The 115,343-nt window shown below is 56.1% G+C and carries 104 protein-coding genes, 1 tRNA gene and 1 pseudogene (1 of these 106 only partly in view); 61 read left to right on the top strand and 45 right to left on the bottom strand.

Annotated elements, in window-relative coordinates; all coding sequences use genetic code 11:
* Positions 1 to 449 precede the first annotated feature (449 nt).
* The 5 genes from BM029_RS02450 to BM029_RS02430 all read left to right on the top strand — a co-directional run bounded on the left by BM029_RS02450 (position 450) and on the right by BM029_RS02430 (position 6,219).
* Positions 450 to 1,637: an acyl-CoA dehydrogenase gene (locus BM029_RS02450; RefSeq protein WP_092432309.1), complete on the top strand. Its 1,188-nt coding sequence runs from the start codon at positions 450 to 452 to the stop codon at positions 1,635 to 1,637.
* A gap of 60 nt (positions 1,638 to 1,697) precedes the next feature.
* A complete protein-coding gene (locus BM029_RS02445; RefSeq protein WP_092432308.1) occupies positions 1,698 to 2,921 on the top strand; it encodes a CaiB/BaiF CoA transferase family protein in 1,224 nt (407 codons plus the stop codon).
* Positions 2,922 to 3,081: 160 nt separating this feature from the next.
* A complete protein-coding gene (gene glaH, locus BM029_RS02440) occupies positions 3,082 to 4,026 on the top strand; it encodes a glutarate dioxygenase GlaH (RefSeq protein ID WP_170850956.1) in 945 nt (314 codons plus the stop codon).
* A gap of 2 nt (positions 4,027 to 4,028) precedes the next feature.
* Positions 4,029 to 5,228 carry an L-2-hydroxyglutarate oxidase gene (gene lhgO / locus BM029_RS02435; RefSeq protein WP_211482428.1) on the top strand — a complete coding sequence of 400 codons (1,200 nt, stop codon included), beginning with the start codon at positions 4,029 to 4,031 and terminating at the stop codon, positions 5,226 to 5,228.
* 55 nt (positions 5,229 to 5,283) lie between these two features.
* On the top strand, positions 5,284 to 6,219 hold the full coding sequence (locus tag BM029_RS02430; RefSeq protein WP_092432307.1) for a LysR substrate-binding domain-containing protein: 936 nt from the start codon (positions 5,284 to 5,286) through the stop codon (positions 6,217 to 6,219).
* Between the two features lie 146 nt (positions 6,220 to 6,365).
* Here BM029_RS02430 and BM029_RS02425 read toward each other — a convergent pair whose 3' ends face one another.
* The 6 genes from BM029_RS02425 to BM029_RS02400 all read right to left on the bottom strand — a co-directional run bounded on the left by BM029_RS02425 (position 6,366) and on the right by BM029_RS02400 (position 12,204).
* Positions 6,366 to 7,346: a quinone oxidoreductase family protein gene (locus tag BM029_RS02425; RefSeq protein WP_092432305.1), complete on the bottom strand. Its 981-nt coding sequence runs from the start codon at positions 7,344 to 7,346 to the stop codon at positions 6,366 to 6,368.
* 127 nt (positions 7,347 to 7,473) lie between these two features.
* On the bottom strand, positions 7,474 to 8,532 hold the full coding sequence (locus BM029_RS02420) for a beta-keto acid cleavage family enzyme (protein WP_092432303.1): 1,059 nt from the start codon (positions 8,530 to 8,532) through the stop codon (positions 7,474 to 7,476).
* Between the two features lie 219 nt (positions 8,533 to 8,751).
* The gene (locus BM029_RS02415; protein ID WP_092432301.1) at positions 8,752 to 9,885 is read right to left on the bottom strand and encodes a porin; all 1,134 of its coding nucleotides are present in this window, start codon (positions 9,883 to 9,885) and stop codon (positions 8,752 to 8,754) included.
* Positions 9,886 to 9,971: 86 nt separating this feature from the next.
* A complete protein-coding gene (locus tag BM029_RS02410; protein WP_092432299.1) occupies positions 9,972 to 10,598 on the bottom strand; it encodes a DsbA family oxidoreductase in 627 nt (208 codons plus the stop codon).
* 19 nt (positions 10,599 to 10,617) lie between these two features.
* Positions 10,618 to 11,970, bottom strand: a complete 1,353-nt coding sequence (locus BM029_RS02405; RefSeq protein WP_092432298.1) for an MFS transporter — start codon at positions 11,968 to 11,970, stop codon at positions 10,618 to 10,620.
* A 42-nt stretch (positions 11,971 to 12,012) separates the two neighbouring features.
* Entirely contained in the window at positions 12,013 to 12,204 is a 192-nt protein-coding gene (locus BM029_RS02400; protein ID WP_139217192.1) for a hypothetical protein, read from the bottom strand.
* Positions 12,205 to 12,464: 260 nt separating this feature from the next.
* Between BM029_RS02400 and BM029_RS02395 the strand changes: the two genes are divergently transcribed.
* The 3 genes from BM029_RS02395 (at position 12,465) to BM029_RS02385 (ending at position 15,304) form a co-directional block, all read left to right on the top strand.
* The gene (locus BM029_RS02395) at positions 12,465 to 13,490 is read left to right on the top strand and encodes an AraC family transcriptional regulator (protein ID WP_092432295.1); all 1,026 of its coding nucleotides are present in this window, start codon (positions 12,465 to 12,467) and stop codon (positions 13,488 to 13,490) included.
* 328 nt (positions 13,491 to 13,818) lie between these two features.
* On the top strand, positions 13,819 to 14,730 hold the full coding sequence (locus BM029_RS02390; RefSeq protein WP_092432294.1) for a TauD/TfdA dioxygenase family protein: 912 nt from the start codon (positions 13,819 to 13,821) through the stop codon (positions 14,728 to 14,730).
* A 13-nt stretch (positions 14,731 to 14,743) separates the two neighbouring features.
* On the top strand, positions 14,744 to 15,304 hold the full coding sequence (locus BM029_RS02385; RefSeq protein WP_092432292.1) for an RBBP9/YdeN family alpha/beta hydrolase: 561 nt from the start codon (positions 14,744 to 14,746) through the stop codon (positions 15,302 to 15,304).
* Positions 15,305 to 15,332: 28 nt separating this feature from the next.
* Here BM029_RS02385 and BM029_RS02380 read toward each other — a convergent pair whose 3' ends face one another.
* Positions 15,333 to 16,334 (bottom strand): AraC family transcriptional regulator, encoded by a 1,002-nt coding sequence (locus tag BM029_RS02380; RefSeq protein ID WP_244544868.1) that lies wholly within the window; start codon positions 16,332 to 16,334, stop codon positions 15,333 to 15,335.
* A 124-nt stretch (positions 16,335 to 16,458) separates the two neighbouring features.
* Between BM029_RS02380 and BM029_RS02375 the strand changes: the two genes are divergently transcribed.
* The gene (locus BM029_RS02375; RefSeq protein WP_092432291.1) at positions 16,459 to 17,364 is read left to right on the top strand and encodes a sterol desaturase family protein; all 906 of its coding nucleotides are present in this window, start codon (positions 16,459 to 16,461) and stop codon (positions 17,362 to 17,364) included.
* Between the two features lie 197 nt (positions 17,365 to 17,561).
* Here BM029_RS02375 and BM029_RS02370 read toward each other — a convergent pair whose 3' ends face one another.
* From BM029_RS02370 to BM029_RS02315, 10 genes are all read right to left on the bottom strand, one after another.
* The gene (locus tag BM029_RS02370) at positions 17,562 to 18,896 is read right to left on the bottom strand and encodes an MFS transporter (RefSeq protein ID WP_092432289.1); all 1,335 of its coding nucleotides are present in this window, start codon (positions 18,894 to 18,896) and stop codon (positions 17,562 to 17,564) included.
* Between the two features lie 869 nt (positions 18,897 to 19,765).
* Positions 19,766 to 20,989 (bottom strand): NAD(P)/FAD-dependent oxidoreductase, encoded by a 1,224-nt coding sequence (locus BM029_RS02355; RefSeq protein ID WP_092432283.1) that lies wholly within the window; start codon positions 20,987 to 20,989, stop codon positions 19,766 to 19,768.
* Entirely contained in the window at positions 20,986 to 21,309 is a 324-nt protein-coding gene (locus BM029_RS02350) for a 2Fe-2S iron-sulfur cluster-binding protein (RefSeq protein WP_092432280.1), read from the bottom strand. The genes BM029_RS02355 and BM029_RS02350 overlap by 4 nt, the downstream gene beginning before the upstream one ends.
* A 128-nt stretch (positions 21,310 to 21,437) precedes the next feature.
* On the bottom strand, positions 21,438 to 22,679 hold the full coding sequence (locus BM029_RS02345; RefSeq protein ID WP_092432278.1) for a cytochrome P450: 1,242 nt from the start codon (positions 22,677 to 22,679) through the stop codon (positions 21,438 to 21,440).
* Between the two features lie 148 nt (positions 22,680 to 22,827).
* Positions 22,828 to 24,270, bottom strand: a complete 1,443-nt coding sequence (locus BM029_RS02340; protein WP_092432276.1) for an NAD-dependent succinate-semialdehyde dehydrogenase — start codon at positions 24,268 to 24,270, stop codon at positions 22,828 to 22,830.
* A 210-nt stretch (positions 24,271 to 24,480) separates the two neighbouring features.
* Entirely contained in the window at positions 24,481 to 25,455 is a 975-nt protein-coding gene (locus BM029_RS02335; protein ID WP_170850955.1) for a PDR/VanB family oxidoreductase, read from the bottom strand.
* 514 nt (positions 25,456 to 25,969) lie between these two features.
* A complete protein-coding gene (locus tag BM029_RS02330) occupies positions 25,970 to 27,148 on the bottom strand; it encodes a Rieske 2Fe-2S domain-containing protein (RefSeq protein WP_244544867.1) in 1,179 nt (392 codons plus the stop codon).
* A 2-nt stretch (positions 27,149 to 27,150) separates the two neighbouring features.
* Positions 27,151 to 27,999 carry a fumarylacetoacetate hydrolase family protein gene (locus tag BM029_RS02325; protein ID WP_092432273.1) on the bottom strand — a complete coding sequence of 283 codons (849 nt, stop codon included), beginning with the start codon at positions 27,997 to 27,999 and terminating at the stop codon, positions 27,151 to 27,153.
* 492 nt (positions 28,000 to 28,491) lie between these two features.
* Entirely contained in the window at positions 28,492 to 29,181 is a 690-nt protein-coding gene (locus tag BM029_RS02320; RefSeq protein WP_092432271.1) for a Crp/Fnr family transcriptional regulator, read from the bottom strand.
* A 479-nt stretch (positions 29,182 to 29,660) separates the two neighbouring features.
* Positions 29,661 to 30,725 (bottom strand): porin, encoded by a 1,065-nt coding sequence (locus BM029_RS02315; RefSeq protein ID WP_092432269.1) that lies wholly within the window; start codon positions 30,723 to 30,725, stop codon positions 29,661 to 29,663.
* A gap of 327 nt (positions 30,726 to 31,052) precedes the next feature.
* On the opposite strand from BM029_RS02315, the gene BM029_RS02310 reads away from it, so the two are divergent.
* The 15 genes from BM029_RS02310 to BM029_RS02235 all read left to right on the top strand — a co-directional run bounded on the left by BM029_RS02310 (position 31,053) and on the right by BM029_RS02235 (position 44,803).
* Positions 31,053 to 31,805 carry an SDR family NAD(P)-dependent oxidoreductase gene (locus BM029_RS02310; protein WP_092432267.1) on the top strand — a complete coding sequence of 251 codons (753 nt, stop codon included), beginning with the start codon at positions 31,053 to 31,055 and terminating at the stop codon, positions 31,803 to 31,805.
* Positions 31,806 to 32,527: 722 nt separating this feature from the next.
* Positions 32,528 to 32,743, top strand: a complete 216-nt coding sequence (locus BM029_RS26540; protein ID WP_092432265.1) for a tyrosine-type recombinase/integrase — start codon at positions 32,528 to 32,530, stop codon at positions 32,741 to 32,743.
* 573 nt (positions 32,744 to 33,316) lie between these two features.
* Positions 33,317 to 33,514: a hypothetical protein gene (locus tag BM029_RS02300; protein ID WP_092432262.1), complete on the top strand. Its 198-nt coding sequence runs from the start codon at positions 33,317 to 33,319 to the stop codon at positions 33,512 to 33,514.
* Positions 33,515 to 35,210: 1,696 nt separating this feature from the next.
* Positions 35,211 to 35,813 (top strand): DUF1326 domain-containing protein, encoded by a 603-nt coding sequence (locus BM029_RS02290; protein ID WP_092432258.1) that lies wholly within the window; start codon positions 35,211 to 35,213, stop codon positions 35,811 to 35,813.
* On the top strand, positions 35,810 to 36,625 hold the full coding sequence (locus BM029_RS02285; RefSeq protein ID WP_092432256.1) for a DUF2182 domain-containing protein: 816 nt from the start codon (positions 35,810 to 35,812) through the stop codon (positions 36,623 to 36,625). The genes BM029_RS02290 and BM029_RS02285 overlap by 4 nt, the downstream gene beginning before the upstream one ends.
* A complete protein-coding gene (locus tag BM029_RS02280; RefSeq protein ID WP_092432254.1) occupies positions 36,618 to 37,493 on the top strand; it encodes a DMT family transporter in 876 nt (291 codons plus the stop codon). Before BM029_RS02285 ends, BM029_RS02280 begins: the two co-directional genes overlap by 8 nt.
* 428 nt (positions 37,494 to 37,921) lie before the next feature.
* Positions 37,922 to 38,440, top strand: coding sequence for a lipocalin-like domain-containing protein (locus tag BM029_RS02275; RefSeq protein WP_092432252.1), 519 nt, complete (start codon positions 37,922 to 37,924; stop codon positions 38,438 to 38,440).
* 175 nt (positions 38,441 to 38,615) lie between these two features.
* Positions 38,616 to 39,179: a dienelactone hydrolase family protein gene (locus tag BM029_RS02270; RefSeq protein ID WP_092432249.1), complete on the top strand. Its 564-nt coding sequence runs from the start codon at positions 38,616 to 38,618 to the stop codon at positions 39,177 to 39,179.
* A 617-nt stretch (positions 39,180 to 39,796) separates the two neighbouring features.
* The gene (locus BM029_RS02265) at positions 39,797 to 40,165 is read left to right on the top strand and encodes a cupin domain-containing protein (protein WP_092432246.1); all 369 of its coding nucleotides are present in this window, start codon (positions 39,797 to 39,799) and stop codon (positions 40,163 to 40,165) included.
* A 307-nt stretch (positions 40,166 to 40,472) separates the two neighbouring features.
* Positions 40,473 to 40,658, top strand: coding sequence for a hypothetical protein (locus BM029_RS02260; protein ID WP_092432244.1), 186 nt, complete (start codon positions 40,473 to 40,475; stop codon positions 40,656 to 40,658).
* 29 nt (positions 40,659 to 40,687) lie between these two features.
* A complete protein-coding gene (locus tag BM029_RS02255; RefSeq protein WP_092432242.1) occupies positions 40,688 to 40,981 on the top strand; it encodes a GYD domain-containing protein in 294 nt (97 codons plus the stop codon).
* A gap of 626 nt (positions 40,982 to 41,607) precedes the next feature.
* Positions 41,608 to 42,957: a tyrosine-type recombinase/integrase gene (locus tag BM029_RS02250; RefSeq protein WP_211482427.1), complete on the top strand. Its 1,350-nt coding sequence runs from the start codon at positions 41,608 to 41,610 to the stop codon at positions 42,955 to 42,957.
* Positions 42,958 to 42,975: 18 nt separating this feature from the next.
* Complete coding sequence (locus tag BM029_RS02245; RefSeq protein WP_092432238.1) at positions 42,976 to 43,644, top strand: hypothetical protein; 669 nt, start codon at positions 42,976 to 42,978, stop codon at positions 43,642 to 43,644.
* A 115-nt stretch (positions 43,645 to 43,759) separates the two neighbouring features.
* Entirely contained in the window at positions 43,760 to 43,981 is a 222-nt protein-coding gene (locus BM029_RS02240) for a helix-turn-helix domain-containing protein (RefSeq protein WP_092432592.1), read from the top strand.
* Between the two features lie 117 nt (positions 43,982 to 44,098).
* Positions 44,099 to 44,803: a hypothetical protein gene (locus tag BM029_RS02235; RefSeq protein WP_092432236.1), complete on the top strand. Its 705-nt coding sequence runs from the start codon at positions 44,099 to 44,101 to the stop codon at positions 44,801 to 44,803.
* A 519-nt stretch (positions 44,804 to 45,322) separates the two neighbouring features.
* Here BM029_RS02235 and BM029_RS02230 read toward each other — a convergent pair.
* The 3 genes from BM029_RS02230 to BM029_RS02220 form a co-directional block, all read right to left on the bottom strand.
* Positions 45,323 to 45,398, bottom strand: a tRNA-Lys gene (locus tag BM029_RS02230).
* Between the two features lie 114 nt (positions 45,399 to 45,512).
* On the bottom strand, positions 45,513 to 45,986 hold the full coding sequence (locus tag BM029_RS02225; RefSeq protein WP_092432234.1) for a transposase: 474 nt from the start codon (positions 45,984 to 45,986) through the stop codon (positions 45,513 to 45,515).
* 142 nt (positions 45,987 to 46,128) lie between these two features.
* Complete coding sequence (locus BM029_RS02220; protein WP_092432232.1) at positions 46,129 to 46,752, bottom strand: TetR/AcrR family transcriptional regulator; 624 nt, start codon at positions 46,750 to 46,752, stop codon at positions 46,129 to 46,131.
* 145 nt (positions 46,753 to 46,897) lie between these two features.
* On the opposite strand from BM029_RS02220, the gene BM029_RS02215 reads away from it, so the two are divergent.
* The 4 genes from BM029_RS02215 to BM029_RS02200 all read left to right on the top strand — a co-directional run bounded on the left by BM029_RS02215 (position 46,898) and on the right by BM029_RS02200 (position 53,165).
* Positions 46,898 to 47,089: a hypothetical protein gene (locus BM029_RS02215; RefSeq protein WP_092432230.1), complete on the top strand. Its 192-nt coding sequence runs from the start codon at positions 46,898 to 46,900 to the stop codon at positions 47,087 to 47,089.
* 103 nt (positions 47,090 to 47,192) lie between these two features.
* Positions 47,193 to 48,404 (top strand): efflux RND transporter periplasmic adaptor subunit, encoded by a 1,212-nt coding sequence (locus tag BM029_RS02210; protein ID WP_139217191.1) that lies wholly within the window; start codon positions 47,193 to 47,195, stop codon positions 48,402 to 48,404.
* Positions 48,405 to 48,477: 73 nt separating this feature from the next.
* Positions 48,478 to 51,711 carry an efflux RND transporter permease subunit gene (locus tag BM029_RS02205; RefSeq protein ID WP_092432227.1) on the top strand — a complete coding sequence of 1,078 codons (3,234 nt, stop codon included), beginning with the start codon at positions 48,478 to 48,480 and terminating at the stop codon, positions 51,709 to 51,711.
* A 2-nt stretch (positions 51,712 to 51,713) separates the two neighbouring features.
* On the top strand, positions 51,714 to 53,165 hold the full coding sequence (locus BM029_RS02200) for an efflux transporter outer membrane subunit (RefSeq protein ID WP_092432225.1): 1,452 nt from the start codon (positions 51,714 to 51,716) through the stop codon (positions 53,163 to 53,165).
* Between the two features lie 83 nt (positions 53,166 to 53,248).
* On the opposite strand, the gene BM029_RS02195 is transcribed toward BM029_RS02200, so the two are convergent.
* The gene (locus tag BM029_RS02195) at positions 53,249 to 54,589 is read right to left on the bottom strand and encodes an MFS transporter (protein ID WP_244544865.1); all 1,341 of its coding nucleotides are present in this window, start codon (positions 54,587 to 54,589) and stop codon (positions 53,249 to 53,251) included.
* Between the two features lie 201 nt (positions 54,590 to 54,790).
* Here BM029_RS02195 and BM029_RS02190 point away from each other — a divergent pair, with 201 nt between their 5' ends.
* Positions 54,791 to 55,387, top strand: coding sequence for a TetR/AcrR family transcriptional regulator (locus tag BM029_RS02190; protein WP_092432222.1), 597 nt, complete (start codon positions 54,791 to 54,793; stop codon positions 55,385 to 55,387).
* Between the two features lie 146 nt (positions 55,388 to 55,533).
* Positions 55,534 to 56,649, top strand: coding sequence for an alkene reductase (locus BM029_RS02185; RefSeq protein WP_371329075.1), 1,116 nt, complete (start codon positions 55,534 to 55,536; stop codon positions 56,647 to 56,649).
* 82 nt (positions 56,650 to 56,731) lie between these two features.
* Here BM029_RS02185 and BM029_RS02180 read toward each other — a convergent pair whose 3' ends face one another.
* The 3 genes and pseudogenes from BM029_RS02180 to BM029_RS02170 all read right to left on the bottom strand — a co-directional run.
* On the bottom strand, positions 56,732 to 57,067 hold the full coding sequence (locus tag BM029_RS02180) for a SorB family sulfite dehydrogenase c-type cytochrome subunit (protein WP_092432219.1): 336 nt from the start codon (positions 57,065 to 57,067) through the stop codon (positions 56,732 to 56,734).
* A gap of 9 nt (positions 57,068 to 57,076) precedes the next feature.
* Positions 57,077 to 58,312, bottom strand: coding sequence for a SorA family sulfite dehydrogenase catalytic subunit (locus tag BM029_RS02175; protein WP_092432217.1), 1,236 nt, complete (start codon positions 58,310 to 58,312; stop codon positions 57,077 to 57,079).
* Positions 58,313 to 58,573: 261 nt separating this feature from the next.
* Positions 58,574 to 60,553: pseudogene (locus tag BM029_RS02170) on the bottom strand (TonB-dependent receptor family protein); the annotation flags it as partial.
* 458 nt (positions 60,554 to 61,011) lie between these two features.
* Here BM029_RS02170 and BM029_RS02165 point away from each other — a divergent pair.
* A complete protein-coding gene (locus tag BM029_RS02165) occupies positions 61,012 to 61,437 on the top strand; it encodes a DUF4019 domain-containing protein (protein ID WP_244544864.1) in 426 nt (141 codons plus the stop codon).
* Between the two features lie 447 nt (positions 61,438 to 61,884).
* Positions 61,885 to 62,787: a LysR substrate-binding domain-containing protein gene (locus BM029_RS02160; RefSeq protein ID WP_092432212.1), complete on the top strand. Its 903-nt coding sequence runs from the start codon at positions 61,885 to 61,887 to the stop codon at positions 62,785 to 62,787.
* A 269-nt stretch (positions 62,788 to 63,056) separates the two neighbouring features.
* On the opposite strand, the gene BM029_RS02155 is transcribed toward BM029_RS02160, so the two are convergent.
* From BM029_RS02155 to BM029_RS02145, 3 genes are all read right to left on the bottom strand, one after another.
* Positions 63,057 to 64,457 carry an ATP-binding protein gene (locus tag BM029_RS02155; RefSeq protein WP_244544882.1) on the bottom strand — a complete coding sequence of 467 codons (1,401 nt, stop codon included), beginning with the start codon at positions 64,455 to 64,457 and terminating at the stop codon, positions 63,057 to 63,059.
* A gap of 100 nt (positions 64,458 to 64,557) precedes the next feature.
* On the bottom strand, positions 64,558 to 65,271 hold the full coding sequence (locus tag BM029_RS02150) for a response regulator (protein WP_170850962.1): 714 nt from the start codon (positions 65,269 to 65,271) through the stop codon (positions 64,558 to 64,560).
* Entirely contained in the window at positions 65,268 to 66,638 is a 1,371-nt protein-coding gene (locus tag BM029_RS02145) for an ABC transporter substrate-binding protein (RefSeq protein WP_092432205.1), read from the bottom strand. The genes BM029_RS02150 and BM029_RS02145 overlap by 4 nt, the downstream gene beginning before the upstream one ends.
* Before the next feature lie 467 nt (positions 66,639 to 67,105).
* On the opposite strand from BM029_RS02145, the gene BM029_RS02140 reads away from it, so the two are divergent.
* The 7 genes from BM029_RS02140 (at position 67,106) to BM029_RS02110 (ending at position 74,784) form a co-directional block, all read left to right on the top strand.
* Positions 67,106 to 68,365: an ABC transporter substrate-binding protein gene (locus tag BM029_RS02140; protein ID WP_092432203.1), complete on the top strand. Its 1,260-nt coding sequence runs from the start codon at positions 67,106 to 67,108 to the stop codon at positions 68,363 to 68,365.
* Between the two features lie 298 nt (positions 68,366 to 68,663).
* Entirely contained in the window at positions 68,664 to 69,587 is a 924-nt protein-coding gene (locus tag BM029_RS02135) for a carbohydrate ABC transporter permease (RefSeq protein ID WP_092432200.1), read from the top strand.
* A 12-nt stretch (positions 69,588 to 69,599) separates the two neighbouring features.
* Positions 69,600 to 70,484, top strand: coding sequence for a carbohydrate ABC transporter permease (locus BM029_RS02130; RefSeq protein WP_092432199.1), 885 nt, complete (start codon positions 69,600 to 69,602; stop codon positions 70,482 to 70,484).
* 58 nt (positions 70,485 to 70,542) lie between these two features.
* Positions 70,543 to 71,664, top strand: coding sequence for an ABC transporter ATP-binding protein (locus tag BM029_RS02125; protein WP_092432197.1), 1,122 nt, complete (start codon positions 70,543 to 70,545; stop codon positions 71,662 to 71,664).
* A gap of 21 nt (positions 71,665 to 71,685) precedes the next feature.
* The gene (locus BM029_RS02120; protein WP_092432196.1) at positions 71,686 to 72,639 is read left to right on the top strand and encodes a glucosamine kinase nucleotide-binding domain-containing protein; all 954 of its coding nucleotides are present in this window, start codon (positions 71,686 to 71,688) and stop codon (positions 72,637 to 72,639) included.
* Positions 72,636 to 73,781, top strand: a complete 1,146-nt coding sequence (gene nagA, locus BM029_RS02115; protein WP_244544863.1) for an N-acetylglucosamine-6-phosphate deacetylase — start codon at positions 72,636 to 72,638, stop codon at positions 73,779 to 73,781. The genes BM029_RS02120 and nagA overlap by 4 nt, the downstream gene beginning before the upstream one ends.
* Complete coding sequence (locus tag BM029_RS02110) at positions 73,774 to 74,784, top strand: SIS domain-containing protein (RefSeq protein ID WP_170850961.1); 1,011 nt, start codon at positions 73,774 to 73,776, stop codon at positions 74,782 to 74,784. The genes nagA and BM029_RS02110 overlap by 8 nt, the downstream gene beginning before the upstream one ends.
* Before the next feature lie 107 nt (positions 74,785 to 74,891).
* On the opposite strand, the gene BM029_RS02105 is transcribed toward BM029_RS02110, so the two are convergent.
* The 4 genes from BM029_RS02105 to BM029_RS02090 form a co-directional block, all read right to left on the bottom strand.
* On the bottom strand, positions 74,892 to 76,121 hold the full coding sequence (locus BM029_RS02105) for a porin (protein ID WP_139217190.1): 1,230 nt from the start codon (positions 76,119 to 76,121) through the stop codon (positions 74,892 to 74,894).
* 46 nt (positions 76,122 to 76,167) lie between these two features.
* Positions 76,168 to 78,927: a magnesium-translocating P-type ATPase gene (gene mgtA, locus BM029_RS02100; protein ID WP_092432192.1), complete on the bottom strand. Its 2,760-nt coding sequence runs from the start codon at positions 78,925 to 78,927 to the stop codon at positions 76,168 to 76,170.
* 471 nt (positions 78,928 to 79,398) lie between these two features.
* A complete protein-coding gene (locus BM029_RS02095) occupies positions 79,399 to 79,587 on the bottom strand; it encodes a hypothetical protein (RefSeq protein WP_092432191.1) in 189 nt (62 codons plus the stop codon).
* A gap of 335 nt (positions 79,588 to 79,922) precedes the next feature.
* A complete protein-coding gene (locus BM029_RS02090) occupies positions 79,923 to 80,372 on the bottom strand; it encodes a hypothetical protein (protein WP_139217189.1) in 450 nt (149 codons plus the stop codon).
* Between the two features lie 439 nt (positions 80,373 to 80,811).
* On the opposite strand from BM029_RS02090, the gene BM029_RS02085 reads away from it, so the two are divergent.
* Both BM029_RS02085 and BM029_RS02080 read left to right on the top strand, forming a co-directional pair.
* A complete protein-coding gene (locus BM029_RS02085; RefSeq protein WP_092432188.1) occupies positions 80,812 to 81,381 on the top strand; it encodes a flavin reductase family protein in 570 nt (189 codons plus the stop codon).
* A gap of 230 nt (positions 81,382 to 81,611) precedes the next feature.
* A complete protein-coding gene (locus tag BM029_RS02080; protein ID WP_092412426.1) occupies positions 81,612 to 81,893 on the top strand; it encodes a DUF3303 domain-containing protein in 282 nt (93 codons plus the stop codon).
* A gap of 240 nt (positions 81,894 to 82,133) precedes the next feature.
* Here the strand turns inward: BM029_RS02080 and BM029_RS02075 are convergent, their stop codons facing one another.
* Positions 82,134 to 82,892 (bottom strand): SDR family oxidoreductase, encoded by a 759-nt coding sequence (locus tag BM029_RS02075; protein WP_092432183.1) that lies wholly within the window; start codon positions 82,890 to 82,892, stop codon positions 82,134 to 82,136.
* 236 nt (positions 82,893 to 83,128) lie between these two features.
* Here BM029_RS02075 and BM029_RS02070 point away from each other — a divergent pair, with 236 nt between their 5' ends.
* The 6 genes from BM029_RS02070 (at position 83,129) to BM029_RS02045 (ending at position 91,099) form a co-directional block, all read left to right on the top strand.
* Positions 83,129 to 83,944 (top strand): ABC transporter substrate-binding protein, encoded by an 816-nt coding sequence (locus tag BM029_RS02070; protein ID WP_092432181.1) that lies wholly within the window; start codon positions 83,129 to 83,131, stop codon positions 83,942 to 83,944.
* An 80-nt stretch (positions 83,945 to 84,024) separates the two neighbouring features.
* Positions 84,025 to 84,777 (top strand): amino acid ABC transporter permease, encoded by a 753-nt coding sequence (locus BM029_RS02065; protein WP_092432179.1) that lies wholly within the window; start codon positions 84,025 to 84,027, stop codon positions 84,775 to 84,777.
* Positions 84,778 to 84,779: 2 nt separating this feature from the next.
* A complete protein-coding gene (locus tag BM029_RS02060) occupies positions 84,780 to 85,463 on the top strand; it encodes an amino acid ABC transporter permease (protein ID WP_170850960.1) in 684 nt (227 codons plus the stop codon).
* A 228-nt stretch (positions 85,464 to 85,691) separates the two neighbouring features.
* Positions 85,692 to 86,498 carry a translesion DNA synthesis-associated protein ImuA gene (gene imuA / locus BM029_RS02055; RefSeq protein WP_139217188.1) on the top strand — a complete coding sequence of 269 codons (807 nt, stop codon included), beginning with the start codon at positions 85,692 to 85,694 and terminating at the stop codon, positions 86,496 to 86,498.
* On the top strand, positions 86,431 to 87,918 hold the full coding sequence (locus BM029_RS02050) for a Y-family DNA polymerase (RefSeq protein ID WP_092432175.1): 1,488 nt from the start codon (positions 86,431 to 86,433) through the stop codon (positions 87,916 to 87,918). Before imuA ends, BM029_RS02050 begins: the two co-directional genes overlap by 68 nt.
* A gap of 16 nt (positions 87,919 to 87,934) precedes the next feature.
* On the top strand, positions 87,935 to 91,099 hold the full coding sequence (locus tag BM029_RS02045) for an error-prone DNA polymerase (protein ID WP_092432581.1): 3,165 nt from the start codon (positions 87,935 to 87,937) through the stop codon (positions 91,097 to 91,099).
* A gap of 20 nt (positions 91,100 to 91,119) precedes the next feature.
* On the opposite strand, the gene BM029_RS02040 is transcribed toward BM029_RS02045, so the two are convergent.
* The 7 genes from BM029_RS02040 to gltS all read right to left on the bottom strand — a co-directional run bounded on the left by BM029_RS02040 (position 91,120) and on the right by gltS (position 96,521).
* On the bottom strand, positions 91,120 to 91,401 hold the full coding sequence (locus tag BM029_RS02040; RefSeq protein WP_211482426.1) for a hypothetical protein: 282 nt from the start codon (positions 91,399 to 91,401) through the stop codon (positions 91,120 to 91,122).
* A 103-nt stretch (positions 91,402 to 91,504) separates the two neighbouring features.
* Positions 91,505 to 92,197, bottom strand: a complete 693-nt coding sequence (locus tag BM029_RS02035) for an HAD family hydrolase (RefSeq protein ID WP_092432172.1) — start codon at positions 92,195 to 92,197, stop codon at positions 91,505 to 91,507.
* Between the two features lie 90 nt (positions 92,198 to 92,287).
* Positions 92,288 to 93,220 (bottom strand): EamA family transporter RarD, encoded by a 933-nt coding sequence (gene rarD, locus BM029_RS02030; RefSeq protein ID WP_092432170.1) that lies wholly within the window; start codon positions 93,218 to 93,220, stop codon positions 92,288 to 92,290.
* A gap of 42 nt (positions 93,221 to 93,262) precedes the next feature.
* Positions 93,263 to 93,466, bottom strand: a complete 204-nt coding sequence (locus BM029_RS02025; RefSeq protein WP_092412446.1) for a hypothetical protein — start codon at positions 93,464 to 93,466, stop codon at positions 93,263 to 93,265.
* Between the two features lie 141 nt (positions 93,467 to 93,607).
* Positions 93,608 to 94,084: an OsmC family protein gene (locus tag BM029_RS02020; protein WP_092432167.1), complete on the bottom strand. Its 477-nt coding sequence runs from the start codon at positions 94,082 to 94,084 to the stop codon at positions 93,608 to 93,610.
* Positions 94,085 to 94,190: 106 nt separating this feature from the next.
* Complete coding sequence (locus BM029_RS02015) at positions 94,191 to 95,213, bottom strand: transporter (protein ID WP_092432166.1); 1,023 nt, start codon at positions 95,211 to 95,213, stop codon at positions 94,191 to 94,193.
* Positions 95,214 to 95,312: 99 nt separating this feature from the next.
* Positions 95,313 to 96,521 (bottom strand): sodium/glutamate symporter, encoded by a 1,209-nt coding sequence (gltS, locus tag BM029_RS02010; RefSeq protein WP_092432164.1) that lies wholly within the window; start codon positions 96,519 to 96,521, stop codon positions 95,313 to 95,315.
* Positions 96,522 to 96,877: 356 nt separating this feature from the next.
* Here gltS and BM029_RS02005 point away from each other — a divergent pair, with 356 nt between their 5' ends.
* The gene (locus BM029_RS02005) at positions 96,878 to 97,198 is read left to right on the top strand and encodes a hypothetical protein (RefSeq protein ID WP_092432162.1); all 321 of its coding nucleotides are present in this window, start codon (positions 96,878 to 96,880) and stop codon (positions 97,196 to 97,198) included.
* On the opposite strand, the gene BM029_RS02000 is transcribed toward BM029_RS02005, so the two are convergent.
* Entirely contained in the window at positions 97,195 to 97,422 is a 228-nt protein-coding gene (locus BM029_RS02000) for a hypothetical protein (protein WP_092432160.1), read from the bottom strand. The two genes, BM029_RS02005 and BM029_RS02000, sit on opposite strands and share 4 nt — an antisense overlap.
* Positions 97,423 to 97,679: 257 nt before the next feature.
* On the opposite strand from BM029_RS02000, the gene BM029_RS01990 reads away from it, so the two are divergent.
* On the top strand, positions 97,680 to 98,252 hold the full coding sequence (locus tag BM029_RS01990; protein WP_092432157.1) for a hypothetical protein: 573 nt from the start codon (positions 97,680 to 97,682) through the stop codon (positions 98,250 to 98,252).
* On the opposite strand, the gene BM029_RS01985 is transcribed toward BM029_RS01990, so the two are convergent.
* Positions 98,206 to 99,081, bottom strand: coding sequence for a LysR substrate-binding domain-containing protein (locus BM029_RS01985; RefSeq protein WP_092432155.1), 876 nt, complete (start codon positions 99,079 to 99,081; stop codon positions 98,206 to 98,208). The genes BM029_RS01990 and BM029_RS01985 overlap by 47 nt on opposite strands.
* A gap of 344 nt (positions 99,082 to 99,425) precedes the next feature.
* Between BM029_RS01985 and BM029_RS01980 the strand changes: the two genes are divergently transcribed.
* The 7 genes from BM029_RS01980 to metC all read left to right on the top strand — a co-directional run bounded on the left by BM029_RS01980 (position 99,426) and on the right by metC (position 106,186).
* Positions 99,426 to 100,217, top strand: a complete 792-nt coding sequence (locus BM029_RS01980; RefSeq protein ID WP_092432153.1) for a transporter substrate-binding domain-containing protein — start codon at positions 99,426 to 99,428, stop codon at positions 100,215 to 100,217.
* Positions 100,218 to 100,326: 109 nt separating this feature from the next.
* Entirely contained in the window at positions 100,327 to 101,013 is a 687-nt protein-coding gene (locus BM029_RS01975; protein ID WP_092432151.1) for an amino acid ABC transporter permease, read from the top strand.
* A gap of 3 nt (positions 101,014 to 101,016) precedes the next feature.
* The gene (locus tag BM029_RS01970) at positions 101,017 to 101,709 is read left to right on the top strand and encodes an amino acid ABC transporter permease (protein ID WP_092432150.1); all 693 of its coding nucleotides are present in this window, start codon (positions 101,017 to 101,019) and stop codon (positions 101,707 to 101,709) included.
* Between the two features lie 21 nt (positions 101,710 to 101,730).
* Positions 101,731 to 102,489, top strand: coding sequence for an amino acid ABC transporter ATP-binding protein (locus BM029_RS01965; RefSeq protein WP_092432148.1), 759 nt, complete (start codon positions 101,731 to 101,733; stop codon positions 102,487 to 102,489).
* Positions 102,490 to 102,596: 107 nt separating this feature from the next.
* On the top strand, positions 102,597 to 103,280 hold the full coding sequence (locus tag BM029_RS01960) for a cysteine dioxygenase family protein (protein ID WP_244544861.1): 684 nt from the start codon (positions 102,597 to 102,599) through the stop codon (positions 103,278 to 103,280).
* 27 nt (positions 103,281 to 103,307) lie between these two features.
* The gene (locus tag BM029_RS01955; protein WP_092432577.1) at positions 103,308 to 104,909 is read left to right on the top strand and encodes a rhodanese-like domain-containing protein; all 1,602 of its coding nucleotides are present in this window, start codon (positions 103,308 to 103,310) and stop codon (positions 104,907 to 104,909) included.
* Between the two features lie 89 nt (positions 104,910 to 104,998).
* Entirely contained in the window at positions 104,999 to 106,186 is a 1,188-nt protein-coding gene (gene metC, locus BM029_RS01950; RefSeq protein ID WP_092432146.1) for a cystathionine beta-lyase, read from the top strand.
* A 33-nt stretch (positions 106,187 to 106,219) separates the two neighbouring features.
* Here the strand turns inward: metC and BM029_RS01945 are convergent, their stop codons facing one another.
* From BM029_RS01945 to pedF, 3 genes are all read right to left on the bottom strand, one after another.
* Positions 106,220 to 108,520, bottom strand: a complete 2,301-nt coding sequence (locus tag BM029_RS01945) for a TonB-dependent receptor (RefSeq protein ID WP_092432144.1) — start codon at positions 108,518 to 108,520, stop codon at positions 106,220 to 106,222.
* A gap of 42 nt (positions 108,521 to 108,562) precedes the next feature.
* Positions 108,563 to 109,402, bottom strand: coding sequence for a substrate-binding periplasmic protein (locus BM029_RS01940; protein ID WP_092432143.1), 840 nt, complete (start codon positions 109,400 to 109,402; stop codon positions 108,563 to 108,565).
* 87 nt (positions 109,403 to 109,489) lie between these two features.
* Entirely contained in the window at positions 109,490 to 109,960 is a 471-nt protein-coding gene (pedF, locus tag BM029_RS01935; protein WP_092432141.1) for a cytochrome c-550 PedF, read from the bottom strand.
* 305 nt (positions 109,961 to 110,265) lie between these two features.
* On the opposite strand from pedF, the gene BM029_RS01930 reads away from it, so the two are divergent.
* Positions 110,266 to 112,176 carry a sigma-54-dependent Fis family transcriptional regulator gene (locus BM029_RS01930; RefSeq protein ID WP_371329074.1) on the top strand — a complete coding sequence of 637 codons (1,911 nt, stop codon included), beginning with the start codon at positions 110,266 to 110,268 and terminating at the stop codon, positions 112,174 to 112,176.
* A 56-nt stretch (positions 112,177 to 112,232) separates the two neighbouring features.
* Here the strand turns inward: BM029_RS01930 and BM029_RS01925 are convergent, their stop codons facing one another.
* On the bottom strand, positions 112,233 to 113,165 hold the full coding sequence (locus BM029_RS01925; RefSeq protein ID WP_211482425.1) for an alpha/beta fold hydrolase: 933 nt from the start codon (positions 113,163 to 113,165) through the stop codon (positions 112,233 to 112,235).
* Between the two features lie 112 nt (positions 113,166 to 113,277).
* Between BM029_RS01925 and pqqA the strand changes: the two genes are divergently transcribed.
* The 4 genes from pqqA to pqqD all read left to right on the top strand — a co-directional run.
* The gene (pqqA, locus tag BM029_RS01920; RefSeq protein ID WP_139217194.1) at positions 113,278 to 113,352 is read left to right on the top strand and encodes a pyrroloquinoline quinone precursor peptide PqqA; all 75 of its coding nucleotides are present in this window, start codon (positions 113,278 to 113,280) and stop codon (positions 113,350 to 113,352) included.
* Between the two features lie 123 nt (positions 113,353 to 113,475).
* The gene (gene pqqB, locus BM029_RS01915; protein WP_092432135.1) at positions 113,476 to 114,393 is read left to right on the top strand and encodes a pyrroloquinoline quinone biosynthesis protein PqqB; all 918 of its coding nucleotides are present in this window, start codon (positions 113,476 to 113,478) and stop codon (positions 114,391 to 114,393) included.
* Positions 114,390 to 115,100 carry a pyrroloquinoline-quinone synthase PqqC gene (pqqC, locus tag BM029_RS01910; RefSeq protein ID WP_092432133.1) on the top strand — a complete coding sequence of 237 codons (711 nt, stop codon included), beginning with the start codon at positions 114,390 to 114,392 and terminating at the stop codon, positions 115,098 to 115,100. Before pqqB ends, pqqC begins: the two co-directional genes overlap by 4 nt.
* Before the next feature lie 29 nt (positions 115,101 to 115,129).
* Positions 115,130 to 115,343, top strand: partial view of a pyrroloquinoline quinone biosynthesis peptide chaperone PqqD gene (pqqD, locus tag BM029_RS01905; protein WP_092432130.1) — the 5' portion only. 50 nt of this gene lie beyond the right edge of the window; only the first 214 of its 264 coding nucleotides appear in the window; its start codon is at positions 115,130 to 115,132; its stop codon lies beyond the right edge, outside the window.

Here is a 115,343-nt window from a genome sequence, read left to right as displayed (position 1 = left end):
TGGAGACCTGGAAAATAACATGATCTCAAATTCATTGACTCATTTACAAAATACATTACGAAGTGCGCTAAACGCACACGGTGGTGCATTAATTTCGGTTGTCGCTATCAATAGTCTCATTTAGCATGACTCTGCGTATAGGAATTAATTTTTATGTGACAGCATTAAATGCCTTGCGTCAACCTTAAATATTCCATAAGAGCACAGGGCAAGCTGCGATTGCTACGAACATGCCGCCTCCGCGTTGCGTTTTTTTTCGCCCAAATTCTTTCCTATCGGAGGCTGGGTGCCTGAGAAGCTGACTGACTGCAAAGGACGTAAAGCCACGCTTCTGTTACCTGTCATGCTGATAAAGCACAAAAGCCACACCCAAGATCAGCCTCAATTGATCAACCATGGGGAGCTGCCGGTTGGCAGCAACCTATCCTGTACAACAAAGGAGATTTGACATGAGCACACATAAAATTCAATTCAATCACGAGGACCCGCTGCTGCTGGATATGCAGCTGAGCGCCGAAGAGCGCATGGTGCGCGACGCAGCCCGCGCCTATTCGCAAGAGCGACTGATGCCGCGCGTCCAGCTCGCCTTTCGAAATGAACATACCGATCGCGCCATTTTCAACGAAATGGGCGAACTCGGCCTTCTTGGGGCGACCATTCCAGAACAATATGGCGGCGCAGGCCTGAACTACGTTGCATATGGCCTGATCGCCCGGGAAGTTGAACGCACCGATTCTGGCTACCGTTCAATGATGAGCGTCCAGTCGTCCCTGGTCATGGTGCCGATCAACGAATTCGGTTCCGAGGAGCAGAAACACAAGTATCTGCCAAAGCTCTGCAGCGGCGAGTGGGTAGGCTGCTTCGGCCTGACTGAACCCAACCACGGCTCTGATCCTGGCTCAATGCTTACCCGTGCGCGCGCGGTGGACGGCGGCTATGAACTCTCAGGCAGCAAGACCTGGATCACCAACGCCCCCATAGCAGATGTATTCGTCGTATGGGCCAAGACCGAAGACGGCGTGATACGCGGCTTTATTCTTGAAAAAGGCTGGAAAGGCCTTTCCACTCCCGCCATCCACGGCAAGGTTGGCCTGCGTGTTTCAATCACCGGCGAAATCGTCATGGATCAGGTGTTCGTGCCCAAGGAAAACATGCTGCCCGGCGCCAGCGGACTGAAGGGCCCCTTCACCTGCCTCAACTCTGCACGCTTCGGGATCGCCTGGGGCGCATTGGGCGCGGCCGAGTCCTGCTACGAAACAGCACGCCAATATGTCCTCGACCGCAAACAATTTGGTCGTCCTTTGGCCGCGAATCAACTGATTCAGAAAAAACTGGCGGATATGGTCACTGAAATCAGTCTCGGCCTTCAGGGCTGCCTCCGGCTTGGCCGCATGAAGGACGAAGGCATTGCATCAACCGACCTGACTTCCCTCATGAAACGCAACTCCTGCGGCAAGGCCCTGGACATCGCGCGCGTTGCCCGCGACATGCTCGGCGGCAATGGCATTTCGGACGAGTTTTCTGTCATCCGCCATATGGTTAATCTTGAAGTTGTGAACACCTACGAAGGTACCCACGACATTCACGCCCTGATCCTTGGCCGCGCGATTACAGGCATTCCAGCTTTCGCGAACTGAGTGCGGACGCCCTGAACGAAACAGGAAAAGCGGCAGGATTCAACTAAAAGGTCAAATAACATGGCTGGTGCACTTTCTCACATACGCGTACTTGACCTGTCCCGCATCCTGGCTGGTCCCTGGGCTAGCCAGATATTGGCGGATCTGGGGGCAGAAGTCATCAAGGTGGAACGCCCCAAAGCGGGAGACGACACCCGTACCTGGGGGCCTCCCTTTTTTAAGGATAAGGAAGGACACGATACTTCATTAGCCGCCTATTACCTGAGCGCCAACCGGAATAAGCAATCGATCACCATCGACATAGCAACAGCTGATGGCCAGCAGCTGCTGCGTGAGCTGGTGGCCAAGTCGGACATTTTGATCGAGAACTACAAGGTCGACGGGCTACGGCAATATGGCCTTGATTATGAATCCCTCAAGGCGATCAATCCGGGCCTTATCTACTGTTCCATCACAGGCTTTGGCCAGACCGGGCCATACGCGCCGCGGGCAGGATATGACTTTCTGGTCCAGGGCCTGGGTGGCCTGATGAGCATCACTGGCCATCCCGATAACGAAGACGGCGCTGGTCCGATGAAGGTCGGCGTGGCCGTCGCCGACATTCTTACCGGACTCTATGCCAGTACCGGCATTCTCGCTGCGCTGGCGCATCGGCAGATTTCGGGCCTCGGCCAGCACATTGACATGGCATTACTTGATGTGCAGGTAGCTTGCCTTGCAAACCAGGCCTCCGGCTATCTGGCCACCGGCAAAGTACCGCCTCGACTCGGCAACGCCCACCCGAGCATCGTGCCTTACGAGGCGTTCCCGACTGAAGATAGCTATATGATTCTGGCGATCGGCAATGACGGGCAATTCGGCCGCTTTTGCCAGGAAGCAGGTTGCCCCGAACTGGCCGCTGATCCACGCTTCGTGACCAACACGGCCAGGGTCGAGCATCGCGCCGTACTGATCCCACTGCTGCGAAAAATCACAATCGGGCGCACCACCGCAGCGTGGATCACGGCGCTGGAAGCACTGGCCGTACCCTGCGGGCCAATCAATACATTGGCCGAAGTGTTCGCCGATCCTCAGGTTCAGGCGCGCGGCATGCAGGTCACAATGCAGCATGCCGAACTGGGCGCCATACCGCTGGTCGCCAACCCCATCCGCCTGTCAGGTACTCCGGTCGAATACCGGCTTGCACCGCCGACGTTAGGCGAACACACCGATAGCGTGCTGAACCACGTGCTCGGCTTATCCGATCTCGCAATTCAGAAATTGAAAGATAACGGAACGGTCTGACGATGTACTGCGGCTTACCGCGGCGTACTGCGGTCAGGTAGTTTTTGCGGCGCTGACCACTGTTCAGAAAAACTGAATTATTTGAGCTCTCTTGTGTATTGTTTTCAACCTCCATTATTTCTAGACTGGCCCTTATCTATTCAACTTAAGGGAGAAGTAAATGGAAATGACTCAATGTCCTGCGGCTCGTCAAGAAGCTTTTATTCAACGGCATCAAGGATTCGATGTGGAAGTCAATCTTCATCACGGTCGCCTCTACCACGTCGTGTTTGACGAAGCGATCTTATCCAGGTTCTTTGAGGAAACGACGAAGGTCAATGCGCAACATCTGGAATACGTACCGCACATGCGCTTCATGCTGGCCAGCAAGCTCAAGGAGCTGTTCGGACAGCAATTGCAGGACGTGCTCCGCGGAATCCTGCTCGACCGTAACTCTGGCGGTTTTACCCTCGGAGTCCAGAATGTGGCTTCGACCCCGGATGACTACGTGAAATTTGGCACGGCAGTAAGCCACTTGATCGGCCCTGGCAACTTCGATTCGATGTCGGGTACTTATTACGCGCGCTTTTTAGTCAAGGACACGGACAAGAGCGATTCGTATTTGCGACAAGCGTATCGGCTTTTTACCCTGCATACCGACGGCACATTCGTGGACGAGGCAACCGATTGGTTGTTGATGATGAAATTCGAGGAGCGCAACGCTGTAGGAGGAGAGTCTCGCATTTTGCATCTTGACGACTGGCAGGATCTGGCGCGTTTCGCAGAACATCCTTTGGCATCGTACAAATTCATTTATAAGTCGCCGCCAAGCAAGAATATGGCGCAAATGATCCAGCGCCGCACATTCTTCAAAATGAACGGGAAATTTTGTATCAGCTTTATCGATCAGTTTGTACAACCGGAAACGATCGAGCAAGCGCAATACCTGCACGATTTATCAGACTCCATGGAAAGTGCTAAAAATACCGCAACCATCCCTCTTCCTGTAGGGGACTTGATCATGCTGAATAATCTGTTCTGGTTGCACGGCCGGGCGCCGTTCCAGAAAAATGCGGATCTCCATCGAGAGCTGATGCGTCAGCGCGGTATGTTTTCGGAAGCTTAAAAATGAAAAACTCTTTGTATGACTACATCATCGTTGGTGGCGGAATTGTCGGCTTGTCGAGTGCCATAGAGGTATTGCGACGCTTTCCGAAGGCGAAACTTCTTCTGATTGAGAAGGAGGACACCCTCGCGCAGCATCAGACCGGTCACAACAGCGGCGTTATCCATTCAGGCATCTATTACAAGCCAGGAAGTTTCAAAGCGAAGTTTGCGCGTCAAGGTAGCCGCTCCATGCTGGATTTTTGCCAGACGCACGACATCGAGCACGACATCTGCGGCAAAGTGATCGTTGCCACGAAGCCGGAACAAGTTCCGCAACTGAAAGACCTGTATCAACGCGGGTTGCAGAACGAACTCAACGTCTCCCTCATCAGCAAGCAGGAGCTGATGGAAATCGAACCGCATGTGATGGGATTAGAGGCCATCTCGGTTCCAGGCGCCGGCATCGTCAACTACAAACAGGTTTGCCAACAGTTCGGTAAGCTGGTGATCGCGGCAGGCGGAGAAGTAAGGTTGGGAACAAAAGTGACCGCAGTCAGGAATCGTCACGACCGGGTAGAGGTTGAAACGCCTGGAGGCGCATTTTCCGCGCGCTTTCTGATTAATTGCGCCGGGCTGCACAGTGACCGTATTGCGCAACAGGAAGGCAGTAATGTGGGGCTGAAGATCGTCCCGTTCCGCGGTGAATATTATGAAATAGTGCCTGAGAAAAGGCATTTGGTTAAACATTTGATATACCCGGTACCCAATCCGTCGTTTCCTTTTTTAGGTGTCCACTACACGCGCATGATCGGCGGACATGTCGAGGCGGGACCGAATGCGGTACTTGCATTTAAACGCGAAGGTTACCGGAAAACGGACATCAATCTGCGCGACCTGGCCGAGGTCGCCATGTTTCCCGGTTTCTGGAAACTTGCTGGAAAGTATTGGCGTGAAGGAGCGCAAGAAATGGTTCGTTCGGTTAGCAAGGCGGCCTTCGTACGCAGTTTGCAAGAGCTCATACCGGAAATTACAGCGGAGGATCTGGTGCCGGCGCCTGCTGGCGTGAGAGCCCAGGCCTTGAAATCCGACGGTAGCCTGGTTGACGATTTTCATGTCGTCCCAGGGACGCGATGCCTGCATGTGTGTAACGCACCTTCGCCAGCCGCAACGGCCTCGATTGAAATCGGGAAATACATCGCCAGCTGCGTCTCAACCGCGTGAGATCTGCACAGGGCGGCGAGTATCGCCGCCCTGGAGGGTGTAGTGTGAAGAACCGATGACAGCAAACCAAACCACACCTTCTATGGAAAGCCAGGCCTTAATCATGGAATTCAGACAGCTCAAATATTTCATCACCTTGGCGGAACATCTTCATTTTTCCCATGCGGCAGAGGCCCTTTCTCTGGCGCCTTCCGCGCTAAGCATGCAACTGCAAAAGCTCGAACTGGAACTGGGTGCGAAACTGGTTGAACGGACAAAACGTTCCGTGTCTCTCACATCGGCAGGCCAACTCTTCCTTATCGAAGCAAAAATGACGTTATTCCAGCTGGAACAGGCGAAGATCGTTGCTAGGCGAGCCGGTCGAGGAGAGGCCGGGTCGATTCAAATCGGCTATGTGATCTCCGCGGCTTGTTCGGGCGTAGTTCAAATGCTGCTTTCACGCTACCGGAAGGCCGCACCCTTGGTCAGCGTGACCTTGCTGGAATTGGAAAGCCCGCTCCAGGTACAGCTTCTTGAAGAAGGAAAATTGGATGCTTGCATCGTACGAACGGTTGCCGGTGACCAGGACCGGATAGAACGCGTCAGCCTGGGAAGTGAAGCGACGGTAATCGCCGTGGCGAAAGATCATCCGATTCTTTCGAATCCAGAGATCAAACTGAAGGATCTGGAAAATGAATTATTTATCGTGCCCCAATTTGCCGGAGAGCCGGGATTTGCAAAGCACCTTGCAAAAATTGGGGAACAGGCCGGCTTCACGCCTCAGATCGGACATCAGACACGTGATTTCATCACCGCACTTACACTAGTTGGCGCCGGCTTCGGAATTGCGGCAGTACCCGCCTCTGTGTCATCGCTGTCAATGCCAGGAATAACGTATCTTTCGCTGGACGAGGTACTGGAGCGTTCCGAGCTCTCGATATTATTTCGCCGCCATGAAAGATCCCCGGCGATTAAAAGACTCCGCGAGCTGGCTATAACCACACCAGGTTAGTTGCGTTGATTTGCGTTGATTTGCGTTGATTTGCTTTGATTTGCTTTGATTTGATTTATCAGCACCCATTCGGCCATGACAGCCGAATGGGTCTGTCCGGCCGTTCCAGCGCCAGGACAGTGCATTTATCGCGAAGACTCCCCGTCTCACATAACGAATATGGACGATCCGGTTGTTTTCCGGCCTTCAAGATCACGATGCGCCTGTACCGCATCTTCCAGCGCGTAACGCTGATTGATTTCGATACGGATGCGCCCTGCCGCCACGTGCCCGAATAGCTCATCGACCAGTTCCGCCTTTTCGGCCGGATCGGCGATGTAGTCGGCCAAACCTGGACGGGTAATGTATGCGGAGCCTTTGCGGGCCAGGATCGCAGGGTCAAACGGGGGGATTTTTCCGGAGGCGGTACCCACGCACACCAGCAAACCGCGGCGCTTGAGCGAGTCCAGCGAAGACATGAATGTGTCTTTGCCCACGCTGTCAAAAACCACAGAGACGCCCACGCCGTTAGTGATCTCACGCACGCGCTTGGCAACGTCTTCATGGCTGTAGTTAATGATGTGGTCGCAACCGTGGGCGCGTGCCACTTCGGCCTTGGCGTCGGTCGAAACCGTCCCAATGACCGTCAGCCCGAGCAATTTGGCCCACTGCGAAACGATCAGGCCCACACCGCCGGCGGCAGCATGCAGCAATACGGTTTCACCGCCCTGGAACGGGTAGATCTTGCGGCACAAGTAGGACGCAGACAAACCGCGCATGGTCATAGCCGCCGCGGCCTCGCAGCTGATTGCATCCGGCAGCTTGATCAGTGGTGCGGTAGAAATCAGCCGCTCAGTGCTGTAGGCGCCCAGCGTGTTGGTAAAACCCGTGTAGGTCACACGGTCACCGACCACGAAGTCCGTCACGCCGGCACCGACAGCCTCGACCACGCCGGACGCCTCGTTGCCGATACCGCTGGGCAGCGGAACCGGGTAGATGCCACTGCGGAAGTAAGTATCAGCAAAATTCAAACCTACTGCCACGTGGCGGATGCGAACTTCTCCCGGTCCCGGTTCACCAACGTCAACGTCCTCAAAACGAAGTACCTCGGGTCCGCCAGTTTCGTAGAATTTAACGACTTTTGCCATTTTGTCTCCTGTTCTTTATCTAATATCACAATTCACTTGCAGCGTGTCAGTCCGTGACTTCCCCTCACCCTGACTTTGACACACCCAGCTGCCAACGCTGGATGTGATGTCTACTCCCCCTGTTGCTTCAGTCCGGCTTGCGCAGGAATCCCTGGTTGCCACCGTTACGATTGGGTGCGAAACCATTGGCCTGAAGCGTCTCGTCCGCCGTCTCGTAGAAGACGCCGATCTTCATGATCTCTCGTGCCTGTTGCGCGGTCGCTATGGGGCGCCCGAATTCGCCGGAGATACGCACCAGCTGCTTAATCTGCTCGACGGAGCTCATCTTGCCCGTGCGGGTCTGGTTCCAGAGCACATCCTCGATACCGCACCGCACATGCAGGCCCAAGGCAATGCCTATCATATTCACTGGCAGCACATTCAGCACAGAACTTTCCACCGTGATCACCGCGCCGTCGGGCGCAGCGCGCAGGAAATTGGCCAGGTTGTAGATGTTTGCCTGATCCATACCGCCGCTGATAGCCACCCAGTTCATCACCAGCGGTCCTTTGTAGACGCCGCGGCGAATCATCCGTTCAATCGTTTCAAAGCTGTTGATGTTGTAGCATTGAAATTCACTTTGGATGCCGGCGGCAGTCAGACGTCGGATGTGCTCTTCGACCCAGCTAGGATTCGAGGGCACGATCATGTCCTTGTAGGTTGCATAGAGGTGCGGGAATCCACGCGAAACGCCCTTGAAGTCATCAATACCGGCATGCTCTGTCACGTTCATCTGCGTAGTGTTGACCGTGACAGTCACCTGGTCCGGCTTCGGATTGAGTTCGGCCAGCATATGGCGCGTGTCATCGCTTAGCCATTTGGCCGCAGAACCATCGTCCTCAGGCGCAAAGCTGATGGACCCGCCCACCTGAATCACCATTTCCGGCACGCGGGCGCGCACACCGGCGATCAACTCATTGAACTTGGACAGGCGCTTGCTGCCCTTGCCATCGGCTTCGCGTACATGCAGATGCAGGACGGTGGCGCCGGCTTCGTAGCAATCCACCGCCTTCTGGATCTGATCCTCCATCGTGACCGGAATATCTTCCGGGAAGTCTGAAGGAATCCAGCCCGGCGCATAGGGAGCAGCGGTAATGATCAGGGGCTGCTGGTTCTCGGGATACAGGTGGCCGTCAAGGAAGTTCATGGTAATGGGTCTCCAAGTTGAATTATGAATATTGAGAACGTCGAACCCGATAAAAAACGTTCGGGTCGATTTGTCACGATGAGTAAATTATCTGACTGTGTTTCATCTTCCGCTTGACGTTACATGTCTTTGATTTGGCTTTTAACGACAGAAACCGCACCATAGTCACTAATTTTTGACGTCGCACGTGACGCTCTCGGCAAACCGCTCCGTCCTGGTTCAGAAACTATGCCGGATGCCGAGATCGAAGCCGGTGATATTGCCGCCAGGTATCGTCGTAGCCGGTGTAGAAAGGCCGCCGGTGGTATTCAGCACGTACAGCGTCGATTTGTTGCGGTTGTCCAGCCAGCTTAGCGTTGTGTAGAGCGCCGTGCGTTTGCTCAGGTTGTAGACCCAACCGGCGGAAAGCTGCCGTGCGTCGTGGCTGCCGGCGATCGCATTCTGGTTGACCTGCGCGTACTGCAGGATGAAATCGCTCGGGCCACTGGGCACGATGCCGCCCAAGCTGAAGCTGACGTTGCTGGCGACGCCACCGGTTCCACGGGCACGCCGCTCGGTGCTGACCAGGCTTATCACGCGCACCATGCCGAAGTCGTACGACGCGCCGAGATTGATGCGATCCACATTGCCTGCAACCGCGCTGGATGTCGGCAGCTGGTCGTAGCGCGTACGCCCGGCCGACAGTGCCACATTCAAGTTGGCTTTCCGATAGCCGATACGTGCACCGTAATAGTCACCATCATGCTTACCGCCGGCAGCTGTCGTGGCCTGACCTGACGGGTTTTCGCCAAGGGCGCCCATGACTTCACCGTACCAACCACCCAGATCGGGCGGTAGAAAGTAGCTGACGGTGTTGGAAGCACGCAAGGCCGTGGCATTGGAAAACACGCCGTTACTTAACATCACCGCACTGGAATTACCAATGCCGACGCCACGGAACGTATCGAACTCGACATAATTCAGGGAACTGGCCACCACGTCGCGCCCCATGCGCACCTCGCCGAACCGGCCCAACAAGCTCACCGTGGACCGGCGATTGAATGCCAGGCTGGATGGAAGCGCACCGGACGGCGTGTTGTTCACGTTGGTCACCTGGCCGCCGCCGGTGTCTATGTAGATACCGGCCTCCAGCCAGAATGCAGCAGAAAGGCCGCCCCCCAGGTCCTCACTGCCTCTGAAGCCAATCTTGCTTGGTGTGTTGCTGCCCGACACAAGCCGCGTGATCTCCCCGGTTCCTTGCGCCTTCGTGTATTCGATGGCCGAATCCGCTACACCAAACACCGTGACCGATGATTGTGCGAACGACAAGCCGGATCCGAGCAGCGCAATCGATCCCAATATAATTTTTTTCATTTTATTTATCCGTAGTGTCCCGATGTTTTCACATCAATTTTTGTGAATTTATAATTTTCTTGCGGAGTTAATGCTTTTGTTTAGCCTCAAGAGGCTTGGCGCATGCTATAGAGCAGCACCTCGGGCGGCTGCGCGCCCGACAAGGAGAGCCGGCGGTTGAAAACAAAGAATGGCACGCCGGGCACTTCCAAAGGTATCGGCTTCCCCATGCCGGATTCCAGCCAGAGGCTCAACTCAGCCACCGGCAGATCAAAGTCCTGGGCGATCGCCAGCAATGTGGCGCGCTCACCCAAATCTTCACCCAAGCTGAAATGCGCGGCCAGCAAGCGCTCCAGCAATTGCGTTTGCTGATCGGGCGTCTGGCGCGTGCTGGCAAACGCCAGCAGCTGATGCGCCTGCAGCGTATTGGGCATGCGCGCGATGATCGAAAAATTCACCACGGCGCCGGCAGCCAAGGCTGCCTGCCGGACCCGTTCCTGACCTTCCAGCACCGCCTGCGCACTACCCTTGCGTTGAATATAAAACTCGGTGAAATCCCTACCTTCGACTGGCAGATCCGGCAGCAACTGCACAGAATGCCAGCGCACATCCACCGCCACCTCAGGATCGGTCCGGGCCAGCTCCGCCAGCGCCCGGTCCAGATGGCGTTTGCCGATCAGGCACCAAGGACAGATCAGGTCGAAATACGCATCAATAATGAGTTCTTTAGCCATGTTTCGTTCTCGCTGCAGTTCAGGTGAAAGATCGGGCAGCTTTGGCTGGACGAGAATCCAGTGGTCCGTCCTCGACCTGCTTCTTGTCATCGAGAGAATCCAGACGGATCTTCTCGACCTGGCGGACATCCTGATCGTAGTAGCGCATCGCGACCATAAAAAACACGGCGGCCAGTATGCTAAAGACAGGGATCACTTCCATGGCGTACTGCAGGCCCAATCTGTCGGACAGCGCACCGACCAGGAACGGGCCCACGGCAAAGCCAAGAAGATTCTGGGACAGCGCCAGCACGGCGCCACCGGTGGAACGCATGCCGGGGTGAATGACATCCATTACGACGCCGGCCACTACACCCACGGTGCAGTTCAGAAAAAAGCCGCCCAGATATATCAGTTTGAGTTGCGCAGCACCCGACTGAGAGGAGGAAAAAGCCACCAGCATCAGCACCATGGTGATCGCACACAATACAGCCAGCGTGGCCAACTTGTAGCGAGGCCGACGCAGGGCGACACGGTCCACCACAAATCCCCAGAACACGCAGCCCACCGCCCCGACCAGCACCACCAGCGCCGCCTGCTTGGCGGCCACCTCGGGGGCCATGCCATGGAAGCGATTCAGGTAGCTAGGTAACCAGGCCCAGACGGCCGACATCACGATCACTTGCATGGCTGCAGCCAGGCAAGTCCAGAGCAGGGTGCGGGTCCGCATCAGGGTGCTGAAAATATGCTTGATGGTGCCCGTGCCCGACGTTGTGGGCAGCTCCACAGTTTTGTAATCGCGTACCAGCAGATATAGCAAGGCCAGTACCAGGCCAGGCACGCCGACCACGCCAAAAGCGGCCTTCCAGCCCCATTTGGCGGCAATTACTCCACCCAGCATCACGCCCAGCAGCGAGCCCAGCGAAGCTGCGGCAAAAAAAGCCCCCAGCAAGACACTGCGCAGGCGCTTGGGGAACAGGCTGGAGATCAGCGCCGCGCCCACCGAGCCATATCCGGTCTCGCCCACTCCGACAACGGCTCGAGCCACAAACAGCTGGGCATAGTTGCCCGCAAACATGCAAGAGATGGTGGCAAGGCTCCAGGTGGCTGCCATGACAACCACGCTCTTTACACGGCTCATGCGGTCCGCCGTCAGCGCTACCGGAATGACACCAAGACCCACCACAATGGAGATGATGGAAACCAGTCCACCCAATTGCTTGTCGCTAAGGAGCCATTCCGCCTTGATGTGCGGAAACAGCGACACGATCACCTGCCGGTCGATGTAGTCGAACAGCATGAGTGCGAAGGTCATGATAAAGGCAAACCACGCGTTTTTTTTGCCAGTCAGGTAGCCGTCTTGCGGCTCTGTACCGTTGTCGATAGGGGTCATAATTGTCTCCTTATATTATTTCGCCGTGCTTTTAGCGGCTTTTTAACTTGCGGTTCGGGTGAAGCTTTTCTTGGCCAGGGGGATCGGGGAAGTGCCGTTGTTAGAATTAGTGTAGGCGTAGTTCGAATCCGTCGCCACGTGGTGCAGGCGGATCGCGCCGGAACCGGATTCGAAGACATCGCTGTCTTCGAACCGCAGAAATTCGAGGCCGTCGACGCGGTTGATCCTAATCATTTTCGCCAATGTCGTCTCCTGTATGTATGGCCCGTATCCGGCAATTTGCTCATGCGGCTATTATGCTGATTACGTTGAGCTATTCTTGACCCGCTCCCTGGTTCGCGCTTGACATAACACGCCATACGTTTATTATTGATGACACCGGACAGTCATTTTTTGATGCACCATACAAATTACAAATCAGTGCTGAAGCAGTGAGCCGGTGCGCGTGGTCGCGCAGGAAACCTCGCAACGCAATCATCCGAACAAGTATCTCCATGACAACTCTGGTTCGCAGTGTCAACTTTTCGAAATACTCCACCATCGCGCGCGGCTTAGGCATTGATCCGGTGAGCATGATTCAGCACGTTGGCCTGGATCAGACGTGCTTTCTCACGCCTGATCTGTGGGTGCCCGAGGCTTCGCTGGCCGAGTTGCTGGAAGCCTCTGCCAGGGCGACAAACGGCGCATCTATCGGGCTGCTTGTGGGCGAGTCGTGGCGCCTATCTGATTTCGGTGTGATCAGTTTGTTGCTGCAACACCAGCCGACGCTGCGCCACGCTTTGACAGAACTCAAGCGCTACCGCCATCTGCTGAGCGACTCGCTGGTTTTGGACCTGGTGGAATACCCGACCGTGACGGTAATACAAGTGGCTTTGGTTACGGGGCGGGCGAGCCCCGGGCGCCAGCCAGTGGAGATGGTAATCGGGGCGTTGCTGTCCTTGTGCCGGCACCAACTCGGTTCGCGCTGGTTACCCCGTAGCGTGCATTTTTCGCATCCCGCTCCCAACAGCATGCAAATTCACCAACGTGTCTTCCACGCGCCATTGGAGTTCGGCTCGGAGTTCGATGGCATTGTGCTGAGCAAGGGCGATTTGGACCAACTCAATCCGCTGTGCGACCCGCACATGGCCGGATATGCCAAGGACTACATCGACCTGCAGCCCCGCAATGGCAGCGGCACCGTCACTCACGATGTGCGGCGTGCGCTGCATGTGCTGCTGCCCCGCGGAGAAAACAGCATCCAGCAGGTGGGACAGAGCCTGGGCGTGAGTCCACGCACCCTGCAAAGGCAACTGGAGCACGTAGGCGCGAACTTTCAGTCACTGCTCAACGACGTGCGGCGTGAGCAAGCCATGCGCTACCTCAACAGCCAGACGCACAGCATCTTGCAGATCGCGGCATTGCTAGGCTTTGCCGAAACCAGCGTGTTCTCGCGCTGGTTCAGCACCCAGTTCGGCATGCCGCCATCGCGCTGGAAGAAAAACCTGGCGAGCGACGGCCCGCAGCGTGACTCCGCTTAGGCGGGCAACGGTCAATCGATCAGGCCGACTGACGGTTTAGTGCGCTCAGCTCTTGAACCCGAGCCATTACTACTGCGCGCATAATAACCATTCCGGCATATTTCTCGACTGCCAGCGACTGCACAACGTTACGCAGAAGCCTGAAGTAATCGCCCGACACACTCGACCTCGCCGCAGGTCGCGAGGTTCGCAGCACGGACAAGGGCCGGCACCTGCATATGGTATTGACACAAAATGCAAAATATCTGTCATGTATTATCAAGCATTGACACCCCTCCGCCGTCATACTCGACCTATTCCGGCAATTTAAAATGGGAGACAAGCCATCATGACTCAAGACCTTCAAGCCGCACCCGCAGTAGTCCGCGCGACTTCGCTAAGCAGTTCGATCCGCGTCGAGCCGCTCACTTGCACAATCGGCGCCGAGCTCAGTAACGTTAACATAGGAGCGGCAGCCGAGGACGACTCGCTGATGGCAGAGATCCGGGCGTTGCTTCTAAAGCATCGCGTGATATTTTTCCGCGACCAGGACATCACGTGCGCCGAGCACGTGGCCTTCGCGCGTCGCTTCGGCGAGCTGGAGGATCATCCGGTGGTGGGCAGCCATCCCGATCACCGGGGACTGATTCAGATCTACAAAACCCCGGAGAGCCCTCGAGAACGCAACGAAAATTCCTGGCACACCGATGCCACCTGGCGCGACAAGCCCCCATCAGCGTGCGTGCTCCGCTGCGTCGAATGCCCGCCGGTGGGAGGCGACACGATGTGGGTCAACATGGTCGAGGCTTATAACCAGCTGCCAGAGGATATCAAGACGAAAATCGCCTCATTGCGCGCTCGCCACGCCATCGAGCCCAGCTTCGGCGCAGTGATGCCGATCGAAAAACGTCTTGCGTTGAAGGCTCAGTACCCGGACGCCGAGCACCCGGTAGTGCGTATCCATCCTGAAACCGGAGAGAAGATCCTATTTGTCAATGGAAGCTTCACGACACACTTCACCAATTACAATACGCCAGCCAATGTGCGCTTCGGCCAGGACAAGGCGCCCGGTTCCAGTAGTCTTCTCAACTACCTTACCAGCCAAGCTTGCATCCCCGAATTCCAAGTGCGTTTTCGTTGGAAGAAGAACAGTGTCGCATTCTGGGACAACCGTTCGACTCAGCACTACGCAGTGATGGATTACCCGCCGTGCCACCGCAAGATGGACCGCACGGCAATCGTCGGCGACCTGCCCTACTAACCAAGTGGTCAACATGCAATCTACGACACCGACCATTCTCATCGTCCCAGGCTTGCGCGAACATGTGCCGGGACACTGGCAGACCCTGCTGGCGGCGAAGCTGCCTAACGTGCATAGCGTCGCCCCACTCGAACACGACAAGCTTAGCTGCACAGCCCGTGTCGATGCGATCGACCGCGCTTTGGCCTCCATTCAGGGACCTGTGATCATCGTGGCACATAGCGCGGGCACGATGATGGTTGCCCATTGGGCGGCCTTGCGCGCCAACCGCGAGATCCAGGGTGCGCTGCTGGCAGCGCCTGCGGACCTGGAAACGCCAATGCCGGAAGGTTACCCGACCACCGATACTCTGGACAACCATGGCTGGCTGCCGATCCCGCGCGTCGCGCTGCCGTTTCCGAGTATCGTCGCGGCAAGCAGCAACGACCCTCTCACACGCCTCGAACGTGCCCGTGACCTGGCAAAGGCTTGGGGCAGCCGCTTCGTCGAACTTGGTGCGGTCGGACATTTGAATCCGGCATCCGGCTACGGTGAATGGCCACAGGCCGAAGAACTCATTCGCGAACTCGCGTGACCGGATGATGGCTGGGTGGGAGAGGCGCCTACCCTGAACTGAGCAAGCGCTGCCGATAATCATACGGCGTCTGTCCGCTCCAGCGGCGGAATGCACGGCTAAATGCGCTCTGCTCGGAATAGCCCAGCAACTGGGCGATTTCCGCCAGCTGCAGGCGCGGGTCGGCCAGATAGTCTTCGGCCAGGTGTTGGCGAATACTCTCGCGCAATTCCCTGAAGTTGATGTCGCTGGCAGCCAGCCGGCGATGCAAAGTGCGGGTCGAAACATGCAGCTCGTTCGCCACCATCTCCAGCTCCGGCTGGCCTTCGCGCACCAGGCGGGCGATGCAGCGCCGCACCGCCTGTTCAAAATCGTCGCTTGGCGGTAATTGCGCCAGCAAGCCGTCGGCCTGTCTCTCCAATACATTCAATAGAACGGTGTCCGGTTGCCGCAACGGCAATGCCAGCAGCGCGCGCGGGAAGCGGATCGAGGTAACCGCCTGGCCGAACAATACCGGGCAGCCGAACCAGTCGCGATAAGGCTGGATGTCGGCAGGCGACGGATTCACGAAGCAGATTTCTGTCGCCACGATACGGCGGCCGGTGGCGTTGTGCATCAACTGCATTAATGCGCTGATGGCGCATTCATCAACCAGCGCTCCGGGCCGGCCTTGGTCGACACCCCATTCGAGCAGCAAATCACTGCCCTCCATCGTGGTACGCATCGGATTGACGTCATACAGCAGGCGCTGGTATTGCAAGGTGCGCGCCAGCGCCGCGCCCAGATTCGGGCAAGCCAACAGCACATATCCCATCACGCCGAAATGGGCCGGCGTGATGGTCTGGCCCAGATGCAGACCGAGCAAGGGATCACGCAGATGCTCGGCAGCGCGTTGCAGCAAGGTGCGCCAGGCCACCACCGGGTAGCGCAGCAAGCCGCGGTCGGCCGCTTCCGGCGCGGCTACGCCTAGCAAGGCGGCTGCGGCCACACCCTGCCTCTCAAGATACTCATACAGCAATCGCACGTAGGTGCTGGGAACGACACCCCGCACCGGCTGCTCCGTTATGGTTCGACACATGGCGAGAAGTGTCAAATATTTGTCTGTCGCGGTCAAGCCTTTAAACTTCCCGGGCACTAGAATCCATTGCATCGACAAAGCACATAGGCGGTACATCATGATGGATCTGATTGCCTGGATGGAAACCACTTTCGGTTCCCATATAGAGTGGAAACAGGTGGTGCTGATCGGCATGACGCCATTGTTCCTGATCGGTTTTGCCATCGAATGGCAGGTCATGCGCAAGCGCGGCGGTCACGAGCAGTTCCGCCAGCAGTTCTACTGGAAAGACATCCTGACCAATCTCACCCTCGGCAGCAGCTACCAGCTGTTCGAACTGGCGGTGCATGTGCTATTCGTCGGCGCCGCCATTTTCTGGTTCTGGCACCATCGTTTCTTCACGATTCCAATCAACGGCTGGACCCTGCTGCCGATTTTCGTCGGCGTCGAGTTTTGCTACTACTGGTTCCATCGCAGCAGCCATAGGGTGCGCTGGTTCTGGACCGCCCACGTTGTACACCACAGCGGCGAGCATATGAACATGACAACCGCCATGCGCCAGTCGATGCTCTATCCGATCACCGGCTGGTGGTTGTTTTTCATGCCGCTGGTGCTGCTGGGCGTACATCCGGCAGTGGTGTTCATCTTGTATGCCTGCGATCTGGTGTATCAGTTCTTCATCCACACCGAGAGCGTCGGCAAGCTGCATCCGATGCTGGAGTATCTGTTCGACACCCCCAGCAACCACCGTGCGCATCACGGTCGCAACGACTGCTATATCGACAAGAATTATGGCGGCGTACTGATCATTTTCGACCGTCTGTTCGGGACCTATGCGGAAGAACAGGAAGCAGTAGATTACGGCATCAGGCGCCAGGTCTACAGCCACAATCCGCTGACCCTCAACTTCCACGAATTCATTGCGATGTGGCACGACGTGGCGCAGCCGGGTAATTTGAAGCAGCGCCTGAAACACCTGTGGGCGCCGCCGGAATATGAGCGTGGCGATATGCGCCAGCCTTAGGCTGGTCGCCAGCGCCGCGCCCAGATTCGGGCAAGCCAGCAGCACATATTCCAGACCGGAACCTTTTCCGGGGGCGTCTTAATTATTTCGACAGACCGGACATTTGAAACCCTGCTAGCCGCCCCATCGTCTTATCGGGACAAAACCCTTGCGAGCAATCAACCAGATACAAGGTCACCAAAGCTCGTGCGATAAAATTATCTCGCAGTCCCTTTGGATGATTTGTTTGCCGGAATTGCGACCAGCAAAATAAGAGCGCCAATCAATGTGATTCCACCCATTAGCGTTAATCCGAGATAAATGCTTCCCGTGCTGGCCTTCATCCAGCCAACCAAAGTCGGGCTTACAAATGCCGCTAATCCTCCCACACTGGTAATCAGGGCAATACCGCCAGCTTTAGTGTTTCCAGGAAGGAAAGTTGCCGGAATTGTCCAAAACACCGTATAGGTACCGTAGGATGCCGCCGCCGCGACTGAAAGCAGCGTAATGGCAATCGGTGTGTTGTGGGACGCTAGCGGCAAAAGTGCAAAGCAAAGGGCGACGACAGCGCAACTCGCGGCGAAATGCCAGCGTCGCTCCATTTTTCGATCAGAGCTATAGCCTATGAGATAGGTACCGGCCCCTCCAGCTAAAAACACTATGCTGGACAACAATCCGACATTGAACAAATCCTTCACACCGACCTCGCGGATGATGGTTGGCGCCCAAAGTACGATAGAGTTGAACGATACCACTATGCAAAAATACACAATGATTCCAACGTAGACCTTGGGATTCTTTAATGCTTCAACCAGTCCGTGTCCGCTGCGGGTTGTTCCTTTTTCCTCTGCCGCCAGGTCACCGAGGACAATGGCTTTTTCGCGCGCAGTTAGCCATTTCGCATCCCGTGGTTGATCGCTGAGGAAAAAGAATGCGACGACGCCCAGAATGACTGCAGGTACGCCTTCCAGCAGGAACAACCATTGCCAGCCATGCAGGCCATGCAACCCGGCCAGGTGGACCATGATCCAGGTGGAGACAGGCCCGCCAATGACACCGGCAGCGGCGGCACCCATCATGAAGAAACCGGTTGCTCGTCCCCGACGCGCAGCTGGAAACCAATAGGTTAAATAAAACATGACGCCCGGGAAAAAACCAGCCTCTGCAGCGCCGAGGAGAAAGCGCATTACGTAGAATTGCAGCGGCGAGCTCACGAACATCAGCGCGCTTGAGGTCATTCCCCAGAGAACCATGATGCGCAGCAACGTGCGCCGCGCGCCGACACGCTGCATCATGATATTGCTCGGAACCTCAAACAGCGAATAGCCGATGAAGAAAAGCCCCGCTCCCAATCCGTAGGCTGCTTCGGAAAAACCGAGGTCGCTCATGAACTGGAGTTTGGCGAAACTGATATTCGCGCGGTCGATGTAGGAAACGAAATAACAAAGGACCAGAAACGGCATGATCCGAAGGGCCACCTTGCGGTAAGTCCGCGCGATTTCGTCAGGCAGATGGCCAGCCGCGACCGAATCATATGATTGAGAAGTGTGCATGTAATCCTAATTGACTGTTAAGTAAAGATTCGATTCAAAGGAGCGATGGCCGATACAGACGGCTTCCAATGCTTACGGAAAGCGTAGCGTTTCCAGGACGGCAAACGAGCGCAATTCACATACCATGGAGGCCGCTTGGGCCCTGTCATGCTCCAACGCTTTAAGCGACTGGCACTACACTCCAGATGACGGACGTGGATTGGCCTTGAACGCGCCAACCCGCGCGTGCCTGTCTATTCGTGCGTTGTCCGGTATCCGGATATTGCTCAGCTTGCGCGAATACATTCCATTTGGCGCAGGTGCTCAGCAGCACGCCCCAAATCACCTTGAAAAGCTCTTTTTGCATTAACGTCTGTCTCCGTATCTTATAGATTTTTATAGTTTCTTATAGTTTGAATCGCTACCAACCGAGACACTATGGTCGCCATAGTGTTGATGAGAAAATCTCAATCAGTACAGCTCATTTACGAGCGTTTTTTGCAACCGATTTATCTTGCCAAGACTTATGGCATCAGGGCTGCTTCGGCTGTCAATTTAATGATATCCCCCGTAAGAACCATGGCTATAAGAAATCGGCGTGACACTGTCTCTTTTGTTGCACTTCGAGTCGCCGCCAATACCTTGCGTCGTAAAGAAACACTAACACAATGACGGTTAAAGTTGCCGCGAGAAAATGATTCAGATGGGGGTTGTCATGAAAGCGTCGTGGATGAAAGCGAGACGTTCGAATCGCAAGCGCAAGCGTCTGGAGGGAGTTGTAACGTTGGAGAGGCAGTTCGCCGCCAAAATGGAGCTTCGCCATGACTTCCATTCTCAGTTGGAAGGCATGACGAAGAAGACTTGCCCGATCTTTTCAGAGCCGATCGAAATTATGCCAGGGACTTGATGGCAGCCTTCAAGCCCATTTCAGCGACCGGCCGTAATTGCGACAATGTCGGGGCCGTATTCTCAGCAAGGAGTTTACGGATGGTGACGTGCTCGCCTGGACTGTTGATAGATTCGCCATACACCAGCTTGTTGTTGCGCCAGCCAAGCACGCTAAACGAGTTCGAGTCAACGGCACCGGTAAGCAACCATTCCTCCACGCGGTCGATGCGGCCGGCCATCTGCAGCCGAACGCCGGCTTGCTGGGTCCAGAACCATGGCACATCAGGTGCGGGCACTGGAATACCTGCAATGGTTGCGGCTACTCGCCGCGCATGATCGGCGGCATTGCCGATGGATTCCAGCCGCGTACCCCCTCCTTCATCATCCAGGAAGCGCGCGCAGTCGCCGATCGCGAAGATATCCGGGTCCTTGGTGCGCAAGGTCCCGTCCACGACGATACCGTTGTCAAAATCGAGACCGAAATCTGTCACCCATCCGCCATTTGCGATAGCGCCCACACCCTGCACCACAAGATCGGCCTCGACGTAGGTTCCATCCGACAGGTTGACCCGCCCGACGCGGCCTGATTGACCGGTTATTTCCTGAACAGTGGCGTTGAAACGGAAATTCGTGCCCCCCTCCTCGTGCCGGGCGCGCATGTAGCCTGACGTGAATTCACTCGCGGTTCGGGGCATCGCTCGTCCCGCAGTCTCCATGACCGTCACGGGCAACCCGCGTTTTGCGGCCGATGATGCGAATTCCAGCCCGATGAAACCGGCGCCGATGACGCCCACACTGGTGGCGGATGCAAGGTCGTCCCTGAGTGCGGTGGCTTGCTCGAGCGTGTGCAGGTGATGCATGCCAGCCAGCGCGGCGCCCGACAGCCGGAGTTGCCGCGGACTCGATCCGAGAGCCAGCACCAGCGTCGAATAGTCGAGACTCCCATTGCTGGTCTCCACGACCTTGCGATCCCGGTTGATGCTCAACACCTCGCAGTTAAGCATCAGCTCGATATTGGCGCCTGAGAAAGCATCATGGCCACGTAACGTCAGCTCTTCCGGACCGCCGGAGCCGTTGATCCATGATTTGGACATGGGCGGACGCTCGTATGGGACAAAGCCGCTTTTGTCCAGCACAGTGATGCTCCCTGTGTAACCACGCTCGCGCAAGCCGAATGCGACGTCGACGCCACCATGCCCACCTCCGACGATAATGACGGCGCTCATCGCTGCAACTTCGGAAGATGAACGACCAGGTTCTCGTGCTCCGGCTTGATGATGATCGAGCACGACAACCGGCTGTTGTGCAAGCGGTCGGATGCCGTCGCGTCGAGCATCTCGTCTTCATCGGCAGAGATTTCCGGCAGCGTATCGAGAAACTCATCGGCAATGTAGACGTGGCATGTCGCGCACATCTTCTGTCCACCACATTCGGCGTAGATACCTGAGACCCCGTGGAGCTGCGCGGACTTCATCAGGCTGGTTCCAACCATGCAATCGACGGTTTTCGACTTGCCGTTGGCATCTATAAAAATCACGTTAGGCATAATATTCCTCTTCCATGAAGGTAATTACTCCGCGTCATCGCGCGGCTGTAGTCTTAGCGCCCGCTCTGGGCATCGACGGTAACGGTCCATTTTTTATCGGTCATTGCAGATATTCCTCCCAACCAGATTCAACGCGAAAGACGCACTTGCAAGTGTTTGAAGCCATTCGATTGCAGGGACCGTTCGCGAATAGGGTCTGAAATGGCTTGCGCGTTGGGAAAGCGAGCAAACAATTCTTGAAACAGCATCCAGATTTCACGGCGTGCGATGTTCGCACCCATGCAAAAATGCGGTCCACCTGCACCGAAGCTCTGGTGCTGATTTGGATCTCGTGTAATGTCGAAATTGAACGGATCCTTGAACAGGCGTGGATCACGGTTTGACGCGATAAACCACATGCCGATCTTCTGCCCTTCCTTCATCTGGACGCCTTTGAATTCAATGTCGCGGGTCAGAACGCGCCCCTGATGCTTGATCGGCGTCGCCCAGCGAATGACCTCATCCGCCATCGTCCTCTCGTACAGCACAGGGTCGCTGTTGAACAGGCGACGCTGCTCCGGGAACTGCGAGAACGCCAGCATCCCGTGCGACAGTGCGGCTTTCGTCGTGCCGCTGCCGGCAGCGATCATCAGGCCGAAATAGCCGCCCAACTCTTCCTTATCGAGCTGTTTGCCATCGACCCGAACCTGAGCCAGTTCTGAAATCAAGTCTTCCTTAGGGTCGAGCAAACGCTTTGCGGCGAGGTTGATGCCGTATTCGCGCATTTCCATGACCGCTTGCTGCGGGATCTCGGGTTTACCGACATATTCAAGTTCCTGCTCGGAGCGACCGATCTGCGACAACTCCAGCAAACGCGGCCGGTCTGCGGGGTCGATGCCAACCAGGTCACTGATGATCTCGAAAGGAAGAATGGCCGCCAGATCGTTTACAAAATCGATCTCCTGGCCATCGGAGAATTGCGACACCAGCCGGCGCGCCTGCTCCCGCACATACTCTTCCATCCTGCCCACCTGGCGCGGCATAAACGCCTTGCTCACGCGTTTGCGGTTGACGGTATGGTCGGGCGGATCGAGTTCGATCAACGCGCCTGTGCCAGGTCGGATCTTGGTGCCGGCATCGTTATAGACACGCACACCATGTTTGCTGCAAAACCTCTCCCAGTCCTTGTCAACTTCGGCGATGTCTTCGTAGTCAAGGAGTGCCCAAAAGCCCTTGCCAGACTCAGGATGCTCGTGCCACGAAATCGGCTGTTCCTTACGTAAGAGCGCCAGCGCACCATGGAAGTCATCTCTCATCCAGAAGTCGGGATCCGCGAGATTGATCTCGGGGAGGCTTAAAGTCGTTTGAAGTGCGGTCTCTTGTAATTGCATTTTTATCTCCTTTTAACGCCTTAGATGCTGCTTTCTTCTTCAGTGGCAGACATATTCTTTCTAAGCGTCGTGTTATTCATCACACAAAATTGCTGACATGATCAGCATGGGCGGTGCAAGATTTTTTCCTGCCATCCGCCCCTTGCGGTCAAACTCGCGCGGTCCGTGTCAGCACTGTCTTCGTGGTGGTATAGGGCTCCAGACTCTGCGCGCCGCCCTCGCGTCCGATGCCGCTTTCCTTGACACCGCCGAAGGGTGTGTCGGCGCCGCCCATGCCGAAGTGATTGATCGACAGCGCACCACACTCCAGTTCGCGCGTGAAGCGCTCCGCCTCTTCAAGCGAATTGGTGAAGGCATAGCCGGCGAGTCCCACGGACAGGCTGTTGGCGAGCGTTATGCCTTCGTCCAGGTCGGCAACCTGCACGCACAGCGCCATCGGGCCGAATGGTTCGGTGGTCATCGCCTTGGCGTGCGCCGGCACGTCGGCCAGCACGGTCAGCGCATAGAAGAACCCGCGTTCGCCGATGCGCTGACCGCCGGCCGCGACGCGTGCGCCGCAGACCTTGGCGTCCTGCACCAACTCATCGATCGCCGCGAGACGCTTGCCGTTGAGCAGCGGCCCCATCTGCACACCCGGCTCGAAACCGTCGCCCACGCGTACTTCGCTGGCGGCCTTGGCGAATGCATCGACGAAGGCGGCGTAGGACTTCTGGTGCACGATGAAGCGCGTTGGCGAGGCGCAGAACTGGCCCGCCAGGCGCATCTTGGCGCTGCCCGCGAGCTTGCCCAGCGCCGCCGCATCGACGTCGGCGCCGATCAGCACCGGCGCATGGCCGCCCAGTTCCATCAGCACCGGCTTCATGGCCGCAGCAGCGAGCTGGGTCAGGTGCTTGCCGACCGCCACAGATCCTGTGAAGGTCACCATGCGGATGACTGGCGAAGCGATGAGCGTCGAAGATATCAGGGACGGATTACCGAAAACGAGATTGAGCACGCCAGGCGGCAGGCCGGCATCAATGAAACATTGCACGAAGGCGCAAGCGGTGCCCGGGGTTTCCTCGGCGGCTTTGATTATCACCGAACAACCTGCGGCGAGCGCACCGCTGATCTTGCGCGCAGGGGAGCCGACCGGAACGTTCCACGGGGTGAAGGCTGCCACAGGGCCGACCGGCAACCGCAGGATCATTTGCTGCATCTGCGGCCCGGCAGGAACGATGCTGCCGTAGAGGCGCTGCGCCTCCGCTGCATCCCATTCGAGAAAGGCGGTGGCGCGCGCCACTTCGTTGCGGGCGTCAGCGATCGGCTTGCCTTGTTCTTGCGTAAGGATCTGAGCGATCGACTCTGCACGCTCGCGCACCAGCGCGCAAGTGCGCAACAGTAACTGCGCCCGTTGCAGCGGCGGTGTATCGCGCCAGACGCGGAAGCCACGCTCCGCGGCGGCGAGTGCGCGCTCGAGATCCGCTGGCGTAGCGCCAGGTACGCTACCGAGGGTAGCCTCGTTGCTCGGATTGACGACCTCGGTATAGGCGGGGCGGTCGTAGAGCCATTCGCCGTCGATATGCAGTCCGATACGCGGATAGGTTGAGTCCATCGTGGTTTCTTTCTAAGTTATGTTCGATTCGCCGACTTCGGGTGTAGTCGCCGTGTGCGCCAGGTCTGGCGTTTGTCAAGCGACCGCGCTACTCGGCGTTATCTATGTCGGTAGGTACTAGTATCGCTACCGTCCGCCAGCATTGCGAGGATCTAGTGCGTTTGATTGTCCGGATTGTTACGGTTTAGTGACTCGACTAGCATCGCGCTCTCACAAATCGAGGATCAATTCCGCAGTTTTTGCCCGCGAACAACAAATCATCATCGTCGCTCCGCATTCGCGCTCACTATCGCTAAGTACCAGATCTTGGTGATCAGGAAGTCCGCCAAGCACGTTTGTTTCACAAGCCCGACAGATACCGGCCATGCATGAGTAAGACACCTCTACGCCGGCATTCAGCACCGCATCCAGAATCGTGGTTGTCGGTCCAACCTTCACTGTCTTGTTGGATTTTGATAAGACGACAATGAACTCTTCTGCGCTACCCTCTCCCGCCGGTGCTGATGCTGACACTGGCGCAGCAAAATATTCCCGATGCACCGTGTCGGGATTACGCCCTTCGCAAGCTGCTTCGAAAGCGCGCAACATCGGGATTGGTCCGCAGCAATACAGGTCTGCATCACGCGGACTGGAATCGACAATTCGCTGAAGGTTGAGCATTCTGTCTCTCTGTCCACCGTCGAAATTGAGATGGATCGTGCCACCGGCCTCAGAGGCGAGTGACGACAGCTGCTCTACGTACGCCGCACGCTCCGGAGCTTGCGCGGAATAGTAAATCGTCCAGGGGGCGCCGATCTGCGACAGGCGCTGCGCCATGCTCCATAACGGCGTGATGCCAATGCCGCCGGCAATGAAAATGGTATGCGACGCAGATTCCTTCAGGGGGAAGCTGTTGCGCGGCTCTGAAATGGTGAGGACGTTACCAACCCGCAGCACCTCATGCAGATATTTCGATCCGCCCCGGCTATTGGCATCACGGCTCACTGAAATGACGTAGCGATGCTTCTCACCTTGTGCATTGACCAACGAGTAGCTGCGTATCATGTTGCCGGGAAGATGCAGGTCAATGTGGGATCCGGCAATCGCCACGGGCCACTCTGCACCATCGATTGGTCTCAGGTCAATGCCGAGAATATCCTCTGCCAGAAACTCAATCGCATGTACCCTTGCTTTAATTGTTCGCATCGTTATCTCCAAATTTTATTTTTTGTCCAATCACGTTGGGCATCGGCCTGATATGGTTATCGTACTTCACGCAAATCATCGGGAATCGATACCGGCTACGTGGATTAATCTGATTCAGGAGGTTTAGTTTGATAACGCAGAGCGATATCAACCGCTCCTCACCTCGTACGTATAATTGTCGCGCCATGACCGGTGCACGGCGAGCGCCGACATGCATCCTTTGTCGCGATGATGTCAATTCACACCAGCAGAATTTCCGCGGAATGCCTCTCTGGCGCAGATCGTATTGGGAGACGGAGGGAAGGAGGAAGGGTGAGGCGGGCAAGATTGCGCGTGACGCGTTGAGCAACGCCCATCAGCGGCGTGGGAGAAATTACAGACCGGCAATACAAAATGAACAGCGGCGCAGCAATCGTGCGCCACAGTCCCGTCATAGCCACACGCTCATGGCGAACGTGCAGACCAGGCCTCGGCAACAAGCCGAGGCCTCATCCCCTTACTTCGGGAAGCAGTTTTACTTAACCATGTCGCCTTTGACGAACAGCTGGGACGAACGCTCCAGCCGTCGCCATGCTTTCGTCGGCATGCCAGCACGCATGGCATCAAGCTCGCGCCAGAGGATCCGGCGCAACGTTGCGATGCCCAAATCCGATGAGCCGAGCTTCTCGTTCACGCGATCTGCAATTGCACCCTGACCGACCAAAACAACATAGTCCTGTGCCGCGGTCAAACGAATCAACGGATCAACCGGATATTCGCCCGCGAACAATTCGTCATGGTAGTCGGCGGCGTTGTAGTCGCCGACATCCTTGAAGTAGGCCGAGATGCGCTCGTCCGACTCAGGGGTAGAAAGAGGCACCGCGTAGAGCGAGGTTCGCATCACATGTGTATCGTCGATCGGCACCATCCAGTTGGAGACTTCGATCCAAGGATCTCCCGGGCTAATCCCCGGCATCGTCACGTGGTTCTCGGAAGGGAAAGTCCAGTCGCTCACCCGTACTTGCGCGCTTGCACGGCGGGTTGCCGTTTGGCATATGCCGGCCTCGGTTTCCTGATACGCCAGGTCTGGAACCTCTGTGGTAATGGCGTTGCCGAATTCACCGACCCGACCCATCACATGCGCGAAGCTCACATGGGCAGCATCGAGTGAATTCTCGACATTTTGCAGCCAGCTGCAAGGCCATATCTGCTTGCGCTGAAACAACATGACATCCTCGCGCTCGAACGCTGAATTACGCGGGAGATCGAATTCGGGCGGCTCACCTTCGCCCAGGTACGCGAATACTAGTCCGCTGTACTCATGAACAGGATAAGCGGCAATCCGGATGTTCGTTTCGCGGCAATTTTTTTCCGCTGGGCGCTCAACACATTTTCCTTCACCGTCGAATTTCCAGCCGTGATACATGCAGCGGATTTCTTCACCCTCGATCCAGCCCGTATGCAGCATGGTCAAGCGGTGAGCGCAACGCCCGGCAACCAGATGGGCATTCCCGCTCTCGCTGCGGTAAAGCGTCAGATCTTCGCTCAGCAGGCGTACTTTTTTGGCTTTCCCTGGCGCAACATCTGCAGAAATCGCGATAGGATGCCAGAACCGCCGCAAGAGTTCTCCCATCGGCGTACCTACCGACGTTTCCGACAGCTGCATCATTTTTTCAGCCAATTGGCCGTGCATTTTGATTGGTACTGTACTCATGATTAAGCCACCTTTACACGTAAAATATCAAGCCCACTTACTTCGACCGACAAGTCGTCACCACTAATCAGAAAGCGATTACGGGCGATGCCGACACCAGCTGGTGTGCCGGTGGCAATAATGTCGCCCGGCAGCAATACCATGTACGAAGATAGGGTCGCGATGATTTCTTCTGTCGAAAAAATCATTTCCTTCATGCTGCAATCCTGAACCACCTCGCCGTTCAGTCGCGTCGTGATGTTCAGGCTTCGCTTACGCACCGCATCCACGACTTGCGCCCCGCACGTGATTGCAGGCCCCAGCGCCGAGGCTTCATCCAAGCCCTTTGCGGCGGTCCAGTCTGGCCACCAGCCCTGCCCGGCAGGAACCCGCGTGAGATCTCGGGCGGAACCGTCGTTGAGCGCGCAAACGCCGACAACATAATCCAGTGCATCCGCCACCGATACCGATTTGCAACGCTTACCGATCACCACCCCGATTTCGCCTTCGTAATCGAAGCGAGATGTCAACTTCCGATCCGGATTCAACACACCCTCGTGGCCAACAAAATTTGTCGGCGCCTTGTAAAACGCCAAAGGTCTCTCCGGCGGCTTTGCGCTCGCTTCAGCGCCATGGGCGTGGTAGTTGACAGCAACCGCAAAAATTCTGGCATGCGGATCAACGGGCGGCAGCATGACTACATCTGACAGCGCGATTTTTCTTGCATCGGGATTCGCAGGTACGGCCGCTTCCAGGGCCTGATTCAGCTCGTCTCGCTCGCAAACCACCTTGATAAAATCGCCCTCGATTTGGCCGATCAGAATTTGATCGCCTACTTGGTATCGACCAAGCCTAAAACTCTCTTCTTGCATTTCGAGCCTTTTTTACTTTGATTGGGACGCTTTCATTGTGAGTGTTCCAAATCTACAAGGCGAGCACGTGATCCGACACTTTGTACGGTTTGTTGCATTCGACAAAGGGAACGGAGAACGCAAATGGTGGTTTGCGGCTGGCGGCCTTCCCTGCCCCTCAATGGCAAGTAGAGTCAAGAGACAATGAAGGTTGAAGTTGCCGCCAGAAAATGGTGCGGCCGGCGATTTTCACCAACGCTTCGCGGATGAAAGCGAGGCGTTCGAATCGTGAGCGCAGCCGCCTGAAGGGCGACTGTCACGTTGAGAGAGGCAATCTGGTAAGGGCACGAGATGAGATGAAACGAGAGAGAGACGACATCTCTCTGTCATGGCTACCGCTTGCCGGCAGGAATCATCCGCTGCGCGGTGCGCTGGTGTTATTGGTTTAACCTTGGCTGGTGTGATATCAGGGATACGGCAAGAGCGACATTCAGCGTTCGTGGCATACAAACATTATTCGAGTTGCTCTGCCATCTGTTCAAGCTTACCGATGTCACTGATTACAATTCGTCCATATAGAACTTGAACCGCACCCTCCGATTCCATCTCCCGTAAAACTCTATTGACAACCTGGCGGCGCGTGCCAAGCATCGTTGCAATTTCCTCTTGGGACAGGTTGATCGAAGATACGCGACCGCAACGAGCGCTTCTCGTATAAATGGAGTTGAGAAGGGTTGCCACCCTTGCACGGGTCGAGAGGACTGCAGCCCCTTCATATCTATTCAGCGCACCGCGATGCCGATTAACCATGGCGCTCATTAAAGAGTACGCAAAAGTCCCGTCATGGCTAAGCATGTCACGCAGCAGGTCGCCAGGGATTCGAACCAGTACGGTTTTCTCCCTGCATTCCGCCGTATAGATATGGGGCGACCGGGTAATCACTGGCCCAATACCGTGGAACTCCCCGGCGAGATGGATTCCAGCTGTAAAGTTGCGCCCGGATGGCATTTTCCTTACCAGATGCATCGAGCCTGTCGCAAGCAAATATAGGTAGGTCGGTGCGTCGCCCGTCTGATGAATAACGGTGTTTTCTTCAACCGTAATGGCGTCGGCAGCCTGGACGAGCCTCAAGATAGCTGCGTCTGGCCAATTGGCAAAGAGCTCAGATTGCGAAATCGTCAGCCGGACGAGTGTATTTTCCATATCAGCAGAACCAGTTAGGGCCCGTAATTACGATTTCCCCGGTGAATCGGACACCCTACCGAGCCGAGCGAGCATCATGTAGCGACCAGCAGGCTGCCATTTAGAAGCATGACAAAACTGCTATGCCAGACTTACTTTAGGCCGCGCTCGATGAGAGTATGTCATCACAGTGTAGCATAGCGATGATTTCATTTTGGCACCTACCGGGAACCGCAATCTGCGATGCATGGTGGCTGACAGCGGATGAGGCGCCAACCGCTAGCACAATCTAGCCAGAAATATATCCCAGCCGGTGAATTGCTTGAAACGCGGGAAGTGTCGGAATGCCGGGGCGAGCGCCAGCGGCGAAATCGGTTGCATCAGGAAGCGTCGAAACTTGCCAATCAGCAACCGCACTCGGGCCCGATTTCTCTGGCCCGGTTTTCATCTGCTTTCACAGTACAAAACGGCGCTGCAATTGTCTTGCAGCGCCAACGTGATTAGAAACGATGGCGTATCCCGAGCGTCAGACCTGCCTGACTGTCGCCAGGATTGACAGTCCCGTCCAGAGCCATTGCAGCCTTTGCCTGATTTCGCATTATCCCCAGCTCTGAATAAATATCGGTTCGCTTGGAAAGCGCATAGCTGCCAAGGAGCGTGTACATGCCAGTTCTGTTTGAAGCGCCGGCAGGATCGTAGGAATATGCTGCTGCGAGCAATGTCACTGCGGCAGTGGGGTTGTATGACATTGCAACCCAATAGAGATTCGTCCTCGTGGAGGTTGGCGCCGTGTGCATGTTTCGTCGCTGGAATGCAGCGTATAATTTTACTGGTTTAAAGTCGGCGGTTATGCCCACTGCCATTCGCTCAACCGAATTCTTCTGGGTGGCTACCGAAGTGCCATTCTGGCGATCGTACAGCACGCCAGCCAACACATTTCCAAACTGATAGTTGATGTTTGTAGACGCTTCCTTTCCCACCTGGAATGCGCCCGGGACTTCGCCGCCATTGACGATAGTGCTGTCGAAGCCAAAGCTATATTGGGTACTGAGAGTCAAACCTCCAAATTTCCCGCCGTATCTGATCGCATTGTCTGCGCGGCTAGCGAAGGCGGCATCCAGCGCAAGCGCCGAATAGCGTGCGGGAATCATGGGGTCGTAGATCGCGCCAAAATCGAATATCGGCGTCGTCTCTCGTCCCAGTTGTACCTCGCCAAATTTTCCTGCCAGGCCAACATAAGCCTGGCGCCCAAAAAGGCGTCCGCCATTGGCCAGAGCACCAGTGTCGGCCGAAAAGCCGTTCTCAAGTCCGAAGACTGCCGCCAATCCATCCCCTAAGTCTTCCCGACCGCGAAATCCGATACGCGAAGCCGCTGCGTTTCCCGAGTCCACCTTGGCCAGGCTTCCGGTCGCGGTGCCCGCGGTGCTTACTCGCGCCTTATTTACATATTCGACACCGACGTCGACAATCCCGTAAATTTGAACGTTTGTTTGCGCGTGCAGGGCGGTGGATGCCATCACTGAGCCCAACAGTATTGTTGCTTTTGTTGCGTGAAGCGCCTTCATTTTGTCTCCTGTCTAAGTTGTAATTATTTTGTTTTATTTTTTATCGCAATATTGCATTTCTAATTGCCACCTTCGTTTTCTCTCGCATGAAGATGATGATTCTCACGAGCGTTTTTTTTCACCGAATTATCAGGCAAGGACTTATGGCATCAAACAATTTCGGTCGGCGAATGAATAGTATCCGTCGCAACAACCGTGGTTAAAAAAATCGGCGGCACACTGTCTCTTTTGTTGCAGTTCGAGACGCCGTCAGCACATTTCCCCATGCTAGACTGGCCGCTCCAGCCTGAGCAGTTGGTGCCAGGAGGAGAATTCGAAAGGTAGAAAATGGAGCAGACGATTAATAGCGGCGCGGTGGTGGTGACCGGCGCGGCGCAAGGAATAGGCTACGCAATTGCGGAGCGTTTCGCGGCTTTGGGCCGGCGCGTAGTGATTGCCGATTTGCGTGGTTCCGAGGCCGCGGCGAAGAAGCTCGGCCACGGTGCGCTGGGCTTCGACGCAGACGTGAGCAACGCCGCGCAGGTCGATGCATTGATGGCGTTCGCGGCTGAACACACAGGCGGAGTATCGGTGCTGGTCAACAACGCTGGCATCTACACCTCGCTCGCCAAAACAGCGTTCGACGAAATCGACGTAGACGAATGGAAGCAAGTGTTCAGCGTTAACGTTGAGGGCGTATGGTACTGCTGCCGCGCCGCGGCACGCTACATGAAGCCGGCCGGACAAGGCAACATCATCAATATCGCGTCCGCGGCTGCGTCCAAGGGCACTGCAGGTCTCTTGCATTACGTTGCCAGCAAGGCCGCGGTGGTTGCGATGACACGCACGCTGGCGCGCGAACTCGGACCGTACGGCGTACGCGTAAACACGGTGTCGCCGGGCTTTACTCAGAGCGACGGCATCCTGGCTGGCGGCGCGGCGCGTGGCCAACAAAGCGAAGACATCAAGCGTCAGCGCGTCGTGCAGCGCGACATTGCACCTGACGACATCGCTGGCGCAGTGCTGTTCCTGGCTGGACCCGATGCAGGCATGTTCGCCGGTCAGAACCTGATCGTCGATGGTGGCCTCACCATGAACTGAACGTAAGCGAAAATAGTGTTCGAGACTTTCGCTGTGCCGCCACCGGTCGCGCGACGCATGATATGCGGCGATATTTCTGAAGGCACCATGCCTTATCGAATGACGACCGATGGTGACGCAACCACGGCTTAAGTTTCAACCGGTTCGCCTGCGAGAATTTCCTGTCGTGAACTCCTTGCCTGGGTTGCGCTCCTCGGCCTCGCGCCCTTCGCGGTATTCGTCGACACCTGCCCAAGTCGTTCGATAAACCTCATCGCCGGCGCTCGGGGTCCTCAGGCTGCGGCTCACAGGCGGCAATTTTTGCGTTGCCTCGATAGGAAAACCCAACGTTCAAAGTGCCTTGCTGTCCCACGCTCATTATCGTTGAGGAGGAACACGCGAACGGCACTGTCACTTGGTCATTTCCAGCACTGGGATGCTTTCGCTAGCCTTGACGATCGACATCGTGTAACTGGAACGCCCGCTTGGTCAAAGCAATTTCGAGAACGTCGATATCCATGACGGGCCTCCACACGTAAATTGGACGAAACGCTAGTTTGATCCCATTGATGGTGTCGGGTCCATCTCAGTAAATCAACATGCGTCGATTTGCGCGCAAATTGACCCGCGTGAATACCATTATTTCGAGGAAAACAATGAGGCTTGAGGGAGTCGTTTTGTATATTCACATCGTATAACCCGACGCTGTTGAATGTCGATTTAGCACGGACGAGTTGCAGAACATGGCGAACCATCCAAGGGCTGAGAAGTTCGTAATACATGCACTACGGCGCTCCACAGCTTCGCGCTTAGCAGATGCCAGAGCGGACGCGTTTCGTATTCAGAAGATGATGGGGCATAAGAACATCGCCACCACAATGAAGTATGTACTTGTGTCCGCAGCAGGATTGCATGGACTTGGCGGTGTGCAGGAAACAGCGAGTTTGGTCACACCATGAGTCCAGCCTGGGATGATTTTTGGACACACCTGGCGTTACGGCAGCACAAAGCAAAAAGGGCTTCCTCGCGGAAACCCTTATGCCTACTAATGTTCTGTTGGTGGGGCGTGTGTGATTCGAACACACGACCTACGGATTAAGAATTGGGCTTACCTTCCCGGCCCGCATTTGCACCAAGGGTACAGTCAAATTGCCCGGTAACGGGCAAAAGGATGCTGACTTGTGCTGACCAGAAGCACTAGGAACGCCATAGGGTCGCGCAAACTGATGGGCCGTGGATATCGCCTGGCGCTGCGCCACGGTCGTTTTAGGCGGCCTACCGAACGCCTTACCGTCTTACTTAGCGCGGGCGATGCAGGTCCGTGTGCGCTCGAGCAACAAGCCGTGTTTCGATTCCGTGGCTACTTTGTAACGCCGTTTGTGACGAGCACGGATAGCGTGACGCTATTGCGACTAATGTCAGGGCAAGCTATTCACTTGACGGGGAAATATCCAGGCGTAAAAAGCGCCGAAGTGGTTTGACGTTGCCAAATCACAAAGGCTGGCTAGAATGGAGCGAGGGAGGGTGATGCCATGCCGACAGAGATCGACTGGAAGAAAGCGCCGAAGGGCGCTAGGTGGTGGGCGATGGATGCCGACCGGGATGCACACTGGTACATGACGCCGAACTTCAATGCTAGAACTAATTTCTGGATGGTAGACGAACTGCCAGCACCGTCATTTGGCTATGCGGGCGACTGGAAGAAGAGCCTAGTCGAGCGACCGGCGTAAAAAAGCCCACCGGGGAGGATGGGCTGATATGGATTAATTCAGCCTTTCAACATCCGTATCGCTTGTATCCGTTGATTATTCGATACCGGCCGCCGAGCGGGCCGGTCTGGCACGAAGCGTCAGGCGGCACCTATTGAATGTTGCCTCAGCGCAATTTTCGTCATCTAACAGAGAGCTGTATGCCGCTTAACTAATCGGTTTAGCAGACCGCGTGTGGCAGGCTCCCTGTGCCCAGCAAGTTCTGCCACCTCTTACCGGACATTCGCTTGTGGGCAAGCATCGTCCCCTCTCCCCCGTAATACGTCCAGCCGCTCGGTCTTGCCACACGATGTTTCCGTTTCGTGCACTGACTATTCATCTGCGCAATCACCGCCTGCATCAGTTTGCCGGGTGACGCCAACGAGCATGCTGGACCCTGATGTTTTTCCCTATGGCATCTAACCCATCTTATAACGGCTATAAGATGCCATGGGGCCTGTCGGCATTGCCCGACTTCGCGCATCCTTCCTCGCAGAAAAGCGGTATTGAAACGACCTTAGTACGCGTATGAAATAGTGACTGACGCAAACGGCTGAGAGTGGCAGTTGTGTGCACTACCCATGAAAAAAGGATATCAAACGTGCACTTGTAATCCTTACAGGATTTATTAGTCTTAACGTGCGTCCATTGACAGAGGGTTCAACGAAAGTTGATTTTATTTTATGGAACTTGGGTGGGTACTTGTTCTGCTGATTCCGTTCTCAATCATCGCAGTCTGGATCGCCGATGAAGTGTATCAAGAGTATGTTCGCCATCATTACTATTGAGCATGCGAGGTGATTTCAGGTGTTCTCAAAGACCTCGCCTGACATGACTGGACGGATGGAAATATTGCCACGATCACCAGTGGATCGCGGTGGGGTACATCAATGCAAAATTCAACGTGGCGGGTGCCGTTGTCCGGTTCGGCGATGCTTTACTGTGATTGACATCAAGAACCTCGGTCCGCGTCCGAACACGCTGCCTCCAGTCCCGGCGCAACCCATTTCCGGGACCATCGCCGGCATCAGGTTACCGAGCGGTGACAACGACCGTGATGGCCCTGAATTTTTCCCGAATAGTACGTGTCCTCACTTGGGAATTCCCAAGTGAGCCGTCATACCTGTGTCGGTTGGGTATACGCCAGCATGGCCGTGCGCTCGTTGACCTGGTCTGGCGGATGTGCGCTGGCCGGCATCGTGGGCTACAGACCATTTTACCTTCCGCCTTGGCGCAGGATGCGGTCGAGAGCAGGTCGAGCCCCAAATCCATGTCACCACCAACATCAGCTTGCAGGCAGGCGCCAACGAGCGTACTTGATCCCGAATTTCCCCGACGGGAACCACCCATGCTGGAACGCTTGCTGAGGCAAGACGCATGGCTCGACCGTGGAACGACCGCCTTCACGAAAGGCTAGTGCCATTTTTGGGTAGAATCAATGCTGACCTGTAGTGAGCGCCGGGATTCGGCCACAAGCCGTCCTTCGATGGTGCTCCCTAATGGGAAATCGAAGCCCTCTCTCGATATCGGCTTAAATGCCCGAACAACCGCGCATGACGATCTGCCGAGCTGTCATCCAACTTGAATTGCCCCACCGCGCAACCTAGAATAATTTATCTCTTGCCGCTGCGCGCTGCGGCGACAAGTCCGTGTTCGTATAGCTGCAAGGGAGGTTCGTATGAGCTATCACCTGGAAGGTCGCCTGCTCGAGGTTTGTAATTGCAACGTCCTGTGCCCCTGCTGGATCGGCGAGGATCCTGATAACGGCACCTGCGACACGATCGTCGCGTGGCGCATAGACAAGGGAACGGTCGACGGCGTCGATGTGGGTGGCAACACCATCGCTGCCGTAGCGCATGTACCAGGTAATATTCTGCTAGGCAACTGGACTGCCGCGATCTACGTGGACGACCAAGCCTCCAAGGCGCAGGAAGAGGCACTGCTGAAGGTCTATACCGGGCAGGCTGGCGGGCCGGTCGCTGAACTCGCCAAGCTGATCGGCGAGGTCGTATCAGTAGAGCGGGCACCGATACGCTTTACCGTGGTCGCGGGCAAGGGTGAACTCGAGATCGGCAAGAACTACTATGCTGAACTCGAACCTTATCTTGGTGCGACCGGCGGCCAGACTACGCTCTCCGACACTGTGTTCTCAACGGTGCCGGGCGCTCCGGTGTTTGTCGGTAAGGCGCCGACCTATCGATCCAAGAACGCTGCCCTCGGCATCGATCTCGATATCAAGAACCACAACGCTTTGCAGAGTACGTTTGTCTTCGACGCATGAAACCTTCGGCAGCTCTGTTGCCGCCCGGCAGTTCGCGCCGCCATCGCGTATTCCTGCCGGTCCTGGCCGCGTTGATTGCGCTCGCGTGGCTGTCGCTATGGGCGTGGGCGCGCAGTCCATACGGCCGCTATCTCGATCACGGTGACTGGACAGCATCAGGGCCGGCGGCATTTCTGTGCCGTGTCGTTCCCGGCGGCACTGTGGTCGTGCCCATGGCGCTTTACGCTGCCGCGTGGATACTCATGACGGCAGCCATGATGCTGCCGACCACCCTGCCGTTGTTTAACACCTTTGACCGGCTGACGGCGCAGCGCTCGGACCATGGGCGCCTGCTCATACTACTCGGCCTGGGCTACATGACGGTGTGGGGCGCATTCGGACTCCTGGCGCACGCACTTCATAGCGCTGTGCTGTCCCTGTTTGCCAGTATCCCCGCATTGGCTTGGCATGGCTGGCTGATCGGCGCGGCAATAATTGCGTTGGCCGGCGCCTTTCAGTTCAGCCGGCTAAAGTATCGATGCCTGGAGAAATGCCGAACGCCCCTGAGTTTCGTTATCCAGCGCTGGCGTGGGCAGGCGCAAGCGCGGCACGCATTTATGCTTGGCGTGCAGCACGGCCTGTTCTGCGTCGGCTGTTGCTGGGCGTTGATGCTGTTGATGTTCGCACTCGGCGCCGGCAGCCTCGGCTGGATGCTGCTGCTTGCGGCTGCAATGGCAATCGAAAAGAACGTTCGCTGGGGGCGGCGTCTCAGCACGCCGCTCGGTGTCGCGCTGCTGTCTGGGGCTGTGGTCCTGGTGGCGACCCATGCATAACGCGCGCAATGGCCGGCCCACCTTGCAGGCAATCGTCCTCACTGCGGTGGCCATGCTCGCTTTCGCGGCAAATTCTCTGTTGTGCCGGCTCGCGCTACAGCAACGAGGCATCGATCCGGCCAGCTTTGCCAGCATCAGGCTGGTTTCAGGAGCGATCACGCTCGCCGTCATCGTGCGCTTCAGGGAGGCACGGCTTTCACCCGGCCATGCCGACTGGCTCGCTGCGACCATGCTGTTTGCTTATGTCGCGTTCTTCTCGTTCGCGTATCTCACTTTGCCCGCAGGTACCGGCGCATTAATACTGTTCGGTGCGGTTCAATTGACGATGTTGATCGTTGGCCTGCGCTCGGGCGAGATGTTCGGACCTATCGCCTGGCTAGGTCTCGCATTGGCTGTCGCGGGGCTGGTCTACCTTGTATCGCCGGGAGTCGCTGCGCCGCCGCCCCTGGGTGCTGCGTTGATGGCCATTGCTGGCGTGGCGTGGGGCGTGTACTCGCTGCGCGGTCGCGGAGTGGCCGACCCGCTCGCCGCCACAGCAGGCAATTTTACGCGGGCAGTGCCGCTCGCCCTGTTGTTGAGCTTGCTTTTCGTCGCCCACGCATACGCGGATGCGGCTGGAGTCGCCCTTGCCATTACCTCTGGCACACTCACGTCCGGCATTGGGTATGTCATCTGGTACGCGGCATTGAGCAAACTTTCCGCCATGCGAGCAGCCACGGTACAGTTGTCGGTACCGCTCATCGCCGCATTTGGCGGCGTGGCGTTCCTTTCGGAGGCGATCACACCGCGCCTGGTCGCTGCGTCCGTGGCGATCCTTGGCGGCATTGCGTTGGTGCTGACCAGCAGATCGCAGAAGCCGCGCCCGTAGCGTCCATCGTGAATCTGGCGCCGTAGTGTTCGGCCCAATCAAATTGCCTCACCCTTGCAACAATTGGCTTTCTCGACATCAGGTAATCGACGCCCACAGATGCTGCGCTGCGTAAGCGCACCACGGCCACCAAGAAACCGTCATGTCCAAGTTCATGCTCCCCACCGCCGCCAGCAGCCGAAGCACCGATGTTATCCGCGCAGGAACGGCCTCCCTGCCAGCATTTGCACCCAGGGTACCGTCAGATTGCCCGGTACCGGGCAAAAGGCTGTGGGCATATACTATCCCGTACCGATATCGGCACAGGGTTGACTATGGCCGCGCACATCGTCGTGAAACGGTGCTGCTCCGACGAGCAAATGCCGGACCGCGCCCATAACGAGGCGCCATCCGGGGAGTCTCGATCAAACCCTCAACGGAGGAACATCATGAACCGTCTCAGCTCACTCACACTAGTTGCTATGGCACTGCTGTTTTTGGGTGTTACCCTGCCATCGAGCGATGCAATCGGCCAACAAAAGACACTGAACGAGCAACTCATCGGAGCCTGGATGTATGTATCGGTCGACACCGTCCGCTCGGATGGCAGCCGGGTGCCGATGTATGGTCCCAATCCGCAGGGTCTTGTGATCTTTGATGGCAATGGTCACTATGCACTGGTGAACTCGCGCTCTGGTCAGCCCAAATTCGCGTCCAACAATCGCATGGACGGTACTCCAGATGAGAATAAGGCCATCGTGCAGGGATCAATCGCTCACTTCGGCAGGTACTCCGTCAACGAGACGGATAAGACCATCACCTTTCGCATAGAAACAAGTACGTTTCCGAACTGGAACGGCGTTGAGCAGAGGCGACCATTCACTATCACAGGGGACGAACTGAAGTGGACGACCCCTGCTGCATCCGGTGGTGGCTCGGGCGAAGTGGTACTGAAACGAGCTAAGTAAGCCGCCACGCCCAAGGTCAAGCCCCCTGCCGCCAACGCCTTCTATGCCCCTCCAATGGACTTGCCTTCCCTAACAGATTTGCACCAAGGGTACCGTCAGATTGCACGGTACCGGGCAAAATACCTGGGTCGATCAGTACCCGTCAGATATCCACTAGCATGGCCGTGCGCTCGATCTGCTCGCCAAGCACCCGAGGATCGATCCAGCGCGGATTGTACTCATGGGTTTCTCGCGGGGAGGTGTAGCGGCACTCTATGCAAGCGTCAAGCGCTTCCAGCGTATGCATGGCCCGGCAGAGCAGGAGTTTGCCGCGTATATCCCATTTTACCCAACCTGCAACACCTTTCGCGACGACGACGAGGTAGTGGACAAGCCCATTCGGCTGTTTCACGGCAGCGCAGATAACTATGCGCCGGTCGGACCTTGTCGCGCCTATATCGGCCGCCTGAAAGCGAAAGGCAAAAATGTCCAGTTGACCGAATATACGGGTGCCAACCATGTATTCGATTGGCAGGCTCTGAAAATGCCCGTGAAACTTGAGAAGGCGCAAACAACGCGGAATTGCCAACTCGCGGAGGCTGAGAATGGGGTGATCATCAATGCGAAAACGAAGCAGCCCTTTACCTACGCTGATTCCTGCGTGGAGTATGGACCAACGATTGCTTATGACGAGAAGGCGTCTACCGAGGCCAGAAAGGCCATTCGAGAGTTTTTAAGCGCCACGCTAAAACCTCAATAATACGTATCAAACCGTAACCAGCAATGCCATCGAAAGGGACGCTGACGGGCCACGATATATGAGTCCAGTGCAAGGATGGTTTTCGGGTATCCATTGAACGTTTTGCCGTCTGCCTTGCCGTGGACAATGGCTGACTGAGTGCGGTCGACAGCAGGTCTTGCTCCATTGCGCGGTCACGGCCCGCATCAGCCGACAGTGCGGTGACAAAGAGCATGGTGGCCCTGAAGTTTTCCCGGACGAAATCTGATCTATTGTTAATCGGGTTAACTATAGCGCCTTCTAGCCTGCAAGGACTTTCCCTCCCTACCTGCATTTGCACAACGGTTACAGTCCGATTGCCTGGTAGCGAGCAAAAGGACGTGGACTTGAGCCGACCAGAGCAGCCCTAGGAACACCATAGAGCCGTGCACGCGATGGACCAAGGATACGCGCATGGTTCTGACAGCACTACCTCTTGCATTTGCCATGCACCCACCTATATTGAAATATCCATTATGAGTTCTGAACTCAAAGCCGATTAGTCGGTACGGGTGCGTCTGGTGTAGTCGTTTTTCACTGCTCAACTATCCTGATTCGCCTATGCCATATCCACCCACCATTTTTTGGAGAATCATGCGATGAGTGCGACGCTAGAGAAAAAAACTTTGGACAAGCCAGACGAAGTTCGTCCATTCAAAGATGGAAAAGGCAAGGTAGCTGTCTTTACCCTCGGAAACCACACAATGGGCCGCGGCGAGTTCGAGCCTGGTTGGCGCTGGAGTCTGCATGTGAAACCGATCGCAGGAACGGACTCTTGCCAGGCCGCTCATACAGGCATCATCCTTGAAGGGCGGATGGTCGTTAAAATGGACGGTGGATCTGAGGTGGAATACGGGCCGGGCGACGTCTTTTATATGCCACCTGGGCATGATGCCTGGGTAGTTGGAGACCAGCGTTGCGTGTTGTTCGATGTGACAGGCGTCGCAAAATACGCTAAACCGCAATAAGACAGCGCATTGCACTGATTCAAGAGTTCTGTAATCGGCTATTTTTATCTTTCCGGCGCGTTGGGCAAAAATAGCCATCCTCAGAATTGGATTTTCGCCACCTGAAGAAGTGCCGCTTGCCCAACCTATTCTCACGGGGGGAGAGGGCATGCCATGGTCAGGGATTTTTCATCTTTCATCTTGTTAAACCTACGACCCTTTATTTGGATGAGGGGGCGCCGGTGGACGACCAAAAAACACGACGCGGGTCGACTATTGCGACTGGCGCTGTGCCAAGCGGTATCGTGTCCCCAATCGGAGGCACCTCATGAATAATAGCAAATACCTTGTCATCGCCAGCACCGCCGCCATCCTTGCCGTCGGCCCGACACTTGGTCAGGACGAAGAACACTCCCATGGAGAGCCGGGTGCCGCGAAACTCGGTACCGTGAAGTTCCCAACTTCATGCACTCCCGCAGCACAGGCCCAGTCTGCGCGCCTCGGCAACGCGTAGTTTCCTCCCAGCCGACTAGGAGACTCATCATGGCAACTTACATCGTTCTCTCGAATTTCACAGACCAGGGAATCCGCACCGTGAAAGACACCACTAAGCGAGCAGCTGCTGTTCGCGAAATGGCAAAGAAGTTTGGCATTGAAATGAAAGATATTTATTGGACGCTGGGGAGTCACGATTTAGTGGTGACCTTCGATGCGCCCGACGAAGCCACTTTCACCGCATTCGGACTGTCCCTCGGTGCGGCAGGTAACGTCCGGACGCAAACACTGCGCGCATTTTCCGCAGACGAGATGAATGGGATTCTTAGCAAGATGCCGTGAAGAGTTCGACGAGACATCCGCCTCTGGAGTCGCCTCCGCCTTGCCAAGTCCTGACGGCTTCGGCTGCCGTCTGCCTGGCTAGGCGAGGATCGTCGTGACGGTGCGTGGCGTGGTCAACAGCGGTGACCAGAGTCCATTTCCGACTCGATCTGTCGCGCCCATTGCCGGGCCAATTTTGGGGTATCAAACGTGCGATATACGGGCTTACGTCCTTTGCGACGGACCTCTGCCTCCAATAAGCGCCACGTTGTTTGATATAGGCCATTCCAGATTCTCCAATTGTTGATAAAACGTTTGGTCTGAATTCTCCTATTCGGGCAGTTTTCCGGCAAAGGCCAGTTTTTGAAACCGACCAGCCTGCCGTACGGACGAAAAAAAAGCACCGCGATTACTCGCAAGTGCTTGATTTCCTTACTCGAATACTGTTGGTGGGGCGTGTGTGATTCGAACACACGACCTACGGATTAAGAGTCCTAGGTCCTTATGTTTTACGACGTAACCCCAAGTTTTACGGAACTTCACCAAGCCTTTACTGTCATAGGTTTTGACTCCTATAAAGATCAATGGGTCTTCACCAAATTTCACCTATTACGTAACCCCGGTGTAACCCCGGAAGGGTGGCATCAATGGACAAGCTCAACTTCACCAAGGCGGCGTTAGACAAATTTCCGCTTCCGGCTCCTGGCATCCGTACCACTTATCACGACACCAAAGCGACCGGCTTGCAGGTTCGCGTCAGCAGCAATGGGGCAAAAACATTCTCCGTGTTCCGACGGATCAAAGGTGGCCAACCTGAGCGCATCACGCTGGGAAGCTATCCCGATATGACCATCGAACAGGCCCGACGACTGGCCGCCAATGTGAATCTGGCCATCGAAAGTGGTGCAAACCCGGCAGAGGTGAAGCGATCCCGCAGGGCTGAAATGACTTTCGGGGAACTGTTCGCGGAATATCTGGAAAGGCATTCAAAGCTGCGTAAACGCACGTGGAAAGAGGATGAAGTCAAATACCACCAGCATCTTGCTAAGCCACTAGGGACAAAGAAACTTTCCACCGTCACGAGACGTGAAGTGGCATCGATTCATAGCAGCATCTCCAGTGCTGGACATGCCACTGCAGCCAACCGAGTACTGGCGCTGATATCTAGTGTCTACGGCTGGGCGATCTCGGCAGGGTTGTGGGAATCCAATCCAGTCAAAGGCATCAAACGGAATGCAGAGCAAAGCCGTGACCGATTCATTCAGGCTGATGAACTACCCCATTTTTTTGCGGCATTGGCAGCCGAACCCAATTCGACTATCCGGGATTACATCCTGCTGTCCCTACTGACGGGTGCACGACGGGCAAATGTGCTGGCGATGTGCTGGCACGATATTTCCTTTGAGAGGGCTGAGTGGCGCATCACCCGAACCAAGAACGACGATCCACAGACCGTTTCCCTAAGTCCTGAAGCGGTCGAGATATTGCGAAGCCGGAAGCCCTCAGAACTGGCTAAATTCGTCTTTCCCGGCGAGGGCAAGGCAGGACATCTGGTAGAGCCAAAAAAGGGCTGGAAGCGGGTTCTTGAACGTGCCAAAGCCATCGGCTTCATCAACGCCCTTGGTAAGGTAGCTGAGTGGGATGCCCATACAATCGAGGAAGTACAAGGGGCAGCGATTGTCTGGCCAAATGAAACCATTGAACAGTACGCTGAGGAGGCGGAGGTGCTGGGGATTGATGCCGCCGATTTCGAGCTGGGAGATCTGCGTATCCATGACCTACGCCGCACCCTTGGGAGCTGGCAAGCAAAGACCGGAGCATCGATGGCGATCATCGGCAAATCACTGAGCCACAAGAGTGTACAAACTACAGCAATCTATGCGCGTCTGGATCAGGACCCTGTGCGTGAATCGGTTGAGAGGGCGACTTCTGCTATGTTCGCAGCGGCAGGACTTGCGCCCAAGGCTGACGTAGTACCGCTGAAGCGGAAGCGCTAACACTGGGGACATAGGGGCATGATGCCTAAACAGCCGACTGCAGAGCAATTGCGAGTATTTAAAGGGCAATCTCTGAGCCTTAATCCGGGATCCCTCTCATTCGAAGCCGACATCCGCACGTTGAAAGCGGACGTAGTTTTTCGCTGGCTGGACGGACAGCCAAGTTTTAAGCAGGCGTTGCAACAACTCCAAACGAAGCCCGGCTTTACCTATGGTCCGCCCAATTCAAATCTCAACAACTGGACACTCTTACAGTTTTGCGGGACGGTTGCAGAATGTTTCGCCGACTACTTTGACGCCGAAACGGGAAAGCTGACGATCAAGGTTTTGCCCAGGAGCGTGAAAAAAAAGGCACTAGAACCAATCAGGACACTAAATAATTTAATTAAACAAGGTGTCGGATTCTTGGATCAGGCCAAGACTGCGCAGCTTCTCAACCTGCTAACCTCGCTAGCTGCGGAATTAGCTAATGATGTTCCTTCCCGCATCCCAAACAGAAAAAGCATCCACCTGCCGAAGAGAATTCTGATTCAGCAACTTGGGACTTATTTTTTTGCTGCTTATGATGAGTTCTGCCCCGGTGTCATTGAGCATTTGGTAGGCATGATTGACCCCAACATTGACGAGCGCTCTGTGCAGCGGGAATTGAAGCATGTAAGGACATTGATAGATGCCCGAAGCGACTGACACAAATTAAGCATAAAACCCGAATTTACTGTCTTAAGTTACGACGTATATTTTCAGGACAATGTGTACTCATACGGCAAGCGAAATGCAGGCCGAGTTATATGAGGTACACAATATGCAATCCACAATTTCAGCCATTCTCAAAAATCAGTCTGATCTACTTAGCCGGGAAGAAGCTGCGGCCTATCTCGGTATCAGCCCACGGTCACTCGCCGTTTGGAAAAGCGTCGGGCGCTATAACTTGCCAGTGATCAAAGTCGGCCGACTGGCGAAGTACCGCAAGTCAGACCTGGACGCATGGCTTGAGTCACGCACTATTGGTGGCAAATCTGAGTAGAGAGGCGGCTATGAATGCAAACAAAAAAGCCGCCTGGCTGCTATCCAGGACGGCTTCTAAACTACTACGCTCTCGTAATTATAATGCCAGTCTTCCTGCGGTGCATGGGGGCGGCGTATGACTGCCAACGCATTCTCCCAAGAGTTTCAATTTGCCCTCGTTGGCGGGAAGTCGGATAACCTTCCGAAGCCTCACTCTATGCCGTGGCCGGAATTTGTGTCCGCGCTTCAGAAGCCTGAGGTCCGCTCCGCCAAGGATGGTCCTGGCTTTATCCCGGCCAATTTCCGAGAGTTGCGCCGAGAAGACAGGTGCATCGAATACCTCACTGCTTTAGTGCTGGACCTCGATGGCAAAACGCAGCCAATCACACGAGAGCAAATCGCTACGCTGCTTGATGGCTACACCTTCGTTGCACATACTACTTTTAGCAGCACACCGGAGAACCTGCGGTGGAGGGTCGTCATTCCCTACACCCGCCCTGCTACTGTGGTGGAGCATCAAAGGGCCTACGAGCACATGCAGCAAGTGTTTGAGGGCGCTATCGACCCTGCCTGCAAGAATCCATCACGGTTTTTCTATGGGCCAGCCTGTCCGCATGGGATGGAGCCGCACTTCCAGTGCTTCAGCAGCGAGGGAGTAACACTCGATCCATCGCAATTCACTACCGCCGGTGAAGTCCAAGCACATCCATCTAGTGGCATTACTATCAGTATGAATGAGTTGCGAGTGACTGAGGACATCAAGCAATTGATCCGGGAAGGCAAACCGAAGGGGCGGCGTAGCGAAGCTACCTGTTGCAGTGTTACCCAACGGGCGACATGAGCTGCGCATGATGGCGTTACCTGTGCGACCTTTCATGGGGGGAACTGCGTCATTCGCAAAAGGCCGAGTTCGACGCAAAAAGGGCTTTTCACAATGTATCCAAGGAGGATATTTTCCTCCGGACTCCGTGCGAGCAAGCAGGAGTCAATAATACGAACTGCTACGCAATCAGGTCAGGTTGAACCGGCAGGGGACAACATGCACCAAGCCTTGCAATTGGATATACGGTCACCTGTAGTACGAGGAAAGGGTTCCAACTAACACCCGCCCCATCTCGCCGGAACAAAAATCAGGTGAAGGGGCATTATGCCGATTCCCATCCGGATGGTTTTTCCCCCTCCCCACCCCTGCTATCAAGATGAAATCGCTATTGTGACAACCGCGCATTGAACGAGTAGCGGGTACACGACAGGAGGACTATGGGCCGCGATTCCGAGTGAGATGTAACCCCGGCGTAACCCGAGATAAAATTTTAGGCGAAAAAAAAGCCTACGTATTCACGTAAGCCTTTGATCCTATTGGTGGGGCGTGTGTGATTCGAACACACGACCTACGGATTAAGAGTCCGCTGCTCTACCAGCTGAGCTAACGCCCCAACAGGGGACGAATTATAGCCGCTGTTTATTTTTTTTGCTAGTTCTTCGTGGGAATTTCTATCAAATTAAATATCAATCGTTGTTTCCGCCCTTCCCCACGCATGAGCCGATGCTCAAGCAGTGACCAAACCGACCCAGTGCAAGGTTGATTCATCCACCGCTGACTGGGTGCGCCTGGCTGGCTTGACAGCCCTGGCGGCTGCGATGGCTGACTTATAGATGGTTTTTTGATTTTTTCTTAGTAACCGTTGCTCGATGCGCCGCGTATACAAATCGCTGTACTCCACAATTCGCTCCAGCGCCCACACCAATTTCGCATCACCGATCCCGCTTTGCGCAAGCTGGCGCCAGAAATCGCATTCGGTCCAGCGCCTGAAACGCATGTAGGCCGTACTGGAACTGCCAAACTGCTGCGGCAAATGACGCCATACGGTTTTATTCACCACTATCCACAATACCGCCTCGATAAACAAACGGTTGTTTTTTGCATTGGCGCCGGGATCACTCTGCTTACCCGTCAGGAGCGGCTCCAGCATTTGCCATTGCTCATCTTGAAGTTTGATTTCTTGCTTCTGCACGTTGTCCATCGTGGCGGCCCCTGAAAAACTCTGTTGCGCTAATCACCTCTCTTGTGAGGCTCAGGCTTAACATTCTAGCGACGGGGGACTACAAGGAATATAGGACAAGTCTTAAAATTGAAGGGCGATGCACACCCCTGCCCAGCCGATCTCAGAGCGGGTCCGGCCAGGCGCGCATCGCTTGCGCGCCTATCGCCAACAGCTTCTCGCGGCCGGCGTTGTCACGTGCCTGGGTCGACATGCCGTGAATGACAGTGACGAAAAAACTGGCCAGTGAAGCGGTGTCGGTATCGGCCGCCATCTCGCCATCGGCGACGCCGCGATCCAGCCGCGCTTTAATGCCGGCTTCCATCTGTCCACGGTAATCCGCCAACACTTCCTGCACATGCGAAGAGGCGGCGGTGCAATTGGTGGCTGAAGTCACGACCATGCAGCCGGGCGGCTGGTTCGGGTCGGTTTGAGAAATCGCGATTACCTCGAGATAGCTCCTGATGCTTTCCTTTGCCGTGAGCGGCTCGGCCACGATCGACTCAAAAAAACATGGTTTTTTGGCCAGGTAATATTCCACCGCTTCCAGGAACAGGCGTTCCTTGTCGCCGAATGCCGTGTACAGGCTGGGCGGCGTGATTCCCATGGCGCTGGTCAGGTCATTGAGCGAGGTCGCCTCGTACCCGTAACGCCAGAAAACCATCATCGCGCTCTCCAGCGCAGTTTCCCTATCAAACGATAAAGGACGGCCGGCCTTCTTGCGCGGCTTGTCTTGTGTCATTTCCATAGTGATCGATATTAAACCACTTGACAGCGCAAAACAAGCCCGCTAGAGTCGCATCATAATTCATAGCAATCACTATTAAATAGAAATTCTGACGATGCCGGATGTGGCAAAAAAGAAATATTAGTGTCTCACAGAATTAAATTTGATGTTTTTCGAGCGCGATTTTTTGCTTTCAGACAAGGAGGAAATCGGGACATTTGGAGGATCGGACAAGAAGCGTGCAGTAAGCGGCTATCGGCTGAAGGCCAGCCGACCTTATATTGCTAATCATGATTTGAGGCACACCAAGCCAATCAAGAACGCCAATGCCGGTCGCCCGACCAAGCCTGATCCTTGAAATCTTACCTGTACGGTCTTCCGCTCAAGTGATTGTTTCAGATTACGCAGCTATTCATTTCCGTTTCAACGCAGTTTCCACACATATTATCCAGGGGTCTCACATGCAAACTTCGACACCATTATTTTCTCGCAAAGCAATTGCGATTGCGGTCGGCATCCTCGTTCTCGCCGCCGCCGGCACCTTCACCCTGACCAGCCGCCAGGCGAAAGCGGTCAGCCCGCCACCTGCCGCAGTATCGGTCTCGGTGGCTGCAGCCCTGGAAAAATCGGTCACTGAATGGGATGATTTTTCGGGACGCGTGGAAGCCATTGAACGGGTTGAAATACGGCCACGCGTATCCGGCACCATCGACGCCGTGCATTTCCAGGAAGGCCAGCTGGTGAAGAAAGGCGATCTGCTGTTCACCATCGATCCCCGTCCCTATCAAGCAGAACTCGCGCGCGCAGTGGCCACCCAGGCTGGCGCCCAGGCCGGACTGGCATTGGCAAAAACCGAACTGGCCCGCACCAACCGCCTGATCGAAGAACATGCAGTAGCCCAGCGTGAACTGGATCAGCGCAACAATGCTCTGCTGGAAGCCGACGCCAGCCTCAAGGCGGCGGACGCAGCGGTGCAAACCGCGCGCCTGAACTTGCAATACACATCGATTTCAGCGCCGGTCAGCGGCCGCGTCTCACGTGCTGAAATCACGGTCGGCAACCTGGTCGGCGCCGGCGTCGCTTCGCCCGCATTGACTACCGTGGTATCGGTGTCGCCGGTGTATGTCAGCTTCGAAGTGGATGAACAAACCTACATCCGCTACGCCGCCAACGGCGCCGTCGGCAATTCCGGTGTGAGTCACTTGCCGGTTTCCATCGGCCTGGCCAGCGAAGACGGTTATCCGCATCAAGGCCAGATCAAGGCTTTCGACAACCGGCTTGACACCGCCTCCGGCACCATGCGCGTGCGCGCCGTGTTCGACAACCAGAACGGCGCCCTCACCCCTGGCATGTACGCCCGGGTACGCACCGGCGGCTCCGCGGCTGAAACTGCCGTGCTGATCGACGACAAGGCAGTCGGCAACGACCAGGACAAGAAATACGTCATGGTGCTGGGCGCCGACAACAAGGTCACGTATCGCCCGGTCAAGCTCGGCCCGATTGTCGATGGCTTGCGCGTGGTCCGTTCCGGTCTCAAGAAAGATGAACGGATCGTCGTCAACGGCTTGCAACGGATACGTCCGAACGACCTGGTCACGCCGGTGACTGTCAGCATGGACGGGGAAAACACTTCTCCCGCCAAGGCTGCAGTGACGGTGGCTAGCGCTAAATAACAAAGGCATCGACGATCAGCTCGATTTCATCGACGCCTGCATCGATGCCAAACACTCAGCAGAGCCCAACACCATGAATATTTCAAAATTCTTTATCGACCGCCCGATTTTTGCGGGCGTTCTATCTGCGATCATCTTGATCGGCGGTCTGATTTCCATGCTCAGCCTGCCGATCTCCGAATACCCGGAAGTGATTCCGCCGTCGGTGATCGTCAAGGCGCAGTATCCGGGCGCTAATCCGCAAACTATCGCGGAAACCGTGGCAACGCCGATCGAGGAACAGATCAACGGCGTCGAAGGCATGCTGTACATGTCTTCGCAAGCCACTTCGGATGGCTTGATGACGCTGACCATCACCTTCAAGCTGGGCACCTCACCTGACCAGGCCCAGCAACTGGTGCAGAATCGCGTCAACCAGGCTTTGCCGAGATTGCCGGATGTGGTCCAGCGGCTCGGCGTCACCACGGTCAAGAGTTCACCCAACCTGACCATGGTGGTGCATTTGCTGTCGCCCAACGACCGTTACGACATGGCCTACCTGCGTAACTACGCAGTGTTGAATGTCAAAGACCGGCTGGCGCGCCTGCCCGGGATTGGTTCGGTCCAACTGTTCGGTTCCGGCGATTACTCGATGCGCATCTGGCTCGATCCGCGCAAGGTGGCCGAACGCGGCCTGGCTGCCACCGACGTAGTCAACGCCATCCGCCAGCAAAACGTCAATGTCGCCGCCGGCGTGATTGGCGCTTCGCCGTCGGTGCCCGGGGTTAATTATCAGATTTCGGTAAATGCCCGCGGCCGCCTCGCCAATGAGGAAGAGTTTGGGAACATCGTAGTCCGCACTTCACCGGATGGCGTCGTCACTTATCTGAAAGATGTAGCGCGAATCGAACTCGGCGCCAGCGAATATGCGTTGCGCTCCCTGCTCGATAACAAGCAGGCCGTAGCGATTCCTATCTTCCAGGCACCCGGCTCTAACGCATTGGAAATCTCCGATAACGTCCGCGCCACCATGGCAGAGCTGAAGAAAGACATGCCGGAAGGCGTCGACTACAAGATCGTGTACGACCCGACCCAATTCGTCCGTTCGTCCATCGAGGCCGTGGTCCATACCTTGCTGGAAGCGATTCTGCTGGTGGTGATCGTGGTGATCATTTTCCTGCAAACCTGGCGCGCTTCGATCATCCCGTTGCTGGCGGTACCGGTATCGGTGATCGGCACGTTTGCCGTGATGATGGGCCTGGGCTTTTCGATCAACGCCCTGAGTTTGTTCGGACTGGTGCTAGCCATCGGGATTGTGGTCGATGACGCCATCGTGGTGGTAGAGAACGTCGAGCGCAATATCGAAAACGGCTTATCCGCCAAGGAAGCCACCTACAAAGCCATGCGTGAAGTCTCTGGACCTATCGTGGCGATTGCCTTGACCTTGTGCGCCGTGTTTATTCCACTGGCTTTCGTCAGCGGCCTGACCGGTCAGTTCTTCAAACAATTCGCCTTGACGATTGCGATTTCAACCGTCATTTCCGCATTCAACTCGCTGACCTTGTCGCCGGCACTGGCAGCCCTGCTGCTGAAAGGCCACGGCGCCAAGAAGGATGCGTTCCAACGTCTGATCGATCGTTTCTTCGGCGGCTTCTTTGCTGTGTTCAACAAGGTCTTTCACCGCGCTTCGGACTCCTACAGCGGCGGCGTGACCGGCATCTTGAAACGCAAGTCTGCTGCGCTGGCAGTGTATGCAGTATTGATCGGCGTCACCGTGCTGCTGTTCCATACCGTGCCGAACGGCTTCATCCCGGCCCAGGACAAGCAATATCTGGTGGGCTTTGCGCAATTGCCTGACGCCGCATCGCTGGATCGTACTGAAGACGTGATGCGCAAGATGTCGGAAATCGCACTGAAGCAGCCTGGCGTGGAATCCGCCGTGGCCTTCCCTGGCCTGTCGATCAACGGCTTCGTCAACAGCCCCAACTCCGGCATCGTGTTCACCACGCTCAAACCGTTTGACGAGCGCCGTGGCGCCGACCAGAGCGGGATTGCGATTGCACAGCAGCTGAATCAAAAGTTCGCGGCTATCCAAGGTGCGTTCATCGCCGTCTTTCCGCCGCCACCGGTGCAAGGCCTGGGTACGATTGGCGGCTTCAAGCTGCAGCTCGAAGATCGCGCCGCGCTCGGCAACCAGGCATTGAGTGACAGTTTGCAGGCATTCATGGCAAAAGCGCAAAAAGCACCGGAGCTGGCTGGCATGTTCTCCAGCTTCCAGATCAATGTGCCGCAGCTATATGCCGATGTCGACCGGGTTCGCGCCCAGCAACTGGGGGTATCGATCCCGGCGGTATTCGACACCTTGCAAATCTACCTCGGGTCGCTGTACGTGAACGATTTCAACAAGTTCGGCCGTACCTTCCAGGTACGGGTCCAGGCTGATGCGCCGTTCCGTGCCCACGCCGAAGATATCGGCTTGCTGAAAGCCCGCAACGACCGTGGTGAGATGGTGCCACTGTCGTCCTTGCTGAAGATGACGCAAAGCTACGGACCCGATCAGGCGATACGCTATAACGCCTTCCCTTCTGCCGATATCAACGGTGGACCGGCGCCTGGCTACAGTACTGGCCAGGCCCAGGCTGCGGTAGAACGCATCGCCGCCGAGACGCTGCCACGCGGCATCAGCTACGAGTGGACTGAAATCACCTATCAGGACAAGATTGCCGGCGATACGCTGTTCATCATCCTGCCGTTGTCGATCTTGCTGGTGTTCTTTGTACTGGCGGCGCAATACGAGAGCCTGACCTTGCCGCTGGCAGTGTTGCTGATCGTACCGATGGGGATCTTGTCGGCAATCTTCGGTGTCTGGCTGACAAGAGGCGACGACAACATCTTCACCCAGATCAGCCTGATCGTATTGGTCGGCCTGGCGTGTAAGAACGCGATCCTGATTGTGGAGTTTGCGCATGAACTGGAATTGCAAGGACGTTCCATCTACGCTGCGGCAATCGAAGCTGCGCATTTACGTCTGCGGCCTATCCTGATGACCTCGATCGCTTTCATCGCAGGCGTCATCCCGCTGATCCTGTCGACCGGCGCCGGTGCTGAAATGCGCCATGCGATGGGGGTCGCGGTGTTCTCCGGCATGATTGGCGTGACTGCTTTCGGGTTGTTCCTGACACCGATCTTTTACGTATTGCTGCGCACCCTGGCATCGCGGTTTACCGGCACGAAACCGCAAACCGAACATCATGCCGGTCCAGCGCCGACAGCGCACGGACCAGCAGCGCCAGCCATTGCAACAGTGGCGCAAATCGAAGGAATCTGAGTATGAAAACTTTCAATCTGAACTTCAATCTGAAACTCAGCACGCTGGTTGCCGCACTGGTGCTGGCCGGTTGCTCCACCACCAAACCGCCGGAAAAAATTGCGGTTGATTTGCCGACGCAATATCGCGAAAGCGCTAATCTGGATGGCAGCTGGAAAGTCGCGCAGCCGGCCGATGGCGCCGATCGCGGCGCCTGGTGGATGGTGTTCGGCGATGCCGAGCTGAACCGGCTGATCGGTGAAGCCACACAATCCAGCCCGACCCTGGCAATGGCATTGGCGCGCGTCAAGGAAGCGCGCGCCACCGCCGGCCTGGCCGATGCCGACCGCGCGTTCCAGCTAGGCGCCGCCTTCGGCCCGACCCGCCAGGGCACGGCGAGCGCCACGTCCACCCAATGGCAGGCGCAGCTGGGCGCCTCCTATGAGGTCGATCTGTTCGGTCGCCTGTCGGACAGCAGCCGTGCCGCCCGTCTTGATGTTGAAGGACAGGAAGCAGCTTATCGCTCGGTGTTGCTGGCGTTGCAGGCCGATGTCGCCCAGCAGTATTTTGCGATCCGTTCGCTTGATTCGGAACTGGATGTGCTGCAGCAAACCATCAAGCTGCGCCAGGAAAACATGCGGCTGGTGCAGCATCGCTATGATGCCGGCGACACCAGCGAGCTTGATGTAGCGCAAGCCCAGACCGAACTGTCGGTAACCCAGGCGGAACAGGAAGGCGTCAGCCGAAGCCGCGCCCAGCGCGACCATGCGCTGGCGATCCTGCTCGGCAAGGCGCCGGCCCAGTTCACGCTGGCAACTGAACCGCTGCAACCGGTAACGGTCAGCGTGCCGCCCGGCCTGCCCTCCGATCTGCTGGAACGGCGCCCGGACGTCGCCCAGGCGCAGCGCCAGCTGGCCGCCGCCAGCGCCCGTATCGGCGTAGCCAAAGCCGGCTTCTTTCCGAGCCTGGTGCTGACGGCGTCCGGCGGCTTCGCGTCGGACGCGCTGCACAACCTGTTCCAATGGTCTAGCCGCAGCTGGCTACTGGGGCCGGTGGTCGGCTCCGTGCTCAATATGCCCTTGCTGGACGGTGGCCGCAACAAGGCCAATCTGGCAAAGGCGGATGCCAACTATGAATCGGTGGTGGCCAATTATCGGCAACAAGTGCTGGTCGGCTTCCAGGATGTGGAAGATAACCTGAGCGCCCTGCGCACTCTGGATAATCAGATCCGATTCCAGGAAGATGCCGTGAAGTCGGCGCAACTGGCGGCGCGCCTTGCTGACTCACGTTATCGGAATGGCTCTACCAGCTACTTTGAAGTGATCGACGCGCAACGTTCGAGTCTTTCCGCGCAACGCGCGAAAAGCCAGACCGTTGGTCTGCGTGCAGTGGCGTCGGTTGGTCTGATTCGGGCGTTGGGCGGTGGGTGGAATGCGCCTGCCGCCAGTAACAGTGCGCTGGCTTTGGCTAAATAACGTTGGAAAAATGGCGATGTCGGCATCGCCATCTCCGTAGCGTGGGCACGCCTTTGTGCCCACGCTACAACACCGGGAAAGCCTTAGTCGCGGATATCGCGCAAAGGTGAGGTCTTCAGCAAGCCGAAAGTCAGCAGGCTGCCGCCTGCCGCGATAGCAATCAATCCGCTACGCACCCCCAGATGCTCGGCAATCCAGCCGGCCGACAAGGCGCCCAGCGGCGCCGCCGCCACGGTCATGAAACGCATGGTGGACACCATGCGGCCGTGATAAGCGTCGGGCGTCAGTTTCAGGCGCAGTGCAAGGTAAGGCATGAAATACAGCATGGCGCTGCAATCGAAGATGAATACCACTACGCCGTAAGCCAATGCACTCAGCAGCGGCGAGCCAAACAGGTTGGCCGGGATCATTGCCAGCAACAGCCACGCCGCGCCAGTGCCGCCGAGGCCGATCAGGATCGTGCGCCCGCTGCCGAATCGCCGTGACAAAGGCTTGAGCAATATAGAGCTGACCAGCACGCCGAGGCCACCCAGCGTTTGCGCTGCGCCCAACACGCCTGGCGACATGCCTAGCTGGTGGGTGGCGAACAGGATCTGCAACGCCAGGTAACCATTGAACAGCACTTGCCACAAGGCGGTACCCCAGGCCAGCGCCCACAGCACTTCGTGATTCCACACCATCTTGATGCCATCCACCATTTCGCGGAAAGGATGGCGATCGGACGGCGCAGGATAAGTGTCGCGCTTGCGCAGAAAACGCAAATTCCACCACGACCCGATGAACCCGAGGGCATCGACCAGCACCGCTACCGGCGCCGTCAGCAATTGCACCAGCATGCCGGCGATGCCCGGGCCGATCAGGCGCGCCATCGAATCGGTAGCGGCAAACTTGCTTTGCGCATCCAGCAAATGCTCGCGCCCTACCAGCTGCGCCAGAAACACCTGGGAAGCGCTGCCACCGATGACAAAACCGATCCCCATCAGGAAGCCGACCGCATACAGCACATGCATGTTCAACAAACCCAGCCAGTAACTTATCGGGATCACCGCCAGCACGACGCCAAACAGGAATTCCGACCACAGCAGTACCGGATACTTGCTGCGCCGGTCCAGCCAGACGCCGACTGGCAGCGAGAACAAGGCGAACGGCAAGGTCTGCAAGGCAATCAGCATGCCCATCTGGGCGGGAGTGGCTTGCAGCAGAAGTACTGCGGTGAGCGGAATCGCCAGGCTGCTGATCTGCTCGCCGAAGCTGGCGATGACGGTGGTCAGCCAGAAGCGGCGGAAGTCGCGATGGCGCAGCATCGGATCGGCCGACAGCTTGCGCGTGAAAAATTGACGGAATGCGGTAAAAATAATGCAACTCTCTGAAAGCGGCAACACTGGGTAAGTAAGCGCGACACGGATAGTTCCTGATGGGAACATTAACCAAATGATAGCAGTAATGCGGTCGGCATTTACCTGCCGCCACAAATTAAATTTGCTGGATGTTCATAGGTAAAATGAGTGGAAGCGAGGATTCATTCCGAAGCTTTTCGATGGAATTTCGAAGTCCGGAAAAGATATCAATAAATTATTATTTTTCAACGCCAAGCAATTTGAGACGACTGGTCATATAATAGCGGTATGAATAAAGTCCTCACCCCCAACGATACCCGCGCAACCTTGCTCGAAACCGGCCTCCGGCTATTCGCAGAGCAAGGCTACAACGGCACCGGCATCAAGGAAATCGTCGATGCCACCGGCGTGCCCAAGGGTTCGTTTTACAACTATTTCAAGAGCAAGGAAGACTTCGGCGCCGAGGTCATCTCGTTTTATGCCGACGGCTTCGCAGACAAGTGGTCGGCTTATTTTGCCGAAGGCCCGGAACAACCGTTGGCCGCGTTGCGTTACACCTACGAACGCATCATCAGCTATCACGAACAGTGCGAAGTGAAAGCCGGCTGCCTGCTGGGTAATTTTGCTGCCGAAATGTCGGAATCCAGCGAACTCTGCCGCCTTACCCTGCAGGAAGTGGTCGGCGGCTGGCGAAAGCGTTTCGCCAGCTATCTGCGCAAAGCCCAGGCCGACGGCTCGGTACGTACCGACCTGAGCGCGGAGCAACTGACCGATTTTTTCTGGAACGCCTGGGAAGGTGCCCTGCTGCGCATGAAAATCGAACGCTCGACGGCGCCGGTGCGCGCCTGCATCAATCTGATGTTCGATCATTTTTTCCTGCCTTAGCGTCACAGAAGCTACAGGAGGAATTGAATTCTCTTATTAAAACAAATCCGAGACGACCGGTCATTTATTAATTAGCATTGCAGTTTTTTTAGCAGCAAGTCAAACCACCAATCGCCTGACAGCGATTTATTCACGAAGGAATGCACATGAGCCGCACCCCAGAAACCCGTACCGAAGACAGCCTGTTCCAACCCGCCCGCATTGGCGACATCGAAGTGTCCAACCGGATTGTAATGGCGCCGCTGACCCGCAACCGCGCCGGCGAAGGCAATGTACCGAATGAATTGAACCTGAAATATTACGCCCAGCGCGCATCGGCCGGCCTGATCGTAACCGAAGCGACTCAGGTCTCAGCCCAGGCGCAGGGTTATGCCAACACACCTGGCCTGCATACGCCGGAACAAGTCGCCGCCTGGAAAAAAATCACCGATGCCGTGCATGAAAAAGGCGGCCGTATCGTGGTGCAAATCTGGCATACCGGCCGCATGTCGCATGTCTCCTTCCAGCCGGACGGCAAGGCGCCGGTAGCGCCATCGGCAATCCGCGCCGACGCCAAGACCTTTGTGCCCGGCGAAGGTTATGTCGACACCTCGGTGCCGCGTGAACTGCCGCTGGCAGACATCCCTGGCGTAATCGACGACTTCCGCCAAACGGCGCGGCGCGCCATGGACGCCGGTTTCGATGGCATTGAAATCCACGGTGCACACGGCTATCTGCTCGACAGTTTCCTGCGTGACGGCTCGAATCACCGTACCGACATCTACGGCGGCAGCATTGAAAATCGCAGCCGCCTGCTGTTGGAAGTAGTGGCCGCAACCAGTGCCGAAATCGGCGGCGGCCGGGTCGGTGTGCGCCTCTCACCGGTATCGCCAGTCAACGATTCCAGCGAAAGCCAGCCGCAACCGTTGTTCAACTATCTGGTGGAACAGCTCAACCAGTTTGGCCTGGCCTATCTGCACGTGGTCGAAGGCCACACCGGCGGCCCGCGCGATAACGCACCGTTTGACTACGAAGCACTGCATCAACGTTTTGACGGCGCCTGGCTGGTGAACAACGGCTACGACCGCATGATGGCGCGCGAAGCCATCGCCAGCGGGCACGGCGACCTGGTCGCTTTCGGCCGCGCCTTCATCACCAATCCGGATCTGGTATATCGCTTGCAGCACAACCTGCCGTTGAATGTACCCTTTACCGATGCGCCGTTGTATGGCGGTGAGGGTGAGCACGGGTATACCGATTACCCGGCGCTGACTGAAGCGTAAACAATAATCGAGTAATCGAAGCGATCCGCTTGCGCACTTCATCCGAATTGCACAAACGATCGAGACTCACAGCCGGCGCAGCTTACGGCGCTGCCGCCGGCTTTTCACTACCATAGGTAATCGCCAGATATTCTCCAATCTGCTTAACCTGCTCATCGCTCAGGGGCGCGCCATATGCGTGCTGCATTTTCGCCACCTCCGCAGTCCATTGCGTCAGAGTCATCTTGCCAGGCTGCTGGTTGATGTAGTCGGCAGAATGGCAGATCGCGCACATTTGCGTGGCGACCACATAACCCGGATGCGTGGAAGGCTTGAGCTGGGCCGTTTCCTGCGGTAGCGTAATGCTCAAGGGTGCTGCCGATGCAATCGCAGCTGCGCCAAACAGGACGCCGGCAACCATCGTTTTTACGTAGTTCATGGCGATCTCCTAAGCAACGCTTATTTTTGTGGTTTCGATCACGTTGCGCGCATAACCTGCAGGATTCCAGGTAGCTTCGGGCGGTTGGATTTCACCACTCTGCGCGGTCGCCCTTACCATCAGCTGCAACTCTCCCTTGCGCGACGGCGTGATGCCGAAGCGCCATTCGCGGAACGAGTATTTTCCAAGATCTTTGCCCAGCACCGCGGCCTTCCATGTCTGGCCGCCGTCAGCCGAAATATCGACAGCTTTGATGCCGCTGCCGCCATCGAAAGCAATCCCTTTCAGTTCAACCCGGCGCCCGGCGCGGACCACCGAGCCATCATGCAGACTGGTGATGAAGGAGCGTACCTTCAAACGCGAAATCGGCCGTGTTTTTCCTGGCGCTGTTCCGGGCGTCACACACATGCAGTCGTTGTCAGGAACGCGATACGCGGTGGCCATGAAAAAGCCGTCGTAGACATGGTCCAGCACTTCGATTTCATTCAGATGCTTGACCCAATACGTGCCGAAATAACCGGGTACGATCAGCTTGATCGGATAGCCGTTCAAGAAAGGAATATCGGCGCCGTTCATGGACCAGGCGATGATCGGTTCGCCGCTAAGGGCGTGATCGATATCGAGCGCCTTGATGAAATCCGGCGTGGTTGGCAGTACTGGCTGATCCAGTCCGTTGAAGCTCACCTGTTTGGCGTCGGCCAGCACTCCGGCATGCTCCAGCACCGCCTTCAACGGCACGCCGACCCAGCGCGCATTTCCCATGGAGCCGTTGCCGAGCTGCGCACCGAACACGCGCGGCGTTGAAAATGCGCGGCTGTTGCCGGAACACTGGTTGACCGCCACCACTTCGACCGCCGGCGCAATCGCCTTCAGTTCAGCCAGCGACAGCGACAGTTCGCGCGTGACCCGGCCGCTGATCTTTAACCGATAGGTGTTTGCATCAATCGAGGTAGGGATATTGGCCAGGTGGTAGCGCACGAAAAATGCATCGTTCGCGGTAAGCGGCCCTTCGTTGAACGCGCTGAAAGGCGTTTCAAGATGCGGCGGACGCGTTGTGATCCGCATCAACGGACGTTTTTGCGGATACGCGACCAAGTCTCGTTCGCCGTTGTCTACCGGTATGCTGGTGGTGGTGGCGGCCGCAATGCTGTGCAACGGCGCCAGCGCCAGTGAGCCGGCAGCTAGCCCGGCATTCTGCAAAAATTTGCGACGGCTGGATGTGGCATTGCCTTCATCGGATTTCATGACAGTCTCCCGCGATATCAACATTGTTGTAGTTGTGAGAGCTGACCTGCCATCAAAAATTGCTGCGGTGCGGCCGGTTCAGCTCGTTTTTCATCAAGTAATATGACAAGAACTTTAGTACGATAGCGCGGAGCCGTAAAGCAAATTGCAAAGCTGATATCTACCTACGCAGTAGGTAGATCGCATCGAAAACAAATAGCTGCAAATAAAAATGGAAGCCCGCAGCTTCCATTTTTCGTCCTGCACAACAGTCTCCAGATATCAGAAAGCAACACGTCCCTGCACGTACACCATGCGTGGCGCACCAACCAGCTTGCCGATATTCGAATCGGTAGTGCGCGTGAAATAACGCTTGTCGGTCAGGTTATTGACTCCGGCCAGCAGCTCTGTCCCCTTCAAACCCGGCACTTTCCAGTTGACTTGCGCATTCCAGGTGCGAAAACCGGGAATCTCGCCGTTGCCGCCATTCGCGCTTTCGGCAATGGTGTTGGCGTTATCGGCAAACTGCCGGCTTTGATGCGTAGTCGACAGATCGAAGCCCCAGGCGCCGATCGCATAACGGGCGCCGATGGTGTCGGTATTGCGCGAGTAGAACGGCACGTCGAGGCCAGCGGTCGGGCCGGATTTCTGCAACGCGCGGGTGTAGGTGTAGTTTGCGTAAAGATTCAGACCGGCCAATACACCCGCCTTGTCAAAGGCATAGTCGATCGCAGTCTCGATCCCATCGTGACGGGTGGCGCCGATATTCTGGAACACTGCCGGCGAGCTGCCTGCTACCTGTTGGATCTGGTTGTCGAAACGGATGTCGAAAGCGGTGATCTCGGCCGACAGCTGACGGCTCTTCCAGCGCGCGCCGATTTCAGCGGTCTTCGCCAATTCCGGCACCAGCGGATTGCCGACGATGGCCGCATTCAGCTGAGTATTCTGGACCGGGCCGAATGAGGTGCTGTAGTTGCTGAACAACGTCAGGTACTGGTTCAGCAGGTAAGCCACGCTGATCGACGGCAGGGGCTTGTTGTTATCGATCGGGAATACCGGGCCGTTGAGGACGTCGGTACGGGTCGAACGGATATGTTCGTAGCGGATGCCGGGCGTAATGCGCCAGTCGCCAAGCGAAATCTTGTCGTCGATGTAGACCGCGTGGGCGCCGGTGAAATTATCGAAAGAGCTGGACGGCGGCGTAGCGATCCCGGTTGCTACCGATGTGTTGTACACCACGTCATTGCCGGTTTCACGGATATAGCGATAGCCGACCGTCACATCGTTGGTGCTGCCGCCGAAGTTGAAGCGTTGCGTATAGCGCGGCTCGATCCCCAGCGTCTGGTAAGTGCGCGGCTGATGGCCGAGGACCTTGCCGTTGATCAGCGTACTTTGACGGAAGCTCTCGTTGTAATAAGTGCGGATCTCGAATTCCCGGGTATCGGAAATCGTATTCAGGTAACCGATGTCGGCGCCTTTGCGGGTACCACTCCAGAAGTCGGTTGGCCGGGTGTTCTGGAACGGGTTGGCCGCGTATTGCGCGGCTGTCAGGCCTCCCGGGGTCTGCGAACGTACATCGTAGTACGACAGCTTGCCGTAGATCTCGGAACTCGGGGTCAGTTGATAGCGGAATTTCAGCGCGAAATCGTTGACCGTTTCACCGCTGTTGGCGCGCCAGCCGGAGCCATCGACGCCGGAATACAGAACTGCCAGGCCGAGACCGTTATCGAGCTGGCTGCCGACGAAGGCACTGTACTGGCGATTGGCGCCGCCTGCCTCGGTGTAGTTGTTGGTGCGCACGGTGGCGTCGCCATTGAAGCCCGGTTCGGTCGGAATCGAACGGGTCTTGAAATTGATGATCCCGCCGACGTTCTGGGGGCCGAAGCGGACCGAGCCGGCACCGCGTACGACGTCAATCGATTCGATGTTGTCCAGGCTGACCGGCGCAAACGATAGCTGCGGCTGGCCATACGGTGCAACCGCCAGCGGAATACCGTCGAGCAGTACCGTGGAGCGTGGCGAGAAGCGCCCTGCCAGGCCGCGCACGCCGATATTCAGCGAGACGGAACTGCCGGCGGAACTAGAGTTGTCGCTCACCTGTACGCCGGGAATGCGGCGCATCACGTCGCCGATGCTGGAAGCGCCGGAATCCTCGATATCTTCTTTCTTGATCACCGTACGCGCACCGGGATAGCGCTTTACGCTGCTTTGCAGGCCGGTGCCTAGCCAGTCGCCGCTGACCTGGATAGATTCCAGCGTATGCTCTTCAGCGGCAGCAGCGTCAGTTTGCTACGCGTGCAGCGTCGCCGGCACGGTAAATACTGCCAGCGCCAAGGTGACGGCAGCAGAGCACTTCAAGCGCGGGGTGGTCAAAGTCCGGGGAAATTCGAGGGCTGCCATGCGGTTTATTCTCCTGATACGCAATTCATGTTCGCACTGGCTGTTCTATTGCTACGCGACATGGTCGGGAACGGGAGATACTGGCTGGCGGTCGGTCGGTTACGATAAGCCACAAATAGTAATGATTCTCATTATACGAGTCAACACAAACCCTGAAAATGTTGTTTTTTCGATTTCGCTGCTGCAGTTCGTTACCGGGCGGCATAGGCAATTCAGGTGCATTGCAAATAGCCGTGGCAACCCCTATGATCAGAGCGTATCGGCAAGGCATATGCCCATCTGCGCGACCTGTTGAAATTTCATCCAGGGGGAAACGGAAAATGAAAACCATACTGACACTAGTTGCCGCCGTGCTGCTGACATCCACCACGCCCTCCTTCGCCGCAGACCAGCAAGCCGAACTAATAAAGCAAGCCCAAGCCGCAGCTACCAGTTGGGTGTCGTTAACCGATGCCGGCAAGTATGGCGAGAGCTGGGAACGCGCCGGCACATTCTTTAAGACCGGCATCGCAAAAAACACGTGGGAAACCGGCATCCGTTCGTTAAGGGCGCCGCTGGGCTCGGTCAAGACGCGTGAACTGAAAAGCACGGAATATGCGACCACCCTTCCCGGCGCACCCGATGGCGAATACGTGGTGATCCAGTACGAAACCCAGTTCGAAAACAAAAAATCCGCGGTTGAAACCATCACGCCGATGCGTGAAAAAGACGGCAGCTGGAAAGTTTCAGGCTACTTTATCCGCTAACTAAAATTGCGGAGGATAGCTAAGAATAGAAAAAGCGAAGTACGGAAGTAGTGGGAATTCCAGACGGGGCAAACCAGAAGAAACAGTGATCGACAGAGTTGCGGCCTTGGCGGCTCAGCTTAACCCCAGGATCCGAAAGCCACCTCGTGAGGGCCTCGAAATCTCTTAATACAGGGCGCCTTGTGGGCAAATCTGGACATAACCAGAATTCGTTCGTGCAGATGACAGCGTAGATCCGTCTGTCCGCTTACTGCATAGCATTGAATGTTATTCAGCGTAATTCTTCGTAAGACCGGTATTGTCGGCAGCGCCAAATACCATATCTCCAATGCAGACAGTGTTACAAGAATGGAATATGATGTCCACTCACAAATTCGTATGCACCATAGCAGTTTGTTATATAGCCTCAGGTGCGCACGAGACAGCACTCTGCATTGATACAAGACCATGATCCGTTTCAGACAAATCGAAGCCTTCCGCTCACTCATGATTTCCGGCACCAGCGTGTCTGCCGCCCGCCGCATGCATGTAACCCAGCCGGCAATCAGCAGGCTGATTGCCGATTTAGAGGAAGACCTCGGTTTCCGTCTGTTCAACCGCGCCAAAGGTCGCCTGGAGCCGACCAACGCCGGCGTGCGTTTTTATAAGGCGGTTGAAGAAAATTTCCTAGGTCTGGAGCGGCTGATGCAAGTGGCCGGTAGCATTCGCCACGAAGCGCCGGAAGGTCTCACCATTGCCTGCCTGCCGGTGTTATCCACCACTTTGCTGCCCGAGATATTGCAACGCTTCTTTAAACAGCATCCGGATGTCTCGGTCAAGATCGATAGCTGCAGCGTGCCCGAGATCCTGGTCAGCCTGCAAGATCTCAAGGTCGACATGGCGCTGAGCCTGGCGTTTCCGCCATTTGCCGGCATCGAGGTCGAGCCGATCATGGAAGCAACCATGCTGTGCGCGATGCTCGCGACCCATCCGCTGGCGCAAAAAGAAATCATCCTGCCCGAAGATCTTGACGGCGAAAACGTGATCGGCTGGATGCCCAACAGCGCACAATCCTATGACCGCGAGTTATCGACATTGAAAACGGCCGCGATCCGTCCCAATTACACGATTCAGACGCATACTTCGCACACTCGGTACGCGATGGTTGCGAATGGCTTCGGCGTGGCGATCGTCGAGCCGTTTGCGGCCAAGATCTGGCGCCCTCACGGCGTCATCACGCGTCCGTTCAAGGCCGACATCACTTACAAATACGTACTCGCCTACCCAAGCGGCGGCATCCGCTCGGAACTGGCGCATGACCTGCGCGAGGCGGCTTTGCACGTTGCGAAAAACTATAGTTTCGGTTTGTAGGGCAGCCTGATCGACGACGTAGTGATCTGGGGGCGGTCAACTTTCGCAGGCCTTATCGCGAAACTTGACTCTGACCCCACATCACGGGTTCGGAGAACGGCAATCCACTTATCGCAGGTTTGTATCTTTGCGTTTTACGACTCCTGCTCCGTGGTCCACTAAGCGGGGTCAGAGTGAAGTTTCGGCGGTGAACCATACCGAAAGTTCACTCTGACCCCGGTTAGTTAGTTCTGGTTGTCCGTTGCAAAGAGCTTCTCAGACCTGCTGGACTAACTCGCAGGCAGGACGATGGTTGCCACCAGGCCGCCATCGATGTGGTTGTGCAACTGCAGTTCGCCGCCATGGGCTTGCACGATATTGCGTGCGATACCCAGGCCCAGTCCCATGCCGCCGGCATTCTGGTCGCGGCCATGCTCCAGCCGGGTGTATGGATCAAACAAGCTATGCAGGGCTTCTTCGGGCACGCCGGGGCCATGATCGCGAATCTGGATCTGGATTTCGTTGCCTGACTCGTCGGTAATCGCAGTCACCGCGATTTCGACTTTTTCACCGTAGTGCAAGGCGTTGTCGAACAAGTTGCCGATAGCGCGCTTGAGCGCCAGCGGCTTTGCCATCACCGTCAACCCTGATTCGCTGAACGCCACCTCATGCCCTGCCATGCGGGCGTCGCGGATCATGCGCAAGATCAGCGCGTCAAGTTTTACCTCGGTGCGGTTTTCATGGATATCGCTATCCTTGACCGATTGCAAAGCGCCCTTCACCATCATGTCGAGCTCATCCAGGTCTTCATGGAATTCGCTGCGCAGCTCCTCATCATCCAGCAATTCGGTACGCAACTTCAGGCGCGTGATCGGCGTCCGCAAATCATGTGAGATAGAGACGAACAAACGCTCGCGGTCATCCAGATAACGCTTGATGCGCTCGCGCATCGCGCGGAAAGCGCGTGCGGTCTTGATAAATTCGCGGCTACCGGTTTCGGGTAGTTCGGGCGCGGTCTCGCCTTTGCCGAATGCTTCGGCAGCGTCCGATAACGCCGCCAGCGGGCGCGTGGTCCAGCGCACCACCAGGATCGACAGCAATAGCACAGTGGCCAGCGACACGCCTTGCAACAGCAACCGTTCCGGCGACAAGGGATTATCGCTATCGAGGAAATAAGGGTTCGGCATAAGGGCAGCCAGGTATAACCAGTTGCCAGGTTCAAGCTCGGTCTGGATTACCAGCACCGGCGCCGGATTCGGCTTGATCAACAGCGTATGCTGGACCCAGCTGTCCGGCAAATCCGCAACCTGCAAACCTTCTGGCGACACCATCAGATCGTCGGGCCAGGCAAACGCCAGCCGGAATCCGGGCAGGAAAGGCAGATCCGTTTTCAATGTCGCGCCGATATCGGTCAGCGCCATGTTGGCAAGGGGATTGTCGGCAATTTTGTGAATGGTGACGGGGCCGTCGTTGGTGTTCACAAAAAACCGGGTGCCGCCCATCTCACGTAATTGCTGGATCAGGATCGGCCGATAGTTTGCCGGCAGGCTCATGAAAAAACGGATCGCGCTGGCCGCGGTGTGGGCCAGATGCTGGGCTGCAGTCTTCGTTTCGATTTCCGCCTTGCTGCGCAACTGCGCAGACCAGATCAAACCCCCGGCCAATTGCGTCACCAGCACGCCAAACACCATGACTACCGAGAGCCGCCCCAGCAGCGTATGCGGCAACAGCCAGGACAGTAACTGGCTATACCAGGTTGACCAGGCCGACCAGCTACGCCGGGGCACGGCTTCAGATTTGCGCAGCGGCCACATCGGCAGAGAATACATAACCGGCGCCGCGCACGGTCTTGATCAGATGCGGGTCCTTGCCGCCATCGTTCAGGCGCAAGCGTAATTTGCTGATCTGCACATCCAGCGAACGGTCCAGCGGCCCGACATCGCGGCCGCGGGTTTCCTCGCACAGTACACCGCGATCGAGCACGTCGCCCGGATGCTCGACAAAGTATTTCAGCAATTGATAATCGAGGCCGGTAAGCGCCACCAGCTGGCCATCCGGATCGCTCAGGGTGCGCTCTACCGAATCCAGCGTAAAGCCGACAAAGCGGTAGTAGCGCGGCGCGACGGCGCTGTCTATGCCGCTACGGCGATGGATAGCCTTGATCCGGGCCAGCAGTTCACGCGGACTGTAGGGCTTGGCGATATAGTCGTCGGCGCCAAGCTCCAGGCCGACCACCCGGTCAGTCTCATCGGAACTGGCGGTGAGCATGATGATCGGCACGTTGGAACGGCGCCTGACGGTTTTGCACAAGGAAAAACCATCGGTATCCGGCAGCATCACATCCAGGATCACCAGCGACAGCTCTTCCGCGTAGCGCTGGAATTCTGCCAGGAACGCTTCGCCGTTGTGCGCCAGGCGCACTTCGTACTGATTTTTTTCCAGATAGGCTTTTAACAGCGTCCGTGTTTTCTGGTCGTCGTCGACGATCAATATCTTGCGCATTATTCCTGCTTTCCTGTTTTCGACAAGGACCGGGCAATGCCCGCCAGCCTGCGCTGGATATCGCTCTCGGGCATCTTGTCGTCCATGAAATAACGATGCACTTCAGCCACGATGGCGTCTTTCGCGGTTTCGTCGGCGGCCATCCGATGCACCAGGCTCGGCGCCTGGAATGCACTACCTTTGCTGAACGCGTTCCATGAGGCGCGCGCACAGCTATCCATTTTCGACAAATCCGGAGAGCGCCACACCGGGATCGCACCTTTGACCTGATTGTAAGCGGTTTGCACCGGCTGCGACATGATCAACTGCGCCAGCTTTTCCTGTGCCGGCTGATGCGAATAGTCGCCGGCGAACATGGCCAGGGTGTCGACGCTGTACAAATGATAGTCTGCAGTGCCTGGCACCGCGACGCAAGAAAAATCCCGATCGGTAGTCAAACCCCAGGCCAGCAGCTCGCCCTTGGCCCAGTCGCCCATGACAAACATGGCGGCGTCGCCATCGGCCAGCTGCCGTGTCATGTCCGGCCACGGGCGTTCCTTGAGCGGCGCCGGCATCCATTCCTTGAGCACCCGCAGGCGCTTCAACGCATGGGTCATGCGGGCGTCGCCAAACGCGCCGGGACTCAAATCGACGAACAGGGAACGGTAATAAGCCGGGCCGCTTTCGGCCAGCACCAGCGTTTCAAACAAGGTGGCGACCTGCCAGGCCTCGCTGCTTTGCGCCAGCGGAGTAATGCCGGCATGTTTGAGTTTATCTGCCACCCGGTCGAATTCAGCCCAGGTCTTGGGCACCGCCAAACCGAGCCGGTCGAAAATCTTCTTGTTATAAAACAGATTGTTGATGCGATGTATGCCCAGCGGCACCGCCACCACATGGCCACGGTTATGCACCAGCGACCACACTGTGGGAAACAACAATTTTTGCCAGTTGCCCGGAGTGGCGACATCGTCCAGCTCCAGCAACAAGCCGAGATCGGCCCACTCGCCAAATACAATCCCGTTAAGCTGGGTAGCTTCAGGCGCTTTACCTGCCAGCACCATACTCTTGAGCACCTTGCTGGCGCCAAGGCCGGCGCCACCAGGAATGGCCAGGTCACGCCACTGAATATTTTCTTCGGCTAGTTTCCTGCTCAACACATCAACTGCCTTGCGCTCGCCTGCGGAGGTCCACCAGTGCACCACCTGCAATGCGGCTGCCGGTTGATTGCCGACGGCGACCGGCGCTATAGTGGCGGCTGCGGCCGTACCGATCGTGTATTTGAATAGGTGAAGTACTGCCAGGAGTGCTGCCAGAAGTACGATCGAGCTACGAGATCTTGTAGCCCGGATTTTCGCGCCTCCCCTGTCATTCGCGTGTCGCTTATCAATCATCTAGCGCCTTGTTGATATTCTTATAAATGCTTGTTCCATCTCCTACATCGCGTGTGACTATAGCGCAAGTCCGGTATACAACGTTAACGCTCCTCTAGTTTTGTAAAGAAACGTAAAGTTTCGTAATTTTACCTATAGTCCCGGAACGCCCGCATCGCCGCCAATCAGTCGTGTTGCAGGATGAAGGGACAGCAATTGGCGGGTAACACTGTAAAGATATGTAATCGGCAAAAACCTCATATTTTAATTTTTATCAATAAAATCAATTACTTAAATAAATTTTAGAGATGGATTACAACTAAGATGGCAGCACATTTTTTATGGTGCTAATGTCTGTTCGCGGCACTTTAATTAGCATCGCGCTCTGGAAAGTGCAGTATTAAAGAAGCAGTTGAGGATGCAGTTAAAGAAGCAATTGAGACCCCCAAGCAATAAAAACCAAGCCATAAATCCAAGAGGAGACATTGATGCAAACCATCAACCGAATTCGCACTATCCGCAATGCTGTACTGATCGCCCTGGCGACCGTTGGCACAGCACAAGCCGGCACGCTGACGATTGAAAGCTGGCGCGTCGACGACAAGACCTTGTGGGAAACCGTGCTGATCCCGGCTTTCCAGAAAAAGAATCCTGGAATTGAAGTCAAATTTGCACCTACCGCCCCTACCGAATACGACTCCAGCCTGACCGCGCGCCTGGCCGGCGGCACCGCTGGCGATCTGATCGCCTGCCGTCCGTTCGATGTCTCCTTGTCTTTGTACAAGAAGGGCAACCTGGAAAAGCTGGATGGCAAACCGGGCATGGAACACTTCCCTGCTTCGGCCAAGACAGCCTGGCAGAGCGATGATGGCAAAGACACGTTCTGTATGCCAATCGCCTCGGTGATCCACGGCTTCCTGTACAACCAGAAGATTTTCAAAGACCTGAACCTGCAACCGCCGAAGACTGAAGCTGAATTCTTCAAGGTGCTCGACACCATCAAGAGCAATGGCAAATACGCTCCGCTGGCGCTGGGTACAAACGATCAGTGGGAATCCAGCCAGATCATATTTACCGGCATCGGTCCTAACTACTGGCATGGCGAAGAAGGCCGCAAGGCACTGATCTCGGGCAAGGAAAAATTCACCGATCCTAACTTCGTCAACGCCTTTGAGTACGAAGCCAAACTGGGTAAATACCTGTCCAAGGGCGCCAGCTCGCAAACCTATGGCGACAGCCAGAATCAGTTCGCGCTGGGCAAGGCTGCGATCTACCCTGCCGGCTCCTGGGATATCGCCTATTTCAACGACAACTCGAAGATCTCGATGGGTGCGTTCCCGCCGCCAGTGCCTAAAGCCGGCGACAAATGCTACATCTCCGATCACAACGATATCGGCATGGGCGTCAACAAAAAATCCAAGAACAAGGAAGATGCTTACAAATTCCTGGCTTGGCTCGGCTCGCAAGAATTTGCTGACATCTACACCAATAAGGTTACCGGCTTCTTCTCATTGTCGGATCACCTGATCACGGTCAAGGATCCGGTTGCGAAGCAAATGATCGACTGGCGTAAATCGTGCTCGTCGACCATCCGCCTCAACGCGCAAATCCTCAACCGCGGTGAACCAAGCATGGAAAACCAGTTGTGGAACGTGAATGCCCAGGTTCTGAACGGCAAACTGGCGCCTAAGGAAGCTGCGGCACAAATCCAGACTGGTTTCGCCAAATGGTATAAGCCGCAACAGTAAGCTTATTGCAGTCCATTGCAATAATGCTATCAGTTGGCAAAGGAAGGGTTTAAGATCAACCCTGCCCTTTGCCGGCTAGCTGGCAGGTGTAGTTTCTCCGAAGTAGTACTACACTTGCATCCAAGGCTTGCCGTTAAGGTAAGCCCGTGAAGAACGGCCCTGACACAAAAATATAAACCGTCATCACGTCTTGTTCCATAGTCCGCTTAGTGGGGTTGTAGTGGTTTTCACGATCTCCCCCGTGACGGCCGCTGCGCCTCCGGGCGAACTGCATTTCTTGCATTTAAAGAAAATCGGTATGAATCTTCAAAAAAAGACATTCCCCTGGCACATCGTGGTATTCCTGGCGCCAGCAGTCATCATCTATTCCATGTTCAGCGCGCTGCCTTTATTGGATACCCTGCGCCTGGGCTTTTATACCAGCAACGACGCCGGCGTCCACAGCTTCGTCGGCCTCGCCAATTACCACACCATCCTGTTCGATTCGGACTGGTCCAAGGCGTTCTGGAACGCCATGTTGAATAACCTGAAATTTTTCGGGATTCACATGCTGTTGCAAAACCCGATCGGCCTGCTGCTTGCCACCCTGTTTAGCCTCAAGGGCCTGCGCGGCGCCCGCACCTACCGCACACTGATTTTCCTGCCGACCCTGCTGTCGGTAGTGATCATCGGCTTCATCTGGCAACTGATCCTGTCGCCGCTGTGGGGCGTCGGCGAAGGCTTGATGACGCATGTCGGCCTGGGCGATTATTTCGCCCCATGGCTGGGACAAGAAACCACCGCGCTGCTGACACTGGGCCTGATCTCGGTCTGGCAATACGTCGGCATCCCGATGATGCTGATCTATGCCGCCCTGCTCGCGGTGCCTGAAGAAGTGCTGGAAGCGGCGTATGCCGAAGGCGCCAGTTCGTTCCGCATTTTCTGGCAGATCAAGCTGCCGCTGATTCTGCCGACGCTGGGGTTGGTGACAATCCTGACTTTTGTCGCCAACTTCAATGCCTTCGACCTGATCTATTCGGTCAAAGGAGCGCTGGCCGGGCCTAACTACTCCACCGACATCCTGGGCACCTTCTTCTACCGCACCTTCTTCGGTTACCAGGCGCAAATCGGCAGCCCGACCATGGGGGCCGCAGTGGCAACCTTGATGTTCCTGGTAATCCTGCTCGGCGTCGCCAGCTATTTCTATTTCGTGCAGCGCAAGCTGACACGCTACGAACTGTAACGAGGACCGTTCATGAACTCCATTTCCTCGCTCTCTCCAGTCGCAGCCGCGCCGATCGTACGGCCCAGCCGATTTGCCAACCTTGGGCGCATCTGGGTCCACGTGGTGCTGTGCGCCTATGCCGTGATCGCGCTGTTTCCGATTGCCTTGATCCTGATCAATTCGATCAAGTCGCGCGACGCCATTTTCGATAACCCGCTGGCGTTCCCGACACCGGATTCGTTTTCGCTGATCGGCTTTGAAAAGGTATTGCACAATACTAATTTCATGCTGTACTTCGGCAACAGCCTGGTGGTCACGCTAGGCTCCCTGGTGCTGATCGTGCTGTTCGGCGCGATGGCGGGCTGGGCCTTGTCGGAATACAAATTTCGCGGCAACCGCCTGATGGCACTGTATCTGGCGCTGGGCATCATGATTCCGATCCGGCTTGGCACAGTCTCAATCCTGCAACTGGTGGTCAGCCTCAACCTGATCAACACCCGCAGCGCGCTGATCCTGGTGTATACCGCGCAAGGCTTGCCACTGGCCGTGATGATTCTGTCCGAATTCATCCGTCAGATTCCCAAGGAGCTGAAGGATGCAGCACGCTGCGACGGCGTCGGCGAGTTCAAGATCTTCTTCCAGATCATCTTGCCGCTGATCCGCCCGGCGATTGCCACGGTAGCCGTATTCACCATGATCCCGGCCTGGAACGATTTGTGGTTCCCGCTGATCCTGGCGCCTTCGGATGAAACCAAAACCGTCACCCTCGGCGTGCAGCAATTCATCGGCCAGTATGTTACCGACTGGAATTCGGTATTGGCCTCACTGTCGCTGGCCGTGATTCCGATCCTGATCATGTACGTAATATTCTCCCGACAATTGATTCGCGGCCTGACTTCCGGCGCAGTTAAATAAAATTCAAGCAAAACGCAAGCAAAAATCAAGTAAAACACAGCAGAAGACGAGACATTCCATGGCAAACGTAAGCGTTAAGCAACTCACCAAATCGTATGATGGCAAGCAGAACGTGCTGGCCGACCTCAACCTGGAAATCAAGGATGGCGAATTCGTCGTGCTGGTGGGCCCTTCCGGTTGCGGCAAATCAACCCTGCTGCGCATGTTGTGCGGGCTGGAAAGCATCACCAGCGGCGAGTTGTCGATCGGTGACCGGGTAGTCAATCATTTGCCACCGGCCGAACGCGGCATTGCGATGGTGTTCCAGAGCTACGCCTTGTATCCGCACATGACCGTGTACAAGAACATGGCCTTCGGCCTGAAGATCGCCGGCGCCGACAAAGCCGCCATCGACCAGCGCATCCGCCATGCTGCCGGCATCCTGAAAATCGATCACCTGCTAGACCGCCTGCCGCGTGAACTGTCGGGCGGCCAGCGTCAGCGCGTCGCCATCGGTCGCGCGATTGTGCGCAAGCCGAAACTGTTCCTGTTTGACGAGCCGCTGTCCAACCTGGATGCGGCATTGCGGGTCCAGACCCGGCTCGAAATCGCCAAGCTGCATAAACAACTGGAAGCCACCATCGTCTACGTCACCCACGATCAGGTCGAGGCCATGACCCTGGGCGACAAGATCGTGGTAATGAACGACGGTTACATCCAGCAAGCCGGTTCGCCGCTGGAGCTGTACCAGCGTCCGCAAAACCTGTTTGTCGCGACCTTTATCGGTTCGCCCAAAATGAACCTGTTCACGGGCACGGTGATGGCAGTCGAGGCTGACCACCTGCGTATCAAACTTAGTAGCGGCCAGGAAATCCGTGCCGACGTTAGCGCCGGCACCACTAAAGCCGGCGATGCCGTCACGGTTGGGCTACGGCCTGAACATATTCTGGAAAACGCGCATAGTGGTGAAGTGTTCAGTGGCAAAGTCAGCATCGTCGAGCATCTTGGCGAAGCCAACTTCATCTACGTCACGCTGCAAGACGGCCAGGATCTGCTGGTTCGCGGCGACGGCAACAACCCGGTGCATATCGGCGACAGCGTCACCTTGTCAGCGCCAAGCAACGCGTTCCACGTATTCGATGCCCAGGGCCTGGCATTGGCGCGGTTGAAGCCGGGCAATATGATTTCATCTAAACAATAGTAATGCAGTTCCAGATACACTATGCGCCTTCAAAAAGGCGTGGGAGTTGAATTGAAAACAGCGTACGAATATCTGATCGGCGTCGACGGCGGCGGCACTAAAACCCATATCCGCGTGGAACGTCCGGATGGCAGCCATGTCGCCGACGGCAGCAGCGGACCATCCGCGCTGATGCATGGCACCGGCAAGGCCTGGGACGCCATCGTCACTGCGCTGGATGGCGCATTTCACAGTGCAGGCATCAACCGCCCGCCGCTTCAGGCGATTGCAGCAGGTTGCGGCTTGTCGGGTGTTAACAATCCGTTGTGGGCCACGCAATTTACTGAGCAGAACCCTGGCTTCGGCGCGCTGGCGATTGGCACCGATGCTTTCACCACCTTGTTGGGCGCGCATTTGGGCCAGGCCGGCGCGGTGGTGGCGATCGGCACCGGTAGCGTCGGCGAAGTCTTGCGGCCGGACGGCAGCCGCAGTGAGGTCGGCGGCTGGGGTTTCATCACCGGTGACGAAGCCAGCGGCGGCTGGATCGGCCTGCGCGCCGCCAATCATGTGGAGCGCGTGCTGGATGGCCGTGCCGTCGGAGGGCCACTGGCCAGCGCCATCGTCCGTTTCTGCGGCGGCGGTGAAACATGCACCGCCGGCGAAAACCGGGAGCGCGTGGTGGCCTGGGCCAACAGCGCCAATCAAAGCCTGTTTGCGCAACTGGCGCCGCTGGTAGTAGCCCACGCAAGACAGGATGAAGCCGCGCTTACCATCTTGCGCAAAGCGGGTAATGAAATCGCCCAGATCGCCCACGCGCTCGATCCTTCGCAGCAATTGCCGATCGCCCTGTGCGGCGGCCTCGCCGTCCCGTTACAAGCTTATCTGCCGGAACCGTTAAAATCCCGCGCGATTTCACCGCGCGCCAACGCCGCAACCGGCGCATTGCTGCTGCTGCGCCAGCAGCTCGAAGCAGAGTCTGTAGGAGAAGCGACATGAGTAGCGACATGAGTAGCAACATGGCTAACAATGCCACACAACTGCATGGCAATGTATTGACCACCGACGGCTGGGTTGACGGCAGCATCGGCTTCAGCGACATGATTACTGAAATCCGCGGCGAAGCGTTGGACCATGCGCCGGCCGACGGCGATTATATTTTGCCCGGCTTTATCGATTTGCACGTCCACGGCGGCGGCGGCAAAGACATCATGGAGGCCGGCGAAGCAGTGCATGTCGTCTCGCGCCTGCACGCACAACATGGCACCACCAGCATGCTGGCCACCACCATGACTGCGCCGGCAGAAGAACTGGAAGCTGCGCTGGGCGCAATCGGCCGCGCTTGCCGTGGCCGCCGCGCAGGTAGCGCGCGGGTGCTGGGCGCGCATCTGGAAGGCCCGTATATCAATCCTGGCAAGCTCGGTGCGCAACCCGATTTTGCGATCGCAGCAACGTTGGAACAAGTGGATTGGCTACGCAGTTTTGCGCCGCTGAAACTGATTACTATCGCACCTGAGATCAATGGCCACATGGCCTTGGTTAAAACCCTGTCCAATCTCGGCATGCGGGTGCAGATCGGCCATACCCTGGGTACTTATGAAGATGGCGTGGCTGCACTGAAAAATGGCGCAGCCGGGTTTACCCACCTGTTCAACGCCATGAGTTCATTTCATCACCGGCAACCCGGCATGGCCGGCGCGGCCCTGGCCCACGCCGAATATGCCGAACTGATTCCGGATCTGCTGCATGTCCACCCGGGCGCCATCAAGGCGGCGCTGCGGGCGATTCCACGCCTGTATTGCGTCACCGATTCCACAGCCGCCTCCGGCATGCCGGACGGCGAATACATGCTGGGACGCCAGGTGGTCCATAAATGCCTGGGCGGTGTCCGTCTTGGCGACGGCACGCTGGCCGGCAGCACGCTGACCATGGATCAAGCCTTGCGCAACCTGGTTTCGCTCGGATTGGAAATAGCCGAGGCTTCGCTGCGCGTATCCACCTATCCCGCCGACTATCTCGGCATGCAGGAACGGGGCCGCCTTAAAGAAGGCTGCTTCGCCGACATCCTGGTGCTGGATCGCCAGCTCAAACTCAAAGCCGTATATGTAGAAGGAGAAAGAATTGACCTCGTTGATGCTTAAAGAAGCCCGCTCGGCGGCAGAATATGTCGCCTTGCAGCTTAGCCAGGATAGAGACCGCTACGCAGAACTGGGACAGCGTCTCAGGGCTGCTCCGCCATCGACCATCCTGACGGTGGCGCGCGGCAGTTCCGACCATGCTGCCAATTATTGCGCCTATCTGATCATGGCGCGCCTGGGCCGGATTGTCGCCTCGCTGCCGCTATCGCTGGTGACCCTGAACAAAGCGCCATTGATGGCCCGCGACGCACTCGTCATCGCTATTTCACAGTCGGGCCAAAGCCCTGACGTGATCGAACCTATCCGTTATTTCCGTGATAGTGGCGCCACCACCGTGGCACTGGTCAACGACGCTGCATCGCCGCTGGCCTCTGCCGCCGAATGGGCCCTGCCCTTGCACGCCGGCGCCGAGTTGAGCGTAGCCGCCACCAAGAGCTTTATCGCCAGCCTGGTGGCTGCTGCCAGACTCACCGCGCACTGGCAAGACGACGCCACATTCCTGGCCGCCATCGACGCTCTGCCGCAAGCACTGACCGCCGCCACCCAACTTGACTGGGCGCCCGCGATCGAAGTGCTGGCGCCTTCCTCGCGCATCATGGTGGTAGGCCGCGGCATCAGCTTGCCGCTGGCATTGGAATCGGCATTGAAATTCAAGGAAACCTCGGCCATCCAGGCCGAAGCCTTCAGCGGCGCTGAAATCAAGCATGGCCCTATGGCCTTGATCGACGAAGGTTATCCGCTGTTGATCTTCGCTACGCGCGGACCGACCCAGGCCGGTTTGCTCAAGCTGGCCGAAGAAATGCGCGGACGCGGCGCCAAGGTATTGCTGGCTGCGCCGGACGATGTTGCCGCACGCGACCTGACGTTGCCAGTCGCCGCTACTCCGGATCTTGATCCTATCGTGGCAATCCAGGCTTTCTACGTCATGGCGGCACAGTTGGCGGTGGCGCGTGGCATGGATCCTGACCAGCCGCGGCATTTGAGTAAGGTCACCAAGACCCAATAAGAGCGCAACGCGTAACTCTTCATGATCCTGACAGTCGCGAAATTGCAGGTCTCCAAATGTCATTCCGACACACATCGGAATGACATGGCAAAAATATTCGCCGTGCTTTAAAACATATGACGCATGCCAACCCGCAGCAACGCCTGCGCGTTATTGCTTGACGGTTCAAACGAATCTCCGATGACGCCAGCCACGCCATTTGATGCCCTGCGATAGTCCGCCGAGACGCAAATATCACTACGTTTGGATAGATGGTAGTCCAGCCCCACCGACACCTGGTTTGCTTTTGTGCCGGCCACATGCATGCGCTGATAGCCCAGCGTACCATCAAGCACAGCACTGATATGATAATGACCGCCGATTTCGATCAGGCGCAGATTTTCTGTATTGCCGTAACCTTTGAACCTGATGTCTGCAAAATTGATCATTGCAGTAAAATCGCCAATCTCATAGGCGCTCCCGATTGCAAAGATCTTCTGGCTATCAATCGCCATATTTTCAATCGGCGTACGTTCGCCGGTGTCAGGATCGATCTCGAACGTAGCCTGTCCCAGGAAAGTTGACAGGCCAAGGCTTTGATAAGGGCCGATAGCCTCCGTGCCGCGCGGCTTGTTGAGCTGCATATAGGACGCACCGATGGCAAATGGACCGTTGGCATAGTGTGCCCCTATATTCCATGCTTTACCGCTGCCGCCGCCGGCAGTATCCTCATCGGGGTGGGCGCTCTTGTCCGCAAATGAATAAAGTGCGCCGAAAGTCAAACCGTCGAAATCGGCGCTGGAAAATTTGATTGAACGTTGTATCGCATTACCTGCGATACGATCGAAATCACCTTGATGTGCGGCATAACCGCTGGCGCCGGCACTAATGTTGAACGGCGTGACATAGTCATTGATCAAATCCAATTGGGTGCCGAGAGTTACCTGACCATAGCGGTTTCCCAGACCAACCATGGCAATCCGGTCGAACAAGGTGCCTTCCGAGGACAATGAACCATCGTCCAGATTGAAGCTGTTCTCCAGCTGGAACACAGCACGTAACCCGCCCCCCAGAGCTTCTACACCTTTCATACCCCAGTGATTGGGATCCATCACCCCGGTATCCAGCTTTCTATTACTTTGACCAGCTTCATTGTTGACAAAGGTAACGCCGGCGTCCAGCACACCATAAAAGACAACACTGGTTTTCGGAGTGCTCTTCTTATCGTCTTCCGGCATGGCGGTTTGCGCCAGGACAGCCGGTGAGAATGCAAATGCGCAACTGCTGCCAATGACACTTAATAAGTTTTTCATATTTACATCCCAATCTTTTGTTATGAAAGGACGTAGGGTGGGCACAAAGACGTGCCCACCCTACGGTTGCCTGTTACAAATTAATGCGAAGTTAGAACCACTGACCGTAACGACGGATATAGATCGTCTTCACTATCTGAGTCAGCACCATGTAACCAACCATGGTGGCGATCAGCCAGAGGAAATACGATTTATCGAGGGGGATAAATCCAATCGACGCAGCCAACGGCGAGAACGGCAGGTAGCAACCGATCGCGATGGCAATCGAAGTCGACAGCAGCACCGGCAATGTCGCTGTACTTTGAATGAAAGGAATCTTGCGAGTGCGCAGCATATGCACGACCAGCGTCTGTGAAACCAGGCCTTCAATAAACCAGCCGGAATGCATGATGCTTTGCCCGCCATCTCCGGTGCCCGCGTAGTACGCCGCGCCGGCGCCAAACACCGTCCACATCAAGACGTAGGTAGTCATATCGAATACCGATGAAGTCGGGCCAAGCCAGAGCATGAAGCGGCGGATATTATTGGCCTCCCACTTACGTGGTTTCTTGAGGAAATCTTCATCCATCTTGTCCCACGGCAGCATCATTTGCGAAATATCGTAGATCAGGTTTTGAATCAGCAGATGCACCGCCAGCATTGGCTCCCACGGCAGCCAGGCAGACGCGACCAGCACCGAAAACACGTTGCCGAAATTGGAGCTGGCAGTCATGTTCAGATATTTGAGAATATTGCCGAATGTTTCACGTCCCTTGACGACGCCCTCTTCCAGCACCATCAAGCTCTTTTCAAGCAAGATGATATCGGCGGTTTCCTTCGCAATATCAGCGCCGCTATCGACAGAAATGCCAACGTCGGCATCGCGCAGTGCTGGCGCATCGTTAATGCCGTCGCCAAGAAAGCCGACGGTATGGCCGTTCGCTTGCAGCGCTTTGACTACGCGCGATTTTTGCAGGGGAGTGAGTTTGGCAAAGACTGTGGTGTATTTGACCGCGTCATTCAAGCGCTCGTCATCCATCGCCTCAATTTCAGGACCGACCAGGGGCACACCGGGATCAAGACCGACATCGCGACAGACTTTGAGCGTCACAATGGCGTTATCGCCAGTCAACACTTTGACTGCAACGCCGTAATCCTGCAATGCGCGAATGGCCGGTGCGGCAGAGTCCTTTGGCGGATCGAAAAAGGTAAGGAAGCCGCGCACAACCAGCTTCTCTTCGTCAGAGGTCTTGTACTGCGCCTTGGCATCCGCAGCATCAATCTGGCGTGTCGCGACAACCAGGACGCGATAGCCTTCTTCGTTGTATTCCCGCGATTTTTCCAGCAATTCGGTACGCGCTTTTTCATCCAGCGGCTGTACGACATTACCTTCTTGCGTGTGCGTGCACACCGCCAGCATTTCTTCGACGGCGCCTTTGGATACCATCAACTGTGCGCCGTTTTGGTCTTCCACTATCACTGACAGACGGCGACGAATGAAATCGAAAGGCATTTCATCGATTTTGCTGTACTGCAGGAGTTTCGCCGCCGGACCACGCTCGTCGGCATGGCTAACGACCGCGATATCCATCAAATTCTTTTGCCCGCTTTGGTGGAAACTGTTCAACCAGGCGAGTTGCAAGATATTTTTGTCTTCTTTGCCACTGATATCCAAATGACGTTCCAGGATAATCTTGTCTTGCGTCAGCGTGCCAGTCTTATCGGTGCACAATACATCCATAGCGCCAAAATTCAGTACCGAGTTCAAGCGTTTAACCACCACTTTGCGACGCGCCATAGCCATGGCGCCTTTGGCCAGGTTGGCTGAGACGATCATCGGCAACATTTCCGGGGTCAAGCCAACCGCCACCGCCAACGCAAATGTCAGTGCCGACATCCAGTCGCCCTTGGTCAGTCCGTTAATCATGAAAACCACAGGTACCATGACCAGCATGAAACGAATCAACAGCCATGAAACGCTGCTCACACCACGATCGAAACTGGTTTCGACACGCTTATGGCTCACCACATTTTTTGCCAGCGAACCGAAATAGGTATTGGCGCCGGTGGCTACCACCACGGCGGTTGCGGTGCCGCTGACGACGTTAGTCCCCATGAAACAGATATCGGACAGATCAAGCAAGTCGGCTTTGCTGTCAGGATCGGCATTGGCGGATTTCTGCGATACGGCGCCGAGCGTGTCGTATTTTTCGACCGGTAGCGCTTCACCAGTCAGGATTGCCTGGCTGATGAACAGATCTCGCGATGCAAACAGCCGGATATCTGCAGGAATCATGTCGCCAGCCTGCAAGCTGACCACATCGCCGACCACCAGTTCTTGCATTGGAACTTCCCGGCGCTCAGGCTTGGCTGCATCGTTCGTCCTGCGCAGGACAGTGGCAGTATTGCGCACCATGGATTTCAACCGTTCCGCCGCTTGATTCGAGCGGTATTCCTGATAAAAACGGAGGAAACTGCTAAGAAGCACCATCGTTACCAGGATAATGATGCCGGTGTAACTGCGGTCGTCAGGCTCTTCCAGATAAACATCTGTAATAAAACTGACGCATGCCAGCACCAGCAACACAATCACGAAGTGATTTTTAAAGGCGAGGAATAGCTGCACCAGCACGTGTGGCGCCTTGTCGTGCGCGACTTCGTTTGGACCGGAACGCCGCAGACGCTCCGCAGCCTCATGTGCAAACAGGCCAAGTGGCGAGCTTTTGGTGCTATTAAAGGTGGATTGAAAAGGTTTTCCGGATTCTTCGGCTACGCGCATCGAAATTTCTTCTTCCGATGCAGAGGATGTCGATACGAATCCTTTCTGCTTCTGCTTGGGCTTACTTGTTTTATGCGGTGGTGTCTGAGTCATTTGATTCTCCTGCGTCGCGTGGCCGGCGCGAGAAAATCCTGTCTTTATTCAGACAATACTGCCCCCCGCCGCGCCACGACCAAGCGTGTTCGGTTGATAAAAATAATTGGACGAAGGTCGCCCGCTGTGGTTATCGTAATGACTATCCAAGCGGGCGTCCTATCGCTGCCTTCGCTGTCGCCTTCCATGAAATCCTTTAGTTACACTTGTTGAAATTAGTTTTTCCGTGCGCTTTTGTGTACATTTGCAAGTACACAGCCTCGATGAAACCCATTTTTTTCACGCCAATCAATGATTCATAAAGATGGGAGCGGTGTACACCTGTTTTGCGCCATCCGCCTCCAATGGCGACAATATATTCAATAGAATAAACAGCCAGGCTATGGCTGCAGCGAGGGCTAGCAATACTGCGTTTCTTGCGCTTAAAAATTGATGGTGAATACCCACCTCCGTACGCGATTTATTTAACTCTCAATGGCCGTTATTACCTGTCAAGGCCCCATAAATGCCATAATTCGGCGCGTGTTGCCTGGGGTCGTGAGAACGTATCTCGCGTGCATTTGTAGCGGCCTGGCGGGCAGTCCAGCCAAAAATCCAGCCCTTGCATTTGGTTGCGGCACGAGACTGTTGATTGTTGGTTGCGAATAATTTGATTGTCATGATTTTCCTCAAATGGTCGTGATTGAATAGCGGCTCTTCGGATGGAGAGCCGATATCAGAAGCAAGCAAGGGCCGCGCATGAGGTGCATGCGCAATGACAAGGCGCCAGACAGGCTTTCAGCCAGCCTGACAGCTGTGTGGAAGAAAACGATATGTGATCGTTATGCCAGCAGATCGCTAGTTCATCAACAGCTAGCTTATCGACGCTGGAAAATAACGGCGATAGGCTAAAGCGATATCAGAAGAAAAACGACAACACTGCACAGCCCTTGCTTGCGTATCAGAGATGCCTTACAACAGGGGCAACTGGGAGGACAGTCCAAGTCAACATTCCTTTATAAACGCGCCGGGATGGCAACCGGTTCATGGTTGCCAGCAGCTGGTGAGAGGGCTGAAGAGCCCGGGCGACGCCGGTCCTCCAGTGCGTTGCCTGGCGATGCCGGCAGTGATTTTTCCGTGATGCTTTCCCAATGGATGTTGCGCACGCTTTTTTCCAAACCCAGGCGATTCACCAATCGCACCAAAGCTGCACGTTCACTGACCGAGCATAGTAATTCGATAGTGATGCGGCTTAAAAACCGTGAAACAGAGCGTTGATAACAATGATATTGCGCCAGGCCATCTTGCAGGCATAACTGCAGCAAGTCCTTGATGGCGGCACTGTCCGCGCTACGAACGAGCGTAACGATGCGGTAGGGAAAACGTGCGTTCGATGCTTGTTGCACGCCCACGCTGTACGCCGCACATGCCTGGGGCGTATTTATTTGTCTGGAAAGATGGGACACACCAATCTCCTTTAACCAATACTTCCGCAATGGCAATGACGTAATCAGTCAGGACGAGCGAGGTCGAAAACCAGGCCAGGCACGAAAAATTCGTTATAGCAGTGCGGAAAACGATTAATAACCGAATTGAATAATTGGACGGGGATTTAAAGTGCGGTATTGCTGGTCGCATCTACAACTCGGCTTGCGCAAAGCTGTAGCGGAGGGAGGTCTGCTAAAACTATGCGAGCTGTGCCGGGCTGATCACCCATCCACTTCTACTATTAGAACTACAGTCCACAGTGGACCTCCATATAATGCAATGTCCGAAGTGTATAGATTTAACAACAAGTGTGTCAAGAACAAACCCGACCTTATTTTGTAAGGAATTTCTGAAAATTGGAACACGGATAAAATAAAAGATTACTGTAAAGCACACCACCATCATCGTCGGAATCTTATGCAAAATATTCAAGCTGTAGAACTGGCCAAAGCCTATCGCCTGCTCAACCACGGCCCTACCACCATCGTCACCAGCGCGCATGGCGGCGTCAGCAACGTGATGGCGGCAGCGTGGGCGATGCCGCTCGATTTCGATCCACCCAAAATATTATTGGTGATCGACAGCAGCACCTTGACCCGCGAACTGGTGGAAGCGTCCGGCGAATTCGCCTTGAATATCCCGACGCGGGCGCTGGCTGAAACCACGTTGGCGGTGGGATCCAGTTCGGGCCGCGACGGCGACAAATTTTCCGCGCTGGATATTGCCACATTCCCGGCGGAGAAAATTGCGGCGCCGCTTATGTCTGGCTGCCTGGCATGGCTCGAATGCAAGGTGATTCCCGAACCGCACAACCAGCAACGCTACGATCTGTTTATCGCCGAGGTGGTCGCCGCCAAGGCCGATGCAGCCGCCTTTTCCGCAGGCCGCTGGCATTTCCCGGCTGACGATCAACGCTCGCTGCACTATCTGTCCGGCGGCACCTTCTTTGCTACCGGCGAAGCATTCAATGTCGAATTGAAGACGTAACGAGGATTCAATTCCCCACAGACAAGGGATCAACTGTGATCGACGCGGATTTCCAACTTTGCTCACACCTTTTTAATGCCTGATTGATATTTGCTTAATCTGACCTAGCATTCAGTTTAGCGTGCGGGTTCGCACGCTATAACGCGCTGCTCAAACGATAATGCAAGAGGAGGAGTCAAGACAAAATCGCTGGCAAGACAGCGCTTCACAGATGGCGAAGGAGGAATCCCATGAAATTCATAACGACGTTCTCTTGGAAAGCCGACCCGAAGATCCGCGAGGAAGGTATTGCCCGCTTCAAAAAGACTGGCGGACTACCGCCAAAAGGGGTCACGCTGCTGGGACGCTGGACACGCGTCGACTTAAACGGCGGCTTTGATCTGATTGAGAGTGACGATCCAAAAGCCATGGCGGAGTTTTCATTGATGTGGAGCGACCTGATGGAATTAACGACGGTCCCTATTCTTGAAGATGAGGCGTTGGCTGCGGTATTGCAGCGCATCGACAACTAAAAAGCAGTATTCAAATTGGCGCAAGCGCCCGTTAGCGGGACGATTGATCAAACCGTGAAGCATGAGCCCCGACCACGGGCGCGCCCTGCCGCAGCATGAATATACCGGGCCGCCGGCATTTTCCCTATGTGCAACTGCATTCGCGTCCTAAGCAACTGACGCCATCGCCTTTGTTACCACGAAGTATTTAACGTTGGCCCGGAAGCTGAACGACGGTTCAGTCCCATGGCGGCAGTGGCATCATCCGCGCCCGATAAACGGCATATTGGTCGCCATCACCGTCATGAACTGAACGTTCGCATCCAGCGGCAAACTGGCCATATACAGCACCGCATTGGCGACATTTTCAACTGACATCGTCGGTTCCACGGCGATTTGGCCGTTGGCTTGCAAGATGCCCTGCTCCATCCGTTCAGTCATGTCGGTGGCGGCATTGCCGATATCGATCTGGCCGCAGGCGATATTGTATTTACGGCCGTCCAGCGAGGTCGCCTTGGTAAGACCCGTAATGGCATGTTTGGTCGCGGTATAAGCCACCGAGTTAGGCCTCGGCACATGAGCCGCGATCGAACCATTATTGATGATGCGGCCACCGCCCGGCGTTTGCGCTTTCATGATGCGGAACGCTTCCTGCGTGCACAGGAACGCGCCGCTCAGATTGACATCGACAGACGCCTTCCATTGCGCGAAATCGACATCTTCCAGCGATGCCGACTTGGTAAAGATGCCGGCATTATTGAACAGTAGATCAAGCCGGCCGAACTGCTCCCGGATTTTTTCAAATAGCGCCTTGACCGATGCCGGATCGCTGACATCAGCAGATACCGGCAAGGCATGTGCGCCCAACGCCCCTGCTACCGCCATCGTTTCCTCTAGCGCGGCGACGCGTCGGCCCGCCAGCACTACGCTGTAATCGTTACGCAGCAAGGCCAGGGCGATGTGCTTGCCAATGCCGGAACCTGCGCCCGTGACCAGTGCGATTTTTTTCGTTGTTGCCATATCGTGTGCTCCTTGACCTGTTTTTGTACACTGATTTTCTAAACTCATTTCCCTCATTTTAACGGTGTTTCCGTGTCAGGCCGGTATCGCCTGAACGCGGCGTGCAAACTTGTAATATTCAAATGCAACTTTGATCGTTCACACCAATATGTTGTTTTGTTAATCTGCCCTGCATGATGATCGCATTTCACGCACCGCCAAATAAATCGAAACACCAACCAGGGACCACTACAACAATGAAATCATTTGCCATCTTATTTACCGGGCTGACGCTGCTGTCGGGGCTGGCCCATGCAGACAAACTCGACGACATCAAGAAGGCCGGCGTATTGCGGGTCGCCACTTTCGACGGCAATCCACCGTTTGGTTTTGTCGATCAGAAGACTAACAAAATCATCGGTCTGGATGTCGACTACGCCAACGAAGTCGCCAAAAAACTCGGCGTCAAAGTGGAGCTGGTACCGACCAACCCTGCCAACCGGATTCCCTTGCTGACATCCGGCAAGGTCGATGTGGTGTTTGCCAATTTCACCATCAACGCCGAGCGCGCCCAGGTGATCGATTTCAGCATTCCTTATTTCGCTTCCGGCCAGCAGTTCCTGGCGAAGAAAGGCGTGCTGAAAAACGCCACCCAAATTACTGAGCTGCGCATAGGTACCGACAAAGGCACCACCATGGAAACCACTTTGCGCGAGAAATACCCGGCAGCCAAGGTTGTTCTATACGATGACACCCCGTTCGCCCTGGCCGCCCTGCGCAACGGCAACGTCCAGGCGATCACCCAGGACGGCTCCAAGCTGATCGCGCTGCTGGCGAATATCCCGGATAAGGAAAAATATGAAATCCCGGCATTTGCCATTTCCGAAGAATACGAAGGCATCGGCGTGCCCAAGGGTGAAACCCGCCTGGTCAATGTACTGAATGACACCCTGCATGAATTTGAAAAGAATGGCACCGCGCTCAAAATCTACGACAAGTGGTTCGGCCCCAACAGCAAATCGCCGTTGCCACGCCTGTTCAAGATCGGCGATACCAAGCTGAGCCAAAACTAGTCGCCTACCGTGTATCTGTCTTGCACCGGCAACCCCTCGGGATTGCCGGTGGTTTTTTGTTTATCTGTAGCAAAGTAAAAATGACTGAGTTTCAATCGACCCTGGGCCAAATGCTCGCCCCCAAATACCTGGGCTGGCTGGTCGACGGCCTGTGGCTGACGCTGCTGCTGTCTGCCATAGTCAGCGTACTTTCCACCTTTCTGGGTATAGTCATTGCCGCCGCACGCTCCAGCCAGCGGCGCTTCCTATCACTGCCGGCCCGCAGCTTTCTCTCCATATTTCGCAATACTCCGCTGCTGGTGCAACTGTTTTTCTGGTATTTCGGCGTCTCCAGCCTGTTGCCGGAATCCTCGGTGGAATGGCTGAATACGGTGCATAGCCTGGCGCTGGGACCTTATCTGAAATTGACTTGGCCATCGTTCGAGCTGCTCTGCGCGACCTTCGGCCTGAGCCTGTATTCCGCGGCCTATGTCAGCGAAGAAATCCGCGCCGGCATGCGTGGCGTTGCAGATGCGCAGAGACTGGCAGCTGCAGCTCTCGGCCTGAGTCGCTGGCAAGGATTGCGGTACGTAATCCTTCCGCAAGCGATACGCATCGCGCTCCCGCCCTTGCTTGGCCAGTATATGAATATCGTCAAGAACACTTCATTGACCATGGCCATCGGCCTGGCTGAACTGTCTTACACCTCGCGCCAGGTAGAAGCGCAAACCTTCAAGACATTCCAGGCTTTCGGCGTGGCGACCTTGCTCTACATCGCCACCATCGCGCTGATTGAAACAATGGGGCAATTGATCCGGCGCAGGCAAAGACTTGCCGGCGGCGTGCAGCGATGAGCATGCAACTCAGTGTATTGACGGACAACCTGCCGTACCTGCTATGGGGCGCCTATCCCGACGGTCCGCTCGGCGGAGCCGCCCTGACCGTATTGCTCAGCATCGGCTCGGCGCTGGCTTCGGCGTTGCTGGGCCTGATGTTGGGCATTGTCCTGTCGCTGGCGCGCGGCTGGCCGCATCTGCTGCTGACCATGGTGCTCGGCTTCTTCCGGGCGATTCCGGTGCTGATGCTGATTTTCTGGACTTACTTCCTGCTGCCGATTGTTTTCCATATCAACGTGCCCGGCGTACTTTCCGTGATGTGCGCCCTGGCGCTGATCGGCGGCGCCTACCTGGCGCACTCGGTGCACGCCGGCATCAGCGGCATCAAGACCGGCCAATGGGATGCGGGCCTGTCGTTAGGCATGACGCGCATGGCGGTGCTGCGCCATATCGTACTGCCGCAAGCGTTGCAAATGATGCTGCCCTCGTTCGTCAATCAATGGGTAACCCTGATCAAGGATAGTTCATTGGCCTACGTCGTCGGCGTTGGAGAACTGTCGTTCGTGGCGGCGCAGGTGAATAGCCGGGTGATGATTTATCCGGCTGAGATATTCCTGTTCATCGGCCTGATTTATTTTGTACTGTGTTCAGGGCTGGGCTGGTTTGCGAATCGGACTGCGACGTATTTTCAGGCCACTACATAGCCAGCAAGTCGGCCGCGCGCTGCTGTCACTACGTAGCCGTGTTGGGTGGGCACGCTTTGTGCCCACCCAACAGCAATACCACGCAAGCCCGTGCTTGATGCAATCGCGCCGCCGTCACGACATAGATAGATGAATGAACGGATTGACTAAGCTCAAATCGGATTTATACTGTATATATGTACAGTATAATGTTTCTCCGCTTATGCTTTCACCTAATATCATTTCGTCATGCCCATGCCCGCCAGCGACCCATCCAGCATTTCCGCCGCCGCCCAATCGGTCGTTGCGACTTTGCCGCATGCCTTGTGGCGCGCAGACCAGATGGGGTCATATCAGGGTGTGGTCACCGCTTCCGGCTACCCATCCCTGGACCGAGAGTTGCCGAATGGCGGCTGGCCGCATTCGGCATTGATAGAGTTGCTGTTGCAACAAGCCGGGAGCGGCGAAATACGTCTGTTGCAGCCGGCGCTGGCGCGCATTGCCCGGCAGCGCCGGATCGTCTTGCTGCAACCGCCCCATTTGCCGCAGATCGGCGCCTGGAACGCCTCCGGCCTGGCCTGCGAGCAACTGTTATGGATAAAAGCCGCACGCAGCGCCGATGCATTGTGGTCGGCGGAACAAGTGTTGCGTAACGGCAGCTGCGGCGCGTTGCTGCTGTGGCAGTCGCACATCCGGGGCGAGGCTTTGCGCCGCCTGCATCTGGCGGCCCAGGCCAGCGATAGCATGTTGTGGGTGTTGCGTCCGCTCAGCGCCGCCCACGAATCCTCGCCCTCGCCTTTACGCCTGACCTTGCGGCCGGCGCGCGGCGGCGTCGAAATCCAGCTCCTCAAACGCAAAGGACCGCAGCACGAACACGCGTTTTACCTGCCCTTGCCGGCAGTCATTCCCGAGACTGAGCCGGCGGCCGCTGCCCCACTCACTCCGGCCACTCCACTCACTCCGCTAAACCCTTCTACCGCACGCAATCATGGCTCTCTGGATAGGCATACACCTGCCGCTGCTGGCGCTGGAAACATTGCGCCCGCGCTGGTCTGAGCCCTGCATGCTCGCGGTTCTGGAGCATGACCAGGTGCTGACCATGACAGCCAGCGCGGCTGCCGGCGGCGTCCGGCCGGGCATGCGCCGCGGCGGTGTGCTGGCGCTGACGCCGCAGGCGTTGCTATGCGAGCGTGACCTGGCGCGCGAACAAGGTGCGCGCGACGATATCGCGCTGACCTTGCTGCAATACACGCCGGAAGTAGCGCATGCTGAAGAAGATTCGCTGCTGCTCGATATCAGCGCCAGCCTGAGTGCTTTCGGCGGCCGGCTGGCGCTATGCCGCCGCATCCGCGAGAGTATCCAGGCACTTGGATTCACGCCGCAGGTCAGCATGGCGCCAACCGCGCAAGGAGCATGGCTGCTGGCTCGCCATCGTCGCCATGCGCCGGACTTGGCCCGGCAACGCCGCAGCCTGCGTTTAGCCAGCATGCAGCGTCGGCTGGACCGCTTGCCATTCACGCTCTTGCCGGCGGCACGGCCTTACCAGGAATGGCTGGCGGGTATCGGTTGCCAGACCCTGGCCGACTTGCGCAAATTGCCGCGCGCGGGCTTGCAGCGGCGCAGCGACAAACACATCCTGGAAACCCTGGATCGCGCCTACGGCACAGCCCCGGAGATGTTTGAATGGGTGCAGGCGCCGCAAACATTCTGCGCCTGGCTGGAACTGCCGGACCGCATTGAACATGCCGAAGCAGTGCTGTTTGCCGCACGCCGTCTGATCCTGCAAATGATCGGCTGGCTGGTGGCGCAGCAACTGGCAGTGTCGCGCTTTTTACTATCGCTGGAACATGAGCGCGGCCGCCAGGCAATCGCCCCCACGCCATTGGAAATCTCACTGGCCGAACCGGCATGGCATGAAGAACATCTGCTGCGTTTGTTAAAGGAACGGTTAGGTCGGCTACAACTCGATGCCCCCGTGATTGCCTTGCGCTTGCAGGCATCGCAGGTGGCAGCGATGCTGCCGCCGACTGCTTCGCTGTTTCCAGAACCGGGCGGCACACCCGGCGCTTATGCCCGCTTGCTGGAGCTGTTAAGCGCACGGCTCGGCAGCGAAAATGTGTTGAAACCTGCCGCACTAGCCGATCACCGGCCGGAAATCGCCAACGCCTGGCAAGCCGCCACTGACAATGACCGTCGCCAGCCGCCAGAGGAAACGTTGCGGCGGATCCAGCCGCAACGGCCATTCTGGCTCTTGCAACAACCGCTCGCCCTGATGTTCCGTAAACATCGGCCGTTTTATGGTTCGCCCTTGCGCTTGCTGTCTGGGCCCGAGCGTATCGAATGCGGCTGGTGGGATGGCCCGGCAACCGTGCGCGATTATTTCGTCGCAGAAAGCGAAGAGGCCGCTTGTTATTGGATATATCGAGAGCGCAGCGGCGATGAAATCCGCTGGTTCCTGCATGGCTTGTTTGCCTGATTCGCGGGTATTCCCTATGGATGAAAACTTCCCCTCCGCGCCGCCGCCCATGCTGCCAGAATATGCAGAGCTGCAATGCGTCTCGAATTTCAGTTTCCTGCGCGGCGCCTCGCATCCGGAGGAATTGGTGGAGCGTGCCGCCCAGCTCGGTTACAGAGCATTGGCGATTACAGATGAATGCTCGCTGGCCGGTGTGGTTCGAGCACATATGGAGGCAAAGAAACACCATATATCGTTGCTGATCGGTAGCCAGTTCCAGCTGCATGAGGTCGATGGCAGCCCGGCTTTTTCCCTCATCGCACTGGCGAAAAATCGCGAAGGCTACGGCAATCTGTCAGAACTCATTACATTGGCGCGCAGCCGCGCCGACAAGGGTCATTATCTGCTCACGCCGCAAGACCTGGACAAGCCAGATAACGCCAATGCCCATCTGCGGCAGTTACCTGATTGCCAGCTGATCCTGTTGCCCGTGCATGGCATCGATAGCGCAACGCTGATACGCCAGGCGACATGGCTAGGCGATACTTTTCCTGGCCGCGGCTGGATAGGCCTGACCATGCTGCATCAGGTCGGCGATGAACGGCAACGTGCCGTAATTGAACAAGTCGCGCAGCAACTCGGCTTGCCGGTTGTTGCCACCGGCGACGTCTGCATGCATCGCCGCTCGCGCAAGCCACTGCAAGATACGCTGACTGCAATCCGGCTCGGCAAGTCTGTCGCCGCATGCGGTTATGCACTGGCGCCGAATGCCGAACAGCATCTGCGCGCCAGGCTGCGGTTGGCCAATCTATATCCGGCCGCCGCCCTGGCCGAAACCATAGAGATAGCCGACTCCTGTACCTTCTCGCTGGATGAGCTGCGCTATGAATATCCGGATGAGATTGTGCCGCCGGGATATACCCCGGCCAGCTATCTGCGCCAGCAAACTTATATCGGCGCGCGTGACCGTTTCTCCGATGAGATTCCGGCGGCGGTGCAGAAACAGCTGGAAGACGAACTGGATCTGATTCATGAACTCGAATACGAAGCTTATTTCCTGACGGTCTACGACATTGTCCAGTTTGCCCGCCAACAAGGCATCTTGTGCCAGGGCCGCGGCTCGGCGGCCAACTCGGCGGTGTGTTACTGCCTCGGCATTACCGAGGTCGATCCGGCGCAAAGCACCTTGTTGTTCGGCCGCTTCATCAGCCGGGAACGCAATGAACCGCCTGACATCGATGTCGATTTCGAGCATCAGCGGCGCGAAGAAGTAATCCAGTACATCTACAACAAATACGGCCGGCGGCGCGCCGCCCTCACCGCCGTAGTCATCAGTTATCGGCCGCGTAGTGTTTTGCGCGATGTCGGCAAAGCGCTGGGCGTCGATCCGGACCTGGTCGACCAGGTCGCCAAATCGCAACGCTGGTGGGATGACAAGCAGCAGTTGCAGCAAAATTTCAGCGAACTTGGCATGGCCGCAAACACGCCGATTGCAGAACAATGGGCCGATCTGTCCCATACGCTGATGGGTTTTCCGCGCCATCTGTCGCAGCATCCGGGCGGCTTTGTGATTGCGCGCGGCAAATTGTCGCGGCTGGTGCCTATTGAAAACGCCGCAATGAAGGATCGCAGCGTAGTGCAATGGGATAAAGACGACCTGGATTCGCTGCGCATACTCAAAGTCGATGTACTGGCGCTGGGCATGTTGTCGATGTTGCGGCGGGCACTGTCGATGGTGGCGCTGCAACGCGGTGAACCTTTCGAAATGAGAGACATCCCGCGCGAAGATCCGGCGACTTACGACATGATTTGCCAGGCCGACACCATAGGCGTGTTCCAGATTGAAAGCCGGGCTCAGATGAGCATGTTGCCGCGCCTGCGGCCGCGTAAATTCTACGATCTGGTGATCCAGGTCGCGATCGTCCGGCCGGGGCCGATTCAAGGCGGCATGGTTCATCCTTTTCTGCAAAACAGGAAAAAAAAGGAAGAGGACATCGTTTACCCGAAACCCGAATTAAAGGGAGCATTGGGTAGAACCCGAGGTGTACCAATTTTTCAGGAACAAGTAATGCAGATCGCCGTGATCGCGGCAGGCTTTACCGAAGGTGAAGCCGACAGCCTGCGACGTTCGATGGCGGCATGGAAGCGCAAAGGCGGCCTCGACAAATTCGAACGCAAGCTGATCGATGGCATGGTCAACAACGGTTATAAAGAAGATTTCGCAAAAGCCATCTACAGCCAGATCCAGGGCTTCGGCGAATACGGCTTCCCGGAAAGCCACGCGGCCAGTTTCGCTTTGCTGGCCTATGCCAGTTCCTGGCTTAAATGCCACGAACCCGAAGCTTTCCTGGCGGCGCTGCTTAACAGCCAGCCAATGGGATTTTATTCGCCCTCGCAACTGGTGCAAGACGCGCGCCGACATGGCGTCGAGGTGCTGCCGGTCGACATCAACCTGAGCAACTGGGAAGCCAGCCTGGAGCCGACCTCAGCCAACCGGCCGGCAGTGCGGCTGGGACTCAACCTGGTGCGCGGCCTGAACTTCGATAATGCGCAAGAAATTGAAGCGGCACGCGCAGTACGTGCTTTCACCGATCTCAACGACATGGCCTTGCGCAGCGGCTTGAAGCGCGATCAATTGCAGGCGCTGGCGGCCGCCAATTCGCTCGCCCCGCTGGTCGGCAATCGGCGCCAGGCACTGTGGCAGGCGCTGGTCAGCACACCGGAAAAAGGCTTGCTCAAGCAGGCCCGGGTGGCAGAAGAAGAACTGCTGCTGGCCGCGCCCTCGGAAGGAGAAAACCTGTTGAACGACTATAGTTCATTGGGCTTGACCCTGGGCCGTCATCCGCTGGCGCTGCTGCGCCCGCGATTAAACGCGCAGCGCTTCATGGCGGCTGAGGTGCTGAACACATACAGCAACGGCCGGCTGGCCAGGGCTTGCGGCATCGTCACGGTGCGTCAGCGTCCCGGCACTGCCAAAGGCGTGGTGTTTGTCACACTGGAAGACGAAACCGGCACCGTCAATGTCATCGTCTGGCCGGACCTGGCCGATCGCCAGCGCAAGGAATTGCGCGGAGCGAGGCTGATGGGCGTGAACGGTATCTGGCAAACCCAGGATGGCGTCAGGCACCTGATCGCCAAGCTGCTGATCGATATGTCGCCCATGCTGGGCAAACTAGGGACCAGCAGCCGCGATTTTCACTGATAACGCCGAAAACGCCAAAGTTAATGTGCTGGCGGTTTTTCGTGAGGCATTTCCAGGTGATCAGGATGCAGATCGAGCATCTGATCGATACCGGCGCCAGGATCTTCGCTGCCATCGTCCTGAAACTCGACCAGACGCTGCCGCGCGCTATCCGCGAGATCGCGCTTGCGCTGCCAGCGTATCGCCATCAGAGCGCTCACGCAGAGTACCGCCAGGCAAGCCGCAGGAACCAACAATGGCATCTGGCACCATGCCACCTTCTTCGCCAACGGATCTTCAGACAACTCGGTTTGTGACTGCATGACGGGCCTCCGCATTTTTATTTAGAGTCGATCCGTGGTCTCTGCCGGCGGATAAAAATAAATTCTAACAGGGAGCTGCCCTAGTCTGTGCGATGGCGCGTTTTCAGGTGCCGTCAGTCAAACCCATGGCGTGCCGCACGCGCCCGCAAAACTCCTCAGGCGAACGGGAAATGATCTCTTCCGGCACCATGAACTTCTTGATGAGCCGCTTGTAACTTTCGAACCCGTAGGAAACCATGAAAGGATGCATGCCGGAGCCGATCGCGGCCAGGTAATCCTTGTGTTCATCGCCGCAGATGTAGGCGCGCGCCGGGTTGATGTCCAGCCGCTCGCGAATCGCCCGGAATTCCTGCATCTTTTCCAGATGCAGCGGAATGTGCGCGAAAAAATCGAAGGCATCCAGGTCGATATCATGACGACGGAACAACAATCTCAGTGTTTGTTCAGGCTCATTGGTCATATTCCGGGTCACCAGGCCGACTGCAATATCCGGCGCGGACATCAGACTTTGCACCAGCCCGGCTATGCCCGGATACAGTTTGGCTTCTTCCCGGTACACCTCGGTCAGGGTGACAATCAATTGTTTACGGCTCTGCTTGCCGATCTGTTTCTTGAGATTGGACGGAAACTCTTTCAGGCCACCCAGGTATTTGAACAGACGGCGCCGTTTCTGGAACCGCTCTTCATCGCCGATCACCATGCCATGCCGGGAAAACGTCTTGTCGATGGCGCTATAGGCGTCGATAGTCGTGCCGTCTGCATCAAGGATAATTAATCGTTTGCTATTGTTGTACATGATTTATCTGGCCACGGGACACAGGACGTCAACTTATAGCAGTCTTGTGACGGCACGATGACTTCGAGGAGATAACCGACAGTGCAATATCTACAGGGGACTTTGATCGGATGCCGCGAAACGCTGCGAAGTCCGCTGCTTGCGCAACAAGCGCACGCTGTGCACCGCAGTCAGCGCTACCGCACACCAGATGGGAATGTAGGTCGCCAGCTGTCCCGGCGCCATGGATTCGCCAAGGAAAATGATGGCGACGCCGACCAGCAATACCGGTTCAACGTAGCCGAGGATGCCGAACAAGGCCATCGGCAACAGCCGGCTGGCGCCCAGGTAAGCGCCCAGCGCCACTGTGCTCAACAAACCCAGCCCCGGCAAAAGGTATAGCCACATATCCGGCCGGTGGGCAATCACCGGCAAGGAATCACGCACATACAGCATGATGACGACCACCGGCAACAGCAAAGTCATTTCGAACGCAAATGCCACCACCGGATCGGCATTGATCTTGCGGCGCAGGATAAAGTACGGTGGATAGCCCAGTGCCACCACCAGCGTTGGCCAGGCAAAACTGCGCGCCAGCCACAGTTCGTGCAACACGCCGGCCACCGCGCAAGCGACCGCCAGCCATTGGAGGAGATCCAGTCGCTCGCGATAATAGAAGCGGCCGACCAGCACCATCGTCAACGGCAGCAGGAAATAGCCGAGCGAAACCTCAAGCGCGCGGCCATGCAAAGGCGCCCACATGAAAATCCAAGCCTGCAGCCCGAGCAACGCTGCCGCCGCCGCCAAGGCAATGCAAGTCAAGGGTTCGCGAGCCAGACGGCGCAACAAGACGCCAGCCTGCGGCAAACGCTGGCGCAGGACCAGCAAGGCCAGCGCGCCGGGCACCGTCCATACCACACGCCACCCAAATATATCGAGGCCGTCGAGCGGCGCCAGCAATTTTGTGTAGCCGGACAATAAGGCGAACAGCATCGAGGCACCGACCGACAAGCTGATGCCGCGCCCTATTTCATGTTGATTCATTGTGTCAAACGCGCCTCGGCAAACGTCTTTAGTCGCTAAAAATTAGTCGCTCAGTGCCGCTTTGGCGGCCTGCTCCGGCGTCAAGCCATCATAAAACTGGTCGGTGAACCATTCCACCTGCTCTTCGATATGTTCTTGCGCCTGCTCAAGCGTGGCGCCGCCGGCTACCAGGAAACCTTCGACTTCAATACACCAATTGATCAAAGCCAGCGTTTCCGGATCCAGCTCTTCATTCTTCTTTGCCATCATTTTTCCTGTTTAAACATCTTATAGTGGCAGTTTGCCAACGCCCTCACCGGCGAATCCCGTCTCGGGCGGCAAACATGCGCCGCCGGTATTTTACCCGCCTCCGCGCTAATCAGGATAAGGATGGCCAGATGGCGCTCATCACTCAGCATGGCTCCAGGTGCCTGCGATCCGGATTTCGCTCTTCACCGAGCGCGCCAGGAAACATTCTTCATGCGCCTTGTGGTGCAACTGCTCGAGCGCGGCATCATCCGGAATTTTGGCGCCGGAGAAAACCACCGCCGGCATCAATTCGACCAAAGCGATCCAGCTTTTACCATCCGCGCCACGTTGCATATGCCCGGTGGCGTGATCGATATAACGGTCGACCACATAACCCGCGCTACGCGCGATGTCGAGGAACCACAGCATGTGGCAACTCGACAAAGACGCTACAAAAGCCTCTTCCGGATCGACATTGGCCGGATTCGACAAAGGCACCCTGACCACATGCGGCGAACTCGATGCCGGCACTACCGCCCCGCCGTCAAACTGCCACTGGTGAGCGCGGCTATATCGGTTATCAACGAATACCGCATCCGCTCGTTGCCACTCGATAGTAGCGACATGACTAGACATGAGATTTTCCTTTATGCTGGGTTATGCTTGGACAGGTGGCTCAGCCGGTGAATTTCCGCGACGCCGATGATACAGAGAATTTTCTATTCTGTGAGCGACGCTAACGCTATTCCTCCCCACGCTTCCTGAATGCTAGCCAGCCGGCGACCGCCGTAAAGGTGGCGACAATTCCGGCGATGATCCAGAAGCCTTGCGGATCTTGTCCCAACGGGATACCTCCCACATTCATGCCAAGCAGGCCGGCGATGATATTAATCGGCAAAGCCAGCACCGTGACAATCGTCAGCACGAACAGGCTACGATTATTTCCCTCATTGACGCGCGCAGCAATTTCTTCCTGCAGCAATTTGATACGTTCCTGCAGCGTTGCGATGTCATGCAATACCACTGAAAACTCTTCCGTGGCGTGGCGCAGTTCCTGCAGATCGATTTCAGCCACCCAGTTCGGCGGCCTTTGCAGCAGCCGGAACAAGGCTGCCGGTTCAGGCGCCAGCAACCGCTGCAGGCGTACCAGTACTCGTCTCAGCTCACCCAGGTTCGCTCGTTTCTGATTTTGCTTGCCGGCCAGCAGACTGTCTTCTATGCGGTCGACGCGACTGATGGCGTCGCGTACAATTTTCGACAACACGTCGGCCTGATCGCGCAGTAAATGACTTAACAGTTCGACCGAAGATCGAATCGGCTCGCCGCTCTTTACTGCATTGCGCAGGCGGTCAACCGCCTTCAAGGGTTTCATGCGGGCACTGATCACGACCTGCTGGTCGACGTTCAGCCAAAGCGTTGAAATATCCGCGGGATTGAAGGAGAAATCGTGCAGTACATCGTTGATCACCGCGATCAACGTATTATCGACCAGCTCGATGCGTGTCGAGCGCTGCTCTTCATGCAGCGCCTGGAAAAATTCTTCGCCCAACCCGGTATGCTTGTTGAGCCATTTTTCGGTGCCGGTATTGGCCAGGTTAAAGTGCAGCCAGATAAATTGGCCCTGGCCATGACCTTGCTCGCGCGCGGCTAACCACTCTTCCGCTTGTTTCGACTCGATTGCCAACCCTTGCGCATCCTCGCCGAATAAATAGCCGCATACCAGGCCGCTCTGGTCTGAGCCGTAAGGCAGTGTGACGGTCTGCATCGCTTCCCTCCGTAAACTCGAACGGATAGTTTAACGCAGGCAACTCATCCGCAGCTATTCCATCAGAGCGGCTGCAACCAGACCGTCGGTCTCGCGGCGTTAGTTATAGATCGGCAGCGCCAGGAATAACTTGATGACAATCGCGTTTGCGATATCGATAAAGAACGCGCTCACCATCGGCACTACCAAAAACGCCAGGGGCGACGGCCCGAAGCGGTCGGTCACCGCCTGCATGTTGGCGATCGCAGTCGGCGTCGCGCCCAGGCCGAATCCGCAATGACCGGCGGCCAGCACCGCTGCATCATAGTTCTTGCCCATGACGCGGAACGTCACGAAGACGGCATAGGCTGCCATGGCTGCCGCCTGCACCGCCAGGATCAACAGCACCGGCAGCGCCAGCGAAGCCAGGTCCCACAGGCGCAAACTCATCAGCGCCATCGCCAGAAACAGGGACAGGCTGACATTGCCCAAGACCAAGATGGAGCGCTCGAAAATTTTGTAGCCGAACAGCGACAAGCCGTTGCTCAACAACACACCGACGAACAGCACGCATACAAAAGTCGGCAATTCAAACGCGGTTCCGTTTAGTTGATTGGCTATCATGGTGCCGGCAGAGAGACAGACGGCAATCAAGGCCAGCGCCTCGATAAATGCCTGCGGCGTAATCAGTTGCACCGCTTTCGGTTGCTCGAAACTCAGCGGCGCTTTTTCTTCATTGGCCTGAGTCGCCTCAGCACCCGGCAATTTAACCCGCTTCACCAAAAATCCCGCTACCGGGCCGCCAATCAAGCCGCCCAATATCAAGCCGAAAGTCGCGCAGGCGATGGCAATTTCGGTGGCCGCAGCCAAACCGTGCCGTTCGGCAAATACACGCCCCCAGGCAGCGCCCGTGCCATGACCGCCCGACAGGGAAATGGACGCTCCCAGCAAACCGATCAAAGGATCGAGGCCCATCATCTTGGCCATGCCGATCCCGATTGCATCCTGCAATATCAGCAAGCCCAGCACCACGCCCAAAAACAGCGCCAACGTACGGCCACCGGCTTTCAAACTGGCGAGGTTGGCATTCAAGCCGATGGTGGCGAAGAAAGCCAGCATCAACGGTCCTTGCAAGCTGTTATCGAACTGCACCTGGACATTGGAAAAACTGCGTAGTCCAAACAACAGCAAAGCCACCAGCAAGCCGCCCACTACCGGCTCGGGAATGCTATAGGTTCTCAACAGCGATGAAGACGACACCAGCTTGCGTCCCAGCAACAGCACCAGTGATGCGGCTACCAAGGTTTCCAGGATATCCAGGTTAATCATCAACTTCCTTTCGTCTTTAATAAAATGGCAATGCAAGAGCGGGCCCATGCTGATCTATGAGAGAAACATGTTGATTACCGCCAGATATTACCCCCAGGCACAATTTTGCCTGAATGCATCGTAAATACCATTCAAATAGCACGTGCTTTTATCGTATGAAAAACACATTTAATCGAACGTAATCAAATGTTTTATTCCTTTATTGTCAATTTTACACCATTGCTTTTTTTGAAAATTAAATTAACATGCCGGCAATTGATAAAAAATTAATTTAACAATCAACCTGATCAAAATCAGAAGTCGAAAACACCCTGACCGCAACAGTTTACGTTGAGCAATATTGGAAGGCAGGCATAGTGAGGGGCAAGGATCTAAGCGCAGCACAAACGATTTTCTGTTTTATCGCTCTTGCCCCTTGCATTTGGTATTTCTTCTGTGACGGGATTGAAGTAGTGGCCAGGGAAAATACACGTGCCATTGACAGAAACGCGGCATTTCACACCGTGGCGCAATATGAAATAGCCAAACGCAGCGGCTTGGCCAAGGTTGCCTGCGCCCAGGCGGGTGCGGCATCCACCTCGTTTCTACGGGCAAAAGATGAAAAAGATTATAGGACCTGGAAAAACACCGAGGAGTCGGATTGCAAGATAGCGGGTATAGAGATCGCGTCCAGCTAGAGCGGATTTTCGTCAATCCAGTCGCCTGCGAAATCGAGAATGTAGGAAATTGCATCGTCCTCGGTATCGAATTCATTGGTCGGCGTGGTGCGCACGTAGCGTGTTTCACCGGCGCCATCTTTGCCCGCCTGAATCGTAAAACACGCCGTATATTTACCGTTGCCCTGTTGTTCCAGCCGGGGGAATACCGCATGTCCCTTATAGGGATAGCTTTTTACGTCCATCACTGCACCTCGTTTTTTAAGAGGAGCGATCCTACCACGCGCCAAACCGGTCGTAACGCTTTGGATTTGCCTGCAGGCGAAATGGCCGCCATCTCTTGCCAGCAGCCCGCACCGCGGGAAAAATACATTGTGTTCATGTAGAAATGTACTATCTTAGCTACTTGGGAGAGAGCGACGCGCATCGGACAATTCTTTTGCCCCGTCATCGGGCAAGGTCTCCGGCGCAACGTTCCGTTGCGCGTATAAAGGAGAATTCTATGAAAGAATTCCGTCAGCTACTTCGAAAACGCTTCCTGTATGACGAGGTTGGGCGAGAAAAAAGAATCCTGATATTAGTCGCGATCGTCTGGTCGTCTGCCTTGATGGTGAGCTTGGCCGCAGGGGTCGAACTCTGGCTTCATGGCGAACGAGATTCAGCAAAATTCCAATTTTTTCTTCTCGGTGCAATCGCTTGCGTTGCCGTCTACTGGCTGTGTTTTGCGAAGGATGGACTGGTGCGTGCGGGTGAAGTAAAGCTGGTTGTGAACATCGACGAAAGACATCACAAGAAACTAAGGCGACTGGCAGCTCAGCAGGATACGACCATCGGCGACATCGTCGAGCAACTGATGGATATCGTTACGAATGCCAGATTGATCGAACTTAAATCCTCGGGCGAGGCAGCCAAGAATAACGAAACAACGCCTGATCTTCTTATGCTAAAGCCGGGCAAAGGCAGAACAACGCAGAGTATCAAGCCCGGAAGTGGCCGGCATTTCTCCACACCTCGAGCGACGCCTCGCTTTAAGGCGAAGACAAGGAACGCACGTGATCGTGGGTTCCTTTGCTGAGGGTGTCGAACACCATTTTCGCGATAGTGCCAACCTGTTCGTCGCGCAAATAAAGAAAAAAATTCACATCTGGCAAGCGGGGGAAACCTTCCGACTCGCCCAGCACACGTAATTCCGGACTGATCATCTCGATACTTCGCGCCGTGATACCCAATCCCGCCCGCAGCGCAGCCTTGATGCCGACCAGGGTAGGAGAAACATAACTGATACGGTAGGGAATTTTTGCCTGGTCCAGAGATTGCAGTGCAATTTCCCGGAACAGGCTGGGTTCGTCGGCTACCACCAGCTTGACCGGATTAGCCGGATTATGGATGTAATCCGATGAGCAAAGCCAGACCGTGGGCGAAGTCCGCAAAATAATGCCGGGATGAGCATCGGTTTTTCGGGTGGAAACGGTCAGGTCAATTTCTCCGCGACGTAAAGCCTGCATCAAAAAGGGGCTTCGGCCGACGTGGATTTCCATGCGCAAATGCGGGTAGATCTTGGCGAAGCGCGATAACAACGACGGCAAAATGGTTTCGGCAATGTCATTGGGCGCACCGATACGCAAAGACCCCGTGACGTCATCCATATCCAGCATGCTGATGGCCTCGTCGTTGAGCCCCAGAATCCGAACTGCATATTCAAGCAACTTGGCGCCCTGCGCGGTAAGTTGCTTGTTGCGCCCGGTTTTCTGGAAGACCGCAAAGCCTAGTTGCGACTCCAGCCGCTGCATCTGTTGCGTGACCGCGGACTGGGTCCGGTGGACCCGGTCGGCAGCGGCTGCAAAGGACGAAAACTCGGTAATCGCGACGAAAGTCCGCAATAACTCCATATCAAGATTTCGCATGGAATCGTGATCCCTTATATGAGGAAATGGATTAGCTGCACTGCACAAATTGGTGCAAAAAAATAGCAAAACAAGCAGTTTGCACCACAGGGGTGATCATAATGCATTAGCCATGCTAATGTATTTCAATCTCGAATTAATTTGTTTGGACGGTCAATATTGGATAACCTGAGTTCATCTGTTCAAGGCGCCATGCGGTTCTCGTGGTTGGCGGCTAGCTGGAACAAATCGATCTGCAGAAATTCTTTTTACGTAATTTCTATATAAGGAATATGAGAATGAAGAAGCAAGTATCTGTATCTGTATCAATATCAGCATCAGCAACTCGCGCAGCATGCGCGCTCATGTTGGGGGCCTTGGCAACCGTGGCGCACGCCGATCAGCTGAGCGATATCAAGGCGCGTGGCAGCCTCAATTGCGGCACCCAGAATGCCAGCGAACCGTACGCTTTTCCTGATCCGGCTACGCGCCAGGTGGTCGGCTTCGATGTTGACATCTGCAACGCTCTGGCTAAAGGACTGGGAGTGAAGCTGCAACACAAGCCGGTGTCGACCGATGCCCGGATTCCCGAATTGAAAACGCGACGCGTCGATGTGCTCGCCGCCTCGGTCGCCTACATGCCGGCGCGTGCCGCGCAGGTGGATTTCAGTAACCAGTATTTCGTTGCCCCGATCAAGATCCTGGTGCGCGACAGTTCGTCGATCAAGACCATCGCAGACCTCGCAGGAAAAAAAATATCCGCCAGTGAAGGTTCCAGTTCTGCGGCATTGGGCACGACCAAGATGCCTACCTCACGCCTGCTGACATTTCACGACATTTCTTCCGGCTTCCTGGCGCTGCAGCAAGGCAAGGTGGACGGCCTCATCGCCGGCCAGCTGATCTTGTCGCGATTTGCGCGTGAAGCTGCGCAAAACGGCGGCGAGCAATACCGTCTGCTGCCAGGGTCACTATACGAAGAACGCATTGGTGCAGCGATCAACAAGAACGAGCCGGCCCTGCTGGCGGCGATCAACCAGATCCTGGTCAATTACGAGAAATCGGGCGAACTGCAAACCAGTTTCGACAAATGGCTCGGCGCCAATTCCACCTACAAGATGACGCGCGACTACAAGGTCGAACCGATCAATCCAAATTGACGACGCGGCAGTCTGTTGCTGAATTCGGCTGATTTTCGATTGAATTCAGCCGGGTTTCCGCCAACCTCAGACTGATGGTTAATCCAGGTTTTTGCAGGGAATATCAACGATGTTCGATTTATCCTTTTTACTCGAGGATGGCTATCTCCGTCTGTTTCTAGATGGCGTCCTGACTACTTTGCGCTTGTTTTCGGTATCCGGATTACTGGCGCTGGCAATTGGCGTGATGCTGGTAATCATGCGCTCGTCCGGCCTTAAAGCACTCAAGGGTTTCGTGGTCGGTTTCGTTGAATACCACAGGAACGTGCCGATCCTGGTACAGATCCTGATCTGGTATTTCGGCGTGCCGCAAGCTTTGCCGGAATCCGTCAAGATCTGGGTCAACAGCGGCAATACCGAATTCATTTTTGCTGCGATTGCGCTGGCGATGAATTCGGCCGCATTCATCTCGGAAGACATCCGTTCCGGCCTGCGCGCCATCCCCCGCACGCAGGAAGAGGCCGCCTGCTCCATCGGCCTGAATTTCCCGCAGCGATACCGCTATGTGATTCTGCCGCAGGCTATCAGGGTTGCCATTCCATCGCTGCTCAACCAGACCTTGATCCTGTTCAAGAACAGCAGCCTGGCGATGGCCATCGGCGTGCACGAGTTGCTATTCCAGACCAAGCAGATCGACAACGCCACCTTCCGCACTTTCGATGTGTTCCTGGTCGCCACCATCTTGTACCTGGCCGGCACGATTTCGCTGATGCTGATGGCGGATCGCTTCAGCCAACAGAAAATTCAAAAAGGTTGAGCCATGCTGGAAATTTTACAAAACTATGCCTCGCTGTTCCTCATCGGCGCTTATCCCAATGGCCCGCTGGGCGGCCTGGCGATGACCTTGATCCTATCCGTGCTGGGGCTGACGCTATCGTTCCCGATTGCCGTTCTGATCGGGCTGGCGCACATGTCTTCGTTCGGATGGCTGCGTTTCATTGCACAGTGGTGGACCCGTGTCATACGCGGCATACCGCTGCTGCTGATCATCTTCTGGGCCTATTTTTGCGTGCCGCTGATCGTCGGCGGCGAAGTATCCGGCTTCACTACCGTTGTGTGCGCCATCGTCGTGTATGAAAGCGCGTTTCTGGCGCAGGTGGTGCGCGCCGGCCTGGAAGGATTGCCCAAAGGGCAAACCGAAGCCGCCCGCTCGATCGGCCTGACATGGATGCAAAGCATGCGCTTCGTGCGGCTGCCGCAGGCGCTGACCAACATGATTCCATCCATCGTCAATCAGTTTGTTTCGACCATCAAGGCTACTTCCCTGGCCTATGTCATCGGTGTGCCCGAGCTCACTTATTCGGCTGCCCAGGTAAATACCATGACGCTGACCAAGCCCCTGGAAACCTATCTGGTGCTGGCTGGGTTCTATTTCGTTCTATGTTTTTCCATCTCTCGTTTCGCCGGCCTGCTGGAATTGCGAATAGGCGGCAAGTCAAGAGGAATGGCCTAAGGTCTGATTAAGGAGATATCCATGTTAAAACTGGAAAATATTGATAAATGGTATGGCGACTATCACGCGCTCAAGACAGTGAATGCGGACATAAAAAAAGGCGAAGTAGTAGTGGTCTGCGGTCCATCCGGATCCGGCAAGTCGACCTTGATCCGCACCATCACCCGACTCGAGGAAATCCAGGCCGGGCGCATCCTGTTCGAAGATAAAGATATCTACGGACGAGCGGTCGATGTCAATCAATTGCGAGCACGGGTCGGTTTCGTATTCCAGAGTTTCAACCTGTTCCAGAACATGTCGGTGCGAGACAACCTGACGCTTGGACCGGTGAAAGTGCTAGGCATCAGCCGTGACGAGGCCAATGCGCGCGCGCAGGAATTGCTGGTAAAGGTTGGGCTGGAGAAGAAAATCGACGCCATGCCGGCTAATTTATCCGGCGGTCAGCAGCAGCGTGTAGCGATCGCACGTGCACTGGCGATGCAACCGGCGCTGATGCTGTTTGACGAACCGACCAGTGCGCTGGATCCGGAGATGGTATCCGAAGTGCTGCAGGTAATGCAGGCGCTGGCACGCGATGGCATGACAATGCTCATCGTTTCACATGAAATGGGCTTCGCCCGTGAAGTATCGAGCCGGGTATGGTTCATGGATAACGGCGAGCTGCTTGAAGATGCGCCGCCGGATGAATTTTTTTGCAACCCGCAACACCCGCGCGCCCGCAAATTTCTGCAGGACGTAGTACGCCCTCATGATCGGATCAAAGCGCCGATGGCGGCTTGAAAAAATGATGAACGGCGCGTGCATAAGCAAACCGCCGATACGCAACCTGCGGTCGGGTTTTGCCACGAACAACAGTAATTCAACTAACCACCTGTGAGGCAACAAGCATGAATCAATCCAGTCAAAGTCAAAGTCAAAGTCAAAGTCAAAGTCAAAGTCAAAGTCAAAGTCAAAGTCAAAGTCAAAGTCAAAGTCAAAGTCAAAGTCAAAGTCAAAGTCAAAGTCAACAAATCGTTACCGACGCCATTGCGCAAATCAAACGGATTATCGATCAGGAAGGAACTACTCGCGCCTCGCTGGCCAGAGTGCTGACCGTGGTCGAATCTCTGGCCGTCCATACGCAATTCTGGAACGCCGAAAAATTCGCCGCACCGCTCGAAGGTGAGCTGCAGGCACGCTACATGATCCATGAAGACGCCGATCAGTCCTACGCGCTGTATCTGAATGTCATGTTGCCGGGTAAACGTATCGTACCGCACGATCACACTACCTGGGCCTGCATCGCGGCAGTAGAAGGTACTGAATACAACTATGTTTATCGCCGCACGGATGACGGCCTGACGCCCGGCGTCGGCACACTGGAACTGGAAAGCACTGTCGTCGTCAGCCCCGGACAAGGCATCGCGCTGATGCCGGACGACATTCATGCCGTGCAGATCAAAGGGGAAACAGCGATCCGCCATCTGCACATGTATGGCCGTGCGCTGGAAACACTCAGCACGCGCATCGGCTTTGATCTGGAGACCGGCCGCTATCAAACCATGGGAATCGGCGTGCAGACACGCCGTTAAGCCGAACTCACCTATTGAATGAATTCCATGACTAAATTTGTCGATCCCCACACGCTAAAGACCTGGCTGCATGACGGCGCCGAAATCGCGCTGTTTGATGTGCGAGAACAAGGCCAGTATGGCGAATCCCATCTGTTTTACGGCGTGCCGCTGCCATACAGCCGGCTCGAACTGGACGCGCCGAGGCTGGCGCCGCTGCCGTCGGTGCGCCTGGTGGTGTATGACGAAGACCAGTCCATCGCGCTCCGTGCCGCCGCTCGGATGACCGCGATCGGTTATACCAATGTCCATGTTCTGGAAGGCGGCACACGCAGCTGGCAAGCATCGGGGTATCCGCTGTTTTCCGGCGTTCACGTACCCTCCAAGACTTTCGGCGAACTGGTCGAGCAAAAGTGCCACACACCCTCTGTCAGCGCGCAGGCATTGTTCGAGATGCAGCGCCGCGGCGACAACGTTGTGGTGCTGGATGGCCGCCCTCTATCCGAATATCACAAGATGACGATTCCGGGCTCGATCTGCTGTCCAAATGGCGAGTTAAGCTATCGCGTGCATGAAATGATCGACAATCCCGACACCACGATCATAGTTAACTGCGCCGGCCGCACCCGCAGCATTATCGGGGCGCAAACGCTGATCAACCTGGGACTGCAAAACCCGGTCATGGCGCTGGAAAACGGTACCCAAGGCTGGTATCTGGAGGATTTTGAACTGGAGCACGGCAGCATCCGCCGCTATCCTGACCAGGTATCGGACGATGCGCGCGTTGCCGGCCGTGCCGCCAGCGCTAAAATCGTCCAGCGCTTCGACGTGCCGGAGATCGACGCCTCGACTATTTCGGAATGGCTGTCAGCCGGTAGCAACTCGGTATTCTTATGCGATGTACGCACACCTGATGAATTTTCCAGCGGCAGCCTGGCGGGTGCACAAGGCACTCCTGGCGGGCAGCTGATTCAGGCTACCGACCAATACATCGGTGTGCGACACGCACGGCTGGTGCTGTTCGACGACGACGGGATACGCGCACCGGTCGTTGCAAGCTGGCTCAAACAATTGGGACATGACGCCTATGTGCTGAGGGATGGACTGCAAAGCGGGTTCTCTCAGCCACCTCATGACAACGCCTCACTGACACGGGCTGATGCGTCGCAACTGCCTGCAATCAGCGCTGCCGAACTGGCAACCGGCCTGGCTGACAAACGGATGCGCGTCCTCGATGTGCGGACCAGCATGCAATACCGCAAATCGCACATCCCTGGCGCCAGCTGGGGTATCCGGCCGCGTCTTCCCGCACTAGACACATTTGCCGGCGGATGTGACGTGGTCCTGGTCGGCGATGACGATGCAGTGGTTGCGCTGGTGGCAGGCGAATTGCGCGAGGCATCATCCGGCTGCAACTCTGGCATCAGGTTGATGCGTCTGGATGGCGGTTTTGCAACCTGGGGCGCAGCGCAATTGCCAGTCGAGAGCACGCCGCGCCTGCCTATCGATGCTGACTGCATCGACTACCTGTTCTTCGTCCATGACCGTCACGATGGCAACAAGGCTGCCGCACGCCAGTACCTGCAATGGGAAACCGGCCTGCTGGCACAACTGGACCAGCGCGAGCGGGATTCCTTCCGCCTGGATTGAGCCTTTACCGCTGTCGCTCAAAGACACGCGCGCCCAACCGGTTGGTTTCGTTGATTGAATGCTTCATTCTCATATGCAAAGAGAACCAGATGTCAAAAATTTTATCGAAAAATCTTCGCCCCCACACCCGCCTGCAAAGAAGCGGCAGCGCGCCTGCGTATCGAGGCGGCAAGGCGGTCAATCCACCCGTGGTACGCGCATCCACCGTATTGTTCGAATCGGTCGAAGAAATGGCGGCAATGCGTGCGCGTCGTAACGACGAACGAATATTCACTTATGGCGCGCGCGGCAACCCGACTGCATTTGCGCTGGAAGAAGCGATTGCAGATATCGAAGGTGGATTTCGCACCAGGTTGTTTCCGACAGGACTAGCGGCAATCGCCATGGTCTTCACCACCTACCTGAAGCCCGGCGATCACGTTCTTATCGCGGATTGCGTGTATCAGCCTGTACGCCATCTGGTGGGAACGTTCATGCAGCAGTTCGGCATCGAGGCCACCTTCTTTTGCGCCGACGGCAGCGACATCGCCCAGAAAGCCAGGCCGAACACCAGGATGCTCTACGTCGAATGCCCCGGTTCGCTGGTCTACGAGCTATGCGACATGCGTAGCCTGGCGGCACTTGCCGAGACTCACGGCTGGCTACTGGTAGCTGACAACACCTGGGGCTCCGGCCTGCAATACCAGCCGCTGGCCCTGGGCGCCGATGTCTCAATCGTCGCCGCCACCAAATATCTGAGCGGCCACTCGGACGTGATGATGGGAGCGGTCACTACGACCGAGAAGGCATGGCAACCGCTGGCGATCATGACCGATGCGTTCGGCATGACGGTCAGCCCTGACGATGCTTACCTGGTCTTGCGCGGCACCCGCACGCTCGCAGCGCGATTGAAGTTGCACGAACAGCATGCCATCAAAGTCGCGCACTGGCTGCTTGCAAGAACAGAAGTGGCACGCGTGTTCTGCCCTGCTTTGCCGGGCCATCCAGGCCATGACATCTGGCAGCGCGATTGCCGCGGAACCAACGGTTTGATTTCGTTTGAATTCACCCACGCAGACCTGCCGGCGGCAACGGGCTTTGTCAATCGGCTGGCACTGTTCGGGATCGGCGCCTCGTGGGGCGGTTATGAAAGTCTGGCCACCCTTTCCGATCTGGGCGCCGCTCGCAGCGTGACCGACTGGTCGCGTGCCGGCCCCATTGTCCGCCTGCATATCGGACTGGAAGACCCGGACGATTTGATTGAAGATTTAGCGCAGGCGTTTGCGGGCTCGGATTAATTTCGAACCATGCCGTGTGCGTACCTATCACAATCACTTCCAGCTATAACGCAGACCTAACCAGATCCCGCGCGGCGCCCCATAGCCGCGAAACTGTTCGATAGTGGGATTGGCGGCGTCATACGCCTGGTTAGGTCCGTTGAAATAGTTCTGACCAAGAATACCGAAATTTGCATACTGTTTGTTCAACAGGTTATTGACGCGTGCGAAAAATTCCAGGTCATGGCTGATTTTGTAGCGGGTATCGAGATTGATCACACCATAGCCAGGTACTTTGCCTTGGGTGTCGCTATTGTTTTCATCGCCGCGTGCAAAAATGGCGCTATTGAGGATGCCGCTAGCGCCGATCGACCATTTTTCGCTAATATCGTAATCAAGCCTTAGTTTGAAAGAGTGGCGTGGAATGCCGGGAATCTGGTTGCCTGGCTTGACCTGAATGACACCGTTGGCGTCTGCGGCAGAATTGTTCGGGCTACTTTCCGCAAACGGCGACTGGAAAGTCGCGTCGATAAAACTGTAGTGGGCAGACACACCCAATGCGCCAAACCTGGTGCTTGCGGACAGCTCGAGCCCCTGTCGGCGCGTCTTGCCGACATTCTGAAAATAGCCGGCATTGGTGGCAACGCCATTGCTGCTGATGAACTGGATATCGTCATCCAGATCGGTTCGATAAAGGGCCGCGCTCCATTGCGACTCCTCGCCGAATTTACCTCGGGCACCTAACTCCAGCGTGCGCGAAACCACCTTCTTCAGCGCCGGATCGGCAATAAAATTATTGGGCAACTGGCACGGTGCGTCAGGATCGGCGCAAGTCAGTTCCACCGGCGTAGGCGTTCGCATTCCTTCGCTGTAGGAACCATAGATAGTCACCTTCGATGTCGGGTTGTAGTTCACGCCAATGGCCGGATTGAAACGTGAAAACTGATGATCGCCATTGAGCTTCGGCGACTCACCGGTCTGGTCGGCAATGCTGATACGCGCCAGGTTGTAGCGTCCGGACAATGTCAGCGTCCAGCGGTCAGTCATCGATAACGCATCCGAGAAGAAAATGCCGTAATAACTGTTACGGGTTTTGGCATCTGTGGCCTGCTGAAAATCGCCGATGGCGACCGTACCGCGATCCGGCGTGAATTCCGCATCTTGATTTGCCTGAGTAAAGCGGGCGTTGCCAAAATCGCCGCTGGCGCCCAATACAAACTGGTTCTTCTTGCCGCCCAGCTCGCCCAGCAAGGTCATTTGCAGGCCGAGGCCGTATCCGGCCTGATCGATCTCCGAGCGATTATTCGTTGCCTGCGCCATATCGACCGCACCTGTGGCAGCATCTGCCTGGTCGCCATCACCGTTGACATTACTACTGAAACCGCTGTTCTTGTAGTGGCGATAATACAGATTGCCGCTGATAAGTACCTTGTCGTTTACGAAGTGGCTACCCTTCACCGTCAAGAAACCAAGCTGATTCTGGTTGCTATCAGGATAGGTATAAGCCTGGCGGATATTGTTGGAAAACGACATCGGCAAGGTCTGCGTGCCTTGCAGCGAATTGTCGGCGGCACTCAGGCTGATGTCCAGATCGGTGGTGCTGGTCTGGTAGCCAATTTTGCCGAAGAACTGCTGCACCTTGCTCGGATTGTGATCGGCCCAGCCATTATCCTTGGAATAATTACCGGTAAAAAAATAATCCAGATTGCCACTGGCTCCAAACTTCCCGCCCTGTTCGAATTCGGCCGTCTTGCGTCCGAAGGAACCAGTCGATACTTCCACTGCCCCACCCGGATTTTGTGCACCGCTTTTAGTGTAGATCGCCAACGCCCCGCCGAGCGTATTGAGGCCGAAAATCGGATTTGACCCGGGAATCAACTGGATGCTGGAAATCGCAGATTGCGGAAGCAGATCCCAGTTAACCACATCACCGAATGCTTCATTGATGCGCACGCCGTCCTGAAATACGGATAAACCCTGTGGCAAGCCAAGCAGCGGCGATGCGGTAAATCCACGAAAGCTGATGTCCGGTTGAAACGGATTACCCTGCGACGAATTGATGGTGACACTGGTCGGATTCTGCTCCAGGAACTCAGCCAGATTGCCCTGTCGCTGAGTGGAGAGATCCTTACGCGTAAATACCTGCACGTTACCAGCGACGTCACGAATCGGGGTACCAAGCCCGGGTAATGGCGTAGTGCCAATTACTTCAATTGTCGGCAACTCCATGGCTTCGGCCGGATTGTCGGCACGTGCCTGAGCGGACCAGCATCCGGCGAATGCAGTAGCAAAAATGACAACAATTTTACGTCTGACGGGGAACCCCGACGGCGATGCAGCAAGAGCGCGTCTCATTATTCGAATTTTTCTGTTTGTGTTATCAGAACAACGGGAATATCAGGGCGTGAGTACTTTCACGCCGTGTTTAGCAAAGATTGCCGCCATCTCGCCGGATGTCACCAACGCATTGGTCGCGTCTTGCAATAGTTTGACGAGCTCCGGGTCGCTCTTCTTCACCGCCATGCCAACCACCCAGCCTTTGGGGGGCAAACGCTGGAACGTGACTTCACTGATGCGATAATTCGGATCGTCTCGCAGCACCGATTCGATTTCCGACAGGTTCGCAACAACGCCATCCAGCTCGCCTGCTTTCAGCCGTTCCAGTGCCGCCGTTGCCGTCGGGTAGATTTTTACGTCATCCCGGAATTTCCCATCTTCGGCGCCAAGCAGCACGACCGCACTTATCGACACTTTTTCCACGCCGATTTTTTTCCCGGCGATCGAATCCAGATTCTCGAATTGCGGCACTTTACGTACGTCTGTAACCAGGCGTACTACCTCGCGATGATATGGCGCGAAAATTTCCACCTTGTCATTCTGATTCATCAGACTCGGGTCTACCGGTACATGCAGCATCACATCGGCCGGACCGTACCCGAGATAGTGGCCTTTCCACACCATATTGCGCAAATCTTCGTCGAGATCGTCGCCCGCCGGAAACGGTAGCAGACTCAGCTTCAATCCCGTTTTTTTCGCCAGCGCTTCGGCCAGATCGATATCGATGCCGCCACCACCCGCCGAAAATGGCGCGAACTCGTTGTACACCGCCACCTTCAATATTCCCGACTGCTTTATTTTTGAAAAATCTTCCCCGGCTCTTACCGGCGGACTAATACCCAGGAACAGGCAAATGAGCGCCAGTATCGCGATACAGGCTCTGTAAGAAATTTTGGTCATGATGCGGCGCTCCGGTGTTTAGTATCGGCAGTCATATGCGGGATGATCGCGCCAGCCGGATTTCAACCGGCGACGCGGCCACGTCGACTATTTAATCGCGCGCACAGTCTCAAGGTAAGCCTTGATGGACCACATTGCTTCCTGGTTCAGGATGCCTTCGAACGGCGGCATGTAGACCGCGCCGTTACGCACTTTCCCGTGACGGATGGATGTCAGGAAATATTTATCAGTTTCTTTATAGCAAGCTTGCTTTTTGACATCTCCCTTCAGGTCGACGCAATCGCGATCCAGCAAACGCAGGTCGGGAGCGATGCCACCGGATTGCGCCTGCAATCCATGGCAACGCGCGCAATTTTCCGCGTAACCCGAGGTACCGATCTTTATCGCCTCTTTCTGGCCGCGGTAAGGATTCTCGTCTCGCCACTCTTTGCCGAGCGGCGGCAAGGTCTTGGTGTCGATAGCTTGCGGGGTTACGTCGCCATGCGCTGAGGCTGTCACGGGCATGGATGCAGCGGCCAGCAAAGCGCACGCTGAAATGATGGTTCGGATGGTTTTCATATAGTCTCCTCAACAGTTTTTTAAAAGAATGAGGAGAGTTCAGCAATTGCCGTGCCAGCGGAAATTCCACATACGGCACATTTTTCCTGTCACATAACGGAACAGGTGCTACATTAATCAACAATACAAAATATAAAAATGAACACCTGCAGCTTCAACAGCAAATTCAGCAGCAAATTCAGCAGGAGTTCAGCAGGAGACAAGTCATGTCACGATTGACAATAAAAGAAACGAATAAAAGTTCGCCCAAGGGTATATCTACGGCCGTCGCAAGCAGTGGCACGTTTTCTGCATGCGATGCGCATATGATGATAGAAGAATCCCGTCAACGCTCGATAGCCTACGGTTTGTCCGAAACGGAAAAGCCGGATTTCAGTCCCATCGCGCGGACTGATTTCTCGCTATTGCTGGAACAGAACCGCATCCTGCATGCACATGCGTTGCCGGTAATGGAAACGCTGTACGAACAAATCATCAATACGCACAACATGGTCATACTGACCGACGTCAACGGCTTGATCGTACATACCCTGGGCGATGACGACTTCCTGGAAAAAGCCAACCGGGTTGCGTTGAAACCGGGTGTCATCTGGTCCGAAGCGAGCAAGGGAACCAATGCGATCGGCACTGCGATCGTCGAGAACCAACCGGTGCAAATCCACGCTAATGAACATTACCTGCAAGCCAATCACTTCCTGACCTGTTCCGCTGCGCCAATTTCCGATCATCAGGGCAATGTGATCGGCGTGCTGGATGTGACGGGCGACCAGTCCAGTTTTCACAAGCACACGATGGCGCTGGTGCGCATGTCTGCGCAGATGATAGAAAATCACTTGTTTTCAACCGCATTCCAGCATTCGATCACCTTGCACTTCAACACCCGGCCGGAATTCATCGGCACGCTGATGGAAGGCATCGCTTCGTTCTCTCCTAGCGGCAGTTTCCTTTCCGCCAACAAGACCGGCTTGTTCCAGCTTGGCTTGTCGCTTTCGGCACTGCAATCGCACACCTTCAGCTCCCTGTTCGGCCTGCCCATCTCGGCCCTCTTCGACCACTACCGCACGGCGATGCCTGGCCTGCTCAATCTTTGCATGCCCAGCGGCGTGCGCGTATACGGACGCGCTGAATTGAATAGCGCCAACAGCATATTCCAGCAATCGGCCGAACTGGTCCGCCACAACGACGATGGCGCCAGAGATGGTGCTAGAAGCAGCAACCTGGGTTCTCCATCCGCCCATGCCACGAACCAGAACGCCAGGCGTCTGTCCGGCCTGCGCTATCTGAACACCGGGGATCCGCAGGTCGCCGCGCTGATCGACAAAGTCAACAAGGTGCTGGGACGCGACATCCCGATTCTGGTCATGGGTGAAACCGGGACTGGCAAGGAGTTGCTGGCACAAGCGATACACAATGACTCGCCACGCGCCAACGGTCCTTTCGTGGCCGTCAATTGCGCATCGATCCCGGAAACATTGATCGAGTCGGAATTATTCGGCTACGAGGACGGCGCCTTTACCGGCGCCCGCAAAAAAGGCGCCGTCGGCAAGATCCTGCAAGGTAACGGCGGTACGCTTTTCCTGGACGAAATCGGCGATATGCCGTTCAGCCTGCAAGCCCGTTTGCTGCGTGTGCTGCAGGAACGCATGGTCACGCCGCTGGGCAGCACCAAATCGATTCCGGTGAATATCGAACTCATTTGCGCGACCAATCGCAATCTGCGGGACATGATCGCAAAGGGTGAATTTCGCGAAGATCTCTACTATCGGCTTAATGGCCTGGTGGTCAGGTTGCCGCCGCTACGCGAGCGGACCGACATCGAAACGGTCGTAGAAAAAATATTGCTGGCAGAATCTTCGGGGAAAACCTATACGGTCTCGCCAGAAATCATGCAACTGTTCAAGCAACACAACTGGCCGGGCAATTTCCGCCAGCTGACGAACCTGCTGCGTACCGCGATCGTCATGGCCGACCAGGAAAACATCATCCAGCGCCAGCACTTGCCTGACGATTTCCTTGAAGATATCGACCTGTGCCTCACCCCGAAACCGGAGGAAAGCACGAACTGGCGGGTGTCCAACGGCGCCAATCTTGAAGAGATGGAAATTTCGGTCATCCAGCAAGCGCTGGAGTCCAATGGCGGCAATGTGTCCGCCACGGCCAAGGCGCTGGGCGTATCCCGCAACACAATTTACCGAAAACTCCCTCCCCAAAAATAAAATCCGGGCGCTGCGGTTAAGGCTGACGATCGGCCCGGAAGTATCATTCAGGCGATTCATCTCAGGTCGCAGATAGCCTGCGTCAATGCTGCTTTTATCGCGGCATCTGCCGGGGTATGCGTTCCGCCATTAATCCACCGCAGCTCTGCGTGCGGCATGAACCGTCGCAAGCGCCATGCATTCTCCGGCGGACAGATCCAGTCGCGCGTGCCATGAATCAAAATGGTCGGTACCGCCACCGCATTGCGCGCGGCACGGAACAACTCCCGTTCGCTGGTAAAACAACCCTGAGACAGGTAGTGCGATTGCACCATGTATTTCACTACAGCCGCCGGGTCGGCCTCAACTGAACCGGGTGACGCCGACACTCCGGTCATCGCCTGCATCAACGCATTCTCGTATCGCTGCCACCGCGTTGCGGCATCGCGTTGTTGCTCCACTGTTCCATTCTGCAACAGCGCTGTCAGGAATTGGAGCACATTGTCTTTTTGTTCTCGCCTCCATCCGCTTGTCAGCTCCGCCCAGGCCTCCGGCGCCAACGCCTGCAGCGATTGAAAAAACCAGGTCATTTCCCGAGAACTGGTTAGAAATACTCCGCGCAGCACCAGGGTGCTCAATCGTGCCGGATGACGCCCTGCATACAAGACTCCCAGCGCAGCGCCCCACGAGCCGCCTACGACCATCCACCGCGCAATCTGCAGGTGTTCGCGCAAGCGCTCTATATCCCGGACCAGGTCGGCGGACCGGTTATGCGCCAGCAAAGCAGCAGGCAGACTCCGTCCGGCCCCGCGCTGATCGAACAGCACCACGCGCTGCCGCGACAAGTCGAACCAGTCCAGCATGCCCGCGTGACAACTGCTGCCCGGGCCGCCATGTAAGACCACGGCGGGCGGCCCGTCGCTGCAGCCGTATTCGGCGAAATACAAGCGATGGCCGTCGCCTACGGGCAGATATCCGTCTTGAACAGGCTCAGGAAAAGGCTTCGGCATGGAACTTGCGTTTATCGACATGATTGCATCAGTTTCCAAGAAATACGATCGGCAATGCTGACATGCAATCACAAATCGTACCCGTTATTTTTCTAATTGAATGGAGACAAACATGACCTGGAGCAAACCTGAATTTTCCGACCTGCGTTTTGGCTTTGAAATCACGATGTATATCGCCAATCGCTGATCCTTCGTTATTAATCTTTAGTTGTTGTTAACCCTCAGCTATTAATCGCCTCTGATTCATGAGGACCGCGCGGTAACCACAAAACAGTTACCGCGCTTGATTCAAGGCTTAAGCGAAAGCACAATGAAAATCATCGTATTAGGATCTGCAGCAGGTGGCGGCTTCCCCCAGTGGAATTGCAACTGCCGTAACTGCAACGGTGTACGCAACGGCAGCATCAACGCCCGGGCGCGTACGCAATCGTCGATTGCCGTGTCATCCAACGGCAGCGATTGGGTACTGATCAACGCCTCTCCAGACATCTTGACGCAAATCCGCGCCAATCCGGCTTTACAGCCGGCACGCGGCAAGCGCGATACCGGCATCGCTGCAGTGATGCTGATGGACGCGCAGATCGACCATGTCACCGGATTATTAATGCTGCGCGAAGGGAAACCGCTTCCGCTGTATTGCACCAGTGCAGTGTGGGACGACCTGACCGGCGGCCTGCCGCTGGTCCACGTGCTGTCGCACTATTGCGGCGTCCAGTGGTATATGCTCACCGCCAATCACAACACCGCACCGGTGGAATTACCGCAGATAGCAGATATCAGCTTCACCCCGCTCGCCCTTTCAAGCAAGGCACCGCCCTACTCGCCGCATCGGGAAATGCCGCAGCCTGGAGATAATCTGGGCCTGATCATCGAGGATAAGAAGACCGGAAAAAAAGTCTTTTACGCTCCCGGCCTCGGCGAGATCGAGCCCCACGTCCTCAAGGCGATGCATGGCGCCGATTGCATTCTGGTGGACGGTACTTTCTGGACCGCCGACGAAATGATACAGCTGGGCTTTTCCAAAAAGATGGCCGCCGACATGGGACATCTGCCGCAATCCGGCAAGGACGGAATGATAGAGGTGCTGGACGCGATCCCCGATACGCGCAAGGTCCTGATTCATATCAACAACACTAACCCTATCCTTGACGAAAACTCCGCTGAGCGCGCGACGCTCGCACAGCATGGAATTGAGGTCGCATTTGACGGAATGGAAATCACACTATGAACGACGCAATGGAGAGTAACATCTTGCCGCCCTGGAATCGCACCGAATTCGAAGTACAGCTACGCGCCAAAGGAGCGGGTTATCACATCCATCACCCGTTCAACGTCAAGATGAACGACGGCTTGCTCAGCCGCGACCAGGTGCGCGGATGGATCGCCAACCGCTTCTACTATCAAATCAGGATTCCGCAAAAAGATGCGGCAATCATTGCAAATTGCCCTGACCGCGAAACCCGTCGAAAATGGGTAAAACGCATACTCGACCACGACGGTTGGGAAGACAATGCGGGCGGCATCGAAGCCTGGGCGCGGCTCGCTGCGGCAGCAGGCATTCCGGGCGATGAGGTGTGGTCGTTGCAGCATGTCGCTCCCGGCGTGCGCTTTGCAGTCGACGCCTATGTCAATTTCGCGCGCTGTGCGCCATGGCAGGAGGCCGTCTGTTCGTCGCTGACTGAAATGTTCGCGCCCAAAATCCACAAGGACCGGTTAGCCAACTGGCCCCGGCATTATGCATGGATCGAACCTGACGGCTTGCAATACTTCCGTAGCCGCATCTCGCTGGCCGAGCGCGATGTCGAACATGGCCTGCAAGTGACACTGGATCATTTCACCACCCGTACGCAGCAGGAACGTGCGCTGGAGATACTTCAATTCAAACTCGACGTGCTGTGGAGCATGTTGGATGCGATCGAAAAGGCTTATCCCTGACCTAATTCAATTTTTTTATTGGAGCCATCATGAATGTCCCGCCAGAAAAACCCAAATTATCCAGGCTGTTTCGGCTGCAGTGGGAGGAAGCACAAAGCGACTACGTGCTGCTCTACCCTGAAGGCATGGTAAAGCTGAATCGCAGCGCCGCCGAGATCCTCAAACTCTGCGACGGCGAGCGTGACGTTCAGACCATCACACACGACCTGGAACGCGCGTTCTCGGTCGCCGGATTAAAAGAAG

Source organism: Collimonas sp. OK607, from assembly GCF_900111995.1.
GTDB lineage: Bacteria > Pseudomonadota > Gammaproteobacteria > Burkholderiales > Burkholderiaceae_D > Collimonas.
This window is presented reverse-complemented; position numbering and strand designations above follow the sequence as displayed.

What these genes read in the sequence shown, in the direction of transcription:
- BM029_RS02450 (WP_092432309.1), top strand. Translation starts at nt 450, where the DNA reads ATGAGCACACATAAAATTCAATTCAATCACGAGGACCCGCTGCTGCTG.
- BM029_RS02445 (WP_092432308.1), top strand. Translation starts at nt 1,698, where the DNA reads ATGGCTGGTGCACTTTCTCACATACGCGTACTTGACCTGTCCCGCATC.
- glaH (WP_170850956.1), top strand. Translation starts at nt 3,082, where the DNA reads ATGGAAATGACTCAATGTCCTGCGGCTCGTCAAGAAGCTTTTATTCAA.
- lhgO (WP_211482428.1), top strand. Translation starts at nt 4,029, where the DNA reads ATGAAAAACTCTTTGTATGACTACATCATCGTTGGTGGCGGAATTGTC.
- BM029_RS02430 (WP_092432307.1), top strand. Translation starts at nt 5,284, where the DNA reads ATGACAGCAAACCAAACCACACCTTCTATGGAAAGCCAGGCCTTAATC.
- BM029_RS02425 (WP_092432305.1), bottom strand. Translation starts at nt 7,346, where the DNA reads ATGGCAAAAGTCGTTAAATTCTACGAAACTGGCGGACCCGAGGTACTT.
- BM029_RS02420 (WP_092432303.1), bottom strand. Translation starts at nt 8,532, where the DNA reads ATGAACTTCCTTGACGGCCACCTGTATCCCGAGAACCAGCAGCCCCTG.
- BM029_RS02415 (WP_092432301.1), bottom strand. Translation starts at nt 9,885, where the DNA reads ATGAAAAAAATTATATTGGGATCGATTGCGCTGCTCGGATCCGGCTTG.
- BM029_RS02410 (WP_092432299.1), bottom strand. Translation starts at nt 10,598, where the DNA reads ATGGCTAAAGAACTCATTATTGATGCGTATTTCGACCTGATCTGTCCT.
- BM029_RS02405 (WP_092432298.1), bottom strand. Translation starts at nt 11,970, where the DNA reads ATGACCCCTATCGACAACGGTACAGAGCCGCAAGACGGCTACCTGACT.
- BM029_RS02400 (WP_139217192.1), bottom strand. Translation starts at nt 12,204, where the DNA reads ATGATTAGGATCAACCGCGTCGACGGCCTCGAATTTCTGCGGTTCGAA.
- BM029_RS02395 (WP_092432295.1), top strand. Translation starts at nt 12,465, where the DNA reads ATGACAACTCTGGTTCGCAGTGTCAACTTTTCGAAATACTCCACCATC.
- BM029_RS02390 (WP_092432294.1), top strand. Translation starts at nt 13,819, where the DNA reads ATGACTCAAGACCTTCAAGCCGCACCCGCAGTAGTCCGCGCGACTTCG.
- BM029_RS02385 (WP_092432292.1), top strand. Translation starts at nt 14,744, where the DNA reads ATGCAATCTACGACACCGACCATTCTCATCGTCCCAGGCTTGCGCGAA.
- BM029_RS02375 (WP_092432291.1), top strand. Translation starts at nt 16,459, where the DNA reads ATGATGGATCTGATTGCCTGGATGGAAACCACTTTCGGTTCCCATATA.
- BM029_RS02370 (WP_092432289.1), bottom strand. Translation starts at nt 18,896, where the DNA reads ATGCACACTTCTCAATCATATGATTCGGTCGCGGCTGGCCATCTGCCT.
- BM029_RS02355 (WP_092432283.1), bottom strand. Translation starts at nt 20,989, where the DNA reads ATGAGCGCCGTCATTATCGTCGGAGGTGGGCATGGTGGCGTCGACGTC.
- BM029_RS02350 (WP_092432280.1), bottom strand. Translation starts at nt 21,309, where the DNA reads ATGCCTAACGTGATTTTTATAGATGCCAACGGCAAGTCGAAAACCGTC.
- BM029_RS02345 (WP_092432278.1), bottom strand. Translation starts at nt 22,679, where the DNA reads ATGCAATTACAAGAGACCGCACTTCAAACGACTTTAAGCCTCCCCGAG.
- BM029_RS02340 (WP_092432276.1), bottom strand. Translation starts at nt 24,270, where the DNA reads ATGGACTCAACCTATCCGCGTATCGGACTGCATATCGACGGCGAATGG.
- BM029_RS02335 (WP_170850955.1), bottom strand. Translation starts at nt 25,455, where the DNA reads ATGCGAACAATTAAAGCAAGGGTACATGCGATTGAGTTTCTGGCAGAG.
- BM029_RS02330 (WP_244544867.1), bottom strand. Translation starts at nt 27,148, where the DNA reads ATGAGTACAGTACCAATCAAAATGCACGGCCAATTGGCTGAAAAAATG.
- BM029_RS02325 (WP_092432273.1), bottom strand. Translation starts at nt 27,999, where the DNA reads ATGCAAGAAGAGAGTTTTAGGCTTGGTCGATACCAAGTAGGCGATCAA.
- BM029_RS02320 (WP_092432271.1), bottom strand. Translation starts at nt 29,181, where the DNA reads ATGGAAAATACACTCGTCCGGCTGACGATTTCGCAATCTGAGCTCTTT.
- BM029_RS02315 (WP_092432269.1), bottom strand. Translation starts at nt 30,725, where the DNA reads ATGAAGGCGCTTCACGCAACAAAAGCAACAATACTGTTGGGCTCAGTG.
- BM029_RS02310 (WP_092432267.1), top strand. Translation starts at nt 31,053, where the DNA reads ATGGAGCAGACGATTAATAGCGGCGCGGTGGTGGTGACCGGCGCGGCG.
- BM029_RS26540 (WP_092432265.1), top strand. Translation starts at nt 32,528, where the DNA reads ATGGCGAACCATCCAAGGGCTGAGAAGTTCGTAATACATGCACTACGG.
- BM029_RS02300 (WP_092432262.1), top strand. Translation starts at nt 33,317, where the DNA reads ATGCCGACAGAGATCGACTGGAAGAAAGCGCCGAAGGGCGCTAGGTGG.
- BM029_RS02290 (WP_092432258.1), top strand. Translation starts at nt 35,211, where the DNA reads ATGAGCTATCACCTGGAAGGTCGCCTGCTCGAGGTTTGTAATTGCAAC.
- BM029_RS02285 (WP_092432256.1), top strand. Translation starts at nt 35,810, where the DNA reads ATGAAACCTTCGGCAGCTCTGTTGCCGCCCGGCAGTTCGCGCCGCCAT.
- BM029_RS02280 (WP_092432254.1), top strand. Translation starts at nt 36,618, where the DNA reads ATGCATAACGCGCGCAATGGCCGGCCCACCTTGCAGGCAATCGTCCTC.
- BM029_RS02275 (WP_092432252.1), top strand. Translation starts at nt 37,922, where the DNA reads ATGAACCGTCTCAGCTCACTCACACTAGTTGCTATGGCACTGCTGTTT.
- BM029_RS02265 (WP_092432246.1), top strand. Translation starts at nt 39,797, where the DNA reads ATGAGTGCGACGCTAGAGAAAAAAACTTTGGACAAGCCAGACGAAGTT.
- BM029_RS02260 (WP_092432244.1), top strand. Translation starts at nt 40,473, where the DNA reads ATGAATAATAGCAAATACCTTGTCATCGCCAGCACCGCCGCCATCCTT.
- BM029_RS02255 (WP_092432242.1), top strand. Translation starts at nt 40,688, where the DNA reads ATGGCAACTTACATCGTTCTCTCGAATTTCACAGACCAGGGAATCCGC.
- BM029_RS02250 (WP_211482427.1), top strand. Translation starts at nt 41,608, where the DNA reads ATGGACAAGCTCAACTTCACCAAGGCGGCGTTAGACAAATTTCCGCTT.
- BM029_RS02245 (WP_092432238.1), top strand. Translation starts at nt 42,976, where the DNA reads ATGATGCCTAAACAGCCGACTGCAGAGCAATTGCGAGTATTTAAAGGG.
- BM029_RS02240 (WP_092432592.1), top strand. Translation starts at nt 43,760, where the DNA reads ATGCAATCCACAATTTCAGCCATTCTCAAAAATCAGTCTGATCTACTT.
- BM029_RS02235 (WP_092432236.1), top strand. Translation starts at nt 44,099, where the DNA reads ATGACTGCCAACGCATTCTCCCAAGAGTTTCAATTTGCCCTCGTTGGC.
- BM029_RS02225 (WP_092432234.1), bottom strand. Translation starts at nt 45,986, where the DNA reads ATGGACAACGTGCAGAAGCAAGAAATCAAACTTCAAGATGAGCAATGG.
- BM029_RS02220 (WP_092432232.1), bottom strand. Translation starts at nt 46,752, where the DNA reads ATGGAAATGACACAAGACAAGCCGCGCAAGAAGGCCGGCCGTCCTTTA.
- BM029_RS02215 (WP_092432230.1), top strand. Translation starts at nt 46,898, where the DNA reads ATGTTTTTCGAGCGCGATTTTTTGCTTTCAGACAAGGAGGAAATCGGG.
- BM029_RS02210 (WP_139217191.1), top strand. Translation starts at nt 47,193, where the DNA reads ATGCAAACTTCGACACCATTATTTTCTCGCAAAGCAATTGCGATTGCG.
- BM029_RS02205 (WP_092432227.1), top strand. Translation starts at nt 48,478, where the DNA reads ATGAATATTTCAAAATTCTTTATCGACCGCCCGATTTTTGCGGGCGTT.
- BM029_RS02200 (WP_092432225.1), top strand. Translation starts at nt 51,714, where the DNA reads ATGAAAACTTTCAATCTGAACTTCAATCTGAAACTCAGCACGCTGGTT.
- BM029_RS02195 (WP_244544865.1), bottom strand. Translation starts at nt 54,589, where the DNA reads ATGTTCCCATCAGGAACTATCCGTGTCGCGCTTACTTACCCAGTGTTG.
- BM029_RS02190 (WP_092432222.1), top strand. Translation starts at nt 54,791, where the DNA reads ATGAATAAAGTCCTCACCCCCAACGATACCCGCGCAACCTTGCTCGAA.
- BM029_RS02185 (WP_371329075.1), top strand. Translation starts at nt 55,534, where the DNA reads ATGAGCCGCACCCCAGAAACCCGTACCGAAGACAGCCTGTTCCAACCC.
- BM029_RS02180 (WP_092432219.1), bottom strand. Translation starts at nt 57,067, where the DNA reads ATGAACTACGTAAAAACGATGGTTGCCGGCGTCCTGTTTGGCGCAGCT.
- BM029_RS02175 (WP_092432217.1), bottom strand. Translation starts at nt 58,312, where the DNA reads ATGAAATCCGATGAAGGCAATGCCACATCCAGCCGTCGCAAATTTTTG.
- BM029_RS02165 (WP_244544864.1), top strand. Translation starts at nt 61,012, where the DNA reads ATGAAAACCATACTGACACTAGTTGCCGCCGTGCTGCTGACATCCACC.
- BM029_RS02160 (WP_092432212.1), top strand. Translation starts at nt 61,885, where the DNA reads ATGATCCGTTTCAGACAAATCGAAGCCTTCCGCTCACTCATGATTTCC.
- BM029_RS02155 (WP_244544882.1), bottom strand. Translation starts at nt 64,457, where the DNA reads ATGGTGTTTGGCGTGCTGGTGACGCAATTGGCCGGGGGTTTGATCTGG.
- BM029_RS02145 (WP_092432205.1), bottom strand. Translation starts at nt 66,638, where the DNA reads ATGATTGATAAGCGACACGCGAATGACAGGGGAGGCGCGAAAATCCGG.
- BM029_RS02140 (WP_092432203.1), top strand. Translation starts at nt 67,106, where the DNA reads ATGCAAACCATCAACCGAATTCGCACTATCCGCAATGCTGTACTGATC.
- BM029_RS02135 (WP_092432200.1), top strand. Translation starts at nt 68,664, where the DNA reads ATGAATCTTCAAAAAAAGACATTCCCCTGGCACATCGTGGTATTCCTG.
- BM029_RS02130 (WP_092432199.1), top strand. Translation starts at nt 69,600, where the DNA reads ATGAACTCCATTTCCTCGCTCTCTCCAGTCGCAGCCGCGCCGATCGTA.
- BM029_RS02125 (WP_092432197.1), top strand. Translation starts at nt 70,543, where the DNA reads ATGGCAAACGTAAGCGTTAAGCAACTCACCAAATCGTATGATGGCAAG.
- BM029_RS02120 (WP_092432196.1), top strand. Translation starts at nt 71,686, where the DNA reads ATGCGCCTTCAAAAAGGCGTGGGAGTTGAATTGAAAACAGCGTACGAA.
- nagA (WP_244544863.1), top strand. Translation starts at nt 72,636, where the DNA reads ATGAGTAGCGACATGAGTAGCAACATGGCTAACAATGCCACACAACTG.
- BM029_RS02110 (WP_170850961.1), top strand. Translation starts at nt 73,774, where the DNA reads ATGCTTAAAGAAGCCCGCTCGGCGGCAGAATATGTCGCCTTGCAGCTT.
- mgtA (WP_092432192.1), bottom strand. Translation starts at nt 78,927, where the DNA reads ATGACTCAGACACCACCGCATAAAACAAGTAAGCCCAAGCAGAAGCAG.
- BM029_RS02095 (WP_092432191.1), bottom strand. Translation starts at nt 79,587, where the DNA reads ATGACAATCAAATTATTCGCAACCAACAATCAACAGTCTCGTGCCGCA.
- BM029_RS02085 (WP_092432188.1), top strand. Translation starts at nt 80,812, where the DNA reads ATGCAAAATATTCAAGCTGTAGAACTGGCCAAAGCCTATCGCCTGCTC.
- BM029_RS02080 (WP_092412426.1), top strand. Translation starts at nt 81,612, where the DNA reads ATGAAATTCATAACGACGTTCTCTTGGAAAGCCGACCCGAAGATCCGC.
- BM029_RS02075 (WP_092432183.1), bottom strand. Translation starts at nt 82,892, where the DNA reads ATGGCAACAACGAAAAAAATCGCACTGGTCACGGGCGCAGGTTCCGGC.
- BM029_RS02070 (WP_092432181.1), top strand. Translation starts at nt 83,129, where the DNA reads ATGAAATCATTTGCCATCTTATTTACCGGGCTGACGCTGCTGTCGGGG.
- BM029_RS02065 (WP_092432179.1), top strand. Translation starts at nt 84,025, where the DNA reads ATGACTGAGTTTCAATCGACCCTGGGCCAAATGCTCGCCCCCAAATAC.
- BM029_RS02060 (WP_170850960.1), top strand. Translation starts at nt 84,780, where the DNA reads ATGCAACTCAGTGTATTGACGGACAACCTGCCGTACCTGCTATGGGGC.
- imuA (WP_139217188.1), top strand. Translation starts at nt 85,692, where the DNA reads ATGCCCATGCCCGCCAGCGACCCATCCAGCATTTCCGCCGCCGCCCAA.
- BM029_RS02050 (WP_092432175.1), top strand. Translation starts at nt 86,431, where the DNA reads ATGGCTCTCTGGATAGGCATACACCTGCCGCTGCTGGCGCTGGAAACA.
- BM029_RS02045 (WP_092432581.1), top strand. Translation starts at nt 87,935, where the DNA reads ATGGATGAAAACTTCCCCTCCGCGCCGCCGCCCATGCTGCCAGAATAT.
- BM029_RS02040 (WP_211482426.1), bottom strand. Translation starts at nt 91,401, where the DNA reads ATGCAGTCACAAACCGAGTTGTCTGAAGATCCGTTGGCGAAGAAGGTG.
- BM029_RS02035 (WP_092432172.1), bottom strand. Translation starts at nt 92,197, where the DNA reads ATGTACAACAATAGCAAACGATTAATTATCCTTGATGCAGACGGCACG.
- rarD (WP_092432170.1), bottom strand. Translation starts at nt 93,220, where the DNA reads ATGAATCAACATGAAATAGGGCGCGGCATCAGCTTGTCGGTCGGTGCC.
- BM029_RS02025 (WP_092412446.1), bottom strand. Translation starts at nt 93,466, where the DNA reads ATGGCAAAGAAGAATGAAGAGCTGGATCCGGAAACGCTGGCTTTGATC.
- BM029_RS02020 (WP_092432167.1), bottom strand. Translation starts at nt 94,084, where the DNA reads ATGTCTAGTCATGTCGCTACTATCGAGTGGCAACGAGCGGATGCGGTA.
- BM029_RS02015 (WP_092432166.1), bottom strand. Translation starts at nt 95,213, where the DNA reads ATGCAGACCGTCACACTGCCTTACGGCTCAGACCAGAGCGGCCTGGTA.
- gltS (WP_092432164.1), bottom strand. Translation starts at nt 96,521, where the DNA reads ATGATTAACCTGGATATCCTGGAAACCTTGGTAGCCGCATCACTGGTG.
- BM029_RS02000 (WP_092432160.1), bottom strand. Translation starts at nt 97,422, where the DNA reads ATGGACGTAAAAAGCTATCCCTATAAGGGACATGCGGTATTCCCCCGG.
- BM029_RS01990 (WP_092432157.1), top strand. Translation starts at nt 97,680, where the DNA reads ATGAAAGAATTCCGTCAGCTACTTCGAAAACGCTTCCTGTATGACGAG.
- BM029_RS01985 (WP_092432155.1), bottom strand. Translation starts at nt 99,081, where the DNA reads ATGCGAAATCTTGATATGGAGTTATTGCGGACTTTCGTCGCGATTACC.
- BM029_RS01980 (WP_092432153.1), top strand. Translation starts at nt 99,426, where the DNA reads ATGTTGGGGGCCTTGGCAACCGTGGCGCACGCCGATCAGCTGAGCGAT.
- BM029_RS01975 (WP_092432151.1), top strand. Translation starts at nt 100,327, where the DNA reads ATGTTCGATTTATCCTTTTTACTCGAGGATGGCTATCTCCGTCTGTTT.
- BM029_RS01970 (WP_092432150.1), top strand. Translation starts at nt 101,017, where the DNA reads ATGCTGGAAATTTTACAAAACTATGCCTCGCTGTTCCTCATCGGCGCT.
- BM029_RS01965 (WP_092432148.1), top strand. Translation starts at nt 101,731, where the DNA reads ATGTTAAAACTGGAAAATATTGATAAATGGTATGGCGACTATCACGCG.
- BM029_RS01960 (WP_244544861.1), top strand. Translation starts at nt 102,597, where the DNA reads ATGAATCAATCCAGTCAAAGTCAAAGTCAAAGTCAAAGTCAAAGTCAA.
- BM029_RS01955 (WP_092432577.1), top strand. Translation starts at nt 103,308, where the DNA reads ATGACTAAATTTGTCGATCCCCACACGCTAAAGACCTGGCTGCATGAC.
- metC (WP_092432146.1), top strand. Translation starts at nt 104,999, where the DNA reads ATGTCAAAAATTTTATCGAAAAATCTTCGCCCCCACACCCGCCTGCAA.
- BM029_RS01945 (WP_092432144.1), bottom strand. Translation starts at nt 108,520, where the DNA reads ATGAGACGCGCTCTTGCTGCATCGCCGTCGGGGTTCCCCGTCAGACGT.
- BM029_RS01940 (WP_092432143.1), bottom strand. Translation starts at nt 109,402, where the DNA reads ATGACCAAAATTTCTTACAGAGCCTGTATCGCGATACTGGCGCTCATT.
- pedF (WP_092432141.1), bottom strand. Translation starts at nt 109,960, where the DNA reads ATGAAAACCATCCGAACCATCATTTCAGCGTGCGCTTTGCTGGCCGCT.
- BM029_RS01930 (WP_371329074.1), top strand. Translation starts at nt 110,266, where the DNA reads ATGATGATAGAAGAATCCCGTCAACGCTCGATAGCCTACGGTTTGTCC.
- BM029_RS01925 (WP_211482425.1), bottom strand. Translation starts at nt 113,165, where the DNA reads ATGCCGAAGCCTTTTCCTGAGCCTGTTCAAGACGGATATCTGCCCGTA.
- pqqB (WP_092432135.1), top strand. Translation starts at nt 113,476, where the DNA reads ATGAAAATCATCGTATTAGGATCTGCAGCAGGTGGCGGCTTCCCCCAG.
- pqqC (WP_092432133.1), top strand. Translation starts at nt 114,390, where the DNA reads ATGAACGACGCAATGGAGAGTAACATCTTGCCGCCCTGGAATCGCACC.